This window comes from Chryseobacterium sp. 14P4.3.2, assembly GCF_057799275.1.
In genome coordinates, this window is the sequence record NZ_JBYOKO010000009.1 from 57,672 (window position 1) to 173,014 (window position 115,343).

Below are 115,343 nucleotides of genomic sequence, written 5' to 3' on the forward strand. Positions count from 1 at the left end.
GGGTAAACCGGTAAAAATCAGAAAGCTTTACAATGAAATCTACCGTTTCGTAGTCGTTGGTCTCTGCCATTAATTTTAAAGTATTAAGGCTGTTGAATAGAAAATGAGGATTGATCTGCTGTTTTAAGAGCTCGTACTGAGCCCCAAGATTATCACTTTTTACTTTCTCAAGTTCAAGCTGAACCTGCTGACTGGCATAATTGTTCTGCAGCAAGGTTAAAAACATATAACATACTAGATTGATTAAAATCCCTCTCACTTCGATCATCAGCATTACCGGGCCAAAGTTGATATGCGAAAGGATCAGCTGCTGAATCCATGCCAGCCCAAACATAATGACCATCCCAAATGCTAAAATGACGAGTAACCTTGAGTAAGAAATATGCTGTCTGCGCTGTCTGGCCGAACGATTCAGCATATAAATGTTAATATACCACATAATAACGGAGAATGCAGCTGTTATCGATGAGTTGACGAGAGCTTCCTTCCAGTTGAACTCATGATAGGCAAGCTGCGGCACAGAGGATAGAATTCCGAGAAAAAGGGAACTTATCCAGATGGTTGCTTGTGAAATTTTTATTTTTTGCTGTTGCATAGAACTGCGGATTTCAAAAGTTAAATTTATACTTTTTATTGAATATATGATAAAAGGAGTTGATGAATAAAGAATATGTGGTACTTTCTAAATCAGTAAGAATCCGGCACTATTCTATATTTGCAAAAAGCAACCTTTGAGGCTGCTTTTGATTAGGGTCTGCTTACAGGACGATAACTCATGAAATACTGTATTCTTTCCGTTTGATCAGAGTGATTATTTTTTGTCTGGGTATTTTGACTGTCGTAGGTAATATTTCCTCTGTCATCAGTTTTCACTGTTTCAATACTTATCAGTTCACCGGTGATTTTACCGCCAAAGTATTGAGGGTTATCATGATAGCGCCAGGTAACCAATTTCATAAGGGAGCCTCCTTCCGGTTTGAGAGCTTCTTTTGATAAAGATTCGAGGGCTTTTCCGTTTCCATACAGGGCAGACATCGTTTCCTTCTTCGGATTCAGTGATGTAGAGATGAATTTCAGATTGCCGGGATCAAAAACCAGCCTTATCAGTCCCTTATCATTATCCTGATTTTCTTTGCTGCAGGAATTAAGTGAAATAAAACTTGCGAATAAGATCAATAGTGTATGTTTCATTGTTGCTGTAAGTTTTTAATAAGTCTCTGTGTGTTAATTTTCATGGGCACATCGAAAAGATATCCTGTTTTCTCTGCAAGCTGTCTGTGGCAGGCAATACATGATTCTTTAGCAAATGATGCTGTTTTCCCCGTTGGATGAAGTTCATTTCCTGAAAATTTGGCAAATCCCCATCCTTCTGTATCTCCATATTTGTCGGAATCTTTTACCATAAACTGTGCATTCACAAATTCTCCGGCTCTGATTTCTCCATCAGGCAATTCCTGTTGTTTCCATACTGATTTTACTACAATGCTGCCGTCCGGCCATGGGTGAAAGTTTTCAGTTTCAACGGCTTTTACAGCAATGTCATTTCCATAAATAACTCTTATCGAATGATCAAAGAGTGTACTCATGCTGATGACTTTCCAGTTTTTAAAATCATCAGTATACTGAACTCCATTAGGCGAAACGGGAAATTTTGAAAGGTTGAGGTTAGGAGTGGCGTAAGATTCGCGCGTTTCAACCTTCTTTTTGGCAGACTGGCCTGCTGCAGATAATGAAAGAGTGTATTTTTTAATTGTTTCAACATCTTTGTCGGTAATCTTAGCAGAAGGATGCAGAAGGGTATACTCATGAAGAGGCATTTTTCCGTTTTGCATCATATTGAGAATAGCATACATTTTTCCCTGATGCTCACCAGGGGAATACTTTTCCCATTCTGAGAAATTAAGAACTTCCCTTGCTCTTTTTATATCCTTATTCACGGCCCATGAAATGGGAGCTATTTTATCATACCAGCTTAAGTTTTGCTGATTGGAATGGCAGCTGAAACATGAGTTTTCAAGAATGGCAAGGACTTCTTTAGGGGCTTCAACCTTCCCTGTAACAGGTTTTCCTTCCAAAGGCCTGCTGAACAGTTGCAGTCCTCCGAAAATCCCCAATATTGCCAAAAAGACAATCGCAATAGGGTTTCTCTTTTTCTTTACAGTATCCATAACATATTTGTTTTATTTTTCTGGTCCAAAAGTAGGCTGATAAACTTTGAACAGAAATGTAAAACAGGCCGAAGCAGACAAAAGAAAAGGCGAAACAGGAAAATTTTATGCCGGAAAATTAAATGAAAAATCCCGGTGATTCTGCGGTCGGGATTTGAGGGAAATATTCAAGAGGAGCGGGCTTTATCTCACTCACAATTTAAATAAAATAAAAAAGCCCCTTTAAAAAAAGGAGCTTTTCATTTATATTAAATCAAAGATTAGATTGCATCAATGATTTCATTTAAAACAGTACTAGGTCTCATAGCTGAATACGTTTTATAAGTATCAGTTTTGTAATACCCTTCAATATTTTGAGGCTTACCTTGAGCACCAATTAATTCTGCATTGATTACTTCTTCGTTTTCCTGCATAGCCTGTGCAATCGGAGCAAATTGTTTTGCCAGTTCAGCATCAGCAGTCTGGTTAGCTAAAGCTTCAGCCCAGTACATTGCCAGATAGAAGTGAGAACCTCTGTTATCAATTTGTCCTACTTTTCTTGCAGGAGACTTATCAGTAGCTAAGAATTTAGCATTAGCTTCGTCTAACGCATCAGCTAAAACCTGAGATTTTGTATTTCCCTGAGTTTGAGCTAAATGCTCTAAAGAAGCCTGAAGTGCAAGGAATTCACCTAGAGAATCCCATCTTAAATAACCTTCCTCTAAGAACTGCTCAACGTGTTTAGGAGCAGAACCTCCTGCACCTGTTTCAAATAGGCCGCCTCCGTTCATTAATGGAACGATAGAAAGCATTTTCGCAGAAGTTCCAAGCTCAAGGATTGGGAAAAGGTCAGTTAAGTAATCTCTTAATACATTTCCTGAAACAGAGATTGTATCTTTACCTTCTCTTGCTCTCTTAAGAGTTTCAGTCATGGCATCTTTTACATCAAGGATTCTGATGTCAAGACCTGTTGTATCATGATCAGCAAGATATTTTTCTACTTTTTTGATGATTTCTCTGTCGTGAGCTCTTCCTTTGTCTAACCAGAAAATAGCAGGAGTATCAGATAATCTTGATCTGTTTACAGCAAGTTTTACCCAGTCCTGGATCGGAGCATCTTTCGTCTGGCACATTCTGAAGATATCATCTTTTTCTACTTTTTGAGATAGAAGAACATTTCCAGCCTCGTCCTGAACCTCTACAGTTCCGTCAGCAGATAATTGGAAAGTTTTGTCATGAGAACCGTATTCTTCAGCTTTCTGAGCCATTAATCCAACGTTAGGAACAGATCCCATAGTTGTGGGGTCTAGTTTTCCATGCGCTTTCATATCATCAATTACAGACTGATAGAAACCTGCATAAGAACGGTCAGGAATGATACATACCGTATCTTCTTCATTTCCTTCCTTGTTCCACATTTTACCTCCGCCTCTTACAAGAGCAGCCATAGATGCGTCAACGATGATGTCTGAAGGTACGTGGAAGTTGGTGATTCCTTTATCAGAATTTACCATAGCCACTCTTGGTCCTGCAGCAAGTGCTTTTTCAATATCAGCTCTGATGTCAGCTTCCTGAGCATTTCCTTTTATTTTTTCAAAAAGATCAGCAAGACCGTTATTTGGATTGATATCTAAAGATTTGAAAGTCTCAGCATATTTAGTGAAAACCTCTTTGAAGAAAGTCTCTACAATAGCCCCGAAAATAATAGGGTCAGAGATTTTCATCATCGTAGCTTTAAGGTGTGCAGAAAGAAGTACATTTCTGTTCTTAGCTTCCTCTATTGCTTCCTGAACGAAAGATCTCAATGCATTTAGGTTCATTACGGAAGAATCGATTACCTCTCCGGCCTGAAGACCTGCGAAATCTTTTAGTACAGATTCAGATCCATCATTTCCTTTGAATACGATTTTGTATTTTGTAGCGTTTTCTAATGTCGTAGAATTTTCTGTTCCATAGAAATCACCATTGTTCATGTGAGCTACATCAGTTTTGCTGTCAGAAGCCCAGTTGCCCATTCTGTGAGGGTTAGCTTTTGCGTAGTTTTTAACAGCTTTTGGAGCACGTCTGTCAGAATTTCCTTCTCTTAATACAGGGTTTACAGCACTTCCTAAAACTTTGGCATATTTAGCTTTGATTGCTTTTTCTTCGTCATTTTTAGGCTCTGCAGGATAATTTGGAACTGCGAAGCCTTTACCTTGTAATTCAGCAATAGCTGCATCCAACTGAGGAACAGAAGCAGAAATATTAGGTAACTTAATGATATTAGCTTCAGGTTTTGTTGCCAATTCTCCAAGTTCAGCTAAAGCATCAACAATTTTCTGGTTATCGTTTAAAAACTCTGGGAAATTAGCTAAAATTCTTCCTGCTAAAGAAATATCCGGAACAGCAATTTCAATATTTGCCGATTTCGTAAAAGCTTTTACAATAGGTAAAAATGAGTGAGTAGCAAGCATTGGAGCTTCATCAGTAAGTGTGTAATAGATTTTTGATTTTTCTGACATTATACTGTAATTTTTTATTTGAAATTTTAAGTCCCACAAATTTACTAAATATGATTGTTTTATTTGAGGTTTTTACATAAAAAAAGAGACCTAATTCTCTTTAAATTAATATCAGGGTAATGGATTACATTCCATTTTTGCTAAAGTGAATGTTAAATCCTGCTTTTAAGTTTTTTTGAAACCAGTATTGAGGCTTCAGGGCGTTAAAATACACGAAAGACTTTTTATTTTCACTTTAAGATTAATTTAACCTTAATCAGGCAGGAAAAAAAATCTTTTTTGATTAAATTTGGAAAACTAAAAAAAATAAATAGTATGTCAACGACAATCACTTTAAAAGGAAACGAAGTACACACAATAGGAACATTACCATCAGTAGGAAGCACAGTAAAAGATTTTGCTTTAGTAGACTCAGGATTAAATGTGAAAAACCTTGAAAGCTTTGAAGGAAAGAGAAAAGTATTCAATATTTTCCCAAGTATTGATACTCCTACCTGCGCTGCTTCCAGCAGAAAATTCAATGAAGAGGCTTCAAAACTGGATAATGCAGTGGTAATCAATGTTTCAAAAGATCTACCATTTGCATTGGGTAGATTCTGTGCAGCAGAAGGACTGAACAATGTAGAAACACTTTCAGACTTCAGAAGCAGCTTTGGTGATGATTACGAAGTGACTATTACGGATTCTCCTTTGAAAGGACTTTTAAGCCGCGCTGTGATTGTTACAGATGAAAATAACAAAGTACTTTACACAGAACAGGTTTCAGAAATAGCTGACGAACCTAATTACGATGCTGCACTTGCTGCACTGAACCAATAGAATAAATAATTTTTGTAAAAGAGCCTTGTAGAAGTAATTTTTGCAAGGCTTTTTTTATTTAAAACACAATATATAAACAGAAAACAAATGATGTCCGATCATTACAAGATGGCTGATGAATATTTTGAGAAGCTTTAAGAAGCAGAATTGTTAATTAACTTAAGTTAACACCGGTTTACATTTTTAGATTGTAGCTTTACGTTATCAAAACCTAACACACTTTATTATGGAACAAAAAGACCTAACCATTATTTTGGTACATGGAGCCTGGGGAGATGGCTCTCACTGGCAATATGTTATCCCTTCTCTTGTAAAAGCGGGATACAAAGTAAGAAGCGTTCAGAATCCTTTAACTTCACTTCAGGACGATATTGATAAAACTAAAGATCTTATTGATGCCCAGGAAGGGAAAGTACTTTTAGTAGGACATTCTTATGGTGGAGCTGTTATTTCAGGCGCTGGAAATCATGATAAAGTAGCAGGGCTGGTTTATATCGCAGCTTTTGCTCCGGATGCAGGAGATAGTTTGGGCTCTCTCTTAGGTAGAAGAGAATCTCCGGGTGGTGCTAGTATCTACCCTGATGATAAAGGATTTTTATGGATCAAATATGATGAATTCCATTCTGCTTTCTCTCAGGACCTTGATGAAGAAAAATCACTTGTAATGGCATTATCCCAAAAACCTATTCATGGACAGTGTTTTGGCGATACAGCGGGCGAACCTGCATGGAAAACGAAGCCAAGCTGGTATCAGATCTCTTTAAAGGACCGTATGATCCCTGCAGAAACAGAAAAGGAGATGGCAGAACGCCTTCAGCCTAAGAAGATTATATCTTTAGATGCGGGACATGCTTCATTAGCTTCACACCCTGAAGAAGTTGCACAGCTGATTTTAGAAGCGGCCTCTTCGCTGTAAACATTAAATAATACTCAATAACTTATCTGTGCCTTGTAAATTTTTGTAATTTCACAAGGCTTTTTTATGATATAATTAAAATCAATATGGTAAAAAGAATTGTTGCGAATATAAAGACAAATGATCTGTCAAAGGCTGATCGCTTTTATCAGGATATCTTGGAACTTGATATCCTGATGGATCATAGCTGGATCAAAACGCTGGGAAATGATGAGGATGCAAAAGTTCAGATCAGCTTTGCCGAACAGGGAGGGAATAATACTGAAGTTCCTTATCTTTCTATTGAAGTGGATAACGTAGATGAAATATACAATAAAATGAAAGATGCCGGTTTTGAAATTATTTATGATTTGACTAACGAAGAATGGGGAGTCCGCAGGTTTTTCGTTAAAGATCCTTTTGGACATACAATCAATATATTGGCGCATTTGTAATGTGGATGAATTATTTTTTTACTATTAAATAACATACGATGAGAGCGGAAAAAATTATACCTATTCTTAGAATTTTCGATAAGCAGAAAACAAAAGAATTTTATGTTGACTGGCTGGGGTTTGAGATAGTCTGGGAACATTATTTTGACGAAAATACCCCTGTTTATATGGAGGTGAAAAGAGAAAACATGATTTTCCATTTAAGTGAACATCACGGTGACGGAACTCCGGGAACTCATGTTGCCATCTGGGGAGAAGGTGTACCGCAATATCATAAAGAACTGATTGACAAAAAATACAAATACAACCGTCCCGGACTTGAAAAAACGTTTTATGGAGCTGTGTCTTTCACCGTTATTGATCCGTTCGGAAATAAAATTTCTTTCGAGGAAGAATATGATGAAGCAAAACATAAAGATCTGGAATTTGCCTTAATTCATTGATTTTACAATTTATAATAATTAAGGACGGTTTTTATGGCCGTTTTTAATGCTGTCTAATTGTGTGTTTTAAAAAATAAAAAATACAAAAAAATAGAATTGAACAGTTTTCATTTGAATTAAAAGTTGATTGAAATCAGTATTATTTCCGAATATTACAATTAACTTTGTTATCATCAATATGAAACGTTCAGGAACAGCAGATTTACCGTTACACTATGGCAAAGTACCCCCTTGGCTTTATGAACGTATGTCTGTACTGGGTCTCTCCATTATTGAAGTCATTCTGATGGATTACGATAAAGATGAGGTGCTGCGCCGTTTGGCTGATCCATTTTGGTTTCAGAGCTTTGGAGCGGTAATGGGTATGGACTGGCATTCTTCAGGAATTACCACTTCTGTGATGGGGGCTTTGAAGCGTTCTATTAATCCTAATTCAGCTTCCCTGGGGCTTTATATTTGTGGCGGAAAAGGCAAACTCTCCAGAGAAACACCCTCAGAACTCATTAGAATTGCAGATCAGACCGGCTTAAACGGGACAGAATTGGTAAGAGCTAGTAAACTTTCTGCTAAAGTAGATAATACAGCCATTCAGGATGGCTATCAGTTATACCTTCATAACTTTATTCTTTCAGATAATGGTAACTGGAGTGTTATTCAGCAGGGTATGCATGAGTCAGACGGAACAGCAAGGCGTTACCACTGGCATTCTGAAAATATAACGTCCTTTGTAGAAGAACCTCATACTGGAATTAATGGAATTTCAAGAGGTAAAATACTTAATCTTACCGATGCCGAAGCTTCAGGAAACAGAAAAGGAATTTTAGATATTTCCCATACCGATTCTGTAGAGGTGATGAGAGATTTTTCTAGATTGATTCTGCCTGCCCATCATGATGTACAGGCGTCTGATGTTGATTTGAAACGGTTGGGAGCGCTTTTATATGTTACCAGAGAGCAACAGCCGCAGAATTTTGAAGATCTGCTGATGCTGGAAGGAGTAGGGCCAAGAACAATGCAGTCTTTAGCTTTAGTGAGTGAAATTATTCACGGGGCACCTTCAAGGTTTGCAGACCCTGCCAGATTTTCCTTCGCCCATGGAGGTAAAGATGGTCATCCTTTTCCTGTGCCTACCCATACCTATGATGAGAGCATCAGTATTCTTAGAAAAGGAATTGAAAAATCAAAACTTGGAAATTCTGACAAACTGAATTCACTGAACAAGCTTCATCAAATCGTAGCAAAGGCTGAGCAAGACTTTACTCCTGATTTTGATATACAGGATATCATTGAAGAAGAAAGGCAAAATTCTTGGCGTTTTGGAGGTAAAACTGTGTTTGGAGATGCCCGGAAACCTAATCCTCCCAAATCTATTCAGCTATCCCTATTTTAAAGAGGTCAAATACTTTGTCTTCTGATTATAAAAATTGATAGTTTTACCCAAAATGTATTCTTACTTCGGAGGAGTGGCAGAATTGTAGATTTGATGGGGGAAATTTATCATATTCAGACCTGTTTTTGGATTGTTGTTTAAGTTTTAGATATTATGAAATATCTTTTATTCCAATATTATATGTGGTGTTTTTCAGGTGTTGAAATTAGTATGTTTAATATTTGTTGTCTTTAATTCAATTAAAAATTTTATTTTTAAAGACTTAAAAAAATGACACCAATGACCAATAGAGCCTTAGAAATATGCTATGATTTCCCTTTTTTTCTACATGAAGAGCTTGATGAGATATTCAAAGCCCATGAGAAAACATCATTCCAAAAAGGCGAATTTATTCTGGAAGAAGGAAAAACAGCCAATGAATACTATATTCTGGACAGCGGCCTGGCCCGCTCATTTGTTAATGACTTTAACGGCAATGAGGTAACCACTCATTTTTTCGTGGAAAATGAAGTGATTATTGAAGTTTTATCCATGTTTCAGAGAATTCCCTCTCAGGAAAATATAGTCTGCATTACAGACTGTGAATGCTGGAAGCTGGATTATGATACCTTTCAGGAATTATTCCATAAAATCCCCAACCTCAGAGAATGGGGAAGGTCCTGGATGTCTAAGGAACTTTTCGACTATAAACAGCGTTCTGTAGAGATGTTTACCCTTTCTGCCACCAAAAGATATCTTAATCTGCTTGAGCAGAAATCTAAAGTAATCCAGTTTGCTCCCTTAAAGCAGATTGCTTCTTATCTGGGAGTTACAGATACTTCTTTGAGCAGGATTCGTAAAGAACTGGTTTCCCATCCCAAGAAAAATTAAATCTTGCCTTATGACAAGTTGATTTTCATCCTGCCTTGGTAATTTTGAATAAAAGTTTAACACTAAAAATTACAAAATGAAAGTCAATCAAATTTACGTCAACCTTCCGGTAAAAGATGTGCAGAGAACAAAAGAATTCTGGACCAAACTTGGTTTTGAAATCAATGAACAGTTTTCAGATGAAAAAGCAATCTGTGTGGTACTGAATGACATCATCTATGTCATGTTTTTGCAGGAAGAGTATTTCAAGACCTTTACCAATAAACCTGTAGCAAAAGAAAATACAAGTCAGGTTATTGTAGCAGCAGGACTCAACAGCCGTGAGGAGGTTGATCAAGTAGTGAATACAGCGGTTGAAAATGGAGCTTACCAGCATGAAGAACCACAGGATTACGGATGGATGTATCAAAACTCCTTCTGGGACCTTGATGGACATGGCTGGAATATGACATTTGCCGATCTGTCTCAAATGCCTTCAGAATAATCCAGAAACGTTTGATTGAAAACTTAACACTAAAAATTACAAAATGAACATCAACGAAATTTATATCAACTTACCTGTAAAAGATGTACAAAAAACCAGAACATTCTGGACAAAGCTTGGCTTTTCTGTCAATGAAAAATTTTCAAATGATAAAGCGGTAAGTGTAATTATGAAAGAAAATCATATTTACGGGATGTTTCTGAAAGAAGATTTTTTCCAGACTTTTACCAATAGACCTTTTGCTAAAGGTGATACTACGCAGGTGCTTCTTGCCATCAGTGTTAGTAGCCGTGATGAAGTAGATCATATGGTAAAAACAGCTATTGAAAACGGAGGTTCAAAATACGGAGAGCCAGTGGATTACGGATGGATGTATCAAAGTAGTTTTGCAGACGTCGATGGACATCAGTGGGAAGTGATGTACGGTGATGACTCCCAAATGCCTTCAGAATAAATATTACCGTCAAATCTATCACATTTTATCCTATGAAAACAAAATCAAACGATATAGAATTCTTGAAAAATCAGGTGGCAGGTACTTACAAAGTCGTTTCCATGAATATAGATGGAGTAAGCGATGAAGAATCAATGATTTTTCCTAATGGAGAAGCCAATTGTATGAATTGGATTTTCGGACACCTTATTTATATCCGAAATGCTTTCCTTAATATTTTGGGCGAAGAGGCAGTTTGGGATAGTGCTCAATTTTCATGCTATAACAGAGGCGAAATACCTTTGAACCGAAAAGAAGAATTTGTAAGTTTTGAAGAATTAAAATCATATTTCAGACAAAGCCAGGATAAACTGGAAGCAAAACTTGAAATTCTTGAAAGTTTGAATACTGAATGGATCAAAGATATCTCCAACCTGAGTCTGCACGAGATTTACCATAGCGGGCAATTAGGCTATCTACGGAGGCTCCTTGGGAAACCCGGGGCTATAAAATAAAATTGAAAAAAGGACATATTGCCTTTTCTACAAAAAAATAATCCATAAAAGAACAACAAAATGAACACTCCAATATCAAAAAAAATGGAAGTCATTATTCCGGCTTACAGAATGCACAGTCAGAACTTTATAAATGTTTTGGATGGCATTTCGGAAGAAGATGCATTGAAAAGAATTGAAAATAAAACCAATCATATTGTATGGATGGCAGGAAACTTTGTCAATGTGCGATATGGGCTTGGCTGGGTGTTGGGTCTGCAGGAGCAGGACCCGTATAATGATCTGTTCTTTCAGGGAAAATCATTAGATGAAAGTATAAAATACCCAACTTTAGCTGACCTTAAGAAAAACTTTCATGACATTTCGGCTAAAGTATACCAGAAACAACTGGAAGTATCGGATGAAGAACTGGAAGAAATCTTTGAAATAGGGATGAATATTCCCTTTGTCAAAGAAACAAAGCTCAATTTTGCAGGAATGTGCATTGGGCGTGAGGATTATCTATGCGGGCAGATTGGCCTCATGCGCAGAATATTAAATTATCCCGGAATGAAATATGAAGTGGATGAAAATCTTAAATATTAACTCATGATTCCGGTAGAAAAAGGATACAAAAAAATCAACGGAATCCAGCTGTATTATGAGATTTATGGATCCGGAAGCCCGCTGGTTCTTATTCATGGTGGGGGTTCTTCTATAACATATGATTTTCAGGAAGTCATCGCAAGGCTTGAAAATAAATTTCAGCTAATCGGTATAGACCTTCAAAATCATGGAAGGAGTGAACACCGCGATATTCCTGAAACATTTGAACAGGATGCCGATGATGTTGCTGCACTTTTGGCAGAAATAAATATTCATAAAGCCTCATTTTGGGGGTTTAGTAATGGAGGGAATACAGCAATGCAGATAGTTCACCGTTATCCTAAACTGGTAGAAAAGTTGGTTGTAGCCTCCGCTTTTTATAAAAAAAACGGTATGATAGAAGGCTTTTTTGAAAGAATGCAGGATGCAGCTTTTGATTCGATGCCGGAACCGTTAAAAATTAACTTTTTAAATCTCAATCCGGACTTTTCAAAGCTGGAAAATCTTTTTGATAAAGATTGCCGGAGAATGCAGACTTTTCAGGATTGGGATGATGAAATACTGGCTTCTATACAATCACCTGCACTATTCATCAGCGGTGATAAAGATGTGATGAAACCCGAGCATACAGCTGCGATGTGGCGTTTGGTGAAAGGTTCTCAGCTGATGATACTTCCTGGAACACATGGCGCTTATATGATGGCTGACTTTGATGGTAGTATCAATGAAGACTTAATTGATTTTACAGTTAACGAAGTGGAAAAATTTTTAACTCATTAAATTTCCGAAGAAGGTAAGTAATATCAGATGAAAGTATGTTGACCATAAATTTTAAAATCAATGTATTCCTGCTTCTCTTATCCCTTTGGTACTGCTTTTAATGATTAATTCAATCCGGATCTTATAAAAAATATAACATTTAAAATTAAAAATCATGGCTAAATTAAATCCGTATTTAAATTTCAATGGAACAGCAGAAGAGGCATTCCATTTTTACAAATCTATTTTTGGAGGTGACTTTGTAGGAGGTATTCACAAAATGGGAAATGCTCCGGGCACAGAGAACCTTTCGGATGAAGAAAAAAACAGAGTGATGCATATCGCATTGCCTGTCGGAAACGATCTTTTAATGGCTTCAGATATTGTTCCGGGATTTGGACAGACTCTGACAGTTGGGAATAATAACTATGTTTCTGTTTTTCCCGATTCAAGAGACGAAGCAGACAGAATTTTCAAAGGGCTGTCTGAGGGCGGAAATATAGAAATGCCAATTGAAGATCAGTTTTGGGGAGATTATTTCGGAAGTTTTCAGGATAAATATGGTGTTCATTGGATGGTGAACTATAATGCAGAATACACAAAATAATCCTATCTTTAGCTAAATTATTAGAAGAGGTGTCCGTTTCGGACAGCTCTTTTGTCTAATCATCAAAATACAGAACTATGGATCCAATTACAATAGACATCACAATTCTGGCACCGGTAGAAAAGGTGTGGAATTATTTCAATGAGCCCAAGCATATTACAAAATGGAATTTTGCCCACGAAAGCTGGCATTGTCCTAGTTCTGAAAATGACCTTAAAGTGGGAGGGAAATTTAAAAACAGAATGGAGGCTAAAGATAAAAGCTTTGCATTGGATTTTGAAGGGATATACGATGTAGTTGTTCCCTATGAAATAATAAAATACCATTTGGAAGATGGACGAAAAGTGGAGGTAATCTTTGAGACAATAGATGAGAATACAACAAAGATTATAGAAATTTTCGATCCGGAAAAGCAGAATTCTGTGGAAATGCAGAGAGAAGGCTGGTATGCCATCCTCAATAATTTCCATAAGTATGTTGAGAATCACTAAAAATATTTTTTGTAGTCATGATCAATCTAGTAATCATGTCAAAGAGCTTACATTCCATTGCTGCGGTGAACTATGACCCTCAGGATGGTTTCCTTCAGGGAGTGATTGCCATTTCGGCCAGAAAAGCCCTGGAAAAGGAAAAAATAGACTCTTTGGAAAAGCTGTCGGATTATTCTGAAAAGGAAATTATGCAGCTTCATGGTTTCGGAAAAAATACATTGGTGAAGCTAAAAGATTATATGAGAGAACACCAGTGTTTTTTTAAAGAAACATAAAGGCATAGAAAAACAGGAAAATTGGTAATGTCATTGCAGTCAAAGTTGAGAAATACCTCTCTGAAGGCAAAGGCAAGGTCTTTTCTTTGCTATATGTTCTACGAAATAGCTAAGATCAATCAACGAAAAAAGTACCCGCTTCAAAGCATATAATTCAGAAGAAAATAAAACGGAATATGCCATCCCATTCTTAAAAATAAAAAAGAAAATTTCTCAATAATTTTATAGATGATTGCGTATTATTGATCCCGCAAAGTAGGTGTTAGAAAACAAACGGACTACATTTTCAATATTAAAATTAAAAGTTATGAACAACGATATTTTTCCATGTCTCTGGTATGATGGAGACGCGAAAGAGTCTGCAGAATTTTATTGTAAAATTTTTGGAGGCGAGATTACAGCAGATACTCCTGTTGTGATGAATTTTGATCTTTTCGGTCAACGAATAATGTTACTGAATGGAGGCCCGCAGTTTAGAAAAAATGCATCCGTTTCTTTGATGGTCATCTGTGAAACCGAAGATGAGGTTCAAAAATACTGGAACCAGCTGTCAGATGGAGGAATGCCTCTGATGGAGCTGGGTTCCTATTCATGGAGTAAAAAATATGGATGGATTCAGGATAAATATGGAGTTTCTTGGCAGTTATTTTTAGGCGATAAAGCCGGTGAACAGAAAATTGTTCCTACAATGATGTTTATTCATGATAATAATGGTAAAGCCAAAGAAGCTATGAAGCTTTATACTAAGACCTTCCTGAACTCAAGCATTGGAAATATATTAAAATATGGTGAAGGAAGTGAAGGTCATGATACTCAGGAACCTGCCGAAAATGTTCAGCATGCTCATTTTGTAATCGATCATTACAGTTTATTCTGTATGGATAATTCTTATGACCATTCATTCGATTTCAATGAAGGAATTTCAATGGTGGTAATGACGGATGATCAGCAGCAGACAGACAACTACTGGAATGCCCTTACCTCAGATGGCGGAAGAGAAAGCATGTGCGGCTGGCTGAAAGATAAATATGGTTTTAGCTGGCAGATTGTTCCTAAAAGATTGATTCAGCTAATGAATGATTCCAATCAGGAAAAAGCATATAAAGTAGTGCAGGCGATGATGAAAATGCAGAAAATCATTATTCAGGATCTTGAAGATGCTTATAATTCTTAAATTACTTCCTTTTATTAGGGTTTAGAGAAAAAAGATCCGCTTTTGAAGAAACTGCCTCTATTACAGGAAAATTCATTCACTCAGTGACGGTGATTTTGTGGACGGATAGAAATTAAGAATTCATTCTTGGTCTGATAGTTGGTGTGATATCTTAAATCACTTGTTTACAATAAAAATTTAAATAATATGGAAGAATTATCATACGAAATTGAGATCAATGCAGAACCAGAAAAAGTATGGAGTGTTCTTTGGGGAGATATTACCTATAGACAATGGACAACCGCTTTTTCGGAAGGATCTTTTTATGAAGGAAGTCTTGAAGAAAATAATATCATTAAGTTTCTTGACACCAAACAGAACGGAATGTACAGCAGGGTCGAAAAAGTGATTGCAAATGAAGAGATTAAATTTCTCCATCTGGGTGAAATTTATGAAGGGATTGAAGTTCCTCAGAATTGGGGTGATGCTACCGAAACCTTTTTTCTTGAAGAAAACGAAGAAGGAACCCTGTTGAAAGTGAAAATTATGTCTTCAGAAGAATTTAAAGATTTTTTTGAAGAAAAGTATCCAAAAGCATTGATGATCATTAAGCACCTTTGTGAAAATCAGCTTTAAACTAAAGTGATATAAAACGCACCAACCCGTAATCTCAAAAATCTAAAAATATGGAAACCCTGTCATATGAAACAGTTATTGATGCTCCCCTGCAAAAAGTATGGGACATTCTCTGGAGCCCGGAAACATATAGCCAATGGACTCAGTATTTTGGAACAGGTTCAATCATGAAATCCGACTGGAAAGTAGGAGGAACTACCTATTTCCTCAATCATAAAGGAGAGGGGTTAGTTTCCACTATTGACAGTCTGGATGAGCCGAATCAAATTGTTTTTAAACATTTAGGATTGATAAAGGATGGTACAGAAGATACCCAGAGTAAAGAGGTGATGGAATGGAGCGGGTATTCTGAAAAATATTTTTTGATTGATTTTGACGGAAAGACAAAACTTCATACAGAAATCCAGACAGAAAAAGAATGGGAAGATCATATGAATACAGGTTTTACGAAAGGGCTGATGGTGGTGAAGAGCCTGGCAGAAGGAGTCAATTTGACTTCAGTATAAATAAGTAAGGATACATTATAGAAGAATATATTTTCTAATTCCTGCAACTTTACAACTATGAAACTATTAGTAATTATTTTCGCCACATTTATACTGGCTTTGCTAGGGACTTTTCTAATTCATGGGAAACCGGATTTCTTATTTTCCGGAAATCTTGGAATGGCTGTATTCATCATCTTTACAGGTCTGTCACATTTCAGATTTCAGAAAGGGATGGCAATGATGATTCCGGATTTTATTCCTGCTAAAATATTTTGGGTGTACTTTACGGGTATTATAGAAATTGCTGCGGGAGTAGGATTGATGATTCCGTCACTTCGTGAACTGACCGCAATTTTACTGATCATTTTTTATGTATTGGTTTTTATAGCCAACATTCATTCTTCTCAAAAAAGGATTAATATTTTCAAAGCTGATTATACCGGCCCGGGGATGAAATACCTTTATAACCAAAGAATTCCTATGCAGATTATTTTAATTGCGTGGACCTGGTATTTCGGTATTTATCTGAACTAAAATAAAAAGACAGTTTATTGGCTGTCTTTTTTACATATTCGAAATGTTTTTTAGATTAATACTGTAACATTTTATACGGTTGGAGCGTCTTATTGTATAAAAGTATTTACTTTTTATTGATTTAAAAATTAAATATTTTTGCTTTCTTAACCTTTAAAAACATTAATCATGAATCTAAATCACAAAATTCTAGGCACAATTTGCATAGTATTGCCAGCTATTATGATTAACGCACAAAGTTCAACCACCAAATTACCCGGAGATCCAACTTTACCTTCTACTAAAGCGAGTATTGAGAAACTTATTTCTTATGATAAAGGAAACTTCAAATATAAAGTTGAAGATTACTTTGCTAGACCTAAGGCTTCCGGATTTAAATTATCTCCGGATGGAAAATATCTTTCCTACAAAGAAAAAGATAAGGACAGCAAAAATCATGTCTACGTCAAAGATCTGGGAACAGGAAAAATCACCAAAGCAATTGTTGAAAAAGACGATCTGATCAAGAGCTACGGATGGCTCAATAAAAAGCGTCTTTTTTATACCCAGGATAAAGGAGGTAATGAGAATATCCACCTTTATGCAGCTGGTGCTGACGGAAGCAACCTTAAGGACTTAACCCCGTTTGAAGGCATTACCTTAGGGACCATAAGACCTATAAAAGATACAGATTTTGTTGTGGTTACCATGAACAAAAACAATAAGCAGATTTTTGAACCTTATAAAATCAATTTTGTAACAGGTGAGATTACCCAGCTTTACGAAAATAAAGATGTCAACAGTCCTATTGATGATTATATTTTTGATAAAGACGGAAACCTGAGAGGGTATATTGTCCTTGAAAATGGGTTAACCTCAAAAACCTATTATAAAGATCTGCAGACCGGGAAATTTAATCTTCTTAAATCGACAGACTGGTCAGATACATTTAGTATTATCAGATTCAATGATAATTCTAAAAATAAAGACGAAGCATATGTGATAACAAATTTAGACAGTGACAAAACGAGAATTGTTTTGTATGATCTGAAGAAAAATTCAGTGATCAGAGAAGTTTATTCCAACCCGGTATATGATGTCAGTTCTGTAAGTGTTGCGGGTAAAAACAGAAACTATGAACTGGATTATATCAGTTATGAGGGGGTAAAAGGAGAAACTGTTCCGGTAAGTAAATTCTATAAAGAAATTGATGATAAATTAAAATCGCAATTTAAAGATAAAGAGTTTTCTGTAGTTTCGTCTGACGATAATAATGATAAACTTCTGGTAATAGTTACCAGTGATAAATTATATGGTGCTTATTATGAATATGATACCAACTCGAAAGAACTGAAGCTTCTTTACAATCTTATGCCGCAGCTTAAAGAAGAAGATATGGCTGAAATGAGACCGATTGAATTCAAAAGCAGAGATGGCTTGATAGTCCGTGGATATATTACACTGCCAAAAGCTGCTTTAGAAGGTAAAAAAGTTCCTTTAGTTGTTAATCCTCATGGCGGCCCGCAGGGGGTAAGGGACAGCTGGGGGTTCAATCCTGAAACACAGTTGTTTGCCAGCAGAGGGTATGCCACGCTTCAGATCAACTTCAGGATTTCAGGAGGATATGGAAAGGAATTTCAGAAAGCCGGATATAAGCAGATCGGAAGAAAAGCGATGGATGATGTGGAAGATGGAGTGAAATATGCCATTAGTCAGGGATGGATTGATAAAGATAGAATAGCAATTTACGGAGGAAGTCATGGTGGATATGCAACCTTAATGGGATTGATCAAAACACCGGATTTATATGCATGCGGAGTAGATTATGTAGGAGTGTCGAATATCTTTACATTCTTTGATTCTTTCCCGGAATACTGGAAGCCTTATAAAGAAATGGTAAAACAGATCTGGTATGACCTTGATAATCCCGAAGAAGCAAAAATTGCTAAAGAAGTTTCCCCGGTTTTTCAGATTGCCAAAATTAAAAAACCATTATTTGTAGTGCAGGGAGCCAATGACCCGAGAGTAAATATCAATGAATCTGATCAGATTGTAAAAGCAATGCGTGCTAAAGGATTTGAAGTACCTTATATGGTAAAATATGATGAAGGGCACGGATTCGGGAAAGAGCCGAACAGAATTGAACTGTATAAATCGATGTTAGGATTTTTTGCAGAAAATTTTAATAAATAAAACATAAATTTTATCGTAATAGAATCGGAAGGCATTATGTCTTCCGATTCTTTTTATCACAGCTGAGGCACTGGATATCGGTAATAAATTTTATCCCCGATAGCAGCGGTTACCCGGCAGTAATGGTTGGAGGGCCATAGGGCGATGAGTATGAGCGTATAGCGGGAAATAGGTCCCTGAAAACAGTAAATAAAGCAGAATAAGCAATTTATTATATGAAACAGAAGCTCACTGAATAAAAGAAAAATTGAATTTTGAGAAAAATATTTTAAATTTATTAAAGTAAACCCCAATGGATAATCGTCATATCAATATGGAGGTTGTCGAAAAAATAACAATGCCACAGAAAGAGAAAGAAAGCATCATCTCACAGACCGTTTCCAGCTACGGAGGGAAGCTGATGTCCTATATTCGTCCTAAAGTGAAAAATGCAGAAGATGCAGAAGATATTCTGCAGGAAGTGTGGTATCAGTTCAGCAGCATTACCAATCTCTCTGAGATTGTAAATGTAGGGGGGTGGCTTTACAGAGTGACAGCTAATAAAATCACAGACCGCTACCGAAAAAAGAAAACAGAAAATCTGGAAGATTTTGTCTACGAAGATGATGATGGAGAGTTTTCCATCAAAGATATCTTGCTTATGGATGAAAGCGCAGGTCCTGAAGTAAAGATGTTTCAGGATGAGATCTGGAAAAAGCTGTTTGAAGCTCTTGATGAACTCCCCGAAAAACAAAGGCTGGTGTATATGGAAAATGAACTGAACGACAGGACGCTCCAGGAAATAGCCGATGAACAGGGAGAAAACATCAAAACTATCATTAGCCGGAAAAATTATGCTGTGAAGCATTTAAGAAACAGATTGAGAGAATTATACGAAGATTTAAAAAGTTAGTAAAAAGAAATTATGAATTATAAACACAAAAAGGGCTGGATTTTTTTATTGTTATGTCCACCGTTAATTTTTGTAGCCGTTACATGGATTGTAATGTTGCTTTGGAATTGTCTGCTTCCTGAGATTTTAGGAGCGAAGACCATTACATTCTGGCAGGCAATGGGAATTCTGATCTTGAGTAAAATTCTTTTTGGAGGTTTTCATTTTGGCAAAGGAATGAAAGATTTTAAGGAAAGAAAAATGAGACAGAAAATGGAAAGCTGGTCGCCTGAAGAAAGAGAAAAATTTAAGGAAGTATGGAGAAATAAATGTTCAGGAGGATTCTTCAACAGAAATAACGAATAATTTGAAAACTTTAAAGAAGTAGTAAAGTAAAATTAAGATTCATTCGTCTATATAAAAAATAAGAAGTAGTAAAATTTAAAATTTTGAAAAAATGAAAAATTCAACATTAAAAGGAGCTCTTGGAGCATTAGCCGTTGTAGGGGTAGCATTGATTGCTAAAAAAGCTATCGAGAGAAAAAGATTTATCAGAGGAATTTTTGATGAATACGGAATCAAAGAAAAATCGCCTTTCGGGCTTGCAGATAAGATCAGAGAAATGAATGATGAGGATTATCAGGAACTGAAAGGGAAATTCAAAAAAGAATTCCATTCAAAATGCTGCAGAAAAGAGAATAACTGCGAAGCATAAGAAGTAAAAAACTAAATTGAAATTGTTAAACTCCGGCTCGGGAAGCTTTGCTTCCCGAGCCGGAGTCTTTTTATAAAGTAAATTAGACCATACTCTTCATATAAAATGTATTTAAGTACTAACTTTGTTTTTTTATTATAGATTGTGAAGTATTATGGAATTTAAAAAAATCTCTATTTCAGCAATTCTGCTTTTTTCTTGTGTAACAGTTTTTGGGCAGAAACCTAAAGAAGAGGAGAAACAATATATTTTCTTTTTACATAATAAATTCCTTGAAGATCATTCACTGGAAGAAGCACATCCCAAATATGGAGTGGCAGAATATGAACCTATACTTTTGGAACTGAAAAAAGGGAATACTATAGTTATTTCAGAAAAGAGAAAGGCGGGTACGGATCCCTCAGCCTATGCACTGAAGGTGAAAAAGCAGATAGATAGTCTTATGAAAAAAGGAATTTCTGCGGATCATATCAGTATTATAGGGACTTCTCAGGGAGGGTATATCGCACAGTACGTTTCTTACTACGAAAAAAATCAGCAGTTAAAATTTGTATTTATTGGTTCCAGTTTTGAAAATGATTCTTTAGAAAAAGATAAGAATTTCAGACTGTATGGGAAGATACTTTCTATTACTGAAAAATCAGATGATGGGCATGTACAGCTCTCACAGGAGCAGCGTTTTATCAGGTCCGGAATTAAATATTTTAAAGAAATAGAACTGAATACAGGATTAAATCATGGTTTTCTTTTTAAAACACTTAATGACTGGATTGTTCCGGCTAAAGATTGGATCTACCGGAAATAAGCTCTCCTATTTTTTCTTATATAAAGTTGATATTTCCCACTACACTGCATTTTCGTTAGAATGATAAAAACTTTGCGTCTTTGCGAGTTTCCAACTTGTGTATTTTTTGCTGGAGCATCCTAAAGACGCAAGATATTATATCACAGGACGTTTTTCAAAGGAAAGAATTTTTTTCTACGATACATTAATGATCATCTTTAAAAGTATTTTTTAGTTAGAATCATAATAGCTGAAAATCATTGATTTTCTTGCGCCTTAAATCATACAAAAAGAAAAAAAACTTAGTGTCTTTGTGTTTCCCAACCTTTAGACTAAAGAAGATAATCTTTGATATACAATGGTTTTTTAATCTATTTCCGCCAAAAAAAATTACCCTAAACACCAAACACAAAGAAAAATAAATTCTTATTTTTGTATTGATTAATGAAAGATTACTACTATTTTCTCGGTATATCCCAGGATGCTTCAGAAGAAGACATCAAAAAAGCTTATCGAAAGCTGTCTTTAAAATACCATCCGGATAAAAATGACAACGATGACTTTTTTGCAGACCGTTTCCGTGAGATTCTGGAAGCTTATGAAACATTGAGTGATCCGGGCAGAAGGCATGCCTATGATCAGAATTTAGAAAGTCAGCAGAAAAGTTTCAGGTATACTATTCCGCCTGCCATAAAAACTTTTGCGGCGAATAAGATTCATGCAAAAAAAGGAGAGGAGATTATCATCAGCTGGCAGACCAATAATGCTGATGTGGTAAAAGTGCTGCCTTTCGGGCTGGAAAAGCCTTACGGAGAAAGGATTTTTAAAATTACAGAATTTAAAGATGGTAAATTCCAGCTTTTGCTTCATGCTACCAACTCGCTTCTGAATAAAACGGCTGTTCAGGGCATTACAATAACAGAAGTTTTTGAAAATAACACAGAGAAATTCAAAAACTCAGCAGAAGAAATGTTTAAACCTCAGCCTGTAACAAGAATAAACAGGACTGGTCAGCCTAAAATTATAATGCTGATTTGGGGGATCATTATATTGGCAATTGCTATATATATGCTGATCAGAAATTTCAGTTAACTTATGCCATTTTCTTTCTTCCCGGGCATTTTTTACATCTTTTCCCTTTCTTGAATTTTTTGCAGCATGATTTCTTTTCACACAACATCTCTTCGTTACCGAATGTGTAAGGGGCCAAAGGCGGTACTTTAAATGGGACAATCATATTCATGATGCAAATATATTAATTTAGAATAAATATAATTAATAAAATTTCATAAAATTCTTTAAACCTGATCAATAGCAAAAACAGCCTCTTTCAAAAGCTGCCAATTGTATCGGAATTCGCAAGAAAACCAGTCTTCAATCCTCATAATCTGAGATAAAGTTTTATCTGTTAAGGTTTGTTATATTTTATCGCTTTCACCTCTTTATTTTGATCATTATGATAAGCATATTCATAATTTCCTTCCATTTTTCACTTGTAAGGCATTGTTTTATTTTTGATAAATTGACTGTGTTGTTGAATATTATTAGCGGAATTAGGGTGATATCTGTTTAAAATAAAATAAAACTATGCAAAGCTTGCTAAAAAATTATCCTAATAAAACAGGGGAGTCATTTTGTGAATTATCATCCCTCTTATGCTCTTGTACAATCGTGTAAAAAATTGTAATTTTACCCATCTTTTTACAAACAAAATCTAATAAATAAAAATGAATACAGAACAGTTTGTGAGCCGTCACATTTCCCTTAATGAAGCCGATAAACAGGCGATGTTGGAAAAACTTGGCGTTTCTAGTATTGAAGAGTTAATTTCTCAGACCATTCCTTCTTCTATCCGCTTAGAAAAAGATCTTGAGATCTCGGCACCGCTTTCGGAGTACGAAATGTTGAATCACTCAAAAGATCTGGCATCAAAAAATACAGATTATACAAGTTATATCGGTTTTGGATACCATAATACACTTTTGCCTTCAGCAATTCAAAGAAATATTTTTGAAAATCCAAGCTGGTATACTGCATATACGCCTTACCAGGCGGAGATTGCACAGGGCAGGCTTGAGGCGCTTCTTAATTTCCAGACTGTAGTATGTGACCTTACAGGTTTTGCATTGGCTAATGCATCTCTGTTGGACGAGTCTACTGCGGCTGCTGAAGCTATGCATATGTTCTTTAACAACAGAACAAAGGATCAGAAAAAAGCAGATGCTAATAAATTCTTTATTTCTGACCTTGTATTACCTCAAACCGTTTCTGTATTAAAAACCAAAGCTGAAGGATTGGGAATCGAAGTGGTAGTGGGAGATCACAAAACTCATTCATTAGATGCTTCTTACTATGGAGTTTTACTTCAGTATCCGGGGAAAAACGGAATCGTTCTGGATTACACGGAAGATATCGTAGAATACAAAAAACTTGATCTTCAGGTAGCGGTAGCTTGTGATCCAATGGCATTGGTGAAGCTGAAGTCTCCTGCTTCTATGGGGGCTGACTGTGCTGTGGGAACTTCTCAGAGATTTGGTATTCCATTAGGATATGGTGGTCCTCACGCAGCATTCTTTGCTTGCAGAGAAGATTACAAGAGAGATATCCCTGGAAGAATCATCGGGGTTTCTCAGGATATGTACGGAAAACGTGCACTGAGAATGGCTTTACAGACTAGAGAGCAGCACATCAAAAGAGAAAGAGCTACTTCGAACATCTGTACTGCGCAGGTTCTCTTGGCAGTAATGGCTGGTATGTATGCTGTTTACCACGGTCCAAAAGGATTAAATTATATTGCTGATCAGATTCACTTTAAAGCCAATGCTTTGAATGGCGGTCTTAAAGCTTTAGGATACCAGACGGTGGAAGAGCCGATCTTCGATACTGTAAAAATCACGATGAGTGAAGATGAGAAAGGAAGACTGATGAGAATGATGCAGGATCACAGAATCAATCTTAACTACTTTACAGATGGTGTTGTAAGTATTGCGATCAATGAAAGCACAACATTGGAGAAATTAAATTATCTGATGGCTTCTTTCGCTCAGTTCAAAGATAAGCAAACTTTCAAATTAGAAATAAAAGAAGGATACAGCATTCCTGAAGAGAATCTTAGAAAAGATGAAATTCTTACGGAATCAGTATTCAACAAATACCATACGGAAACGGAATTGATGCGTTACATCAAACGTCTTGAGAGAAAAGATTTATCATTGACGCATTCCATGATCTCTTTAGGATCTTGTACGATGAAGCTGAACGCAGCAACTCAGATGCTTCCGCTTTCATGGGCAGACTGGGGTAGTGTACACCCGTTTGTACCGGTAGATCAGGCTGGAGGTTACCAGAAGATGATTGCAGAGCTTGAGAAAGATCTTGCTGAAATCACTGGTTTCGCAGGTACTTCATTGCAGCCGAACTCAGGAGCTCAGGGAGAATATGCAGGGCTAATGGTAATCAGACAATATCACATTTCAAGAGGTGACCACCACAGAAATGTAGTATTGATTCCTCAGTCTGCACACGGAACAAACCCGGCTTCTGCAGCAATGGCAGGAATGAAAATCGTAGTTGTAAAAAACCTTGAAAACGGTGAAATCGACTTCGAAGATCTTAAAGCTAAAACAGAACAGCATTCAGCAAACTTATCAGCTGTAATGATCACTTACCCTTCTACTTACGGATTCTTTGATGCTAACATTAAAGAGATCACAAATCTTATCCACGAGCACGGAGGGCAGGTATATATGGATGGTGCGAACATGAACGCTCAGGTAGGATTCACAAGTCCCGGAAACATCGGAGCAGACGTTTGTCACCTTAACCTTCACAAAACTTTCGCAATTCCTCATGGAGGTGGAGGTCCTGGAGTAGGCCCAATTTGTGTTGCCAAGCACCTGGTGCCATTCCTTCCTTCCAATGCGAATATCAGAATCGGATCTAAGGATGCGATTGATGGTATCTCTGCAGCACCTTACGGTTCAGGTCTTATCCTTAACATTTCTTATTCATATATTAAAATGTTAGGAACTGACGGTCTGAAAAAAGCTACAGGACACGCGATCATGAATGCCAACTACCTTAAGGAAATCTTAGCAGAACACTTCCCGATTTTATATTCAAATGAAAACGGAAGAGTGGCTCACGAATGTATCGTAGACTTCCGTCAGTTCAAATCTTTAGGAATTGAAGTGGCTGATGTAGCGAAGAGATTGATGGATTATGGATTCCATGCTCCTACGGTTTCTTTCCCGGTTGCAGGTACATTGATGATTGAGCCTACAGAATCTGAAAGCAAATCTGAAATCGACCGCTTTGCAGAAGCATTAATTTCCATTAAATCTGAAATTGATGAGATTGCTAACGGAGAAGCTGATCAGGCTAATAACGTATTGAAAAATGCTCCTCATACAGAGCAGTTGGTAATCTCTGATTCTTGGGATAAACCGTACAGCAGAGAAAAGGCCGCTTATCCATTAGAGTGGGTAAGAGACCACAAATTCTTCGCTTCTGTATCAAGAGTAGATGATGCTTACGGAGACAGAAACCTAGTATGTACTTGTGAGCCAATTGAAGCTTATATGTAATCTGAGTTTTTTAGATATAACAAATCCCTTTCAGTAATGAAAGGGATTTTTGTTTTTATTCTTTTCGGGACTTGTTATTGCTGGCAAAGCACAACAATCTATTATTTCCTTTTAATAAGTTCTTCAAGTCTGGACATCATATCATCCTTTTCTTTCAGCATTCTTTCATAAAGAGCAATTTTTTCTTCATGTATTTTGAGAATGGTTTCTACGGGATTGAATACTGGATTAGTATTATGTGCATTAAATATTGAACCATTATCTAAAGAAAAAGTATTCGCAATAACGTTGACAGCTTGTTCTTCATCAAAATTCTGGAATGCTTCCACAGGAATTTTTAATACCTCAGAGATTTTTTGAAGCAAAGGATCTTCGATAGTTTCTTTCTGTTCCAATAATGAGACTTTCTTTTGATTCCAGTCATCACCTAAATCCAGCGCTAAAGCTTCCTGCTTAATGCCCAGCATTTCTCTGAATCTTTTAACGTTTCTGCCCTGATGTATCTTTTGTTTCATTAGTTGTTTTTTTGAAAGCTTTAATTGTAAATATAGAGTAGTAAAGATAGAAAATTATGGTGAAAGAGAAGTCTGCATTAGAGAAAGAATTCAAACTAGATTAAGCCAAAGCCAGTTCCACTGCCTTTTCAGCATGCAGTTTTGCGGTGGGAAACATATCTACCGCTACATCCTCCGGTTTAATCAGCAATTCAATTTCTGTGCAGCCCAAAATAATAGCTTCTGCACCATTTTCGACTAAATCATCAATAATATTCAGATAGTATTGTCTGGAACTTTCTTTAATAATTCCCTGTACAAGTTCTTCGTATATGATACGGTGCACTTCGTTTCTCTGTTCAGCTTCGGGAACAATAGTTTCAATACCATATTTTGTTTGATACCGATTTTTCAGAAAATCCTCTTCCATTGAAAATTTGGTAGCCAGCATTCCCAATTTTGTGTATGATTTCTTTTGAATAGCTTCTGCTGTACTGTCTACAATATGCACTAAAGGAATGTTTGTATGGTGCTCGATTGCTTCTGCCATTTTATGCATGGTATTGGTACAGATCAGGATCATATCAGCACCGCCCCGTTCCAATCTTTGGGCAGCTGTGATCATTTTTTTCTCAAGGGTTTCCCAGTCACCTTTATGCTGTAGCATCGCAATTTCACCAAAATCTACGGAATACATCAAACAGTCGGAAGAATGATTTCCTCCTAAAATTTCCTGTGTTTTTCTATTCAGAATCTGATAATACAACACTGAACTTTCCCACGACATTCCTCCGATTAAACCAATTACTTTCATACTTTCATTTTAATGTTTTCTAAAAAAGAAAGATAGCAAATAATCAGTTTACTATGTGTGGAAAAGTCTGATTTCAATAGAAACAGTAAGATTAAGAAAAGTATGAAGTCTTAAGCCTTCTCATTAGAATATTTTTCATGCCTGTGATGAAATAGCAAAAATTATACACTTGATAACTAGAAGATTTTATTACATAAAGACCTGCCTATGTGTAGATTTTAAGCGAAGCATTATAAAAAAATAAACGTTGAGGCTGATCTCTGATATTATATCTCCTTTTTCATGTCTGGTTTTACTAGTTTTTATTTTTTGTGCTGCAGCGTCAGGATACTTTGCCAGTGGAGAAACCATGGCTGAAATGTTTTTGTGAAAAGATCTTCATATTTAACCAGAATTTTTTAATATAAATAAAATCACCTCCCAAAAACTGAAAGGTGATTCTTTTATTTGTTATAAAGTCTTTATTATCTTCTTTTATAGCTGTACGCAATCAAAATTGCGACTCCCATAATAAGCACAGTTATCATTGAAATGGTTTCAATTGAAATTCCACTTTTCATCTGTGTGTTTTCTTTTTCACATGAAAAAAAGAATAATACGGTCATTAGCAGACAGCCCGATAGTAATTTTTTTGTCATAAATGCATTTGTTTGGTTGTTAAATATTTATGATCAAAAAGTGTACCGGATTTGAAGGCTGAAAGTGGAGTTATTTTAATATGGCTTATAGTCTGGTTTTATTTAACTTTCCGGAGATTTTGTTGAGTACTGCCTGATACTGAAAGTACTCAATAGCCGTAATAAAAATGAAAAACAAGACAGGAATTACCAGTTCAATGATCCAGTGATGAACAAAGTTATATAAGATTAAAAAAAGTATTCCGGCGTAGGCTATATTGAACAGGATTGAATAAAAGGCTTCTATTTTATAAGTTAAAACCCCTGTATCCTCTTCATAGATGAAGTATTCTTTACCTGGAGATATCACCAGCGGAGATCTTTGGGAAAAGTCCAGTTTGAACAACTTATCTTTTCCTGTAATGACATTGTTTTCAATGGTTATAGTATTCACATCCCTTTCTGTAAATGAGTCCTGTACGATATCAGTCACATTTTTGAATGTTTTGCCGTTTTTTATTTCTGTTTTGAATGTATAGTGAAATGAAAGCATTAATTTTTTACTCTTTATTCTTTTCTGTATTTTCCTCGTTCCAATAATAGCTGTCCGGATAGATTCTGGGCCCGAAAACAGCTGTTCCTACACGTACAATTGTCGCACCTTCTTCAATCGCTGTTTCCAGATCACTGCTCATTCCCATAGAAAGTTCTTTCATTTCTACGTTGGGAATATTTTCGTGAATAATTTCCTGCTGAAGGTTTTTTAAAATTTGAAAACATGATCGTACTTTTTCTGTTTCTGCACTGAAAAGGCCGATGGTCATTAATCCTTTTATTCTTAAGGTGGATAATTCAGACACTTTTCTGGTGAGTTCTATAGCTTCAGTGGGATGAACCCCGAATTTACTTTCTTCACCGGATGTATTGACCTGAATCAGAACTTCAATTGTTTTGTTTCCGGCCAGAAGTTTCTGATGCAGCTTCTCCGCCAGATCCAGACGGTCCAGAGAGTGAATGCAAGTTACATCATATTTCAGAATATCCTTGATTTTATTGGTCTGAAGATGGCCGATAAAATGATTTTCATGAGGAATATCCTTTAAATCTTCATATTTCTCCTTCAGCTCCTGAACTTTATTTTCAGCAATCAGCATATGTCCGTTTTCCAAAGCAATTCTGATACGATCCGCAGAAACTGTTTTTGTTGCTAAAAGTAATCTGATCTCATCCGGATTTCTTCCGGTCTTCTTACAAACTGCTGTTATCCGGTTTCTGATGATTTCAATATTGTGAAGGATATCTTCTTTCATGACTGTATGGTTTCTCTGGCTTCAAGTTTCCTGATTAAAGCTGCTTTAACAGCTGTAAGAGCATGATCTTTGGCTTCTGCGAAAGAAATGGAGTATCTGCGTTCAATAGTTCTCATCTCTTCGGGGAACTGATTCAGCAGCTGATCATAGTAAGTATCCAGAAATTCTGCAGAAGGCATTTCGTAATTGATCTTTAGCTGAAAACGTCTCAGAAGTGCAGTATCAATAATTTCAGGATGATTGGTGGCACAAAGTAAAAGGGCATTCTCAGGATAATAGTCAATAAGTTGAAGTAAAGTGTTTACCAGTCTTCTCATTTCGCCTACATCTTTATCATCACTGCCTCTGGCCTTTCCGATCTGATCCAGCTCGTCCAGGAAAAGCACAGCTCTTTCTCTGCCCGCTTTGTCAAATATCATTTTAATATTCTGCGAAGTCTCTCCAATACGTGATGAAACAATATTACTCAGATTCAAAATGATAATGTTTTTCCCTAAAGCGTTAGCTAAAGCTTTAGCAGTCATTGTTTTCCCACAACCTGAACTTCCCTGAAGGAGAATCTTATTGTTCACCGGAAGACCGTACTCCTGCAGTTCTTTAAGGTACGTATATTCCTTGATAAGCTGCGTAAGATGATCTCTATTACTTTTATCAAGAAATACTTCACTGAGGTTTACTTGTTCTTTGTCTTGAATAATAAGGTTGTACAGGCTCATAATGACTGATCAATAATTCTAATTTTACAAAGATAAAGTTTTATTGAATGAAGTATAACATCCTGAGTGAGAATAAAGGGGTGGTCCAGGGAGGATTTTGGGAGTTGAGAATTGAAAATTGAAAATTGAAAGTTGAAAATGGAGAATTGAGAATGACGACGGAATATGGGGAATGGGGATAGGTTGGGGTGATTAAAGAAGTTATTTTTTTACAATTTATATTATAGGGAATATAATGTAGGGAAGTGGAGGATACTTTATTTTTTCTGTTTAGATTTTTGCAGAGCTATGACTTTTTAGACTGATTCGGAAGGTTTTTGAGCTGGTTAAAAAAGTAAAGCCGGACTATTGTCCGGCTTTACTCATTGGATATTAAAATTTGTTATGAAACTAAGATCTTTCTGCTTATGTTTTTGGGCCCTTTTACTCCATTGAGTAAAAGAGCAACTGATTTCTCAGCCTAAAAACATAAAACAATATAATTAGTATAGATATTCTATAGGCTTATTTTATTTTAGAATTAGTTTCTTTCTCTTCTTGCTGTCATGAAATATGATGTGAACACTACTAAACATGTTGCGATACCGATATAAGTTACCATTTTGTATTATTTTTAATTATTTGACTTTTTTTTATCAATTTTTCAATTGCAATATTACTACTTTCAAATCACGTGCCAAAGCAAAACATTATGATGTATATCAGTGCTTTACGGTGATTATTGTTCATTTATTGGTGATTTTTTGTTTACAATAAATTAATATATTATTGAGAATTTATTAATACTTTTATTGTTCTGTCTGTAAAATTATGTGAAAACGATAACCGTTTAAAGACTTCTGTATTGGACTTGATAAAACAAAAAATAAATAATGCGTTACATAATACCTCTGTAAAATGTTTTTTTGAGACGGAAAATTTTAGCGTAAATCTGATTTCTTTGTTAATAAAATTTATTTTAGGCTGTATTTTTTTAACAAAAGTTTTTGTCAGTTGTCAGATTTCATGACAAGGGGAAATATTTATATTGTCACAAAGATGAAAAAGCTGACACCAGCTATGAACGTATGTCAGATAAATGATGTGATAACTGGAAGTGTATTTAAGTTTCTTTATATTAGTTGATTACGGCTATTTTTATTTTGGATTTATCATAAGCCTTCACAAAAAAGCCATTTTTTTTCTATGAATTATTTATCTCTAAACCGGGATTAAAAGTCAATGGGATAGGCAATACAGACGTTTTTTATGATCACTTTTTTGTTCATTTCCAGGGATTTGTTTTTAGGAATGGAAGTTCACTTTTGTTACTTTTGTAGAAAGAATAAATTATGGGACGCAGTTATATTTTTCTTGCTTTAGCTATTGTGTTTGAAATCATAGCCACTACTTTTCTAAAGAAATCTGAAGAATTCTCAAAACTATGGCCGTCTGTGGTAACGGTTATAGGATATGCCTGTGCATTTTATTTTTTGAGTCTTACACTACGTCATATTCCGGTAGGAATTACTTATGCTATCTGGTCCGGAGTAGGAATTATTTTTATTACGATCATTGGAGTCCTGGCCTTTAAGCAGGTGCCTGATGTTCCTGCAATTATTGGCATTGCACTGATCGTGATCGGGGTCATCATTATTAATGTGTTTTCAAAGATGGGAACGCACTGATTTTTAAAAAAGAGTAGTTGGGAAATGTAGGGGAATTGGATTGTAGCCTACCACTTAACAATACGTATCAGCTTCATTAAACAAGATAGATTCAGAAACTTCGGTTTCGTTTTTTCCAAAGCTTTTTAATGGTTTCGAAAAGCCTGAAATCATTTTGCTCCAGGTTTTCCAAAAGGATTATAAGATATTCCGACATTGACATAAAATGAGGGTTGATAACTGGCTTTAAAAATATAGTCTTTAAAAGATTCTTCTTTGTCAAAAACTCTTGCCTGAGGAACCGCTCTGATTCCTGTTTTTAAGGTTCCGATAAAATTACCGCCCAGATTATGCTCATAAATAGCTCCGGAATTAATCTCAAGCTGGCGGAATTCGTAGGTTCTGCTGTTCCTGTATATATAAAAGGTAGTATTATCCATCTCTGTTCCCAGAGAAATTCTCCCGTTGGCAAAAATGTCCTTTCTGATCAGTACCTTTTTAGGAAGAAGCACATCAAGTACCCAGCCATTATTGAATTTATTTTCATAGGTAAAGATCGGAAGAACGGGTATCTGACTACTGGGATCTATAAAACCGGCAATACCTACCATCATCTTTGTCTTTGGTGCAGCTTTCAGGATGAGTGAGGCGGTTACTGTTCCTCTGATTCTTTCAAAATGCTGTTCACTTCCATCTGTAGAAATGCTGGCAGTGTAGATGGCAATCTTTTGAAACAGTTTTGAAAAATAGCTCAGATTTACTGCTTCAGAATGATAATGATAGTGATCCTGAGTACTGGCATCAGTGATCATGGGTTCTTCGGTATTGAATGCTGTGTACCGATAGTTCAGAGAGGTACTCAGCAGCAGGTTTTTATTTTTTATAAAATAGATATTGGCATTTGCTTTTACCTGCTGAAAACTTTTTACCTTATTGTCAGGAAGGTCAGCTCCCTGAAGTTTTGATGAAAACTGATAGGGACCTGTTTGGGTAAAATCGACGTTCAGATCACGGTTCTGCGGAAATTTATCTGCAAAATAAGCTCTTACCTTCAGGGGAATACTGTCTTTCTTCTGTGCAGACACAATGCTTTTCAAAGGCAGCATAGCAAAGGGAAGAAGGGCTCTTCTTAATACTTTCATATTATTATTTTAAGGATAAGATGGAAGACTGAAAAAAATTGAACAGGAATATTCTGTCGTAAAATATTTCAATGCTGTTCTCTGCCATAAAATCGGTATAGCGGATCGTATTGGGCACAGAATCTTCTTCCACAAAGACAAACCAGATCTCTTTAAGTCTGTTCCGCCTTTTAAACTCCTCAAAGACATTCCAGTCAAATGGGGAAGAATACTTGAGGTCATAAAACAGGATCCCTTTCTTAATCCCATTTTCTTCTATGATATTAACAGGATGGTTAATGTAATTTAAAATCCGAATTTCCTGCTGATAACATTCCACAAAATGATGGAGATCAATAAGCTGTATTACTTTCTCTTCCTGCTGGGATTCTGTCATATAAAAACATTCTATGGTTATTTCTTCTGTAAGTTCCTGAAAAACGGCTAATTCCATGTGCATAAAAAATTGAACAGGACAAAGAAATGCAGAAAAAGACTGTGCAAATTTGTTTTTATACCAAACGGCTTGTAATTTATACGAAATCCGGATGTATTAGAATTCGTATAAAAAAAATCAGGGTTTGTATAATAGTATAGATATTCTTTGCGTTATTCTCTATTTTTGCTTTGTATTAAAACTCTGGGAGCATACTATGAAATACGGAACACCAAAATTTAAGGATACAATGGTTATAGACTTTCTGGTAGAAAACCGGTTCAGGTTCTGGCGCCATGGTATATTTCTTATTTTCTTTTTCGTGCTTATCTATACTGCAAGGTTCTGGCATTGGTATTCCGGCGTGTATCAGTATTATGTTTTATGCTTTGTCTACATGGTGCTGATCGGGATGGTATATATCAACATTTATGTTCTGGTTCCCAGATTTTTCTTTAGAACAAAATACATCACTTATCTTGTATTGCTTGTGCTGATGGGAGTTGTGGGACTTAATATGATAGGGTATGGTTTTAAATTCTTTTTTGAAGACTTCAGAGTGGAAAACTTGAAAAAAGTAGGGGACAGGGGCAGTATTTATGAAGGAGTACTCATGTGTATTCCTATTATTATGACCACTACTACAGTAAAACTGCTGCAAAAGTGGATCAGTGATACCAGGAGAATCACAGAACTCAGTAATCTGACCCTGCAGATGGAACTGAATGAGCTCAGGAATCAGATCAATCCGCATTTTCTGTTTAATATGCTGAATAATGTAAAAGCGCTTATCAGAACAGACCCCGAAAAAGCATCGGTAGTCATTGTAAAGCTTTCAGAATTTCTGAGATACCAGCTGTATGAGAATGGGGAAGAGAAAACCCTGCTGCTTTCAGAAATCGATTTTCTTTCCAATTTTCTCAATCTTGAAAAGATACGGCGCGATAATTTTTCATTCGATATCAATGTAGATATAGACAGCAGAACTATAAAAAGTACTTTTATCTCTCCCAATTTATTTACCACCTTTGTAGAAAATGCAGTCAAACATAGTGTAGACATCAGCAGTACAGATTCTTATGTGAAGATCAATATTGATATGGAAAATAAAATGCTGTGCTTTACCTGTACGAATTCCAGAAACTCAAATTTTACTGCATCTAATACCAGCTATGGAGGATTAGGACTTGCCAATATTAAAAGAAGGCTTGAACTCCTTTATGGAAAAGCTTTTGAACTGGATATTATTTCCGGGGAAAAAGAATATACCGTTAACTTAAAAATTCCAGTATGAATTGTATAATCGTAGATGATGAGCCGTTGGCAAGAGCAGAAATGCGATCGTTGATCATTGAAACCTCTAACACCGAGGTTCTTGGAGAATTTTCCAATGCACCTTCAGCACTGGACTTTCTTAAAACGAATGATGTAGACCTTATCTTTCTTGATATTGAAATGCCAATGGTCACAGGGCTGGAGTTTGCTGAAATGCTGCCAAAAAAATCACTGATTATTTTCACCACAGCCTATTCCCAATATGCTTTAAAAAGCTATGAGCTGGAAGCGGTAGATTATCTCCTGAAACCCATTGATCCCCGAAGACTGGAAAAGGCTGTAGAAAAAGCTGCTCTCTACACAGAACTTCTATCTAAAGATACGGTGAAAAATACTGTTGAATCCAATGCAGCAGATTTTTTATTCATTAAAGCCGACAGAAGGTTTTATAAAATCAACTTTTCAGGTATTAAATTTATTGAAGGATTAAAGGATTATGTAGTAATTCATACCAGACATCAGAAGCTTATCACTGCAATGAATCTCAAAACGATCCACCAGAAAATTGTATGGGAAACCTTTCTGCGCGTAAGCAAATCTTATGTAGTCAATATTGACTTTATAGATTCATTTGACAATCATAATATATATATTGATGAATCTGAGATTCCTATCGGAGAAGTTTACAGGTCCGATTTTTTCACAAAATATGCCGGTGGATTTTTGAATTCTGACGGATAAGACTAATGTTTCTGACCTGTGAAACGGATCACTGAACCGGTTCCGTTATGAAATAACCCTTCGTTAAGTTCAATTTCCTTTTCTTCAAGTTCTAAGATCTTGTAATCGGGAAAATCAGTTTTGATTTCGTCAATTGAAAATAAGGATCCTATATCTTTTGGTCCGCCTACTTTTTCATTTTTCGTCACATATTCAAGGTGATTCTTGCTGAATGCTTCAAAGATAATGAAGCCTCCCTTACGCAGATACTGATTCAGCATTATATGAATAGAAGATTTAATATCCGCAGGGAAGTGGGCATAAATAAGAGCAATAGCATCAAAATGCTCCTTTTGGAAATTCAGGTTCTGAAGTTCTCCAACCTGATAATCGATAATGACATTTTGATTTTCGGCAAGCAGTAAAGCTTTAGCCTTTCCTTCGCTGCTGATATCGAAAGCTGAAACATTCCATCCTTTGGTGGCTGCAAAAACGGCATTTCTTCCTTCACCTTCCGCGGGAAAAAGGATAGAGGAGGGTTTTAGTTTTTCTAACTGTTCTTTTAAATAATTATTGGGCTCTGTACCATAGGCAAATTCCTCACTGCTGTATCTGTCGTTCCACCTGTTGATCCATGTATTCTCTGTCATTGTATAATAATTTGAGTTTTATTTCCGGTTATTATTGTTCATCGTTTACCGATAGATAAAAATTGATTGAATACCTCAAATATAGCACGTTTTCAGGCTTTTTCATGAATGGAAAAAACACTGGTCAAAATAGATTTTGTGAATAGACTTTTGATGAGAAGAGTTGTTGGAATGCATTAATAAAGCTTCTGATCTGTTTCGCAGTAAAAGCTTCTTCGTTTTCCTAAGCCAGTTTGTTTTTTTACCAGTTTTTGCCCGCATATCGGACAAGCTTTTTTTGAATGAACCAACCAGTGTTTCTTTAAAACAAATTCCCGTTTCCAATTCAGGAAATCAAAACTGTAATTTCTGGCTTCGGCAATCAGCTCCTTCAGTTTTTTTGCCGGCAGATTTCCGATAAGACTTTCAGGCTGAACACCAATTCTGAACAGAACTTCATTCTTAATAATATTTCCTACACCCGAAAAAATATCCTGGTTCATCAAGGCATCACATACCATCATTTCTGGTTTGGACTTCAGTTTTTTCCTTGCTTTTTCCGGATTCCATAGGTCACTCATCACATCAGCTTCCCAATCGATGCCAGATAAATAATCAAGATCTACAGATTTGACGGAACAGGTATAGAAATATATGCTTTCAGTTTTAAAATTAAGTGACAGGCGAAGGCTTTGATCAGGTTTCTTCTGTTCATTAATACTATATGACCCGAACATCAGCAGGTGAATGCGTACAGCCTGTTTATCAAAAACAAGATAGGTCTGTTTTCCGAAAGTACGGATCTCATGAAGCTTCTGACCGATAAGAAGTTCTTTATCGAATTTTGCATTACCCGACGCTCCTGTCACTTTCTTTCCGACAAAAGGCTGCAGGTTTTCTTTCATTAATATAATGGAGGGACCTTCAGGCATAGTTTAGCTTTTGAATAAAAGTTCAAATACTATTCCGTAAAACTAAAATTTGGAGTAATTTTGAAAAATGATGAATTTAAACCAGATTTTCACCAATCAACGTACAGGAAACAATCCACATACCAAAGCTTCAAGAACTGATTTTCAAAGAGATTTTGACAGGATTATTTTCTCTTCCGCATTTAGAAGACTGCAGAATAAGACTCAGGTTTTTCCTCTTCCAGGAAGTGTATTTGTGCACAACAGGCTGACGCATTCTCTGGAAGTGTCCTCTGTAGGAAGAAGTTTAGGAAGTATTATTGGTGAATATATTGCTGAAGATTTTAAAAATGAACTTACGGAAGATTCAAAGAACTTTTATCTATATAATTTAGGAAATGTAATTGCAGCAGCCTGTTTATGTCATGATGTAGGAAACCCTGCCTTCGGACATTCCGGGGAAGATGCTATTGCAAGTTATTTTGAAAGAAATGAGAATGACCTGAAATCCAAATTCAATGAAAAAGAATGGGCTGATCTGGTTAACTTTGAAGGGAATGCTAATGCCATCAGAGTATTGGCCCAGCAGCAGCAGGGAAAAGATGCCGGAGGTATTCAACTCACTTTTTCTACACTGGCAAGTATAGCGAAATACCCTTGTGAAGCCGTTGCCAAGAAGAAAGGGATCATTCACAGAAAGAAATTCGGGTTTTTCCAGAATGAAAAAGATATTTTCCTTGAAATTGCGAAGGGAACACATCTGATCTCAGAGAGCGAGGAACCTCATATTTTCAAAAGGCATCCTTTTGTATGGCTGGTAGAAGCTGCGGATGATATCTGCTACAATATTATTGATATGGAAGATGCTCACCGATTGGGGATTGTATCTACTTCAGATTGTGAAAACCTTTTCTTTGAACTGGTAAAATCTGAAAGCAGCGATATTGATAAAGTAAAAAATAAACTGGCTTCCATCTCCAATGAAAATGAAAAGATATCCTATCTGAGAGCAAAAGCTATAAATGCATTAATCAACAAATCACTTGAAGCTTATAAGCAGAATTTTCAAACAATTCTGGAAGGAAATCTGGATAAAGGACTGCTTGATATTTATAAATCGGAAAATAATGCACTGCAGGATATAGAATCTTTTTCTATTGAAAAAATTTACAACCACAAAGCAGTGGTGGAAATTGAAAATGCGGGCTATAACGTAATGTACGAATTACTGGATCATTTTATCCCTTCCATTTTGAAACCGGAGGATGAAAGAAAATCTTATGATAAAAAAGCCTTAAAACTACTTCCGAGGCAGTTCTTCTATGAGAGCGGAACAGACTATCAGAAGGTTTTGGGAATTATTGATTTCGTTTCAGGAATGACAGATAATTATGCTACAGATCTTTACCGGAAAATTAAAGGAATAGACATCGGAATGACGGTGTAAATTCTAATTATTTTAATAATTCAGAAGCCTCTTCTATTAATGATTTCATTAAAGTGGAGGCCTTTTTGTGTTTCAGAATAGGAGCAATCTGCCCAGACCAGAAGAAAACCAAATCGCTCTTTTGCTGTTCCATTGCAGCTTTTCTCAAAGATCTCATAAAATGAGTCTGCAAAGGAAATGGCAATGTTTTATCCGTAGCGGTCAATACATCTCTTGTGATTTTTGTGGTAATTCCGCGCCCTAATCTTCCGGTGTATGCTCTGGTGAGGGTTGTAGATTTTGAAGCTTCGGAAAACAAAAATTCCTTGTGCAGAGGCAGCGCTCCGGATTCTTCGGTAGCTAAAAATGCAGTGCCAACCTGTACAGCATCTGCCCCCAGTTTGAAAGCTCCGGCAATGCCACGCCCGCTGGCTATTCCTCCGGCTGCAGCCACAGGAATTTTAACCTTATCCCTGATCAGTTGAATCAGAGTAAAAGTTCCGGTGGTTGAAAGTTCAGCTTTCTCCAGAAATGAAGGTCTGTGGCCGCCACTTTCAAAACCTGAAGCTACAATAATATCTACACCCGTCTTTTCCAGGGCGGTGGCTTCATCCACAGTGGTTGCATTTCCAATGATAACTGTCCCCTGGCTTTTCAGTTTTTCAATAATATCAGGATCCAAAAGTCCGAACATAAAGCTGAAGACCTTAGGCCTAATATCAAAAATAACCTGAAGCTGATTCTGAAATCTTGATTCAAAGGAGGGCGGAAGAGGCGGAACTTCAATACCTAAACTATCATAATAGGGCTTGAAAACCTCTACCGCTTTTTGGTACAGATTCTCCGTGTGTTCCTGATCAATAATATCATGATCGCTCACCCAAAGGTTCAGATTATAAGGTTGATCTGTAATCGTTTTGATTTGCCGGTCAACATCAAAAATATCCTGAGGAGATAAAGTATAGGCACCATAACCTCCCAGACCGCCAAGCCGACTAACCGTTGTTGTGAGTTCTACAGTTGAAAGTCCGCCTCCAAAAGGCCCCTGAAAGATAGGATATTCTATGCCAAGTAAATCTGTTATCTTATTTTTATTCCACATAATATTGGATTATTTTGGTAAAATTAATAGATTAACATTCTACATCGGTCAGCGTCTTGTTGACAATAAGCCATTGGCCGTCAATCTTATGAAAAGTTATAAAATTATAGTAATTGAAATCGTACATTTTTACATTTAATTTTACCACAGCAATTGTGTTGATCACATCCACTGATAAGATGGTTGGTTTAAAATTTTTTCCGGATTTTTCCGGACTTACGCGGTTTCCCACTCCTTCAATATACTGTGCTGAGGTCTTATAATACGGAACCCCTTTTATATCTCCGAAAAGCAAAGCATCTTTATGGAAAATATGTTTTAAAAGCTCAGTATTTCCTTCATAAATTCCTTTGAAATAATAGGCATTAATGATGTTTCTTATTTCCGTTTCTTCTGTTTTGTATGTGTTCATGACATTTATTTTTTGAGCATAGCTGTTTATTGGTATCATAAACAGCCATGCAAGTAAAATTAGAATTTTCATTTTTATAAACGATGTCCTGCGCCCATTCCTCCGTCTACATTGATGATCGCACCTGAAATAAGTTTATTCTTGGCAATTGCATGAATCATCTGGGCAACCTCTTCGGGTTCTCCGATACGGTTAATCAAATGAAGTCCCGCGTTGTTGTCAAGGTCATGACCATGCATCGGTGTTCTTATGAGCCCTGGTGCAACGGTGTTTATTCTGATATTATCATTTCCAAATTCTGCAGCCAGTTGCAATGTCAAAGCATGGATCGCTCCCTTGCTGGAAATTGGGGCTGTGGACGGAGATTGTGCAATTGCATGATAAACCAGCGGTGTTCCGATGTTGATGACCACACCTTCTTTCTGTTTGATCATTTGAGGAAGTACAGCCTGTGTTGTGAAGAATGTTCCTTTTAAGTTGGTTGATAAAAATCTGTCCAGGTATTCTTCCGTTACATCTAAAAACGGTTTGTTTTCGTAGATTCCTGCATTATTGACCAAAACATCTATTGAACCGAATTTTTCAAGAGCAGTTTTAGCCAATGCTTCTCCTGTTGATTTTTTCGAAACATCTCCGGCAACCATCGCGAGATTTTCTCCAGCCTTCAGTTCATTATAAACGGCTTGTAATTTCGACTCTGTTTGTGAATTGATGACTACATTATCCCCTCTGTCTAAAAAATAGCGGGCGGTCGCCAAACCAATTCCTGATGATGCTCCGGTGATAAGTACGGTTTGTTTTTTCATATCTGATTTACTTTTTTTCGGTTGAAAATCCCTGCTCTTTTAACACTGAAACCTGCTCTCCTGCATATCCCCAGTTATCATTGTCGATTTCGTTAATCATTATGTGGGTCAGATGCGGATCTTTATTTAAAACGGTAGTGATTACTTCACTTACTTTTTGAATTAATTCCTGTTTTTTTTCGCGGCTTATATCTTCGCGTAAAACATCTATGGTTATAAATGGCATAATATTAAATTTTTAATGATATTAATGAATTGGCTGCCTCTGCAACTAAATGAATATTCAGATCGAAATTGTTATAGATTAGAGTATCACCAAGGTTGGTAAAGAAATTGGCAGATCTGAATCTGATATTGAATTTTGCCCGGTCAATTACAATTTTTGCTTCTAAAACAGCAGTGTTATCCTTTTTCACCATCTGTAACGTTGTTTCAAGAGAATGGGTAATGCCTTTAATGGTAAGATCACCTTTTACATGGTAAAGATTACTGTCACCTGGCTCAGCGTAAGTAATTTCAAAAACGGCTTCAGGATATTGGTCTGAGTTGAAGAAGTCATCAGAAGCCAGATGATTTGCAAATTGAGTATTGGTTTCAGGATCTTCTATATCAAGGATGGTAATTGATTTTGTGTTGATTACAAATTTCCCTGACAGGATGTTGCCGTTTCCGAATGTGAAATGTCCTTCTTTCAATCCTATGGTTCCGTTATGAGCTCCTGTTACTTTTCTTCCGGTCCATTCAGCTAAACTTTTTTGGCTGTCTATTATAAAACTTTTTGTGTCCATTTTTAATTGGGTTTAAATGATGGGACAAAGTTCAGCCGAATCCGAGAGAAAGTTATGTGATGTAGATCACTAAATATAAGTTTTAAAAGGAGAAAAAAATTAGTGTTTAGACTGATTAAGCCTGCTCAAAGTCTCTCTTGATACTCCTAAATAAGCTGCAATCAGATGTTTGGGAACCAAATTGTACAATTGAGGATATAACGCCAGAAGCTCTTCATACCTGAACTTCGCATCATTATTCATGAAAGAGAGGAGTCGTTTTTGCGCAGCTACATAGCCTTTATTCGTACGCCATCTGAAAAAATGCTCAACTTCATGAATTTCACTGCAGATCTTTTCACGGTCTTCATTGGATATAGATAAAATACCGGCATTGGTGATACAGTCTACATTGATTGTAGCTCTGTTTTTACTGTAAAGAGCATCAAAATCCGTGACCCACCACGTTGGCATTGCAAACTGGAGAATAAACATTTTTACATCATCCTTGAGATAAAATGCTTTAAGACAGCCTTCAAATACGAAATACTCATGATCTACAAAATCACCTTCAGAAATCAGGCTTTGTCCTTTTTTTAAATTAATTAAATTAAAATGTCCGAAAACATAATCAAACTGTTCATCTGAAAGAGAAGTGAATTTTGAAATATGACCTTTTAATATTTCTTTAGCATCAACCATACAGGATAATTTATAGTCAAAATTAAGTTTTTTCTTAAAACAATCTTATCTTAAATTAATCTGTAAGTAACGAGTTTGATTTTCAATCCATTAATGTTGTGGTAAGCGTACATTTATTTTTATTATATTTAATGAAACACAATGTGAAGTTTTATTTTAACAAAAAAGAAATGATGACGACACATTAAAAAATTATAAAACTATGAGTCTTTTTTTTATACCCATTATCTTTTTCGGATTGATTATTTTATTCGCTTCGTTTTTTGTGGTAAAACAGGAAACTGCAGCTATTGTAGAACGTTTTGGGAAACTCCAGGCCGTAAAACATTCCGGGCTTCACCTTAAACTTCCTATTATAGATCAGATTGCTAAAAGGCTGAATTTGAGAATTCAGCAACTGGATGTTATGATTGATACTAAAACATTGGATAATGTTTTCATCAAAATGAAAATCTCTGTTCAGTATCAGGTAATCAGAAATCAGGTAGGAGACGCTTATTATCGTTTGGAAAATCCTGAAAATCAAATTACTTCTTTTGTATTTGATGTAGTGAGAGCGGAAGTGCCAAAATTAAAACTGGATGATGTTTTCGTTAGAAAAGATGACGTTGCGATTGCTGTGAAAAGTGAACTTCAGGAAGCAATGAACAGTTACGGATATGATATTATCAAGGCATTGGTTACTGATATTGATCCGGATGAGCAGGTAAAACATGCCATGAACAGGATAAATGCTGCAGAAAGAGAGAAGACTGCTGCGGAATATGAATCTGAAGCACAGAGAATCAGAATTGTAGCGGTGGCAAAAGCCGAAGCAGAGTCTAAAAAATTACAGGGGCAGGGAATAGCTGACCAGAGAAGAGAAATTGCAAAAGGCCTTGAAGAGTCTGTAAGAATGCTGAATAATGTAGATATCAACTCATACGAAGCATCAGCTCTTATTGTGGTGACCCAGCATTATGATACTTTACATTCTGTAGGAGCAAGCAACCGAAGCAGTTTGGTTCTTCTTCCCAATTCGCCTACTGCAGCAAGCGGCATGCTGAATGATCTTGTGGTTGCCATGACTACAGCAAATACTGTAGGAGAGGCTAATAAAGGTAAATATCCTGACCCGCCTCAAAAAGAGTCAGGGTATTCGAAAGAAAGCTAGAACCGGGAAGCTAAAAGCTATTGAAATCAAAAAAAGCTCCCAGCCTGAATAAAGAAAAACTCCCGGGAAAAATCTTCCCGGGAGTTTTTGTTGTTATTTTTTCGTTTTAGAAACTTGTTGTATCAATGTGTATTTGATTGAAGATCCATCAGCCGGAGGATTAGCAATTTTTTCTGTTTTTACTTTCAAAACATATTCATATCCAGGTTCATAGGTGAATCCTTCTATATTGTTGTAGAAACTGCTCCAGCTTTCAGAAGCTTTCTCCTTAACCTGCATACACTTCATACGTCCGGCTCCTGCTGAGCAGTCTACCGTGTTGGCTCCAATAATAAGTGTTTTTTCATTAGCAGAAGCAGTTTCTTTTTTCGTTTTAGAAACCTGCTTTACCAACGTGTATTTTATAGAAGAACCGTCAGCTGGCGGATTAGCAATTTTTTCTGTTTTTACCTTTAAAACATATTCATATCCTGGCTCGTAAGTGAACCCCTCGATATTATTGTAGAAATTAGTCCAGTCTCCTGAAGCACTATCTTTTACCTGCAGACATTTCATAGGAGCTACTCCGGTACAGTCTGCAGTTTGAGGCCCTACGATGAATGTTTTTTCATCAGCGGATACTTTGGCACTATTTGTACATTGTGTCATTGCAAATAATGCTAACGCAGGAACTGTTCCTTTTAGAATTGTTGCTATAATTTTCATAAACTTGATTTTAGACCATACTTGGCAATTACCATGCCGGAATTTTTCATGAATTGTAGCAGTTCTTCTATTGTTTTTTACTTTTTTAATTATTTAATTTGAAGTTCTTAAGGATGACAACCAAAACACACAATTTTATACTACATATGGACAATCAAATTCAAGTTGACAATTACAGGATTCAGAAACCTGAAACATGGGCAGGAAATATTGGAGATCAGGAAATAAAAGATCGAATTACAGACTCCGAATTTGCCAGAAAACAAATTGATGAAGGCAGGGATTACTGCTATTTCTTAGACAGAAAATATTACACAAGCAATACTGAAAACAGTGAGTATACCTGTATGGCTTATACACTGAATGAACCCGGGAATCTTGAAAGAGCCTCTGTCATGGATGTTGTTGTGGAAGAAAATGAGGTCTATCAGATCCACAGAATCAGTGTTCTGAGAGACGGAGTCCTGATTGATAAAATCCCTGATACGAAAATAAAAGTACTGGACAGCGAAAATCAGAGCAGCGGAGGGATTTTAAGCAGTAACAAAAAGATTAATATTACCATCAGAGATCTTAGGCTGTATGATGTACTGGTATTGGAAGATTCCAGAATCAAGGTTTTTACGGAACGTGATTTTTTGAGAGAAGAATTTTCAAAATATGTATGGGTAAGTCCTGATAATTATTGGGCTTACGGGAGTTTTAAATTTACATTCATCAATGATCGTGAACAGACCATTGCCTATAAGAAAACATTTTTCAGAGATGAAGAGGGCCATGTTTTGGAACCCGAAATCAGTCATTTAAAAAAAGGAGAACGTTTTGTAATTGATAAGCAGAATTATATTAACCCTGTAGATTCAAGCCGTGAAATTTTCCCTTATATAGACTTTGCTACCGAAAGCAACTGGAAGGATCTTTCCAACTATATTGTTCCTATTTATAATGATATTTTCAACAAGTCATCATTAAAGGATTTTGCACCCAACCTTCTGGAAAAGCTTGATGCTATTACCGATCTTGATGAGAAACTACAGTTTGCAATAGAATATGTTCAGAATCATATCTATTATACCTTCAATGCAGATGAGATGAACGGGCACAAACCGCAGGAACCTGCTATAACTTATGAAAATAAGCAGGGAGACTGCAAAGCAAAGTCTGTTTTGCTAAAGGTTATTCTGGATTATATCGGAGTAGATGCTTCAGTGGTTCTGGTTAATTTTAGTACAGATTATTATATTAAATACTATCTGCCATCACTGTTGAATTTCAATCATGTTGTTGTAAAAATCAATTACAAAGGGCAGGAGTATTTTGTTGATGCCACCATCCGTGATGAGTTCGGACTGATTGAAAACCGTGGATTTATATATTTTATGCACTATCTGGAAGTAAAGGAGGATCAGGAACTTCAGATAAGAAAGCCTCATAAATATGCCTATTACTGCATTGATGAAAAAGTAGATTTTAATGTACAGGGCAGCGTCGGAAAGCTGAATCTGATTACCACATACAAAGGGAACCGGGCTAATGCAATGAGAAAGTATTTTAAAGTTACTAATAAAAGGGAAATTATAGACAGCTGGAATAATTTCTTTTATTACAGCCTTAATTATTCTAATGACCGGAACGGTACTGATATCCGAAATATATTCAGGGAGGCCGCCATTGATGTTATAAGTGATGATAAAAAGAAAAATGAACTTAAGATTCAATATACTTCTGTAGTTGATAACCCTTATTATACAGATTTGCAAAAGAACCGTTTTCTGATGTATTTCGACCGGAATGTTGTGAAAGCAAGTGCTCGGGATTTTATGCATAAAGATTTACCATTCTGGCATAATTTCGATAGTGAGAAATATGAGATAAATCTTTCTACAGATCAGAAAATAGACACTGAAGAAAAATATACGGTACAGGAAAGTACAATAGCCAATCCTTATTTTGATTATAAAAGCCGTAAAAAGGTTGCCAAAAATGGAGCAAGTGTGTATATAGAATTTAATCCTTTGGTGAACGTAGAAATCCAGCAGACCGAGTTTGAGAAATTCAGGATGGATCATCATATGGTAGCTGACAGCAACTTCGGATTAGGGATTGATATCATAGAGCCGGGACTGATGAATATGCTTAAATTCAGTTTTAAGAAAAAATTTAAATAAAGAAACCTGAGTTTTAATTTCAGAGTTTAAAACTTCAGCTTCAGCGGGCGGCGGAGCCGCCCGCTGAAGCTTTTTATTCTAATCATTATATTTTCGCTCAAAATCACATAAATATGCACAGGATACCTTTTCTTGCGTTCTTTCTATTTCTTTCTTGTGTTATGAATGGACAGAAATTAATTCCAAACAACGTCACAGGATTTTGGAAACTAAAGGAAGCTGGATTTTATGACAACAAAAAGAAAGTAATCAAAGAATTTGATCACTGCCGTTTGATGAGAAATTATGCAATCCGGGAAGATGGTTTTGCTGTTTATAACTATATAGAAGGTACAGTGGATGATTGCAGCCCTTCCGAACCAAGACTTTCTTTTTGGAGAATTGTAGAAAACAGAATCCAGTTTTATGTAGATGACCAAAACATTCTCGAAGAAGTAGAGGTCACCTTAAATAAAGATAATACCATGACTTTTTCAAGCTACAACCCTCAACCGAGTAAAATTGATGGAGATGCTCTTGCCGAAAAAATAGTAAACACAATCCACTACGAAATTCTTGAAAAAAAATACTGATTGTAAGCACGATACTTTTTGATACAAAAATGATGTACATGTAAAGGATTTCATTTACTCATTCTGTGGCTTCTTGTCCGGCATTATAAATTTTTGTCTGAAAGTCAGAAGCTCAAAAAACAGTCTGAAATCTGAAATCAGCGACCATAAAGGATATTTAAAAGTAGCTGGTTTGTTTTTTTCAATAACGGCATGGCTGAACCATGCAAATCCATATCCGAAAATTGGCACATACCATAAGAATCTTTCTTTTCCTGAGCTGATAACGTATCCTATAACAAAAAATACGAGCAGAGTGCCTATGAAATGAAAAATCCGTGTTCCTGTTTTGCTGTGTTCAGTCAGATAAAACTGATAAAACTCACTGTATGTTTTTATTCTTTCAGACATGGTGGGCTAGTTTATTGATGGCATCGATATTATAGCAATAATGCTGCCGATTTTAAAGAATAAGGCATAAACAGTGCCAGTACAGGTCATTCTGATCTTTTCAACTCAAAGATTAACTTTCATGAATTACCATCGGCAGGTGGAAAAGGAATTGATTTTATGCCCTTATTTTCAGTTTTTGGGATGAAAAATAAAAAGGCAAAACCGCAAATAAGTCTCTTTACAGATGACCTTTTTGCGGTTTTGCCTCTTTGGAATTTTGTTTATTATTTTTGACTGTTTCTTAATTCTTTTCCAAGTTTACTATTCTTATAGCCGTAGAAGAAGTAAATCACCATTCCTATCAGGAACCACATTCCGAACCAGAACCAGTTTTCATGGCTCATCCCGGTAAGAAGGTATAAACAAGAGCTTAACCCGATTAGTGGAATAAGAGAAAGGTTTTTAACAAAAGTCACGACACATAAGATTAAGTTGATCACAATGAAGAAGCAGATAGAAGCTCTGAATTCTCCTTCCTTAGGATCAGACCAGTCTGTCAAAGTACGGAAAAACTCCGGCTGCCAGTAATAAAATCCAATTAATCCTCCAATAAAAATAACAGGGAAGATCATCTTTCCATTCACATAAGGAAGGTGGAATCTGCCTTTTATTTTTTCTTTAGCCGGAAGAAGAAGTACCCCTGCACAAACCAGTACAAAAGCGAAGATCGTTCCGATACTTGTAAAGTCAAGAATGAATGTTTTATCAGTAAACAGGATAGGGATTCCGACTACAATTCCGGTAACCACTGTTGCATAAGACGGAGTCTTATATTTAGGGTGTACCTTCTGAAACCTTGCAGGCATCAGCCCGTCACGGCTCATTGCATACCAGATTCTTGGCTGCCCCATCTGGAATACCAATAATACGGTTGTAATGGCAACTATCGCTACGAAAGAAACGACCAGTTCCATCCAGGCAACATTGGCATTGGTTTTTTCAAATATAAAGGAAAGCGGGTCTCCAACACCGTCAAACTTTTTATAGTCCACCATACCTGTTAATACCAGTGTCAGTGCAATATAGATAACCGTACATAAAACAAGAGAGATAATCATCCCCTTTGGTAATGTTTTCTGTGGGTCTTTTGTTTCCTCAGAAAGTACACTTAAGGCATCAAAGCCTATATACGCGAAAAATACTCCTGATACCGCACTCATTACTCCTGCAAAACCATTAGGCATGAAGGATGGTGATCCTGTTGCAGGGCTTATTGGCGTCCAGTTTTCAGTGTTTACATATGCGCATCCCACAAGAATTACCAGTACAATTACAGCTAGTTTTAAAATTACCAGGGAGTTGTTGAAGTTTTTACTTTCTTTTACCCCTACATAACAAAGCCATGTAATAAGACCGTTGATCACCAGGGCCGGTATATCTACAATAAACTTAAGGCTTCCGATGAGTGGGGCAGTGTTCCATGCATTCAACAGTTCTTTATTTTCTGAGCCATACTGAAAGGCTTTTCTGGCTTCTGTATAGCTGCAGGTCAGGTAATCAGGAATATGCATCCCCAGACGACCTAAAAAGCTGGTGAAATAATCTGACCAGGAGAAGGCTACATAAATATTTCCGAAAGAATATTCCATGATCAGGGCCCAGCCGATGATCCAGGCAATCAGTTCCCCGAAACTTGCATAGGCATAAGTATACGCAGAGCCTGCAGTAGGAATTCTGCTGGCAAACTCAGCATAACATAAAGCGGTGAACCCACAGGCAAAGCCGCAAATCAAATATAGAAGGATAACACCGGGGCCGCCTCTGAAAACGGCTTCTCCCAAACTGCTGAAACTCCCAGCTCCTATAATTGCCGCAATACCAAAAAACACGATGTCCCACACGCCTAAGACTCTTAAAAGTCCCGTTGAAGTATCTGTATCTGAATAGATTTTTCTTCTAAAAAGTTGATTCATTCAATAACTATATTTGATTTGAAAAAAAGCAAATGTAATGATTTTTTATTTTGATGTTAACAGTCGTTAACTACATTTGGATGAAATTCCTTAAACAAAGGCTTTTAGTCTTGATAGACAGGTATTTCAACATAGCTGTCATTATACCATTTTATCTCCAGAGGTTCCCCGGAATCCTTAATGGTTTCGTCACTTACATCTTTACCTGTTCCATAGTTGATCTGCCAGTTTTTATTTCTATTAACGCCTGCCAATAATACCAGTTTACTGCCCTTTTCTACCTTTTTGCTGATGAATGTCGAGTTTTTGATTGGGATTTGTTCCTTTTTCCCAGGCTGAAGAAGTTGACGTACAGAATTATCTTTTGCATAGCTTGCTCTTGCCATATGAGTAGATAATAAAAACGTTTTTCCATCCGGCTGGATCTGATATAACAAGGTGTTGGTGTCAAAATCTTTTTTATTAACAAAAACATTGAAGAGTCCCGATAAATTTCCACTGATAATAAGGTCTTTGTCAAGAACTTCGCTTTCGAAATAAACGGAATTCGTAACATACACACTATCCTGTTTGCTTACTTTATGATAAAGATATTTCGGGTTTCTGTCTTTAAAGTCGATGGTTTGTTTAGTGAATTCTTCTGCTTTCGGTTTTTCAAAAACAGAAGCGCCGTTTTTACGATCCCTAAGGTAAAACTTAAGAGTAGAAGAATGCATTCTTTCAAGACTTGGAACATGCTTCCATGTATTGGTGCTCATCACCTGGAAGTTTACTTTGTCTTTCAGAAGCTCCGGTTTTTTCCCATTTTTCAGAATGTAATCGAACCACGAAAAAGCAAGCTCATCAATACTTATTCTGGCAACAGGATCTATCAGTAGATTCCCATAGCCATAAACATAATTGTATCCGAAACTTTGAGCTCCTGCATGATCATAAGGACCGATCACTAAATAATGATCAGGGTTTTTATTGTATTTGTGGTGCTCTTTATAATAATATAATGCTCCAATCTGGTCAACATCATAATAACCTGTGGTTGTTAAAATAGGAATGTTGATTTTAGCAAAATCATTTTTATAAGGAATCATTCTTTGCCAGTATTTGTCATAACCGGGGTGATCCAGCCATCTTTGGAAGATTTTATTTGGCTTGCCGCTTATAGAATCCAGGGCTCTGAATGATTTTCCGCTTTTGTACCATGCTGTATTGATAGAGTCCCATTTTGTATAATTGTTAAAGTCTTTATCATCAGCCAGCTTATTATTGGTGACATAGCGGATCCACTGCATCATATAGCTCATGAATACATTGTTTTGAGCAGGATAGTCTATTCCTATTCCCACAGCTACCTGCGGTACAATAGTTTTCAGCGCAGGATGCAGCTTTTTTACAGCGGCCCACTGGCTGAAACCTAAATAACTTCCGCCGATCATTCCCACTTTTCCATTACTCCAGGGTTGTTTGCTTACCCAGTCTATTACTTCATACAGGTCCTCGGAGTCATGCTCAAATGGATTATTTATTCCGTCGCTGTCTCTTTTTCCACGGGTATTAACAATAGCTCCTACATAATTATAGATCGCTGCCCTTTTACCTAAGCCTTCATCCACCAGTTCTCCGGCATAAATATTATTGGTAAGAATAACGGGAAGGGGAGAGGTGTTTTCTTTTTTTCGGACAATGGTAACGGTAAGTGTGTTTCCGTTTTTTAAACTGAGTTTCTTTGTTTCAATGATGAATTTTTCCTGTTCTTTTACCTTCAGCAACTTTAATGTCTGAGGGATAATGCCGGAATAGGTTTTATAGTTTACATAATTTTTGCACAAAGCAAGAGCCGAGGCGTAATTTATACTATCTTTATCAGTCTGCTTGGCAAGGGATTTTTTCAGCGTATTTTTATAGTCATTTACATCACCATTAATAATGGAGCCTATTTTGGCAGTCAGTGGAACCGGGAGACTTTCATATTTTGTATTGAATGCAGACTGCAGAGCATTAGAGAAAACCATTTTTTGATCCTTTTCCAGCAATTTGGCCATACTGTAAATTTCATAAGCAAGGAATTTGTTCCCCGCCATATTATGGTCAGCATATTCTTTACGGTATTCAGACAAAGTGGTAATAGAGTTTTTGTAATCTTTTGCAGCGATCTGTAAGCGGAAAAGATTATCCAGAAAGGTAACCGTATATTTTGGCTTATTCTTAGGTGACTGATGTTGCGCAATTACCTGTAAAGCGAGTTCAGGCATCTGTTTTTCTAAAATGGCTGAGTCAGTTGCTGCTGTTTTCGGGAAGTAAAACTTCTGTGCCTGCATCAGATTTACAAAAATTAATGCTAAAAGTATCTTAAATTTCATTCGGTAGTACGTTTATGGTATGTTTTTAGCTTCTGTTGAAAAAGTATCAGATCAAAATATGTTTTTGATAATTGATGACTGAAATTGTTTATTTTTTAGCAGGCTAAAGTAAGAAATTTTATCATAAAATAGTGAATTGATTTCTGACTTGTTAAATCTATATTTTAGACATTAAATCTGTTAAAACTTGTTTAAACAATAAGTTTTTAATATTTTCGTTAACTTATTTAGACTAATTTTCTTATATCAAGAAGAATGAAATCAAAAAAAATACTTTTAGCGGCTGCTGTGATGTATTTCGGAATCTCCGAAGCTCAGCAGTCCCAATATTTTACACAGAAAGAAAATTACAGATTCAATCTAGCTGAAAATCTTTACCAGACCAAGATATACAACGCCTCCCAATACGAATACGCAAGACAATATTTCTACAATCAGAATTTGTCGCGTTCGAAAAAGGAGGCGGCGCAGTTTTTTGATAATGTGATTGGTGTTATCCTTCAGAAGAATCATGCTGAAGAAGGGTTAACGGCCTTCATGAAAGAATATCCGAATTCTGCTTATTTTGCTCAGGCCAACTTGCCTTTGGCAGATTATTATCTTGCTAAAAAAGATTTTGACAAAGCATTGGAAACTTTGAAAAAAGTAAATCAGTATCAGCTTTCAAAAGAAGAGAATACCCAGTATATCCTGAAGCTTGGTTATGCCAAGTTCATGACCGGAGATTCTAAAGGAGCTACTGATGCTTTGGAAGAAGCTTATAAATCGGCTGACCATTCTCAGAAAGGGGATATTGCCTATATGCTGGGTCACCTTTATTACAGCAACAGACAGAATGATAAAGCTTTTCAGTATTTTGATTCTATAAAAAATCAGGATAAATTCTCAAAACTTGTTCGTCCTTATTATGTACAGATGTATTATAATGATAAGAACTATGACAAGGCTATTTCTGAAGGAAATGCTTTACTGAGCGAGAATATTTCAGATTCTTACAAAGCAGAGGTTCATAAGATCATCGGAGAAAGTTATTTCATGAAAAATGATTATACTTCTGCCTATCCCCATTTGAAAGATTATCTTAGTGTCCAGCAGAACCCGTCTGAAAATGATTTGTATGAAATGGGATTCGTTGCTGCTCAGTTGAAAAAATATGATGAGGCGGTTTCTTATTACAACCAGCTTCTGAACAGTAACTCTGCATTATCACAGAATGCCTATTACCAATTGGGAAATGCTTATCTGGCAGTAGATAAAAAACAGGAGGCACTTTCAGCATTCCGTTCCTCTTATCAGATGGATTATGATGCTAAAGTGAAAAAACTGGCACATGAGCAGTATGCAAAGTTAAGCTATGATATCGGTAACCCGTTTGAGAGCCCTTCTGCGGTTATTCAAAGTTACATCAATGAAAATCAGAATGCAGCCAATGGTTCAGAAATGAGATCACTATTGGTAAAATCATATCTGTATTCCGGTAACTATAAAGAAACACTGAATGCTATTGACAGGCTGCAGAGTTCTACTCCTGATATCAATAAGGTAGATCAGGAAGTTTCTTACTTATTGGGTACAGAAGAATTTAACAAAGGAAATTATGATGAAGCTGAGAAATATTTCTTAAGAAGTCTTGGTTTCAATATCAATAAAGAATTTAACAGCAGAGCTTTATATTGGCTGGCACAGGTTTATTATCAGAAAGGGAACTATCCGTCTGCGATTGTACGTTATGAAAAACTTCTTAACGAGAATTTTCCTGAAAAGCAGCAGCTACCTTACGACTTAGGGTATGCTTACTTTAAATCTAAAAAATTCGATCAGGCAGCAACTTACTTCAAACAGTATCTGGCAAACCCGAAACCGGAATTTAAAAATGATGCGGAACTTCGTCTGGCAGATATTCATTATGCGAATAATGACCTGAATGAGGCAATAGCCATCTATGATAAAAATGCAGATGCAACAGACTATACGCTTTATCAGAAAGCAATGGCTTTAGGCTTCAAAGGAGATACACAGGCGAAGATCACTAATCTTAAAGGACTTCTTTCCAAATATCCGGACTCTGAATATTATGATGATGCACAATATGAAATAGGGACAGCCTATGCAGCTCAGGATGATTTTGCAAATTCAAATGATTATTTCGGAAAAGTGATCAAAACATCTTCAGATAAAGATCTGATTGCAAATGCATCTATCTACAGAGCGCAGAATTATATTGACCAGAACCAGAATGATAAAGCACTTTCTGAACTGAAATCTCTGGGAGATCAGTATAAAAATACTGCATATGCTCAAAAAATCGTACAGGCTGCTAAACCGCTCTTCACGAAAAACGGAGATGTTGCAGGATATGAAAATTTTGCCAGAAATATCGGGGTGAATGTTGACGCTTCAGAAATCGATGAGATCAACCTGTCTACCGGTAAGCAGTATTTTGCAAAGAAAGACTATAAAAATGCAATTTCTTACTATGAGAAATATCTGACGCAGAATCCTACCGGAGAAGGTCTTTATCAGGCTAAATATGAACTGGGAGAAAGTTATTATCAAACCAATAATTCAACTAAAGCATTGCTTGTTTTACAAGAAGTAGCAGGCGTTCAGAATGACTATCAGGATGATGCCCAAACCCGTTTGGCGCAGATTTTTGTTGCACAGGGAAATACTGCTGAAGCCAAGAAATATCTTGAAGGGATCAGAAACTCTTCAGATATTGGTATTAAAAACTACGCCAATGTTGAGCTGATGAAGCTGTATGCAGATGAAAAGAACTTCTCGGAAGCTGAAAAGCTGGCCAATGCGGTAATTGCCAATTCTAAAAACTCAGCAGCAGTTATTGAAACAGCAAAAGTGATCAAGGCAAGAAGTCTTATGAATTCAGGGAAAGATAAAGATGCGCAGGCTGCCTATACTTCTCTTGAAAAGTCTTCCAATACTTCGGTAGCTGCAGAAGCATTCTATGCAAAAGCTTACTATCAGAACAAAGGAAAGGCATTCAAGTCTTCCAATGAGACAATCTTTAAGCTGGCAAATAATTATTCATCAGAAGAATATTGGGGAGCAAAAGCCCTGGTGCTGATGGCTAAAAACTACATTGGTCTGAAAGATAATTATCAGGCAAGTTATACCTGTGATCAGATCATTGCCAACTATAAGGACTTCCCGGAAATTGTTGCAGAAGCTAAAGAAGTTAAAAAGCAGATCAAGAAATAAAAGATGAGAGCGTTTAAAATTTCTGCATATTCTTTCTTAGTCTCGGCTTCCCTTTGGAGCTGCATACCATCATACAATGCTTACCCTAAGGAATATCGCCATGCAAAGGCAGATTTTCCAAAGCAAAAGGCTTTTGTGATGAATAAAGAGCTTAAGCAAGAGTTTGATATTTTAAAACATTCTGGAATTTATGAAATTGTAGAAGACAGTACTCATGCAGCTAAAATAACCCTGCATCCGATGATGACGCGTACTCCTTCATGCGGAAATGCAATGATTGGAAGCATAATCACTGTCGGATTGCTGCCTTCAGGATTTCCATACGATATTGGTTATAGTTATGATGTAGCTGAGAACAATACAACGAAGAATTATAAATACAACTTACAAGTTTATCAAAGCCTTTGGCTGTTTAATATATTCAGACTGGGCAGAACTTTCCCAAAACAGTCGGGGAAAGCTTTATTAGGAAGTTATATGGCTTCTAATAATAAGTAAAATCCGTTATATTTTTTCAAATAAAGAAAATATGAACAAGAAAATTCAATTATTATCTATAATATTTTTAGGGGTTTCGCAGTTTGCGTTTTCCCAGATCAAGGAGGAGAAATTGGTTCTTAACAAAAAGAGAGAACCGGAGGTGAAGAAGATCGAGAAAAAGAAGACTTCTGTAGAAACCATTAAAAATTATCCGCCGGAGGAGAAATCCCAGAATCCCGTGAAATATAACATCACAGATGTCCCTGCTGTTTCAGACTTCAAAACTTCAACGATTCAGGGGGAAGATGTAGCTCCGAAATTTGATGCTACAGCCCAGAATAATTACGTTCAGTTTGGAATGGGTAATTACGGGAAGATTCTGTTTGACGGGAATGTGTCCAAGACTCTACAGAATAAACTTGAAGTAGGAGGGGATGTTCATGTACTTTCTACCAGCGGTCTTAAAAAAGACTATGACTGGAATTCCAAACAAACTTCAGCTGCTTTTGCAGCTTTCCTTAATTCTTACGGAGAGAAAGGAAAATTCAACATTAATGCAGAGTATGGATTGAATAACTATAATTATTACGGGATCTATGCCCTGGAACCTTCTGCTGATGTGGATCTGAAACAGAAAGTGAACCAGTTTAAAGTAAACGGATATTATGATTTCTATTCTAATGAGATCCTAAATGATGTAAGAGTGAAATCATCATTCCTGAAAGATCATTTTGATGCTCAGGAAAATCAGGTTTCTATTTTGGCTAATTTCTCCAAACATGCTGTTGAGCTTGGGAAGTCCGGGATTAACCTGAATGCTGATCTTGGTGTAGGATTGGAGGCTGTAAAAACAGATTTTGCGATCAGAGATAAAAACTCTGCTAATTTCTTCAATACAAGTCTTACTCCGAAGGTTACCTTCAGAAAAGGAGAATCTTATTTGATGTTAGGATCTTCATTTTCTTTCCTGAATGCTAAGAATTCAAACGACCTTATGGCCGAACGTCTGAAAAATAATAAAACATACTGGTTTCCACAGGCTGAATTTCAGTTTGCTGCTGCTAAAGAATTTAAATTCTATGGTGGGGTAGATGGAGGTCTTAAGCTGAATACATATGGAGACCTTCTGCAGGTGAACCCATTCGTACTTTCTGACCAGTATTTAAAGCCAACAGAGACTCAATATCATTTTTATGTAGGATTGAGAGGAGATATTGATGAGATGGTAAAATATGACTTCTCTGCAGGTTTTGGAAAAATGAGAGATATTATGTTCTTTAAAGCGAACGGGCTTTTTGATGATGTGTATACACTGAACCGTTCTGCCTACAATTTTGCCAATACATTCTCTGCAGTATATGATGACGGAAATGTAAGTGATATCAAAGGAAGTGTTCAGTATTTCCCATTGGAAAACTTAACTATCGACGGAGAATTGAGGTTTACAAAGTACAGTTTGAAGAATTTTGACAATATTTATAACGTTCCGTTGTTCAATGCAACCATTGGGGCAAAATATACAATGCTGGACAAAAAGTTACTGTTAGGCTTCAAAGGGATCTTTGCAAGTGACAGAACTACAAACTCTTATGCAATAGATGGCGTAGCCAATCCGGGGATGATTTTCCAGTCTACAGAGAACACCAATGATAAAGTTGGGGGGTATGCTGATTTAAATCTTTCCGCAGAGTATAAAATTCACAAAAATTTCAGTATTTTCGCACTCGGAAATAATCTTCTGAGCTCAAATTACCAGACGTACAAAGGATATAAAGTCTTAGGTGCACAGATTCTGGGAGGAGTGAAGATTACTTTCTAGGCTCAGGGGCTTAGGATTTAGGAATAGTTTTCACTACAACCTATTATCCAACCCCTAATTCCTGAAACAGGCTGCATAGTTTAATGGATAGAACTTTGGATTTCGGCTCCAACAGTGAGGGTTCGAATCCTTCTGCGGTCACAAAAGCCCCTTTTTTAAGGGGCTTTTTTTATTGATGTATACACAGTTTTATACCAATAGCTACAGCGATTGTATTATGTGGTTTTTATTTTCAAAGACTTTCTCAAACGCATTTATATTTATAAAATCATAATTGATGAGTGTGTATTACAAATTCTGCAATCCTTAAGGATTATATTTCATAAGTTTCATTGTTGTTGGCAGCTTGAATATTTTTAAAGGAGTTTTTAATCATATTCTTGTTTTTGGAATATTTGACTTATACTATTAAACCACACGAAAGGATTCGTGCGGCAGCAGGGCTTCGCAACGAACGTGAAGAAACAAAACTAGATATAACCTTTATTATATACTAATGTCCGCCACTGTTGGAATTTAAATTTGTGGATATCTTTCCACAATACCATAAATGTATTTCCACAATAATAGAAGATTCCGACAATAGATATTAAAATACCTTTGCTGGTGTGTTAATAATATCAATTAGTATAATAAATAAGAATAAATGATTAAAATTTATGCAAAATTATGTTTGGCAGTGTTAGCTTTAAGTCCAGCTATTATCTTTGCTCAGGCAGGAAATGTTGGTGTTAATACAGCAAATCCAGGTTCTACAATGGATATTAACGGATCACTGGCCGCAAATTATAAAGCAGTGACAACTTCTTATAATTTAACATCGTCAGATTTCCATATTTCATATGGTGGTACCGCTGATACAGTATTCAGCTTACCTGTTTCCATTAGTGGAGATGGGAACTTCAAAGGGAGAATTTACAGAATTAAAAACAACTCAAACTTTAAAATCACTGTAAATGCTGCTGCTCCGGAAACAATTAACGGCAACATCAGTATTTCGGTACCAGCCAATCAAAGTGTTGAGCTTGTCAGTACTGGACTTTCCGGAGCAAATTCTACCTGGGAAATTCTTTCAATGGGAACAATTGTTAATAACAATGTGACGGCAAGTAACGGCCTCACTGTGTCCGGTACAGATGTAAAACTGGGTGGAACCCTTTCACAAGCTTCTGATATCGCAACAGCAGGCAATAATCTAAGTATCAGTGGTACAGGAAAAGTGCTTGTAGGAACCAATGCCGTACCGGCGGGAGCAGCAAGTGCAAAAATTGTGATTGATAACGGAACTACCAATGGTGCTCTTCAGATTAAGGACGGAACCCAGCAATTGGGATATGTACTGACAAGTGACGCAAATGGTTTGGCAACATGGTCATCCACCGTTACTACAGCATTTGCCAATAACTGGACACCATACGCCGGAACATTGGTAAATCCTTATACTGGAGGGATAGGAGCTGCCGGATTGAATACAGGAGTTCAGGTGACTATCCCCGCAAAGGGCTGGTACTTTTTCCGATGTGGAATTGCCATCAATTCTGACTGTAATGATTACTTTTTCTATATCAATGGAATTGGTGACGTGTGGAGAAGCTATTGTGGATCAAACACTGCAGCATTCATATTTCCGAGAGATCAAAATAGAGTGTTATATTTCGCTGTACCGGGCACCTATAATGTCTTAGCTGGTAAAACAAATGGAATTGTACCGGTATCCTTCAACGCAGGAAATCCTTCTTTTTATCTGGATTTTGTAAAGTTTCAAAATTAATTTTTTATCGCTATAATAAGTTCAGTGATTCTAAAAACACATAATAGAGTAGTAGTGCAAGGAGTAAAACCTTGCACTGTTTTATTAGTATAAATATTATCTGCAGCACGCCAGTATGCAGCTTCAGCTGTTCTTAGTTTTGAATTCTGTAGAATATCCCGCGCGATTGTATTGTGTGGTTTTTATTTTCAAAGACTTTCTCAAAAGCTTTTATCTGTATAAAATCATAATTGATGAGTGGGTATTACAAACTACACAATCTTTAAGGATTTTATTTCATAAGTTTTATTGTTGTTGGCTGGTTGAATATTTTTAAAGGAGTTGTAATCATATTCTTGTTTTTAGAATATTTGATTTATAATATTATACCACAAGAAAGGATTCGGGCGGCAGCGGGGTGTAATTATTTTCACTGAATCTTTTAAAAGTTTTTAATTCCAAGTATGCTGATAATTGAATTGCTGCATTTTCTACGTAAAGAAATTTTTAATTACGGATTTTTCAACTTTCTCAATAAAAAAACGTTTTTTTCAAATATCCATTTTGAATCAAAGTGTTCTTTTAATTTATTTTTTCACACAAACTTTTCGGTTATTGATGCCTATCTCATCCATTTTACTTTTTCGTAAGAGATACAAATAATGCGCTAAGAGAAAATGATGGAATATTTATTGCACAATTGAAGGTGTGTTTGTCGAATTATTTATTTAACTAAAAACCATCATTATGCGAGCAATTTGGAACGGCGCTATAGGGTTCGGACTAGTCAATATTCCCATCAAATTATATTCAGCAACGGATTCAAGCACGCTTGATCTGGATATGTTGGACAGCAGGGATTTAAGTAACATTAGATTCAAACGTGTTAATGAAAAGACAGGAAAAGAAGTAGTTTGGGAAAATATTGTAAAAGGGTATAAAATCGAGGATAAATACATCGTCCTGAATGATGAAGATTTTGAAGCCGCAAGTCCTGAGAAATCTAAAGTTCTAAGTATTTCTCAATTTGTAAAAGAAGCAGAAATTGATCCTGCACTTTTTGAAACACCTTATTTTCTGGAACCTCAGAAGAATGGAGAAGGCGCTTATAAATTATTACTAAAGGCTTTAACCAAAACTAAAATGGCCGGCATTGGTTCATTTGTATTGAGAGAACGGGAGATTCTCTGTCTCATTCGTCCTTATGAAGATAAAATATTAATGGTCAATAGAATGCGTTATCCTGAAGAGATGAGGGACTTTGGAGATTTGAAAATTCCTTCTGGCAGTGCTCCAAAACCTGCTGAATTGAAAATGGCGGAACAGCTGATCAAATCTTTGGCAACAACTTTTGAACCTGCAAAATATAAAGATACTTATCATGCAGACCTTTTGAAAATTATCAAACAAAAAGCAAAAGGTAAAAAGATAAAAATAGCTGCAGTTAAAGAACCTGAAGGTAAAGCAATTGACCTTATGGCAATGCTTAAGGCAAGTCTGGAAAAAGGAAAGAAGAAAGCAGGATAATATTTAAAAATTTAAAGATGGCTTTAGAAGATTATAATAAAAAACGAAATTTCAAAGAAACTTCTGAACCGGAAGGTAAAGAAAAAGCGAGCGCAAAGAAGTTGAAGTTTGTCATTCAAAGACATGCTGCTTCGAGGCTTCATTATGACTTTCGTCTTGAGATGGAAGGCGTATTAAAAAGCTGGGCAGTTCCAAAAGGTCCGTCGCTGAATCCTTCTGATAAACGATTGGCAATGATGGTAGAAGATCATCCATATTCCTACAGAACATTTGAAGGCTCTATTCCAAAAGGAAATTATGGCGCAGGTGAAGTCGAGATCTGGGATGAGGGAACTTATGAGCCTATCGAAAAAGTGAACGGTAAGACGGACGATCTGATAATGAGAGCGGAACTTCATAAACAATCCCTGAAATTCATTCTTCACGGTAAAAAACTAAAGGGAGAATTCGCATTGGTGAAAATAAAAAATTCTAAAGACGAAAATGCTTGGCTGCTTATCAAACATAAAGATAAATTTGCTGTTGATGAAAACTATGATGCCGAAGACCATACTTTAAAAACATCCAAAGTAACTGCTTATCTCGAAGAGAAAGAGAATAAAAAAAAAATAACTCATCCGAAAGTCTAAAGCATTATAAAAACTACGCACCCGCACTTTCCAGTGAAAAAAAGTGGTCAGAATTTATCAAACCTATGCTTTGCAAAGTCTCTGATAAAGCATTTAATAGCAAAGATTGGGCATTTGAAATTAAATGGGACGGCTATCGTGCCATTGCAGATCTAACCAAAGACGAACTCCGGTTATATTCTCGAAATGGTATTGATTTTTCTCAGAAATTCAAAAAAATAACGAATTCACTTAATTTGCAGGAACATCCAATGATTCTTGATGGTGAGATTGTCGCTTATGACGATAAAGGAAGGCCTAATTTCCAATGGCTCCAAAGAATTGGTGATAATCCTAATCTTGTATTGACCTTTCAGGTTTTTGATCTGTTGTGGCTGAACGGTCATTCGACAGAAAATTTATCGTACCTGCAAAGAAAGGAATTGTTAAAAGATGCTCTGATGGAAAATGAGATTATCAAATACAGTGATCACATTTTAGAAAATGGCAGAGATTTTTTTCAAGCGGCGAAAGATATGGGATTGGAGGGAATTGTAGCAAAAAAAACGGATAGCCTTTACAAAGAGAATCTCCGAAGTTCCGAATGGCTGAAAATCAAAATCCATAAAAGCGATGAAGCCGTCATCTGCGGTTTTACAGAACCAAAAGGCTCAAGGAAAAAATTGGGGGCATTGATACTGGGGAAATATCTGAATGGAGAAATGGTTTTCTGTGGTCATACCGGAGGTGGTTTTAATGACAAATCACTTTCTGATATCTACGATGAAATGCAGCCTTTAATTGAGAAAAATTCAGTGTTCAAAATAACTCCCAAAACGAATACTAAAGCCACTTGGATAAAACCCAAACTGGTTGCTGAAATCAAATTTTCAGAACTCACGAAAGACAATATTTACAGGCATCCGATTTTTTTGAGACTTCGGGATGACATCAATCCTAAGGATGTAAAATTTAATTCTGAAAATCCATCAAAAAATGAGAACATGAAAAAGACTGAACCTAAAAAGAGAACCGGAAAAGAAGATGTGATAAAAAAAATTGGAAAGCAGGAACTGAAATTGACCAATCAAAACAAAATCTATTTTCCGGAAGACGACATTACGAAAAGTGATGTGATTGACTTCTACCAAAGTATTTCAAAATATATTCTGCCTCATCTTAAAGATAGACCACAATCTATGAACCGTTATCCTAACGGTATAAAAGGCTTAAGTTTCTTTCAAAAAGATGCTGCGGAAGAGACACCGGAATGGATAGAAACACAAAAAGTTTTTTCTGAAAGCTCTGATAAGTATATCAATTATATCATTTGCAACGATAAAGAAACTTTGGCTTATCTCAATAATCTCGGCTGCATTGAACTTAATATCTGGACAAGTAAAATCAAAAAAGCAGACAATCCGGATTATCTCGTTCTTGATCTTGATCCGTCAGAAAAAAATTCTTTTGAGGATGTCATTGAAACTGCTTATGCGGTGAAAGAAGTTCTGGATCTTGCGGGAGTTGACGGTTATCCTAAAACGTCAGGCAGTTCAGGGATTCATGTTTATATCCCGATGAATGCAAAATACTCATATGATCAAGTTAAAGATTTTGGACATCTGCTGATGCAGATCGTTCAGAAAAAATTACCGGATTTAACCACCTTGGAAAGGAGCCTGCAGAAAAGAGATAAGAATAAAATCTATCTTGATTATCTTCAAAATAGGAGAGGACAGACTCTGGCAAGTGTTTACAGTCTCCGTCCGAAAGATGGGGCGCCAGTCAGTATGCCGTTACAATGGGAAGAAGTTAAAAATGGACTGAAACCCACAGATTTTAACATCCATAATGCTTTAGAAAGATTGAAAGATAAAGGCGATATTTTTAAACCTGTTTTGGGTAAAGGAATCGATATGTTGAAAGCTATTACAACATTAGAAGGTTTATTTAAGTAAATCGCTACCTATTGTCTCTTGAAATTATTTCAAATTTTACGAAACTAAATTATGAACCTGTTTAAACTTTTTTAAAGAAAGAGTTTAGCAATTTTATTTAAATCTTCAACAGAAGTGTTCGGAAAATTAACCGCTGCGGCCCCACAAAGGAAAAAGCATTCCTAAAAATACTTTTTCCTTTTTTTCTTTTATAATTTGTTGTTAATCAGCATTGTCTGAGCGAGGGCTGTTTAAGTTAATAATTTTACCTTATGATCTTTCAGCTAAGGCTTTTCTAATCAGAACTATTTAAAAATCATTTTGGATATAGTCCAATGAAAATTTTGTAGCATATATATAAGTTCCTCTATCTTCATTGAACGTTTTAATCTTTATTTTTGTAACCAGTAAATAAGGCATTATATTTATATGCTATAATTTTAAAATCTTGAAAAATAAAAACCATGTTATTAAACAATATGAACTTTCGGCTCAGGCAAAGGCGGGCGTTATTATTGTAAATATGGAAGATAAAGACGCTGGTGAACACGACATCTCTAAACCTCACCGGGACAATCATTGCCAATTAATGTTAGCCATTAATGGTCAATTCAAATTAAATATTGATTTTGAAAATGTTGAATTTACCAAACCTGCAATACTTTTTGTATTTCCGGAAGAGGTTCATCATATTATAGAAGTAAAAGATCCAAAGGGATGGATGATGAGTTTTGATCCGTCATTAATTAATGCAGAAGTTCTACAGCTTTTAGAAAATAAAATTGATAATCTGCTTTTGCTTGAACAAGGATCGGATTTCTATCAGAAGCTTATCATATTAATGGATTTAATTGAAAAAGTACAATCACAAGAAACCAATCACTATATTCAAAAAAGTATTCATGCCTTGCTAAATAGTTTTTTAAGTCTTATTGCAGGTCAACTTGTTTCCGGTTTTCCTATTAATAAAGAGAAAGAAAATCGCAGTATCATCATTAAGGAAACTTTCATAAAGCTTACAAAAGAACATTTCAAAACCTGGAAGCATCCTGCGCAGTATGCTTTGGCACTTTCTATTTCAACTGCCCATTTAAATGATACTGTAAAATTGCTAACAGGAAGCCCTGTATCGGCTCATATTCAGGAAGCTTCTATTCAGGAAGCAAAAAGGTTACTATACTTTACAGATAATACGGTTAAAGAAATTGCTTACGAGGTGGGTTACGACGAACCTGTTTATTTTGGAAAGCTCTTTAAGAAAATAACTCATCTTACCCCTATTGAATTTCGGAAAAAATTCCGTGATTAGATCTGTCTTTTCCTTTATTAAAACTATCATTAAAGGTAATTCTGCAGGTAATTTTGTATAGTAATTAATACAACAATTGACATGCAAAACGAAATTAATATCCCAATCATACTCAATGCAGTAAGAAAAGTAGGTGATGTCTTTTTAAAAGACTATAAGCAAAATTCCATACCACAGAATATGGACGAACTTTTAAAACAATTAGAGGACATAGATATAGTTTGTCTTACTTCTTTAAAAGAAGATCTGTCTCTGGAGTTTCCCACTATACCCTGGCATGTTGGAGATGAATTTGATACCGACTCACAAAGAAATCCTGCCGCACAAAAAGAATACTGGCTTTGTGATGCCATGGATGGTGCTATACAGTATCTTCAGCATATGGCAGGATGGACAATTAATCTAGCTCTTATCCGTGATGGAAAACCTTTATTTTCTGTCATTTATGACCCATTAGCCAATGAAATGTTTTGGGCAAAAGACGGAGAGGGTGCTTTTATGAATGATAAACCACTCAAGCTTAGCCATAAAACTGATTTGGCGGTAATGCTAGCTGTTTTTGAATATGGCCATCAGGACAAATCAATGAATGATTTGAATAAAAAAATAGGTTCTACAGTTACTAAACTGCTTGATCATTTCGGAATTGTCAGAAACTACGGCCCACACGGTTTACAATTAGCTTACGTAGGTGCAGGAAGAATTGATTTGTTCATTCAGGAAGATATTGATACTTATAATTGGATTGCGGGATTGCTTATTGCCAAAGAATCTGGTGCAGAAATACTGACTTCAGCAGGAGAACCATGGAAATGGGGAAATGAAAGCTTGCTTGTTGCCCCAAAGAATATTACCGAGAAATATCTGCAAATTAAATCATCAAATTAAAATGAATATAGCAATCATAGGAGCAGGAGCCGGAATTGGGTTTGAATCTGTAATGCAGGCGCTCAAAAAAGGACATACCGTTATAGCATTATCAACAAATACAGACCAGCTTCCGGATCATCCTCAACTGATTAAAATAAACGGAAATGCAACATCAGTCATTGACTTAAAAAAAGCTATTAAATGTTCTGATGCTGTCCTGATAACCGTTGGAACCAAAAATAAAAAAGCAACAACTCTTTTTTCCGATATAGCCAATACACTTATCAAAGTGAGCAATGAATTAAATTTCTCTTCACCAGTTTTGATCATCACTGGATTTGGAGCAGGGGAAAGCAAAGGCTATTTAAGTTTTTTTATGCGGACGGTCATTTCATTATTCCTGAAAGAGCAATATGTGAATAAAACAGTAATGGAAGAATTAATCACAAAAAGTAATTTGAAATGGGAGATCATAAGACCAGGAATGCTTACAGAAGGAGAACAAACCTCGTTCTATAAAGTATTACCTGATCTTAAAAAAGGAATGAAGGTCGGAAAAATTTCAAGAGCCAATGTTGCCCACTTCCTTATTACTGAAGCCGAAAATCCTAAAATGCTTTATCAATATGTAGCATTAACAAATTAATTACATATTTTTTATCCTTATGATAAAGGAAAAATTAATGTTAGCTTATTTTAATTATGACAGGAAGGTTCTTTACCTTGTATTTTCCCAGATTGTTTATTTGCATATCCAGTGAGCAGGTTTATATGCTTAAAAAGGCAGATTATGATTCTGCGCAACAAATTAAAATATTGATAAAGCCTTGTCGTAAAATTAATTATAATATTATACCACACGAAAGGATTCGCGCGGTAGCGGGGAGAATAAACCAAGTGCAGATTTGAAAAAGTAAGCCTTATTTCTTTGAGGAAAATAAAAAGTTTGTGAAGTAATTATTATCTTTGCTGCAGAGCAGTGGCGGAAGATAGACGCTAAAGAGATTAGAATAAGCTACCCGGGTTAGGGTGGGTAAGTATAAAGTCTTAAGGGTGCACACTTAGCAGTAACCTTATGGTGTGTGAAGCAGTAACGTGCAGGATCCCTGATAAAACTTATTCGTACAGGTATCAAATCCTGTCTGTTCTATTTCAAATTTGACATCAGCAAAACATACTGAATACGACCGCCTCACCCATGAAATGGAGCTACATTTTATAGCTTTTACACCCTTGTTTATGGAATACTTTGAGAGTGTTATTTTTGGTGAAGAAATCCAGGATTTCCGGCATTACTGTTTTCACTTCCACAATCATAACTAGCTTTCTCATCTATACCGGAAACTATCTCATAGGATAGAGAGATTGTACAAGCAAGTAGACTCAAAACAATACCTAGATATTTCTAATGGTTTTGCTAACCCCTTATTTACATAAAAAGAACCGATAGTCGGGAAAATGGAACTTTAGAGAGAATACTTTATTTTTAGTAAAAAAATAATAAAATGTAAGTTATATGTTGTAATTAGTTTTATTTGTCTATATTTAGTGGATAAACTAAATAACCATGAAAAAACTATTGCTGATAGCAGGTAGTGTATTACTGCTATCGTGTACAACCAGTGAAGAACTAGAAACTTCACTAAATCCAGAATCAAATTCAAAAGAAATTACTTCACAGAATGCTAAACCAACTGGAGCCTATCTTTTTGGAGTTGATAATGTTACATTGAAATGTAATGGGTCATCAAGTCAGTATAATCCAATTAGTGTAAATCCAAATTATCCTTATGTAAGCTCTTATGAAGTGCTTTATGGTGATCTTACTCCAATGTATGGGAGAAATCAAATCAGACTGTCAGAGTTTGTTGCCAAAAATATTTGGGGATATGGAGGTATCTTTACTAGTACCACTGAAGTTTATATTGGAAACAATGCAATGAATGATTTTAATAACTCAAATGTAATGTATAGCTATAAACAAGATTTTACAGTAAGTCAGGACGCAGATAATGCGGCTATATATGGAAGTCTGTTTGGAACTAATGGTGCTTCTATGACAAATGATGCAGCCAATACAGTTTATCATCGTTTTAAATTTGAAATAGACAATTTAATAGCTCAAAACAAAGAAATTGTAGCTGTTCATCTCTACACTGATGGTCTGCTGTGTATACCAAGTGTGAGGTTTATTAAAATGACTGTGAAAGTAAAATCATTATAAGATTCTTATAAAAGTAAAGCCCCTTAATTGGGGCTTTTTTATGTTAAATATATCTCCGGCTTTGGTACCAAAGCCCATATTCTTTTGATCCGTAGAAAAAGTTTTAAAAATTAGCGCAGAAGAAGCCAGATTGAAACTCCAATGGCAGTGTAAGCAGTAACTGTAAGAATGTCAGCTATGGGCTGTGAAAAGCGCTTTTCTGCAATTCTATCGGGATTGATCTGGTTCTTATGGAATTTCAGAATCTTTTTAGGATTACGAACCGGATGGGCCACCAGACTGTCGCTTTCCCACTTGTCAACTATTATTTTATAGCTCTTGCCATCTACATCTATTCTGAAATTTTTATTAGGGGCAAGTTTCTCCTGAATATTAACTGGCGCAGGCGGTGCTTGCTGTACATTCAGGCTTGTAGCAGCTGTTGCATTTTTCATTTGTACATTAGAATTGTTTGCAAGAGCAGTACTTTTTTTAGGGTCCTGTTTACTGTCAGCCGCTGGGTCCGGTTGCTTTTTTACCTGATAAGTATAGCAGCTGGTAAGAGAAAATAATATAATGATGAGATAAAGATTCTTTTGCATTAGCCAAATTTAAGAATTAAACGGAATATTTGGTGTTTTCTTTTGAGAGATCCGTAATTTTTTGTTTTGATAATATTGTTTGGGTTTCTACTGAGCACGGTCTCTTTACTTTGAACCGATAAAAGAAAAACAAACTTTTATAGGAAGTAAGAAAAATTCAAAATCTTATCAAGATTTTTTAGATTTATCTTTTGGAACAGCAATAAGTATATTGTTATTTTTTCTATACTGATCAAAATCAAAATCCATATTAGTTATATTTAATTCAAGGCCAGCTGCCAGCGCTATTTTCACAACAGTTGACAATAAAGGAACATTTTCTTTGTTTATTAATCTGTATACCTGTTTCCTATCAACATTTGCAGCAGCAGCAAGATCGGCTAAGTCGATTTCATTATCACTTATATATTTTTTTATATAATCTGCTACAGCAGCACAATAACTATCCTGAATATCTTTCATTAAATAAATGTGACATATTTGTCAAAATTATCATTGACAAGTATGTCACAAGTCAGATATTTTTCCTACATTTGTTATAATAAGCTACAATAAATGTAGCTTTGCGATACTTCAAAGAATATTAGAAGCTATTGCTTAGAATCTTGTGTTAGAAAACTGGTAATTTTTATGGAAACAAGAGGATAAGTAAACAGCTCACGACCTAGGCGTGGGCTCTCTTATCTGTTTCCAGGGTATACCAGTACCTCTAATGCGGATATTGTAGAGTCCCATGCCGTTTTTATTTTCATGCTGTTCTGCTTTTCTACAATCCTCTTTTTCTAAGCCCGCTTTACCGTATAAAGTATCATGATGCGTTACAATGGGGTGTACAATCCGTTGCGGCCTTCGGGCTTTCTGAAAAACACAAATTTTATCATAAGTTTTATTTTTTGTCTTGTATGGGTGGGAAGTCCGGCATTACAGGGCTTCCTCCCATTTTACAACCGGTAAAACGTGTAACAGAAAACAAATAGTATTAAACAAAAGTTCAGCTGCTGATATCATGAAATCTTCATGGTACAGGAAGAGCTGTGTTCAATCCCTTGGAATTAATGAATGATGAAAAGAAATAATTACTTAATTACAAAAAACAACCGCATGAAAAATAGAAGAACAGATTTTGAAGTCCATTTTTTGGAAGACGATAAGAAGCATTCCGGAGTAGAGCTTATGGAGAATTTTTTTAAGTTCAATGAGCTGGCTGCCTCTAAAGAGAAGCTGAACAACATTACAAACTGTGCAGTAAAAGGAAATACGTGGCTAAAAGGAGATCCCTCTGCTATTTTTCACTTTCGCCAGTCGATGCAGTCGTTTATCCGTGCTGGCTATCTTATTACGCTGAAGAAAAAGAAAAGGCACGCCAGTACTCCCTTAGAAAATGTTTCTCCGTGGCTTCCCGGCCTGCTTTCTGAGAAAGAATACCGAAATCCTTTGCGGGTCTTCAAAAAAGCATTTGAAGAATACAGCATCAAAGAGTTTGACTATTTTATATCCGGCATGGTCTACTTTTCACTGGGAGCCTACGGCAATATACCGGAAAGTAATATCGTCAGTCCGTACATTCATCTGACGAAAATGCTGGATGCTGCGCATCTCATTCTTGAAAGGAGAGGAAAGAGATAGATAGATATTCTGCTGCCGAATGAAGGCTTGAAAAGGGTACATGGCCTTCCAGAGGCCTGTAGGCTCGGTGGAAGAGCCTCGAGGTACTTGGTGAACGGCCTTTAGGTACTTCCGAAGGGGCTTTACCCTCTTGCATAAGGGGCTGGAGGTACTTGATGAACGGTCTTTAGGTACTTCGGAAGGGGCTTTACCCCCTTACCCAAGGGGGGTATAGGTACTTGTATAACCAGGTAGAGGCACTTCAGGAATGGGTAAGGGAAATAGGGCGTACTATACCAAAAGCTAGAGTAATTTTACTATGTTTTTATTTAACCACAAACCGAAGATTCCACGAAGTTAAAAGGCACAAAAGATTTTTAACACTTTAGTTATTTTAAGTTTAAAGTTTTGTGGATATGAAGTACACATAAGTTTTTGAAAATCTTTGATTTTCATCTAAAGTGGATTTTCTTATGCAGAAAGATATAAAACTTTTAAAGTGTACTCAAGTGTTTTAGAATTATACGATATTGAGATTCCTACGGAACGACAATGTTTGCGGATCGGCTAAACGTCCTGTTTGTCATTCCGAAGGAATCCAGCCTCATCTAGTGGGTTTTCATTTACCTAAAAAATTAACTGATAATAATTAAATACTAACCACGTATTGACTTTGAAATTTTACTACCTTTAAGTGGTTGAAGAATGAAGATACAGCAGGCAGACTAATACTGTCGGTAAAATTGCAATGTCAAAACAAAAGAAAGATTCAAAGATTCTCAATTTTTTCAAAAAACTAGGGCCCGGTTTGATTACGGGAGCCAGTGATGACGATCCGTCGGGTATTGCAACATACTCTCAGGCGGGAGCGCAATTTGGTCTTTCCACACTTTGGACAGCTTTGCTTACATTTCCTCTTATGGCAGCCATACAGGGGATGTGCGCAAGGATTGGGCTGGTGACTTCACAGGGACTTACGGTAACGCTTAAGCAGTATTATTCCAAACCGATCCTTTATGGGATGCTTATTTTTAGTTTTCCTGCAATAACTTTAAACATTGGTGCTGATATCCAGGGGATGGGAGCTGTTGCGCATATGATCTGTCCTGTGGTGCCTGTATCTGTTTTTTGTGTTATTATAACGGCCTTGCTGCTTTTTATTATCATAAAGTATTCTTATCAGAAAATTGCTATGATCTTAAAATGGCTGTGTCTCAGCCTGCTGCTTTACATCATTGTGCCATTTATGGTGGGGCAGGACTGGCTGATGGTAGTAAAGAAAACTTTTATACCTACTATCAAGTTTGATAAGGAATTTCTTTCTATTATAGTGGCTATTCTGGGAACCACCATTTCGCCCTATCTTTTTTTCTGGCAGACTACCATGGAAGCCGAAGATCAGGCCCACAAAGGTGTTGTGCTGGTAGACAAGAGGGTTCTGAGTGAAATGAAAACTGACGTCAATCTTGGTATGCTGCTTTCTAATCTGGTTATGTTTTTTATGATCCTGACCACGGGTACCGTACTTTTTAATGGCGGAATCCATCAGATCAATACAGTAGATGAAGCTGCTAAGGCACTGGAACCACTTGCCGGAAAACTCACTTATTTCATTTTTGCAACAGGCGTGCTGGGAACAGGGCTGCTGGCTATTCCCGTACTGGCTGGATCACAGTCTTATATGCTTGCAGAGACATTTGGATGGAAAGCGGGTCTTGATAAGAAATTTGCCCAGGCAAAGCCATTTTATGCTTCTATCATCGTTTCCCTGCTTGTTGGTTTGTCTCTTGATTTTTTTGATGTCAGCCCCATCAAGGCCCTTTTGTATACAGCAATTGTCTATGGACTCACAGCGCCTGTTATGATTGCTGTTATTATGCATATCGGCAACAATAAAAAAATAATGAAGGATCATACCAATTCAAAGTTATCAAATATCTTAGGCGCAATTACCCTGATCCTGATGACTGCCGCTGCCATAGGATTAGTTTATTTCCTTTTTTAAGATCTTACCAAATAGCTTACAAATGTGAATTCCGATTTGGATTTTTCACTTCTCTGTCGGGCTTCTGGCAAGGCTTGAAGGTTCTGTATTCTAATGATGACAATCCATGTCTTAAAATAAACCTCATTATTATTGAATGTTTTCGTATTTTTATTTATATATTTATAATGTAAACATTCTAATATATGGCCACGAAAGAGGTTTTAAAGGAACTTATCGAATATTTATTTGAATTCGAAAATCAATATGAGGGTGATAATGACTATAGTATCACTGATTTTTTAGGGTTTTTAAATGCAAACAAGCCTCATCAGCTTCATGGGACCAGGCAACTGGCGGGAGGTGAAGAAGATTGGGTTCGGGAGAATCAGGATCAGAATACGGAAATTGCGAGAATGCTGGTTTTCAATTATCGCTATGCATCCATGTATTTTAAGAAGGCCTTAAAGGAAAGTAATATCAATACATTAGATGAATTTTCTTTTTTAATCGTCCTGATGACCTACCCATTTCTTACCAAAACCGAACTTATCAGTAAGCTGATTATGGAAAAAACCTCAGGCGTTGAAGTGATTAAGCGTCTGCTGAAGCAAGATCTGATTCGGGAATTTGATAATCCAAACGATAAAAGAAGTATCATGGTCGCCATTACAGATAAAGGCAGAGAAGAATTGTCCGGGTTATTACCTAAGATGGGCATGGTAGGGAATGTAGTAGTGGGGAATTTAAGACCAGCTGAGGCAAGTTCACTGTCATTCCTTTTAAATAAACTGGATTATCACCACAATGATCTATTTATGAACTACAGAAATATGAGTCTGGAAGAGCTTTCCAAAAAATCGGAAGCTGTAAAAAAAAGTATATAAATGCCTTTTAAAAATGTTTTACCAGTTTAAAATTTTAGAATAAAAATGAATAGTAAAAAGAAAGTGCTTATATCCGGTGCAAGCATTGCGGGCCCAACTTTGGGATTTTGGCTGGCTAAATACGGTTTTGAAGTAACGATAGTGGAGCGGGCAAAATCGTTGAGATTAGGCGGGCAAAATCTTGATGTAAGAGGAGCCGGGCGTGCTGTTGTAAGAATGATGGGGATAGAGCAGGAAATACTTGCTGCCAATACAGGTGAGATTGGTTTACAGTTTGTTAACCGGAATAACGGGGTTGAAGCAGAATTTCCGATAGAAGGCAGTAACAGTTTTACGAGTGAAGCCGAAATACTACGGGGAGATCTGGTAAATATCTTATATAAACATACTAAAGATGATGTACAATATATCTTTGGCAAATACATTACAGCCATAGATCAAGGGATTGATAATTTAGAGGTTACATTTAGTGATAACGAAAGCAGAGTGTTCGATTTGTTGATCGCCGCTGATGGAGTGAGGTCTACAACCAGGCAATTGATTTTTGGAGATGAACCGGAATTGAAATTTACAGGGCTATATAATGCCTGGTATACAATACCGAGGATAGAAAGGGATACTCAATGGGCGCGCTGGTATACAGCACCGGGATCCCGGGTTATGGTGCTTCGTCCTGACAATCATGGGACCATAAGGGCTTCTTTCAGCTTTTTATCGGATGATAAAAGCTATCTGGTCCAATCTGACAGCGGGCAAAAGAAAGTGTTAAAAGCTAAACTTTCGGGTGCCGGATGGGAAGAGAAGCGCTTAATGGAAGCAATTGATAATAACAGCGATGTGTATTTTGATGGTATCAGCCAGGTTCATGCATCACGATGGTTTGACGGCAGAGCAGGTATGATTGGAGATGCAGCTTATTGTCCGACTCCTTTAACCGGTATGGGAACTACGCTGGCTATAGTAGGCGCTTATTTGCTGGCTGGTGAACTGTCCCGCCATGATCATCATGAAGATGCATTCTCAGCGTATGAAAAACGGATGCGTCCATTCGTAGAAAAAGTTCAGAAATTACCTCCGGGAGTTCCATGGCTTGCTCATCCTAAATCAAAACTGGGGGTTAGTGTGGTGAATACTGCGGCTTCCATTGTAGCAAGCCGTCCTTTCAAGATGATTGGCAGACTGTTTAGCCGTAAAGAAAAAGAGGTTACTAAAGATGAAATCGAACTTCCTGTATTTTAAAGCTAAAAGGCTTTAATAAATTTTAGATGCGACAATTGGCAGTATATGTATATCAACCACTATGTTTAGACGGTTTTTTTTTACTGTAAATCCATAAAAAGAAGTGGATTGCCCCCAAAAAGGTAGACCCTTTTTAGGGGCATTTTTTATGTATAGAAAAGTAAAATTTAGCGTTGGCTTCAAATTAGAATGTATTGAACTCTACAAAAATTCTCATCGTTCTATGAGATCTATAGCAACAGAGAAAGGATTCAAATTTCTGCTAACTCTTTCCAAAATATTATTTTAAGATTTCTGTATCATAAAGAAGATTGTCATCTTCATCAAAACTTATTATCAGTACTTTATATTGTTTTGCAGTGTCATTATTGAAAAATTTAATTCTTGGGGGAACATAATCACTGTCAAATAAATTAGGGTTCCAATACAGTGTTTCGCGGGTGTCATTTTCAATTTTTGCCGGAGAAGTATCATCTATCATTTCAATAGGGAATTCTGAAGGTTTATCATAGCCTTTTAGTATCGCTGAGTTATTACTTTGGGTTTCTTTTCCGCTGGTCTTAGATTTCATATCACCTCTCATGGTATAGATGGCTACTGCATTGCCTATTAATCCTGATTCTTTAATAATTTTTACCATCGCAATATTGTTTACAGGAATACTTGTAATCATAGAAGGGTCAGTAGGTACTTCATCCAGGTATAATTTAGCCTGACTGCCCCGAATGTAAGGAACATTCACTCCTGAATTGTTTCTCTGAAAGGTTAATCCGGCAGCTCTTCCCTGCAGCCAGTCTAATATATTGCTTGATCCGGAGGCATGCTGGTCCTCATTTACAAAATCAAATATAGTAGTATTCATAGAATTAAACATTCCGGTAGACAGTTGTTTGTTTAACTCTTCTTTGGGATCTTGTTTTTTTCCGACCAATTTTACTTCTTCAATCTGAACATCAGCATTTTCCATTTTTTTTATGTTTTTCTGAGTGTTGAGCGCTCTGGAAATGGCTGTAGAAGGCTTTTTATTTTCAGCAGTTTTCACCAATTTGTATTTTGTAGCAGGGAAATTACCTTTAAACTGGGTGGGATTTACCAGAGGTTCTGCTGATACAAATAGATTGTTCGTATTTGATTCTTTACCTTTTTCTGCATTTACAAATAATGAAACACTCAAAGGGTCATCAAAGTTAAGATTGTCTAAGTAAACATATCCATTTTGATCGGTTTTAAAGAGATTAATGATCGGTTCTTGCTTGCCTAATCTCAATGCCAGAGTTACATTAGTATCCCTAAGCATCGCATTATCTTTAATTGGTTTTACTTTATAAGAAAGAAAATTCAGAGAATTGGTTTTAATGGGAGGGAAAGCGCCACTCAGTACAGAATTCCAGTCAAATCTTTTCCAGTTTTCAGAAATAAGCAGAGCGTCTAAAGCTTCACTATTGGCATTTTTAGAAAAATATTGTGCGGGTGTATCTATTCTTGTAGTGAGATCTCCTGTTAACCAGAGACTGCTCAGTATATTTTCTTCTTCAGAATTGTTTGTACCATAGTCCTCACTTACGACAACTGTATAATTTTTAAAATATGACTCTGGAGAAAGATCAATGCTGTTGAATGATCTTGGAGTTGGTTTTAAACTCTGAGCTACAATTTCTGCTTTCTCAATCTTTAAATTATTAGGTCTTATAAAGCAAAGTCTTTGTGCAACAAGATTGTCCTGCTCATCAAAAATGGCTAACTGCAAAATACCATTGGCCCCGTTGCTTACTTTTGGGGGAATAAGGCTTGAAGCCTCATTAGTCAACTGATTAATGTTTGCCCGATACGCAAGATGATTATTGATGGTTCCTACAATTTTATAATTTTGGAGCTGTTGTTTTAAGTTGATTCCTTTTAAGCTGTATTTAATCCCTTCTTTAGAGCTGTAAACTTCCAGATTGATGCCGCTGTCTGCTGCTTCCGGTAAATCTATTGTTTGTTTTCGTCCTGCATTATCCTGAATAATAGCCTGGTATTTTTTTCCTGAAGCAGGAGTTATTTTAAAAGAGGCAACATTTTTATCAAATGAGGTAAACGTTGTGATAGACACATTTGGATTCTTTGTATCTACTATTTTTCCGCTAAAGTTGTCCGGTAAAGAAGTATTACTTGATAGTCTTACAGCAAATTTTGTCGGCACACCATTAATAAAAGTTCCACCTTCAGGAAAAGCTTTGGCAGACCAGTCCGAACTTTTAGATATTTCTAATGTTTCGGCAGAACCTGGATTGTAAATAGGAATAGTTTTAACAATCTGAAAATCTTCATTAAAATTAGTCATGTAGGGAGTATAGGCCCTTACAAAATAAACTTGCTCGGGAAGATCTTCTTTCAGTTTGAAATCCCCGCTGCCTTCACCATTGGCCAGAACTATCGTTTTCCAGTCTATTAACTTTTTATCGGAATTGTACAATTCAACAAATAGAGTAGTAGACAGGGCAGAACGATTATAACCATCAAATACAAAGCTTTTGAACCAGATCTGGTCACCTGCTGCATATTGAGATTTGTCGGTCAATAAGTACACTTTTTCCTGTTCGTAATTATTCTCAAGATTGGTAATTGCTTTTTCCAGTTTAGTTTGGGACAATACGGGTTGTATACTTGAAACAAGCAATAAAAAGAATATATTTTTCATAAAGATCCGTCGCATTTTTAATGCAGCGCTAAATTACTCATTTAAAGATTTCAAAAATCCATATCTACCTTCTATTATGAATAAATTAAGGATATTTTAACTATTTATGGATGCTTCTGCCCTGTTTGTAGCAGGTTTTGCATTATAAATACGGGTAATTTAATGATAAATGCAATTAGTATTCTTGTAAATAAAAAGAAAAGAGTTTAAAAAAATCTCCAAAGTTATGAGACTTTGGAGACTAAGATATAAAGCCTGATAACAGGCGGTCATAAGCCCGAAGGTATCGAACTGTTTTATGGGGAATCAGAGGCTATCCCTGATGTATTAATTGTAAATGATTATTTTTTAGGCTTTAAAGAAAGATTGTCTACATACACTGCCTGATGTACGCTATTCAGTAACACTTTCAGCCCCAGATAGGTGTCTTTTTTCAAAGAAAGGTTAAATACTTTTTTATCCCCTGTTATCTTTGAAGGCTTGGCTATTGAAACATATGATTTGGGGTCTGCTGCATTGTTTATTGAGAAAAGTTCCAGTGTTGTATCTCCTCCGTTGTCAGAAATATCAAAGGTAAGGGTATAGCTTCCTGCTTTAATTTTTGGGGTCACCAGATACATATTCTCTCCAGGATTGTTCATGGAGTAAAATATAATTCTTTTATCATTGGCATAAAGCATTGCTTTTCCTGACTGTACACTCCAGCATTTGTTAATATCTTTCCAGGTATCAAAATTTTCAACAATTGTGGATACAGCTGTACACTGTGCATTTGCTGTTAGAAATCCTCCAAAAGCGAGTATTCCTGCAAAAATGAATTTTCTCATATATTAGTTATGTATTATCAGGTAAAAATAATCAAAAAAGGTCGTTTTAGAAAGGGGTTAAGGTCAGTATTTTATTTTTCATTACAAAATAGAGATGTCCTACATTCTAATGCTTTGATGATGGCTTACGAAAGATGGATGATCTTTATGATAGAATAGTGGATGCTTTTTGGATGTTATGAATAATCCGGCTCCGGAAGTTTATTTAAATGTTCTAAAAAACGATTCTAAAACGGTATCTCTATGATCGTATATTGTTTTTCCGCAAAGCCGGGAGACAATCTGGGGCCTTATTTCAGGAAAACGACAAAGTTTATAGTAAAAAAAAGCCGTAAATCAGAGATGGTACCAGAAGCATAAATTCTGCAGGTCAAGATGTGTTGTTGGCTTTATTTTTCAGATCACATCATAATCATTTAATCCTGCCACAAAGTAATGTTCAATTGTCTTCTGTGCTCTTTTACACATTAATATAAGATCATTAACCGAGGTGCCTTCAAAGGTAAAGTCATCATGAGTTTTAACGATGTATTCTGTTACTATTTCAATGTCTATTAAATCGAACGCAGCCAAATCAGTTTTCAGCCTTCGTTCTTCTTTAAAAAATGAAATGTTTCGGGAAAAGGAATTTTTAAACTGAAAAAGATGTATTGTTTTCACGGCACAATTATTTAAAAGGTTTGTGGAATTAAGGTAATAATCATGTATTAAGGTTATCTTTCATTTTTCCATTGATCCATTTTTTAAGCATGAAGTGTTCTGATGGAAGATGGTACATACCTCCTGAAAGTATATTTAGAATATTGCCCCAAAGACTCTTTTTTTTACTGAATTCATGACTGTAGTCTGTTATTGTTTTCAAATATTCCTGCTCATATTCTCTTGCTTCCTTTAAGGTGTACTCTTTCGGAATATTTTTAATAATATCCATGGTAATACTATTGAAAGTTTTAGGAGTATACTTTTCAATAAAGTCTGATTCCAGTCTGCATATATTGGTAAGCGGAACGAGTAAAGAGAAAATTTCATCATAGAAACTGCATATATTTGTTTCCCATGATAATTTTTCCTCTTGTGGTAAGATCTGAGAAGCCCGCTGGATTAGTTTTTCATTGTTTTCTTTTAGGTCTTCCATATACGTTTTGTTTTGCTGCCAGAATACATATGAATTGATTTTATTTTTTTTAACAATATTTTCCAGTATATATTCAAATTGGACTTTGATATATTGTATGCTGTCATTCCCATCCTGCAAAACGGTTTGCCAAAGATTATGCTTGCTTAAACTGCAATGACTGCTGAATACTAATCTTGAGTTATTATTAAGACTATTTAATTCTCTGAGCATTCGAAGAATTTCTGTTGCGTCTCTTTCTAAAGTGATATTGGTATTTCTGATGTAGAAAAGAGAGACAAACTGAGAGTAATACGCTTTTCTTGAAATGTTTTTTTTGTTTCGGAGTCCAAATCTGTTCTTTGGATGCTTATTCAGCTTTTTCATTAGAATTTTTATTATCTTTCTTTTTTATTGATCTCTTTTTCAAGGACTGTCAGCTATTTTATTCATAACCGCTTTTTATGATGGTCAGAATCATTTTAAAGCGTTTATTTCCTTTTACTGAATTGGGTTTGTGCGCTGGAATAATAATGGATTCCCCTTCTTCCAGAAAATAGGATCCGCCATCTATAATAATTTCTGCTTTCCCATCAATAATCTGCGCTACAGCATCAAAAGGAGATGTTTTTTCTGGTAACCCCTCTCCATCATCAAACGAAAGAGCGCTGATAGCACCGGTTAATTTTTCAATTATCGTCCTGCTGACAACAGAATTTGAAATATATTCTACAATTTGCGTGGTAGTATATACTTTTGATTTGTCAAGTTCTTTATGATTCATCACCGTTTGTTTAAAAGTGAAAAGCGGGGGTATGATATATAAAAGGGATAGAATCGCCTGATTTCTATCCCTTTTTTTCAGCTGAAACCCTTTAAAAGTAATTTCTTCGTGATTTTAACTGTATCTGTAAACACTTTACGAAAGATTAATCTCTTTTATGATATTGAGAACCTCTTCACGGTTTTTTCTCAGCCTGTTTCCGATTCTTTCGAGCATTTCCTTTTCTTTACCTACCTCTAACTTTAAATCGTAGTCTGTCAATGTTGAAAATTTTTCTTTCAGCTGCTTAGACTGCACATTCCAGTCTCCCGGAATTTTAGAAGATTTGTTGTCTTTGTTGTGGTTTGTGTCCATGATGTGGATTTTGGTATAACTTAATTGTTACTATACAAAGGTGGACCTTTTACAACAGGATGTATTATAGATTGTTATTTTAATATTGCACATATCACACCTTTTCCGTTTTTCCGATATTACTTGTTATCACCGGTAGAAACTAATTGATACGGAGAGAAAAATATTTTCTATATACTTCTAATAAGTTATTGATATTTTGTATCTTAGCGGTTTACTACGCTAAATGAAGGTTTCATAGTGACAGTTTGGTGTATTTACTTCCTTCCTTACCCTATTTGATATTTCCGGTTTGATATTTCTGAACTGCTTCAAAATATTAATAGAAGCTCTTTTCTAAAAGGGAATATAAACCAGTTAATTTTCTCTGAAAGACAATTCAACTGTACAAAATTTATTACGGTTTTTATGAATACAAAAAAATATTTAGGGATGTGGACCCTTTTAGTTCCCATTCTGGCATGGCTCTTCTATTTTGGAAATGCTGTTTTTTCTTCAGGTTTTTATTCTGTGATTCTTGCTTTATTCCTGATGGGAAGTGTCCTTGCGGCAGTTTATCATTCCGAAGTTATTGCCCATCGTTTGGGTGAACCTTTTGGCACTTTACTTCTTGCGTTTGCCATTACAGTAATAGAGGTAGGATTGATTATTTCCATAATGATGGGCGCCAAAGGTTTGGAAACCATTACGCTTGCCCGAGATACGGTTTTTGCAGCAGTGATGATTATCCTTAACGGGATCATTGGTAGCTGTATTGTGATAGGTTCTTTAAGATACAGGGAACAAAGTTTTACCTTGCAGGGGGTAAGCACAGCGTTGATCACTCTTACCTCCGTCATTATTTTTGTGCTTATCCTGCCTAATTATACTGTAAGCCACCGCGGAGGCGAATATACCTCATTTCAACTGCTCTTTATAGCTTTGATCTCATTGGGGCTTTATTTAGGCTTTACCATGATTCAGACGCTCAGGCACCGGAGCTTTTTCATTTCTCCGCAAAATAAACTGGCCGGAAACTTGTCTGAACAAACTGATCATGGGAAATCTTCCGGTAAGAATCTATACATCAGTTGTGTATTGCTGATTCTTTGCCTTGGAGTAGTTGTTTTATTGGCAAAACTCCTTTCAAAAGATGTTGAACATATCGTGGTATCAGCAGGAGCTCCAAGATCTTTGGTGGGTATAATTATTGCCGGTATTGTTCTTCTTCCGGAGGGAGTGGCTGCATTCAGAGCCGCTAAAAGTGATCAGATCCAGACCTCATTGAATCTTGCATTTGGTTCTGCTCTCGCAAGTATTGGACTGAGTATTCCTGCCATTGCAATTATATCTGTAATAACCGACATAAGAATGTCATTAGGCATAGATATCAAGTCAACAATACTTCTTGGGTTGTCCCTTTTTATTATTACCGTTTCACTGGCGACCGGCCGAACGAATATTATGCAGGGATTTGTACTGATCGCTATATTTTTAATTTACCTGTTTATTACGATTGTTCCATAATTATTATTTCTGCAAAATTCAAGTTAAATGATCCGCATTTAGCAATGATTTAACAGGTACTTTGGAGAAACACAGTCTTGCCATAAGATAGCTGACTGTGGATTCCGCACCCTGATTAAGATTTACATTTTTTTCCTCCAGGCCGTCATAGCAGCCTCCCGTTGCAGGATTATAGATAATTTGATTTAAATGGTTCTTTCCCAAAAACCAAATAAAAGCATTTTTCATCAGTTGTAAATATTTTTCATCCTTAAAAACCCTGTAGAATGCAGATAGTGCAAGGATGGTATAAGCAACGTCAATAGGCTGTTCCCCTCCAATGGTTTCAGGTATTTTAACGGTGTCTTTTTGCAGCCATCCTTTGTTGGAGATCACTCTGATGTCTCCTTTGATAAATATTTTAGAAAGCAGAAACTGAAAAGATTCACTGGCAATTTGTTGATAAACTTCTTCTTTAGTGGAGATCCATGCACATAACAAAGCTTCAGGTAATAAACTGTTGCCATAGGTCAGATAGCTTTCAAACCAATGCCAGTCATTGTGTTTTTCATGCTGGTACATTTTTACGAGCCGGTTAGCCAGTTTTTTTAATAGTGGAATGTTTTTTTCGGAATTTTGATAATATAATCCCTTTATAATAAAAGCCATGGCTCTGGTAGAATAAATGTTTTCCAGAGAGAAAATACTTTTTTTTAAGATTAGTTCTGCTTCTTCAGAATACTGGTTAGGTAAAATTTCTTTTATTGAAAGTAAATAACCCAGTGCCCAGATGGCTCTTCCATTGGAATCTTCCAGATTGGTCTCGTAGTTTTGCTGTGTAAATTTTCTGTGCTGGTCTACATAATTGAGAAAATTACCATGGGGCTGTTGACAAAACTTAATTACATTCAGATAAGTTGAAATTAAGGCAAGGTCTGATTCATCTCTGTATAATTCATAATGCCTGCATACTGCAATCAGCGCACGGGCATTATCATCTAAAGTATAACCCGAGTCTATATCCGGTTTATTGATTTTAGAAAACTGGATCATTCCAAAATCTGTTGTCATATTTTTGAGGTGGCTGAGATTGATGGCAGGGAATGTATAGTTTAGTTTTATTGTATCTTTACCATGTTGCTGAAATAGCAGGGCATGTAAAATAGAAGAGTTTTCCCAAGCTGTCGGAGCCATTTTTTCCAGACTTTTTAAACGTAGCTTTTCCTGTATATTTTCATTTTTCAGCAAGAGGTTCACAGCAGCAGCAAGCTGATCCGGAGCCTCAAAATCAATAATAATACCCGTATCTTCTTTTAACACTTCCAAAGCATGTGGAATAGGAGTTGAAACAATGGGACATCCACAGCTGATGGCATAAGAAAAGGTGCCGCTTACAGCCTGATTTCTATCCTTTGAAGTAAAAAGATAGATATTCGTGAGCTGAAGATAATCTAATAACTCATCCAAAGGCAGGTACTGATTAATGAAGAAGGTATGCTTTTCTAAATTAAGTCTTTGAATGGTTTCCTTCAAAAAAATCCGATACTTTTCACCCTCACTTTTGATGATGGTAGGATGGGTTTTTCCAATAATCAGAAACATCACATCCGGATTCTGAGAAATGATTTCGGGCAGTGCTTCCAGAGTTGTTTCAATATTTTTTCCGGAACCCAATAAACCGAATGTGGAAAGAATTTTTTTGTCTTTAAATCCGTACTTCGTTCTGAGGGAAGTTTTATCAATAAATGGCAGTAAATGGGTACCATGTGGTATCACTGTAATTTTATCAGTGGGAATATCATAGTCATTTGAAAGGATATCTGCTGAAATACCTGTCATTACAATAATAGATTTGGATAAATTGCTGATTTTTTGCACTTTTTCTTTTAATTCCTGATCCGGTTTAGGCAGAACAGTATGAAAAGTAATGATGATCTCTTTTTCTAAATGCTGAAGGAAAAGGGATAATCCATTTTTTGTTTCATTAAAAAAACCGAACTCATGCTGGAGCATTACAAGTTGAATATTGTCATTTTTATTGATCCGGTCAGCAAGCTCCAAATAAGAAACGGCATCTGAAGTATTTAACCTATATTCCACCTTTTCTGTATACTGATAACTTTCATCCCCGGTTTCCATTGGACAAATAATTATTTTAAATGATTCTTTAAACTTTAATTGTAGAGATCTTATAAGGTCTTCACAGTAAGTTGCAATACCGCACACCTTAGGAGGAAAAGTACTGATGAATACAATTTCAGGTTTATAATAAATTGTGTTTTTTTTATTTTGAGACCGTCTTTTTATCTTTTCCTCCACGTCTGGATGTATATTCTTATTCATGTTAATTTCTATTTTAAAGTGTGAGATTTCTTATTGAATGATCAGTTATGATGTGTAGTGCAGCAATTCCTTTAATAGCTCTTTGATGCTTAAAGATGCTACAGCAATTCTTTTGTCTGCAGCACCGTAATAAATATAGAGAGTATCATCCTCTACAATGGCTCCGGTTGGAAAACAGACATTGTTGACTTCTCCTTTCACCTCCCATTTTTCTTCAGGTTTGAAAAGGGGATAAGGAAGTCTTGATATTTCTCTTTCAGGATGGTCAAGTTCAAGTAAAGCTGCACATGCGCTGTACACATAACCTTTAACGGTATCATGAACGCCATGATAGATCAGCAGCCATCCGTGTTCAGTTTCCATAGGGGGGCATCCGCCACCGATGTAGCTTAATTCATGGTCATATTTTGGCGATAAAACAATATGATCTCTGAACTGTAGAAAATAGACTTTCCAAAAATCAGGGGTTAGATCTTCAATGCTGTCTATATCCACAATCTGAATATCGGGTCTTATACGATGAAGAAAATATAACTTTCCGTTTATTCTTCTTGGAAAGAAAATTACATTTTTATCCCAAAGAAATATATCCTTATTTTTTTCGTGACCTGGTGGAAACTCATTAAATCGTTTGTATTTCTCAGCTATTGCTCCCTCCGTTTCTGATAAAAGTTTAAACTTTGTATAGGAAATTGTCGGAACAATTATGCCTTTTTTTTTCCATGATGTAAGGTCTTTGGAAGTAGCCAATGTTCCCAATGCATTTATGCCGTCATAGCTGGTATAAGTAAGGTAAAACAGATCGTCAATTTTTACAATTCTAGGATCCTCCGTTCCGTGTTTATCATAGTCAAACTCAGGGATGATTATTGGGTGCTCAGACCTCATTTCTACAGTCTTGTAATCTGAGAGCATACAATATCCGATGCTGGAGAAATTATTCCCCGCCACGGCTCTGTAAAACAAATGGATCTTTCCATTATTATAGATAACAGCAGGGTTTAAAACACCTTCACTTTCAAAGTCTAATGCTGTTTTCCGGAGTATAATTCCTTCTTTTTTTATGGTTACCATTCAATTAGAGGCTTCCCGGCCTTCATTTTCTTTATCTATTCTTTTATTTATTTTATCCTCCCGTTTTTCTTTTACAGATTTTGAGGGTGGTGTTTTGTCTGACTTCTTTTTTCCATCTTTTTTCTTTGACATTGTAAAATATTTTTGTTCACTGTAAATCTAGATCCTTAAAAAGGGAAAGCTTTGTAATAGTCTTTTAATTTGTTATATAAATCATAGATATTTATAAATTAATGAAGTAACTTTGAATAAATGACTGTTAATGAAATAATTGGCAGTATATAAAATGTAAGGACGATGAAGTTGTATATAAAATATATGGTAAGCTTGCGCTGCAAAATGGTGGTCTCTCAGGAATTGGAAAGATTGGGCATTAAAAATGCAGTTGTAGATCTGGGTACGGTTGAATTATTGGATGATATCTGTCCTGAACAAAGGCGTATATTAAAAGAGAACCTCCTTAAAACCGGCCTTGAAATATTGGATGATAAAAAAAGTATTCTGATAGAGAAAATAAAAAATGTAGTCATAGAGATGATCCATTATTCTGATGCCCTTCCAAAGGAAAATTTTTCAGATTATGTAAGTGAGAAACTTGGTTATGATTATACTTATCTGGCCAATACGTTTTCTGAGGTTAAAGGGATGACTCTGCAGCATTTTATCATTATTAATAAAGTGGAGAAAGTAAAAGAACTATTACTATATGACGAGCTTAATCTTACAGAGATCTCTTATAAGCTAAACTATAGCAGTGTGGCTCATTTATCCAATCAATTTAAAAAAATAACAGGGCTTTCACCATCATTTTACAAACAGCTGAAACAAAAACGCTTTGGAAACTTAGAAGACTTGTAAAAAGGTGTGATATGTGTAAGATTAATATAAATAGATATAGCATATTGTATCCGGAAACAGCCACCTTTGTATTGAAGTAACCGTGTAAGATGAAGACCTGAAAATAAAATACAAAGGATACAGAATTACCAGACATAAACCATGGAAAGGTGATTAAATCCCTTAAAACCACTCAATTTTCATAAGGAGCTTATTAAAATCAGAAAAATAGGATACCCTATTGATAAGAAGATTTTAATTAACTAAGGGATAGAAACCAATGGTTTTCTGTCCTTTTTATCCATATTGTATTTGCGTGGATTGATTAGAGCAGATTTTTGGCAGAAAAAAGTATCGCTCCTGAAAGATGAATCTTTCTTTTAAGGATCATTTTTCGAACAATACAAAAGTATCTTGTAAAACAAAAGGCCTCACTGAGCACAGAATATCCGAAGTCATGAAAACAATACACCTTTTTCAGTTTAAAAATTCCTTTTCCCGCAATATTCCTTTTTTTAAAGAAGAATGCAGGTTAGACAATTTGAATGATTTAATGACCTATGACCTTATGAATACTGAAAAAGTAACCGAGTTTATTATTGATATTCATGATGATTTTATTTTTGAAGATACATCCAGACAAGATCTTTTAAAGATGTGCAAAAATGCTAAGGAAACGATTGAACATTATTTTGTAACGGATCTGAATGACTATGATGTTATTTGAAAACAAATTTTAAGAATGAAAAAAAGATTTTATAAAGTTGAATTCAGATAAAAAGTAAATGCCATGAAATTCCAGCAAAATTTACTTGAGTATATAAGTACTTCCCTTATTACAGTAAACGAAACGGTCTCTATAGCAGAAGGGGTAACTTCAGGATTAGTGCAGCTAGCTTTTTCTCAAATGCCTAATGCTGGTTTATTTTACAAAGGAGGGCTCACAACTTATACTCTACGTGAAAGAGTAAAATTCCTGAATGTTGATCGGATTGAAGCCTATGAAAATGATTGTGTCACACAGAATATATCAAATATAATGGCTGTAAATGTTGCTAAATCATTTGATACCGACTGGGGGATTGCATCTACAGGATATGCTATACCTGTTAGAAATTCAGGATTTAAAATTTTTTCTTTCTTTTCATTTAGCTACAAAGGAGAAGTTATACTTTCCAAACGTATTGATCTTCATCAGAAAACCCAGGCTTTGGATGCACAGCTGTATTATACGGAATTTATTTTAGGATGTTTTAAAAGTACCTTAAATCAGATATTAATCTAATAATAAATTTTGGCTGGTAATATATAGGATTAAACAATCTTAGTTGTGAACAATAATAAAAAAGTCTAGTAATTCTACTTTTCGTCTAAGTGTTTTTTAATTAAAACCTCTGTATTGGCTTATAAATTGATATTGTAAAGTCTATTGAAATTTTGATGACTAATGACTAGACCGATTGTAATTCTAATTTTCCTTTTAAGTAGTTTTTCCTCTATACATGCTCAGGAGAAAAAAGATTCACTTTATTATAAAATAGAAGAATTTTCGGATCAACGGAAAGTTACTAAGTTCATTCACCGTCTTATATTCCGTAGAGAGGCAGATTCGGCTACAGTTAAATCCAGAACTGAAAAATTACTGCAACAGACTTACAACAAAAAATACATCAGAAATATCAGGGTAGAGGCCATTGACCCCTTTGGATATGGTTCTAAAGATAGTAAAGAGAGATTGAAATGGTATGATTGGTTTACTGATCATCTTCATTCTACTACAAGAGTTTCTACGGTAAATAATTATTTACTTTTTAAGGAAGGGGAGGAATATAATGCTCAGAAACTTTACGAATCTGAACGTTTGCTCAGAACAATGCCATTTGTCAACAGAGTTAACATCAGTGTTGTTGACAGCCCTTCCGGTAAAGATTCTATTGATGTAGTAGTAAAAGTTCTTGACTCCTGGAGTCTAAAACCGAGGCTCAGTTATTCCGGAAGTAAAATTGGTCTTGGAGTTACCGAGGAAAATGTATTGGGGTTAGGCCATACATTGGATTTCCTTTATAGAAATGATTCTAAAGAAAAGCAGGATTATCTTTTAGGAAGCTATACCACATATAATCTTTTTGGATCGTATATCACGGCTCAGATTCTTGGGGAAAGAGATTTTTTTAAAAATGAAAGAATTAATTTCAATATGAGAAGAGACTTTTTCTCACCCTTGACGAAATGGGCAGGTGGTTTTACTTTCGAATATTTTAAACGCAGTGTTTTACTTCCTATTGGTCCCGATAATACTTATCCTGAAGTTCAAATTAAAGTATACAGTCAGGATTTATGGGGTGGATATCAAATTCCGGTTTCTTCGGCTCCAAGCGAAAAAGTCTCCAGTAATATTGCCATTCTGGGAAGGTTTCAAAATTATCAGTACAAAGACAGCCCCGGAATTGACAAATATGATTACTTTAAATCTTACAACAGTTTTCTGATGTCTGTCGGATTTATTAACAGAAAGTTTTCGGTGCAGAAAAATATATTTCAATATGACCTTCCTGAGGATATTGCTTATGGTAAGTCGTTGAATTTTACAGCGGGAGGTTTATCAAGAAGTAAAGACGTAAAACCCTACGTAGGAGTTTCTGCATCCTATGGTGATTTCACAAACATAGGCTATTTCAATGTGAAAGCTCAATTTGGAAGGTTTTTTAATGAAGATGACCAGAATCGTGAGTCTTTTCGCCTGGATGGTACTTATTTTACGAATCTTATGGACTGGAAGTTTGCCAAAGTAAGGCATTTCTTTTCCCCGACTTTAGCATTAGGAAATCCACAGCATAATTATTCCTACAAAGACAGAATTAATCTTTCTTCTCCAGATGAATTTCCTGTTTATAATTCAGATTATATTGGAACAAAAAAAATGGTTTTAAGATATCAGCTTCAGATGTTTATCAATAAAACATGGAAAAATTTCCACTTCAGCCCATATCTGACAGCAGCCGTAGGATGGCTGGGGATGCCAGCCGATAAATTACTGAAAACAACAGCAAATACGAAAATAGGAATTGGAGTTTTAATTAATAATCCATATCTGGTTTTCAACAGGATTCAGATTTCTTTCACCTATTATCCGCGTGTTCCTTTTGACAATAATTCTGTTTTTGATTTTAACAGTAACAGAAATAATCTTTTACCAATGGATAATTTTGGGACAGATGTTCCTCATTTTGTAAACTTTGGAAATTAATAGCGATCTCTTAAATCTACCGGCCAAAACGATGATTTTGTTGGTGCATTTAAGAGATCAATATTTGTTTTTAAATAAATATATTAGTTTTCAAGCACAAACGTGCTTCTCAGGACATCCATGTATTGCTCATCAGTTCCCCCGTTTCTGATGTCGATCAGCGGTTGCAGATCAGAACCTACCACATAACGCAACACATTGCTTTCGTCATTCGCAGCTTTGAAAATGGTTGCTGCCACATCCGCCGCCGTAGAGCCACCCCCACTGTAGATCCCTTTAAATACCTCATCCATCTTTTTCAGATAATCCGAATAATCGGTTAATGCTTCGTCAGCTGCAAAATTCGATTTGGTGGTTTGTTCAAAGTTAGTAGCAATATTCCCAGGTTCAATGATTTTAACTTGAATATTCTGAGAGGCTAATTCAAACGACAGCGATTCGCAGAAGCCTTCTAAGGCAAATTTAGATGCCGCATAAATAGAGACCAGGGGAACCGTTACGCGGCCGACACCGGAAGTAATAGTAATGATGCTGCCGTTTTTCTGCGCCCGGAAATGGGGTAGTAAAGCCCGGGTAATTTCCATGGTTCCAAAAAGATTGACTGAAAACTGACGGTGAATTTGCTCCGAAGTGGTGGCTTCAAAAAGACCGTGCTGTCCGTAACCGGCGTTATTTAATAATACATCAATCTTACCGAAATGGGCAATAGCTTTTTCTATAACTTCATTAAAAGTTTCCGGCTTTTCCACATCCAGTTTCAAAACAAGCATGCGTTCGCTGTTTTTTAAAATATCCTGCTTTTCAGGACTACGCATAGTAGCAATTACATTCCATCCCTGCGCTTCAAAATACTGCGCTGTTGCCTGTCCTATTCCAGAGGATGTTCCTGTGATAAAAATGGTTTTATTCATTGTGTTAAATTTTTAATTGTAGGGTTAATTATGAAAAGATATTCCTCATAAATCTCATATATTCTTCTTCAGAACTAGATGTTCGCATATCAATAATGGGCTGGATATCCTTCCCGGAAACATAACGTAATGTCTGTGTCCCATCTGTGGCTGCTTCAAAAATTGTTGCTGCAATATCATCCGGTACCGAACTGGAAGCTGAAGTATTTTTACGAACAATGTCCATTCTGGAGTTCAGATGTTGAATATAATCGTTATATGCTGAATGACTGACTGTGCTTTCTTCTAAAGTATGGTGGAAATTAGATGCAGTACTGCCTGGTTCAATAATTTTCACCGTAATATTTTGCGATGCCAGTTCGTATGCCAGTGATTCTGAAAAACCTTCCAAAGCAAATTTGCTGGCATTGTACAGCGACATCAGAGGTACTGAAAAACGACCACTGCCTGAAGTGACATTAATAATCATTCCCTCACCCTGAGTTCTGAAGATGGGGAGGATTGATTTTGTAACGTTTATGGTTCCAAAAACATTGACTTCAAATTGATTTCTTATCTGTTTATCAGATAACGATTCAAAGATTCCATATTGTGCATATCCTGCGTTGTTGAGCAATACATCGATCTTACCAAATTTCTCAGTTCCGATAGTGAAAGCATTTTCAATACTCTCCATTTCAGTAACATCCAATGGAAGAATTAAAATGTTTTTTACTGGTGCTAAATCTTCAGCATCTCTGATATTTCGCATAGTAGCAATTACATTCCATCCCTTTTCAGCAAAAAATAAAGCAGTTGCTTTGCCAATACCACTTGAAGCTCCGGTTATTAAAATACTTTTAGGCATCGCTTTTTAGTATTTATGAATTAAACAATTGTCGCATATGTCGTGCAAACGTTAAGTCATCCATCGACGTACGGTCGTTGATCCAGCTTTTTGCATCCTCACCAACGATGTAACGGAACTGATCTGAATTGTCTGTTGCAGCCTTGAAGATCTCATCCGCTACTTCTTCAGCACTTGACATCATATCGCCCATTTGTCCTAATTTGTTTAATGCTGCCTCGCTGAATACATCGTAACTTGTCAATTCTGGATTTGTGGCAAAAAGCTGGGCTGAAGTTTCGTGAAATGGTGTTGCTACACCACCTGGTTCAACCAGTTTCAGGCTGATGTTTTGAGAAGCCAGTTCATAAGATAATGCTTCTGAAAAACCTTCCAGTGCAAACTTTGAAGAAACATACATTGAAATCAGTGGAATACCAATCCTGCCCCCTGCAGAACTTACATTAATGATCTTCCCCTCTTTTTGAGCTCTGAAATGCGGCAATACAGCACGGATTACATTCATTGTTCCGAAAACATTGACACTGAATTGTTTTTCAATTTGTTCAGGTTTTAAGGCTTCGAATATTCCGTATTGTCCGAAAGCTGCATTGTTGACCAGTAAATCAATTTTTCCAAAACGGTCTGTCGCCTCCTGAATACTATTTTCGATAGAAGATACATCTTCCAGATCCAAGCGGTTTACCAGCACATTTTCCAATTGATTAAGTTCTTTTTCAGCCTCAGGAGTACGCATTGTTGCTACTACATTCCATCCATTTTTAGAAAATAGAAGGGCTGCGGCTCTCCCTATTCCTGTGGAAGAGCCCGTAATTAAAACGGTCTTGTTCATATGTTATATTTTAAATTATAGGTGCGAAGGACTTACGCCGAAGTGGTTCTTGAAGGCATACGAAAAATGCGATAGAGTTTCGAAACCAACTTCAAGGTAGACATCCTTTGCTTTCATTTTTTTTTGTTCTAGTAAATAATGGGCTTCCTCCAGACGTTTTTGCTGTAACCATTTGTTGGGAGAGGTATGGTAGAGTTTTTCAAAATCACGTTTAAAGGTGGCCAGACTTCTCCCTGTTAGAAAAGCAAGCCTTGACAAGGGCACATTGAAACGGAAATTGGTGTTCATAAAAGCCTCGAGATTGATTTTTCCCGGCATACCAAAATGAAATAGGACATTTTTAAACTCATTATTATTACGAAGCAGTAAATGAATCATTTCCGTTTTTTTGACAGTGGAAAGTTCGGGACTTATTTTATTTCCAAACCAGCTTTCAAGCCCTTCGAAGAAAGACTGGATCAATTCATCCTGCTCCAGCTTAAACAGACTTTCTTTCGGGGTTTTGTCAGAAGCTATTTCATACTGTTCTGCAAAATTTTTTAAAAGATTTTCATCCAGAATAATAGATGTCGCTTCAAAATTCTCTTCCCGATGCGGGTATTTAACAAAGCGGATCAAAGCATTTTTCCGGTACAATACCACATCACCTTTTTGGTACAAATGTTTGGTATTACCATCGTAGGCTTCCATTTCGCCTGAAACAATGAATGAAATGCCATGTTCAGTGATGAACTGCTCGCCGGCTTTACTGCTTTTTGTATAACAATGGCGCTGAATACCATGTAAATCTTCCTGCTTTTTCATTGTTGTTTGTTTTAGTTTTCCCACCAATAAGTCATTTGTAACTGATTATTGAAGTCTGCCAATGCGATTCTTTTTTAAGGTTTAAATCAGCATCGGGCATATTTGATTGTTTTCATCCCCTTTGCTCAACACAAAAGTAACACATAAATAAAATAATTGGTTTCCTTAGAAGCTCAATTTAAGTTTCCTGAGGGGCTCAAAAAAGATAAAAAATTATCTTAAAGTTTAAGAAATCCTTTTTTGTTTACCGGTTAGGTCCTCAATACTTATATTCATCAAATCAGCTGTTTGGTAATAAAGGTTAGTGTTATTCGGAAACAATAATGACAGCCGAGTATATATTCAGAGTATACCATTAGAGTTTTTGTTATAAAAAAGAGTGTTAATTAAATAGTCATAATCTTTTAAAATTACTGTTTTTTGAAATATTGTGAGTATTTTTGAACCTAAAGTAAGTATAATTAATTATTGATTTTGACTTCTATGATTTTAATTGTTGATGACAACCAAAGTAACCTTTACTCATTACAAAAATTACTTCAGTCTAAGGATTTTCAAGTAGACACAGCAGGTTCTGGTGAGGAGGCCCTTGGTAAAGCGCTGAAGAATGACTATGCCTTAATTATTTTGGATGTTCAAATGCCTGATATGGATGGTTTTGAAGTTGCCGAAACCCTTGCGGATTACAGTAAAACAAAAGAAGTTCCCATTATATTCTTATCCGCTGTCAATACAGACAAAAAATTTATCACACGCGGTTATGCTTCTGGAGCTAAAGATTATGTAACAAAGCCTGTCGATTCTGAGATCCTTTTGCTTAAAGTTAAAACGTTTTACAACCTTCAGGAAAAGAATGTGGCAATGAAAAAGACACAGCAGAATCTTGAATTGGAGGTAAAAGGAAGACGTGAGCTGCAGGTGACGATGAAATCCCAGATTGATCATTTTCATCTGATGCTGGAATCTCTTCCTCAGATTGCATTTACCGTTAATGAAAAAGGAATTGTAGATTTTGTAAACGGTAAATGGTATCATTATTCCGATTCTGAGCAGATTTTTCCTGAAACCCATTCTGATGATCCCGATATCGGAGAAGAATTTGAAAGAGCAAGAAAAAGAGGAAAGGCTTTAGAACTGGAGATCAGAATTAAAAGTATCGGTTCGGAAGATTACCGTTATCATTTGCTTCGCGTAACCCCGGTATTTGATGATGGACATATCAAAAATTGGGTCGGTACTTTCACAGATATCGATGGCCAGAAGAAGGCCGAAAAAGAGAAAGATGAATTTTTAAGTATCGCAAGCCATGAACTGAAAACTCCTTTAACCAGTATTAAAGCCTATGTTCAGTTATTAGACCGGAAATTAAAATTAGATAAGGAGAGCGCTGAGGCTGGTTTTGTGACAAAAGTTCAGGACCAGATCGAAAAACTCAATACTTTGATTACTGATCTGCTGGATGTTTCCAAAATAGAAAACGGTAAATTAAAAATTAATAAAAAACCCGTTAATCTTGAAAAAGTGATCAGCAATGCAATAGATACAATTCTCCAGACTCATGAAAATACAGTCCGAATTGAGCGACATGGCAATAAACCTGATATATTGATTCCAATGGATGAAATCCGTATAGAGCAGGTGCTGATTAATTTTCTGACAAATGCCATCAAATATTCTCCCCACAACAATCAGGTTATCGTTACCACTTTTGTGGATGAGGAAGCTCAGGAAGTGAGAATAAATGTGACCGATTTTGGAATAGGGATTCCAGATTTTAAACAGGATGCGGTGTTCAAGAAATTTTATCGTGTAGAAGAGTCTTCACTGCAGTTTCAGGGAATGGGTATCGGGTTATTTATTTGCTCTGAAATTATCAAGCAGCACCATGGCAGCGTAGGTGTTTCCAGCATCCTGAATGAAGGATCTACCTTTTATTTCACTTTACCCCTAAACTAATTTTTATGCCGAAAAAAATTATACGAAATCTTCAGTTTGGAGTAGGTCTTTCGCTTTTGATTTTAATAGCCAGTTCAGTGGCTTCCTACTGGAGTATTCAAAATCAGATGAGTCACAGAGAGAGCCTGTCAAAAAGCCGGCGTTCAGTGACTGCTGTTAAAGATGTTTTAGTAGCACTGTTAGATGCAGAAACGGGGAACAGAGGTTATCAGCTGACCGGAAGGGAAGAGTTTCTTGAGCCTTACAAAAGGGGTTTGAGAGAATATCCAAAGGCATTGATACAGGCAGAATCACTAGACTTACAGGATAAAAATCAGCTGGCAAGACTTACCAGTCTGAAACATAGCGTTGATCAGGTGATAACTAATCTGAAGGAGCTTGTTGATAACAGACGAAGAGGAAGTGTAATGACTCATCAGCAAATTATAATCGGTAAAGCCTATATGGACCAGTGCCGGAAAATTGTAGCTGATTTCGTTAGATACGAGGAAAGTCAGCTTGACATTAAAAATAAAGACCTTAACCGTTCGTCCGATACTACGGTTTTATTTATTCTCTTTTCTGCCATAGCAGCAGTAGTAGTGACAATCTTTTTTTACATTAAAATGAGAGCAGACCTTATCAGAAGAGATAAGCTGGAGAGAATGCTGAAGCAAAAAGATCAGGAAACGTCAAGAAGAGTAAGTGCTATCCAGAAAATTGCCAATAGGGTAGCTAATGGTGATTATAGTGAAAAGGCAGTAGACAATTCAGAGGATGATCTGGGAGATCTGGTGGGTTCTCTCAATAACATGACCGAATCTCTTAAAATTTCTTTTGATAAAATAAATAAAAGCGATTGGCGCCAGAAAGGGCTTGCTTTGCTGAATGAATCCCTGGTAGGGAACAAGTCTGTGGAGGAAGTGTCTAAAAAAGCACTGCACCAGCTGATTGACTACGGAAAATGTATCAATGGCTCCCTTTATCTTTATGACGAAGGAGTTTTGAAACTGAATAAAGCTTTCGGTTTGGAAGGCAATATGAAAAAGACCTTTGAACCGGGAGAGGGAATGGTAGGACAGGCTTTTTTAAATGCCAAAACACAGGTCTACAACAATCTTCATGAAGAAGATTTTGTGGTTACTTTCGCAAGCAGTACCATTAAAATATACGGAATCCTTTTGATTCCGGTTTTTGCAGACGGACACCCGATTGGAGTTCTGGAATTAGGATCTACCTCTAACTTTGATGAAGACAGGGTGAGCTACTTCTCAGAATGCAGCATTAACATAGGAATTGCATTGAGTGCAGCTAAAGGAAGAGAAAAAGAACAGCAGTTACTGGAAGAAACACAGGCTCAATCTGAAGAACTGCAGGTTCAGCACTCCGAACTTGAAAATCTGAATACTGAATTGGAAGCCCAGACTCAGAAGCTTCAGGCTTCGGAAGAAGAACTGAAAGTACAGCAGGAAGAATTGATGCAGGCCAATGCAGAACTTGAAGAACGTTCAAGATTATTGGAAGAAAAAAATCATCTGATTGCTGAACGGAACAATGAAATTCAAAAAAAGGTTGAAGAACTTGCCTTAAGCACAAAATATAAGTCTGAGTTCCTTGCAAATATGTCTCATGAACTTCGTACTCCGCTGAACTCTATCCTTCTTCTGTCCAGATTGATGGCTGAGAATCCGGATGAAAATCTCAACGATGATCAGGTTGAATCTGCAAAAGTAATTCAGAGTTCAGGAACAAGTCTGCTAACACTGATTGATGAAATTCTGGATTTGGCAAAAATAGAATCCGGTAAAATGACTCTTGAATATCAGGATGTTGTGATAGAAGAAGTTGTAAAAGATTTAAAGAGCCTTTTTAATCCTGTATTTCAGGAAAAAGCCCTTCAGTTTAATATTGACATTGATTCTGATATACAGGAGGTTATTGAAAGTGACCGCCTGAGAATTGATCAGGTATTGAGAAACTTACTGTCTAATGCTTTAAAGTTTACCAAAGAAGGAAGCATTGGCTTATCCATTAAAAAACACTCGGAGAAACCGGATTTCATTATATTCTCTGTAAAAGATACAGGAGTGGGAATTGCTAAAGATAAACAGAGGATTATATTTGAGGCATTTCAGCAGGCAGACGGTTCTACCAAAAGAAAATTCGGAGGAACAGGTTTGGGCTTGTCTATAAGCCGTGAAATTGCAAAACTTCTCGGTGGAGAACTTGTTTTGAAAAGTGAAGTTAATGAAGGCAGCGAATTTAGTTTTATAATTCCTGTTCATGCTGTTGCTGAAGCTCCTCAGAGTGAAACAGATCAGGATCTGGTAGAAATCATCCGTGAGGACGTTGAGGAAATTAAAAGCATTCTGGATGATGCAGAAGCTGACACATTCCGCCCGAATACTTTGGAGATTCCGGAAGAAGTAGCAGATGACAGAGATCATATCAATGAAGGAGATAAAGTTATCCTGATTATAGAAGATGATACCAATTTCGCAAAAGCCCTTCTTAAATACGCCCATATGCAGAAGTATAAGGGAATTGTTGTGGTGAGAGGAGACCATGGTCTTTCCGCTGCTCAGAAATACCATCCGCATGCTATATTGCTTGATGTGCAGCTTCCTGTGAAGGATGGCTGGGAGGTAATGGATGAACTTAAATCTAATCCTGCAACAAGGAATATTCCGGTTCATATGATGTCTGTACTGCATCTTAAAAAGGAAAGCCTCATGAAAGGTGCTGTGGATTTTATCAATAAACCCGTAGCTCTGGATAAAATGACTGATGTTTTCAGTAAAATTGAAGAAGCTTTAAAAAAAGGGCCTCAGAAAGTTCTTATCGTTGAGGAGAATGCCAAACATGCGAGTGCGTTGTCCTATTTCCTGAGCAATTTTAATATCTCCCTTTCCGTAGAGCATAATGTAGAAGACAGTGTAAAAGCACTTACTTCAGACCATGTTGACTGTGTTATTCTGGATATTGGAAATCTGAAAGGAGACGAATACCATGTTATAGAATCCATAAAAAGCAATGAAGGGCTGGAAAATCTTCCTATCATTATCTTTACAGAGCAGAATTTATCAAAAGAAGAAGAACTGAAAATAAAGCAGTATGCAGATTCTATAGTGGTAAAAACGGCCCATTCTTATCAGAGAATTTTAGATGAGGTAGGTTTATTCTTACATTTGGTGGAGGAAAAAAACAATTTCCTTGAAAATAATACCAGTAGGGTGCTAGGCTCTCTGACAGAGGTATTAAGTGGAAAAAAAGTTCTGATCACGGATGATGATGTGCGTAACATCTTTTCTTTAACCAAAGCGTTGGAAAAATACAAAGTGGAGGTGATTGTAGCGATGGATGGGAAACACTCTCTTCAGCAGCTTAAGCAAAACCCGGATATAGATGTCATTTTGATGGATATGATGATGCCTGAGATGGATGGTTATGAAACCATTAAAGAAATCAGGAAAATGCAGGAATTCAAAAGGCTGCCAATTATAGCCATTACGGCAAAATCAATGATTGGAGAACGTGAAAAATGCATCACAGCAGGAGCTTCTGATTATATCTCAAAACCTGTGGATATTGATCAGCTGCTATCACTGCTTCGCGTTTGGTTATATGAAAGTTAAACAGATAAAATTCTGATGAATAAGAAAATCTTAATTGTGGATGATGATCCACGTAATATATTTGCACTGAAACTGACTTTAAAGTCTCGCGGATATCTGATAGAGAGCTGTACAATGGCTCAGGAAGCTATAGAAATGCTGAAGTCCGGTCATCAGTTTTCAGTGATCCTGATGGATATGATGATGCCGGGAATGGATGGTTATGAAGCTATCAGAATTATAAAAAATACTCCGGAAATCGCAGATGTTCCCGTAATTGCAGTGACCGCACAGGCCATGCCGGAAGACCGTCAGAAATGTATTGAAGCCGGAGCTATAGACTATGTTTCGAAACCGATTGACGTAGATCTGTTGATAAAAGCTATTGAAAAACTCTCATAAATGCTGGAACCGAGTATCATTAAAGATGAAGAAATAGAGTACCTGATCAACGATGTTTATGAGATGTACGGTTATGATTTTTCAGGATACAGCCGTGCTTCTTTTAAGCGGAGAGTAAACCGTATCTGCTTGCTAGACAGATTTACCAGCTTTGCAGAACTTAGATATACCATCATCAATGACCAGGAATATTTGAAGCGTTTTGTAGAAGAAGTTACGGTGAATGTCACGGAGATGTTCAGAGATCCGGTTTTTTTTAAAACTTTAAGAGAAAAAATACTGCCTCAGCTAGGTACCTATCCGTTAATCAGAATCTGGATTGCAGGCTGTTCAACAGGAGAGGAAATCTACTCTGTTGCTATCCTGCTGAAAGAAGCAGGTCTTTATCATAAATCACTGATTTATGGGACAGATTTGAATCCCTCCGTTCTGGAAACCGCCAGAGCAGGAGTCTTTCCTTTACAGCAGATGAAACTCTATTCTGAAAATTATATTCAGTCTGGAGGGAAAAAGGATTTTTCTGATTACTATACTGCCAATTATGACAGTGTGAGATTTGATAAAAGCTTGCAGGAAAAGCTTATCCTGTCAACCCATAATCTTGTATCAGACAGTTCTTTTAACAGTTTTCAGCTGATCATCTGCCGTAACGTTTTAATCTACTTTGACCGCGAACTTCAGGAAAGAGTTTTCAGCCTCTTCGATAATAGTCTGGAAAATTTAGGTTTTCTGGCTTTAGGAGCTAAAGAAACCCTTAAGTTTTCTACCATTGATAAAAACTATCATCAGGTTGAAGATCAGAAAATCTGGAAAAAGCTGGATCACCATTAAACCGTTCCCCATGAAAACACAAAAGGATACAGAACTAATTATTATAGGAGGCTCAGCAGGAAGCTTGCAGGTGATCATTGAGATGGTTAAAAATTTAGATGACACCCTAAATATTCCCGTTTTGCTGGTTGTTCATAGGAAGGCACATGCCACTAATATTCTTCAGACTTTATTGCAGCAGTTTACATCACTGCCTGTGATTGAAGTTGAAGATAAAACCGAACTTCAGGATGGCAGTATCTATATTGTTCCGGCAGACTACCATCTGCTGTTTGAGAATAAGAAAAATATGTCGCTGGACAGTTCAGAAAAGATGAATTATTCCCGTCCTTCTATTGATGTAACCTTTAAATCTGCTGCCGAAATTTATGGCGAAAAGCTGATCGGTATATTATTGTCCGGAGCCAATGCAGATGGAGTGGAGGGCCTGGCTTACATCAAGAAAAATAATGGCCTGGTTTGGATTCAGGATCCCGTAACGGCGGAGGTGGATTATATGCCCAGACATGCAGTTGAAGAAATTAATTATGATTTAATCATTAAACCTAGTAATTTAGCAAATCTTATAAATCAATTATAACATATCTCAATATAATAATCCAACTAATATGAGTAAAAAGAAAATTTTAATTTTTGATGATGATAAAGCTATTTTAGAAGTAGTCACGATAATCTTTGAAGAGAACGGATATGAAGTTAAAATTTCGGAAACATCACACGATATTCTGGAAAGAGTAGCAGATTATCAGCCGGATGTTATTTTAATGGACAACTGGATCCCCAAAATTGGTGGAGTGGAAGCTACAAAACTTCTTAAAAGCAACGAGGAATTTAAACACATTCCGGTCATCTATGTAACCGCAAATAATGATATTGTTGCACTGGCTGCTGAAGCTCAGGCAGACGATTATGTTTCAAAACCTTTTAATCTGGAGGATCTGGAAGATATGGTTGCCAAGCATATGAAAGAGAATGTATAGTAATACTGAAGATATCTGACTGATCATTAAAGCATATAAAAGGCTGTCTCAAAAACTTATTGGGGCAGCTTTTTATTTTATAAAATTCCTACTTTATTGGTGTTCTCTGAAAGACTCCAATGCTTTTGTCATCTGAGCTCTTCTTAAAATACCTGAATTTATCTTATGAATTAAAGCCTGTAACAAAAAATATAACGGTGAATTAATTCTGATAAAATCCGAAAACGTCTTGACCAGAATTTGTTTTTTTGAGACTATATTTTCTGTAATAATATACTCATTGCTGAAATTCATACTGATATCCAATTCATCTTTTACAATCAGGCTGAAGTACTCATCAATAATTTCCTTATCCCTTGCCAGTTGTAAAATGTCGGGTTCTGTATCATCCATGATAATGATTTTAATTCCTTTTATAATTTTTACAAATTTTGTACCGAAATTAAAATAAAATTAAGCTTATTAATAAACTTAATTTTATTTTAATTGGTATATTTGTAATCTAAATTAAAGTTTGTTTTTAAGATGATGCCCATCATTTTTTGAAAAAGGAATCGTAAAAAGTACAGATGAACGAGATAAATATTTTTTGGTTTAGAAGAGATTTAAGATTAGAAGATAATATTGGACTTTACCAAGCACTGCAATCAGGTTTGAAAGTGATGCCTATATTTATTTTTGATACCGGAATTCTGCGCCAGCTTCATAACAAATATGACAGAAGGGTAGACTATATTCACCAGGCACTTCAGCAGCTTCACGATGAATTGCAGAAATACGGCAGCGGACTTCATATTTTTTACGGAGAGGTGGAAGAGATTTTTGAAAAAGTGGTCGCTAAATTCAATATTAATACTGTTTTTTGTAACAGAGATTATGAGCCTCAGGCTATAAAAAGAGATCAGACCGTTGCACGATTACTTTCGAAACATACCATTCAGTTTAAAGAGTTTAAAGATCAGGTGATCTTTGAGAAAGATGAAATTGTAAAAAGTGACCATTCCCCTTATACGGTGTTTACGCCCTATTCCAGGAAATGGAAGGAAAACATGACCGCTGTTAAAAGTGTTAGGATTGATACGAGCCATTTTGTGGAGTTTCATGAAGGTTCAGAAATTATAACGCTTGCGGAAATTGGATTTGAAAAAACCGATCTTGAATTTAAAAAGCCGGAACTGGATTCGAAAATTATCGCCGATTACCAGAAATACAGAGATTTTCCGGCGCTGAATCACACTACCCATCTGGGTATTGCGCTTCGTTTTGGAACGATTTCCGTAAGAAAATGTGTCAAATATGCTGCTGAGCATAATGAAATATGGCTAAATGAGCTGATATGGCGGGAATTTTTTATGCAGATCCTCTTTCATTTTCCATCAGTTGTTACCCATTGTTTTAAAAAGAAATATGAAAATATTAACTGGCGAAATGATGAAGATGAATTTAAGGCATGGTGTGAAGGCAGAACAGGATATCCGATTGTAGATGCAGGGATGAGAGAACTCAATGAAACAGGGTTTATGCACAACAGGGTAAGAATGATCACTGCAAGCTTCCTTACCAAACACCTTCTTATCGACTGGCGGTGGGGAGAAGCCTATTTTGCGGAAAAGCTGCTGGATTATGATCTTTCAGCCAACAACGGAAACTGGCAGTGGGCTGCAGGATGCGGGTGTGATGCGGCCCCTTATTTCAGGATATTCAATCCCTATGAGCAGACCAAAAAGTTTGATAAAGACTTAAAATACATTAAAAAATGGCTTCCGGAAAACTACCGCGAAGAGCCGGTTGTGGATCATAAAAATGCCAGAGAACGTGCATTAAAAGTATATAAAGAAGGACTGGCAGATTAACCGTCAGTAAAAAATAAAACATTGACTAATAAAATAAGGAACATTGGCTAAAAAAGGAATATTATTAATCAATCTTGGTTCTCCAAGATCAACTGCTGTGAATGATGTAAAGGAATATCTGGATGAGTTCCTTATGGATGAAAAGGTAATTGACTATCGCTGGATTTTCCGGGCTCTTTTAGTTCAGGGAATCATTTTAAAAACCAGACCGCAAAAATCTGCTGAGGCTTATAAGACCGTCTGGACAGATGAAGGCTCTCCCCTGATTGTTATTACCAAAAAAATCAGGCAAAAACTTCAAAAGCTCGTCGATGTACCTGTGGAAATCGGAATGAGATATGCAGAACCCAGCATCGAAACAGGAATCAGAAATCTTGTTGAAAAAGGGGTTTCAGAGATCGTTCTTTTCCCTCTGTATCCTCAGTATGCAATGAGTACAACCGAAACCGTTATTGAAAAAGCCGAAGAGGTAAGAAAGAAGAAATTTCCGGAAGTAAACATCAATTATATACAGCCTTTCTATCATCGTGATATTTATACCGATTGCCTGGCAGAAAGTATCAGAGAAAAGCTTCCTGAAAAATTTGATGCTTTGATGTTTTCTTATCACGGAGTTCCGGAGCGGCATATTTATAAAACAGACCCTACTAAAACCTGTAATATGAACGATTGCTGTTCCAGAGAAACCAACCCGAGCCATCCGTTTTGTTACCGTCATCAGTGCTTTAGTACTACCGAACGTGTGATCAAAAAACTTGGACTTCCAAAAGATAAAGTAATTGTTTCTTTTCAGTCCAGACTGGGAAAAGATAAATGGATGGAACCTTATACGGATCATACTTTGGAAACTATTCCTGCTAAAGGAGTTAAAAAACTGGCTGTAGTATGTCCTGCTTTTGTTTCCGATTGCCTTGAGACCCTGGAAGAAATATCTGTAGAAGGAAAACATCAGTTTTTAGAATCAGGAGGTGAGAACTTTAATTATATACCATGCCTGAATGATGAGGACCGCTGGATTGAGGTGATCCGTACTTTATGTGAAGAAAAATTAAATCAGTTCTATCTGATATAAGTATTTTTAACGAACGTAAAGACCCATTGAAAGTGATTTATACATCAAAGGTAAAAATGTGAAAAAGGTATATTTGTAAAATATTTAATTGACATGAATTATACGCTTGTTAAAGACTTTATGACGCTGCTGGAAGAGTTTGAGGCAGAAGCCTGTACCCATCCTGATACTTATGCTTTAGATATTCAGGGCTTTAAAACATGGATATCTGACCGGGAAAATGCAGAAGGACAAGATAACCAGGATGAGCCATACTGGGAAGGTAAGGAGAATGGCAGAACAGCAGAAAGTGCGATCAATACATTACTTGTTCACCTCAACCGGTATGCAAAGACCTATTCAAAATCTGCGATCTCCAATTCTGAGTTTTCTACTCAGGAAGATTTTATCTATCTGATCAACCTTAAAGCTTTCGGCCAGATGACCAAGATGGAGCTTATCAAGAAAAACATTCATGATAAACCTGTCGGAATGCTGATCATTGCCCGGCTGCTGCGCCTGGGCTGGATAGAACAGAGTGAATCTGATGTGGATAAACGGAGTAAACTGATCTGTATTTCAGAAGCAGGATTGCTGGCATTGGAAAGGCAGATGGAAAAAATTCGCCAGGCAACTAATATTGTGGCTGGAAACCTTTCCTATAGCGAAAAAATGAATCTTATCCATATCCTTAATAAGCTGGATAGGTTTCATTATCCTATTTTCTCAAGAAATATAAACTCAGATGACCTTATAGCAACAGTATATGAAGAGTATTCACCGGGGAAATAAGTAACCCGGTTTCCAATTTATTATTCCTTAATTCGCACCTGGATTAAGGAATGTTTTTTTATAAAAGAAGTCGGAAATTAAATGTGTCCAACGATTAATTTATTTCTCCTAAAACGAAAAAATGTCTAGTTTAAATGTATATTATTGCGTAAATTGCATAGTATAAACGCCGCGATGTCAATATTTTACATATTGTCAGTTTCATTGAGCTTTATTTAATATGATTGACCTGTTATTTTTTCATTATATCTGTTTGATATAATTTGATTGGAGATAGAATGTTATTTAGTAAAAAAAGAAAACCGACAACTGTATTTCTTGATTTATTAAAGATATAATTATTGATCAGAATAATTAAGAGCTAGACCAGCACACGCTTGTAACTTTTATAGTTTTTCAAACTTTTTTGGATCGGTATAGCCTCACAGAGGCACGGTCTATTTTACTCATCAAACCTTAAATCTCTTTTTATGAAAAAAATCAAATTTCCCTTTCATGAGGACTTATTTCTGATGGAAGGAATTACAGCATCCAATAGTAAAAATCTGTTTACTGTAAACTTATACACTGCACTGAAGAAATTGATAATGGTTTCTTTAATTGCTCTGTTTGCAAATGTTTCTGTGTTTGCACAGAATACCGGATATATGGATGATCAGTCTTCTATTACGGTAAGAGCAGAAACTGCACCACCGCCGCTTCCTGATTACGTTCAGCCTCCATGTCCCGGAGACGGTTACCTGTGGACCCCCGGATATTGGAACTGGGCTACGAATGGGTATTATTGGGTTCCGGGAGTTTGGGTATTACCTCCTGCCATTAATCTATTATGGACTCCCGGATATTGGGGGTTCTATGACAGTTTCTACGGATGGCATCCCGGATATTGGGGACCACGTGTAGGATATTATGGAGGAATCAATTATGGGTTTGGGTACTTTGGAAATGGATTTTATGGCGGAAGATGGGATGGCGGACGTTTTATGTACAATACTTCAGTGTGGAGGGTCAACAAAAATATACATAATACCTACATCGAGAAGGTTAATATCAACAATAAAAACCGTATGAGCTTTAATGGAGGTAAAGGAGTATCCTACCGTCCTAATAAAGATGAAATGGATGGTATGCGCAACAACCGTATTGAAGCGAGTAAAGAACAGATGGATCACGAAATGAAAATGAGGGACAATATGGGGCAGTTTCATAATAATTCCGGCCCTATGATTCATAGTATGGATCATCCGGGAGGTCAGGGATTTGATAGAGGAGGGCGGGAAATGAGGATGGGAGGAATGAACAGAGGAGAAGGAAGAGGAAGAAGATAACCAATTCCCTAAGCGTAATAAAAAATAGAAAGCCGCCCTGCTGTTAAAGTTGGGGCGGCTTTTCAGGTTTTAATAAACAATTCTGAGATAGGTGAAGATGATTATCTTACCACTGTAGCTTCCAGTTCTACCGTGAGCGTTGCAAAAAGTTCTTTTACCTCAAGTAAAGTTGTCGCTTGCTGAATGCCGTGTTTTTGGATAAATGGCACATATACGTCCATGCAGCTTGTAAAAAACTCCTGTGTTGAGGTAGTATAAACATTCAGTCTTACTATATTCTTACAGTCGTAGCCTGCTTCGCTTATAAGTTGTTCAAGATTTTGAATAGTTTGGATCAGCTGCGAGCGCATATCTGCATTACTTGGTATACCATTAGCGTCTATCGCTACCTGCCCGGAACAGTAAAGAGTCCCTGTTACATTTTTTACCTCAACGGCTTGTGCTGAATTTGTGTTTTTACCCCATTCCCAAGGATTGAAAATCTGTTTTTCCATTTTTTTGACTATTAATGTATTATTGATAATGCAAAGCTAGAATAGGCCGGTGACAGCCTTATGTCAGGGGTATGAAAAATCAGTAATTTTTATCAAAATACTCTTGCAGGGTCATTTTATGAGGCTCGAATTTCTCCTCAAGAATTTCCATGTTCTTAATCCTGTCAAGCCGGAAATACCTGAATTCCATACGAAGCCGGCACCAGGCAATAAGCAGCCAGTTTTCTGTAGTACTGATAAGGGCAAACGGTTCAAGCATTCTGATTGTCATTTTGTTTTGTCCGTTAGTATATTTTATTTTGATCAGCTGAAAGTTAGTCAGTGCATTCTGCAGCTGTGAAATAGTACTGCTGCTTCTTTCTCTGTTTATATTCTGCTCAAAACGCGTGCGGTCTGCAAGCAAATTGGCTTTGTCTTTTTCCGACTGTCTTAGTACTGCTTTTATTTTATCAACAGCTTCAGTGTAATCCTTAATGAAAGAAGTATCCTTATTCTTCAGTACCAGCTGTTCAGCAAGAATTAATGCATTGGCTTGGTTTTCAGTAAACATAACTGGTGGAATCCTATATCCTTCCATCAGAGTATATCCTTTTCCTTCTTCTGTAAGAATGGGAACTCCTGCCTGTTCCAACGCTCTGATATCCCTGTAAATTGTTCTAACGCTCACATCAAATTTTTCAGCAAGGCCCGGGGCTGTCAGAAGTCGTTTCGTCTGCAATTGTATTAAAATTGCTGTCAGTCTTGAAAGCCGTTTAGTGTCGTTTTCATTCATTATTAATTCTGTTGGTGGAAAAGGGAAGGTGAGTGGTCGTCTATATATCCTCCAAAACCGGAGATTTCTTTTCTAAAGATGAACACCTATGTTTTGAATTCCAAATTTACAAAATCTATTGTTTGTTTGGTAATGCCCTTCCTATATCAGCAAGGTAAATGATCATCAGTTTTTATTAATGTCTTAAAAGTTTTTGTCAAAATGGATTACAAATAAGCTTTGTCCTGAACAGAACAAAGCTTATTTACAATGATATTTTCCGGAAAATTATCCGTGGGCTTCTACTGAAACCTCATTCCATTCTTCCCATACTTTTAAACGCTGTTCATAATTTTGTTTTACAAATGGAAGCGCAACTTTCCCAAGTAATAAACGTAAAGGTGGATTTTCTGTTTCGGCTAGTTTTATGATTGCAGGTGCTGTAGCTTCTACTTCTCCGAAAGAGTTTTCAGATTTTGCAAATGCCTTTTTAAGTTCATCATAAGCAGGGTTGCTTTGGGTATTGATTCCTGTATGCCAGATATTGGAAGCATAACCATTAGGCTCTACCAAAGTAACATGAATGCCGAATTCTTTCACTTCTGTTGCCAGTGTTTCACTTAGCCCCTCAATGGCAAATTTTGATGCATTATAAAGCCCCATTGTCGGCAAAGTTGCCAATCCTAAAATAGAAGAAACCTGAATAATATGCCCACTTTTCTGATTTCTCATAATAGGAAGAACCGCTTGTGTAAGCCACAGTGTTCCAAAGAAATTGGTTTCAAACTGAGCTCTGGCTTCCTGTTCGTTTGTTTCTTCAACAGCACCGGTTAAAGCATAGCCGGCATTATTGATCAGGATGTCAATTGATTTGAAATGGTCATGTACTTTCTGAACAACAGATAAGGACTCTTCTCTCTTATCAACATCCAATGTTAGGGGCAATACAGAATCTCCGTATTTTTCTTTTAAATCATTAAGTGTTTCTACATTTCTGGCTGTAGCTGCCACGTTGTATCCTTTTGCTAAAAATGCTTCTGCCCAGGCTTTTCCAAATCCTTTTGATGCTCCTGTAATTAAAACTGTTTTTGACATTGTTTTTTGGTTTTTAAATTATTGTGATTATTATAATCTTTATAAAGATTGTTTTTGTTATAAAAATGACTGATCGGTCATTTTTTAGATAAAAAAAATTACACGCTGTTTTCTTCTATTAAATTTTTAAGCGTATTGATGATTACCTGCATTTTACTATTATTGCCGGACATTCTAGACATTAAGTGTCCGCCTTCAAGCATGGCAAACAGAACCGCTGCAAAATCTCCCGAATTCCAGTCTGCTCTAAATTCATTGTTTTTAATTCCCTGTTCAATAATGCCTGAAAGCAATTCCTGCCCTTGCTTAATAGCATGATTTACTTTTTCCTTAACAACCGGATTGGTATCGTCAGCTTCCGTTCCAAAATTCAATAAGGGACAACCTCCAATCAAAGGCGGATGGTTAGGGTCACTAAAAAAATCGATGTATGCCAATAACTGCTCTTTAGAAGTTTTAGCCTTGCTTAATGCCTTTTGTAATTGATTACTGAGCATTTTCATATTGTGATCAACTGCGGCACAGGCAAGAACTTCTTTATTTTCAAAGTGAACGTACATACTGCCTTTAGACAACTTGGTAGCCTCCATGATATCACTCATAGAAGTAGCAGCGATCCCTTTTGTATTAAAAATAGGGGCGGCTTTTTCTACAATAAACTGTCTGGTTTCTTCTCCTTTTGCCATAATGTTTCTCAATTACAATGCAAATATATGACCGATTGGTCATAAAAACAAAATATTTGAATGTTTTTTATTTTTTACCCTTAAACAGGCGGTTTGTTTAAGGTAGAATGATATGATAAGTAAGTTCTTTGATAGGATTTCATTGAAAAGAAGACTGATACAGTAAGCTTGTTAATCTTTATAGATCTGTAATTTCGGAATCAGTTTTGTCTAATTCAATGTGAAATCTGTCTACTTGGTGTAGATTTTACGTAAGACATAAGGTAAAGTTGCGTAATTTCAATAAAAATTTACGGATATGGATCGTTTTTTTAAAAAGATAAAAACAAAAAATATTCTGGCCTTCGTTCTAGTTGCTTTTATAGGCATTCAGTTTTACAGACCTGAAATTACGCATAAGCCTGTTACCGGAGATATACATGTCCCCGCTGATGTAAGGGCAATATTGCAGCGTTCGTGTTTTGATTGTCATTCCAACCAGACAGATCTGAAATGGTTTGATCAGATCGCTCCTGCTTACTGGCTGGTAGCAGACCATATTAAAAAAGGAAAAGAAGGACTGAACTTTTCTGAGTGGGATAAGTTAGCCCCTCCGGCGCAAAATGCAAAATTATGGGAAGCTTTCAACCAGATCAATCTGGGAGTTATGCCTTTGAAAAGTTATGAATTATTACATCCCCAGACTAAATTATCTGAAAAAGACATTACTGTACTGAAAAGATATGTGAGCTCGCTTGCTCCTAAACAAAAGCCGGATACCGCAAAAATTGCCGCTTATCACAAGCAGTCTCTGCAATTGAATGCTATGACCAATGAAAAGGCATCCAACGCTTCACTGCCTGTTGCATTGAATGGAATCAGCTATATTCCTGATTATAAAAACTGGAAGCCCATCAGCTCTACTGAGAGGTTCGACAATGGAACAATGAGGATCATATTCGGGAATGACATTGCTGTAAAAGCCGCAAAAGAACATAAAACAAATCCGTGGCCGGATGGAACCATACTGGCTAAGGTGGCATGGGATCAGATCATAGACAGCGAAGGGAATGTAACCACAGGAGCCTTTAAACAGATAGAATATATGATTAAGGACAGCAAGAGGTTTGCTTCCACAAAAGGATGGGGATGGGCGAGATTTGTATCTCCCAAACTTGAACCATACGGAAAAACTGCAGAATTTTCAAATGAATGTATCAACTGCCACCGTCCTATGAAAGACAATGATTTTGTATTTACATCTCCTATTAACCATTAAGCTATGAAGAATCTTCTAATTGTTTATATGATCGCCTCTGCGTTTATGATGAGCTGCAGTTCTAAAAAAGAATATGAACAGGTTAATCAAAATGCTTCCCTTCCTGAACATTTTGATTTTAATGCCATGAATCTGCATGTGGTGACTTCTTCCATTAATCATAAAAAACAGACAATGATGACTCTGTATGGTAATACTTCAGCAATGGATGATCTGAAGGGTAATGCCACAAAGAATGAAAATAAAGAAAAAATACTTGCACTGGTTACCTGGTCACAAAAAGATGATCCTGATTGGTTTGGAGCAAAAATTCCTGATCATCTGCTATCGGTAGAGGTGATCAGAAGCACAGGAACATTTTCAGGTAATTCGGGAATCCAATATCAGAGATACGAAGGGAAAGAACTTAAAAAAGTAACAGGAGAGAGTGCAGAAAGAATCAAAATAATTCTTCAAATGAAACCTTCTGTAATGCCCTGAGATCTATTTTCAAAAGTTTAAAGGATAAATGAAGTAATAACCCGTTAAGCTTATAAAGACGGCAAAGTATTTGTTGCTGGTTATTAGTATAAAACCTTCTTCATAAATACAATAAAGTTCTGTGTTTATGAAAAATTGAACCAAGGGACAAATGAATTGTATAAATCAAAAAAGTTATAAAACATATAAAATCTAATTAAAATCTTTTTTCAATGAAAAAAATACTTTTTATCGGGATGATGCTTATTACCATTGTAAGTCTTTCATCATTTATTAAATCAGGAGATTCTACAGGTTCAAAACCTCCGAAGTCGATCTACGATTTTAAAGTGGAATCTATTGACGGGAAGCAAATCGACTTTTCAAAGTACAAAGGCAAATATATTCTTATTGTGAATACTGCTTCCAAATGTGGGTATACCCCTCAGTACAAAGGGCTGGAGCAGCTGTATAAAGAGTACGGTGATAAGCTTGTTATTGTTGGTTTTCCATCTGATAATTTTGCAGATCAGGAATTTCATGACAATGTGGAAATCAAATCTTTTTGCGAGAAAAATTATGGGGTGACATTTCCGCTTACTACTATGGTTAATGTAAAAGGAGCAAAAATCACTCCGGTATTTGACTATCTTACCCACAAATCTAAAAATGGAGTTTTAGATGCTGTTGTAAGCTGGAATTTTAATAAATTTCTGATCAGTCCGGATGGGAAATTACTGGAACATTTTGATTCCAAGGTGGTTCCTGAAAGTGATCAGATTACTCATTACTTCAAATAGTATTTACAGATATTGATCAGTTATCCTATATAATCCTTACCTTTAGAAGTAGGGATTTTTTATTTTTATTACATGATTATATCCAGTTTGGCCTGCAGTTGATCATTGAAATAAAAAGGGATAAGACAAATATATATCATAAGTACATTGATGATTTCGTTTAAATAAAATATTTAGATTATTGTATTCAATCATATTAGGTATTTAGATTATTGTTTAGTATTTTAGTGAATCAATTCAATATCTTTGAGACAGACTGTCTGTCAGTATCCTTAAATAATTGCTCAAAGATTTCTGAATAGTGTATGTTTAAATAAGGAACTATGCCTCAGGTTGACTGTCATGACGAGCAAATACATCTTTGCGGAAAAATCCAGTATTTTGGTTATCTTTTTGTTTTTGAAAATAATGTCTGCATTGCAGCCAGTAAGAACTCTATTGAAATTACAGAACGTTCCATTGAACAAATAATTGGACTTACAATAGACCAGCTCTTGAATTTGATGACCCCTGATAAGAGATGGAACTTCAGTGAAATTGACGTGAATATATCGATTCCGAATAACAGGTTTACAGAACATATCCGAATTGGTGTTCAGGAATATTATATAAGTATATATCAGTACAGTAAGAAACAATTTCTTGAAATAGAAATATGCAGTGATTATATTGCAAAATCGAACAACCTGAATAATTATGCCCGGGCACTTGAACACTGCAATGACCGTTGGCATATGCTTACCGAGCTGATCAAAGAAATAACAGGTTTTGATCGTGCTATGGTATACCGGTTTCTTGAGGATAATAGCGGGCAGGTGATTGCAGAGTCAAAAAATGAAGAATTACCTTCCTTTTTGTCATATAGGTATCCTGAGTTTGATGTCCCCATACAGGCACGTGAACTTTACACAAGGTTCCCTTCCCGAAATGTAGCGGACATTGATGGGAAACTGTTTGAGATCCTTGGTATTTCAGCTGATCAACTGGATCTGAGTCATTGCGGGCTCAGGGCTTTTTCGCCTATGCATCTGCAGTATCTCAGGAACGCTCATGCGCGTGCCAGCGCCAGTTTTTCGATAATGATTGAGGGAAAGCTCTGGGGACTGGTAACCTGCCAGCATACTCAGCCTAAACATGTTGACCTTGGACAGAGAAATCTATGTACTTTTTTAACACAGTATGCCGTTAACTATCATCTTCTGGAACATCAGAAAGAATTGATTGATGCTTACAAAGTAATGGGAGCTGTAGAAAGAGACCTGAAGGCGGAGCTTTTAGTGCAGCATGATTTTCATGGCGTTCTGGAACAGTTTGCTCCCAAAATAATGGAGATTGTTGCTGCGGATGGAATAGTATTAATCTATGACGGAGGACTGAGCTGCATAGGAGAAACTCCGCGGCAGAAAGAAATAGAACTAATAGACGATTTTCTTTTAGATAAGGATGATGAAATCCTGTTTTCTACAAACAAGTTTATATACTCTCAACCGGATGGCAGGGATGGTCTTTATTTTCCTGGTGTAATCCGCATTAATATTCTCCCGGGAAATAAATGGTTTCTCTATCTTTTCCGAAAAGAAAGTATTGTTGAGGAAATATGGGCCGGAAAGCCTGAAAAGCTCATTGTAACAAATGAAAACAGCGGGATTTCTTATCCGGGCCCGCGCACCTCTTTTGCGAAATGGAAAGAGATGACCAAGGGTAGCGCCATCAATTGGAAAATAATCGAATTGGCATTTCTTGAAAAAATAGTGAATATTACCCAGCAGGCGATTGGGCAAAGAGGTGGTGAAATTTTCAATTTGAACAGGGAACTTATCCGTTCAAATAATGCGTTGGATACCTTTGGATATACATTGACTCATGATCTTAAAAATCCACTGGCAATGATTAAGTTGTCTGCTCAGATGATACTAAGCCGTGAGGAAGACAAAAGCAGCATGTTTTATAAGCTGGCGACCAATATTCTGGATTCGTCCCATCTCATGGCGGAAATGATGGATAAGGTTTACGACCTCTCCCAGTCAAATTATATTCATTTTGAGCTAGAGCTGATCAATCCGCAGAGTGAAATACTTGATATTCTTAAAAATTCCAAGAAACTATATAACAGCAAAAACCTTATTTTCAGCTTGGACGACACTATAGCAATTCCCGGGGAAAGAACACTGCTTTATCAGATGTTTTTAAATCTTATTGGAAATGCAGTCAAATACAGCTCCAAAAAAGAAGAACCAATGGTAGAGGTAAAGAGCTACAGGAAAGGTTTATCTGTGATCTATGAAGTCCGCGACAATGGTATTGGTATTGACCTGAATAATGGGACCAATATTTTTGATATTTTCAATAGAATGCCCAATACTGCAGAATTTGAAGGTGCAGGCATTGGCCTTTCCATTGTAAAAAGGATAGCTGACCGTTTAGGAGCTAAAGTTTCTGTAGAAAGTGAAATCAATGTCGGTACAAGTTTCCAGGTTGAATTTATCAATGTTCCTCTTTAACAGATAACAAATGCAAAAAAGCCGGAAGAGTCTAATTTCTTCCGGCTTTCAGTTTTTATGTTATACTAAGGAATAAGCACTGCCCGTCCTTTTATTTTACCATTTCTCATTCGGTCATAGACTTCATTGGCCTGGTCCAGTTTATATTTTTCAATTTCGATATGGATCTTTTTCTGTCTTGCCAATCCTACAACTTCCATAAGTTCTACTCTGGAGCCCCAGTAAGGGTTTGTCATGCTTACTCCAAACGGAAGGCCGGACATCGTGTACTGGTAATGGCCGCCGCCAAGCCCAACTATTGTAAGATCTCCATCTAAACTTACTACTTTGGTTCCCAGTTCAATTGTTGAGGTAGCTCCTACAAAATCAATAACAACTTTGGCTTTTTTAATGCCTGTGATTTTCTGAATCTGTTCTGCAGCATCTTCATCCTTAGAATTGATGGTGAATGCGGCTCCCAGCTCTTTTGCAAAAGCAAGCTTTTCATCAGTAACATCACACGCTATGATGGTGCTGGCGCTTATTTCTCTAAGAATTTGCAATGCTACATGTCCCAGTCCTCCAACGCCTATAACAACTACATACTCATCGGGTGTCAATTTAGCAATTGATCTTTTAATAGCGGAATAAGGAGTTAATGCAGCATCAGTAAGTGGGGCTGCTACCACAGGATCCAGGTCATAAATAGGAACCAGTAAGCGTGAAGACGGTACAAGCATATAGTCTGCCATACCTCCGTCCAGTCCCAATCCGCCTCCATACGCCATTTCAGATTGATGATCACAATAGTTTTCTTTAGACTGCTGACAAGGCTTGCAATGTCCGCATCCCCATGGTCCATATACCAAAACAGCGTCCCCTTTTTTATAGTCTTTTACGTCAGGTCCTGTTTCTTCTATCCAGCCTGCATTTTCATGCCCCAAAGTGAATACTGAACCTCCTACTGTTCCTTCATCAATAATGTGAAGGTCGGAATGACATACTCCGGCACCTCCAATTTTTAACAAAACTTCATCTCCTTTTGGGGTTGGCTTTTCCATATCATTGACAACACGGACATCTTTGTGTCCGAAAAAACGTACTGCTTTCATAACTTTGAGAATTTTTAATTGGTTTATTAAAAATACGAAATATTTACCCAATGGTTTTTTTGATGTTTAAGTATAGAAACCTGTGATTGGTTGTGTAAAATAACTTGATTTTGATTGTTTTATAAACTTTTTTTTCTGGTTCATTGAGATGCTTTGATAATATGATTTTTAATTAAAAATAAATAGAATATTAAAAATTTAGCAATAAAATTATTCTGTCAAAAAGCTCCACTTTAACACATCGGTTTTTATATCCTGTTAAGATTGTAAAAAAAGATGTCAGATGTGTATATACCATAAAAAAATAGTACAGACCATGAAATAATCTGTACTATACAAAAAATATAAATCTAATAATTACTTTTTAATGAATGTTTTTTGAATTCTTTTGCTTCCTTCTGTTACCACTATAAAATAAGAACCATTGGTAAGATTGGAAATATTGATCATTTCCTCATAATTTCCTGTGTATGAAGCTGCCGCTTTTGTTACAAGAACTTTTCCGGAAAAATCAATAATATGAATGTTGATTTTATTTTCAACTGATTTGAATTTTATATTAATTTCGCTGTTAGCCGGATTAGGATAGATTTTAAAATTTGATCCAGCATTGCTGCTCTGCTCGTTTACAGATAAGCTATTCAGATCACATGCCGGAATTCTGCTTGTTCCGTCTATGCCCCAGGAAGACATTACAGGAATACAAAACCAGTTCAAAACAGTAGGGAAGTGGTCTGTCTGACGCGGGGTGTCTAAATAATTCTGAATAGTAAAAACTTCTGTGGTTTGAAGGTTTCTTGTTGGTGAACCCGTTATCGATGCGTTGTTACTAAGAGGCCCGGAATCAGTGAGTGTACTGCCGGAAGTTTCATTCATTTTATAATTGGCCAGAAGCTGATTATAATAAGGATGTGAGCTGGTAACGTCCTGATTGGCATACTGAACAATAACCTCCTTAGGGAGTGCCGTTTTCCAGATCCTGACGTCTTTATAAGAAGCTGCAAGATTTACTCCGTAAGTATTCGTGCCGTCCTGATTGAAGGTAAGCGGAAGATTGGAATTGATATCTCCGATAGTGTTCATTTTCCCGAATGTTACAGGAACTCCGTCTTCATACAGTGTGGCCAGGCCGTCACGATCAAAGCTTACAGCAATATGCTTCCACTGATTGGTATTCACTTTTCCTCCCACCAAATCCAGCCTGTTGGTTCCGTCCCCTATATTCATTTTCAAGGTCTGTCCTGAATACCCTGAAATTACAAAGCCTTTATTGGTACCGCTATTCCAGTTTTTATTACCGATCATAACGGGATCACTACTGTAGCCTGCATTAGGTTTAACCCAGAATTCAATGGTGAAATCCTGATTGGCTCCGAAATTAAAACTACTCTGAGAGGCTGGTTTAGCGTAAGTTCCCGCAGGAAAATTCAATTGATTGAAGGTCTTTGAATTCTGAATTTGTGTTTTACTGATTTGCTGTGACGAAAAAGAAGGGTTTGAGTAAATTGAAAAAATATTCCTTTCAGAAAGGTTCCCACCACCGTGAGCGTTGTCTACAGCTCCATGATCAGTGGTCACTACAACCAGCCAGTCTTCGTTATTGAAGTTACTTCTGCTCTTCATCGCGGTAAGAATTTCCCCGATATATGAGTCGGTAGTCTGCATTGCGCTAACATACTGAGGGACTGCTGAAGAGAATCCGTAAGAATGTCCCGCATGGTCCACATCGTCAAAATCTACAAAAAGGACATCCGGATTATCACTTTGTAAAGCCTGCACTGCGGCATTTTTTACTGCGAGGTCTGTACCCGAATTGGTTTTTACATCCGCATTCTGAATAATCGTATTATTAATAGGAGTCCAGTTAATCAGTGAAATAGTTCTCAGGTTTGGGTTAAAAGTCTCAATTCTTGTCATAAAATCAGGATAATTGGTAAAGTTTGGATTAGTAAAACTATTATCCTGTACATTGTGTTTGTTGTGCCATACTCCGGTCAGCATGGTACTCCAGCCATTCCCACTCCAGGTAGGTGCAGCAGTGATGGCATCCAGAGAATAAATAGCAGTAGGTAATAAACCTTTGATATTAGGGGTGTTTGAAGACATCATAACGTCTGCTCTGCATCCGTCGATCCCAATGAATAATACTTTTTTGGTTTGTGCGCTTATAAGGGCAGCAGAGAGTCCTAAAACAGAAAGAAGTTTTGTTTTCATATTAATTTTATATTAAAAGATTGATTCCTGAAGGTTGGAATAAACTACTTACAGAAAACTCTGTAAGCAGTTTGAAAAAGAATTAAAGAAGAATTTTTTCAGCTTCTGAAATATTGTTTAAGATATAATCCGGTTGCGCAGCTTCTAGCTGTTCTCTTGTCTGTGCGCCGCTCAGTACTGCAATGGTTATTCCGCATCCTGCATTTTTACCCTCTTCA

112 protein-coding genes and 1 tRNA gene (2 of these 113 cut by a window edge) are annotated in these 115,343 nt (G+C 36.4%); 67 read left to right on the forward strand and 46 right to left on the reverse strand.

What is annotated here, in order from left to right; genetic code table 11:
• From AC27VX_RS14325 to AC27VX_RS14340, 4 genes are all read right to left on the reverse strand, one after another.
• Positions 1-595, reverse strand: the 5' portion of a protein-coding gene (locus tag AC27VX_RS14325; protein ID WP_236854912.1) for a sensor histidine kinase. Its footprint begins 422 nt before the window's first position; only the first 595 of its 1,017 coding nucleotides appear in the window; it begins with the start codon at positions 593-595; its stop codon lies off the left edge, out of view.
• A 152-nt stretch (positions 596-747) separates the two neighbouring features.
• A complete protein-coding gene (locus AC27VX_RS14330; protein ID WP_488696270.1) occupies positions 748-1,191 on the reverse strand; it encodes a hypothetical protein in 444 nt (147 codons plus the stop codon).
• Complete coding sequence (locus AC27VX_RS14335; protein ID WP_488696272.1) at positions 1,188-2,168, reverse strand: heme-binding domain-containing protein; 981 nt, start codon at positions 2,166-2,168, stop codon at positions 1,188-1,190. Before AC27VX_RS14335 ends, AC27VX_RS14330 begins: the two co-directional genes overlap by 4 nt.
• 260 nt (positions 2,169-2,428) lie before the next feature.
• Entirely contained in the window at positions 2,429-4,648 is a 2,220-nt protein-coding gene (locus AC27VX_RS14340) for an NADP-dependent isocitrate dehydrogenase (RefSeq protein ID WP_236854909.1), read from the reverse strand.
• A 315-nt stretch (positions 4,649-4,963) separates the two neighbouring features.
• Between AC27VX_RS14340 and tpx the strand changes: the two genes are divergently transcribed.
• The 25 genes from tpx (at position 4,964) to gcvP (ending at position 25,608) form a co-directional block, all read left to right on the forward strand.
• Positions 4,964-5,467, forward strand: coding sequence for a thiol peroxidase (gene tpx, locus AC27VX_RS14345; protein ID WP_236854908.1), 504 nt, complete (start codon positions 4,964-4,966; stop codon positions 5,465-5,467).
• Between the two features lie 226 nt (positions 5,468-5,693).
• The gene (locus AC27VX_RS14350) at positions 5,694-6,383 is read left to right on the forward strand and encodes an alpha/beta hydrolase (RefSeq protein ID WP_236854907.1); all 690 of its coding nucleotides are present in this window, start codon (positions 5,694-5,696) and stop codon (positions 6,381-6,383) included.
• An 86-nt stretch (positions 6,384-6,469) separates the two neighbouring features.
• The gene (locus AC27VX_RS14355; protein WP_236854906.1) at positions 6,470-6,817 is read left to right on the forward strand and encodes a VOC family protein; all 348 of its coding nucleotides are present in this window, start codon (positions 6,470-6,472) and stop codon (positions 6,815-6,817) included.
• Positions 6,818-6,855: 38 nt separating this feature from the next.
• On the forward strand, positions 6,856-7,260 hold the full coding sequence (locus AC27VX_RS14360) for a glyoxalase superfamily protein (protein WP_236854905.1): 405 nt from the start codon (positions 6,856-6,858) through the stop codon (positions 7,258-7,260).
• Between the two features lie 178 nt (positions 7,261-7,438).
• On the forward strand, positions 7,439-8,650 hold the full coding sequence (locus tag AC27VX_RS14365; RefSeq protein WP_488696405.1) for a DUF763 domain-containing protein: 1,212 nt from the start codon (positions 7,439-7,441) through the stop codon (positions 8,648-8,650).
• Between the two features lie 279 nt (positions 8,651-8,929).
• Positions 8,930-9,520 carry a Crp/Fnr family transcriptional regulator gene (locus AC27VX_RS14370; RefSeq protein WP_236854903.1) on the forward strand — a complete coding sequence of 197 codons (591 nt, stop codon included), beginning with the start codon at positions 8,930-8,932 and terminating at the stop codon, positions 9,518-9,520.
• Between the two features lie 76 nt (positions 9,521-9,596).
• The gene (locus tag AC27VX_RS14375) at positions 9,597-10,004 is read left to right on the forward strand and encodes a VOC family protein (RefSeq protein ID WP_236854902.1); all 408 of its coding nucleotides are present in this window, start codon (positions 9,597-9,599) and stop codon (positions 10,002-10,004) included.
• A gap of 43 nt (positions 10,005-10,047) precedes the next feature.
• A complete protein-coding gene (locus AC27VX_RS14380) occupies positions 10,048-10,458 on the forward strand; it encodes a VOC family protein (protein WP_236854901.1) in 411 nt (136 codons plus the stop codon).
• A 32-nt stretch (positions 10,459-10,490) separates the two neighbouring features.
• Positions 10,491-10,952 (forward strand): DinB family protein, encoded by a 462-nt coding sequence (locus tag AC27VX_RS14385; RefSeq protein ID WP_236854900.1) that lies wholly within the window; start codon positions 10,491-10,493, stop codon positions 10,950-10,952.
• A gap of 60 nt (positions 10,953-11,012) precedes the next feature.
• The gene (locus AC27VX_RS14390; RefSeq protein ID WP_236854899.1) at positions 11,013-11,537 is read left to right on the forward strand and encodes a DinB family protein; all 525 of its coding nucleotides are present in this window, start codon (positions 11,013-11,015) and stop codon (positions 11,535-11,537) included.
• A 3-nt stretch (positions 11,538-11,540) separates the two neighbouring features.
• Entirely contained in the window at positions 11,541-12,317 is a 777-nt protein-coding gene (locus AC27VX_RS14395) for an alpha/beta fold hydrolase (protein WP_488696277.1), read from the forward strand.
• Positions 12,318-12,471: 154 nt separating this feature from the next.
• On the forward strand, positions 12,472-12,903 hold the full coding sequence (locus tag AC27VX_RS14400; protein WP_300686186.1) for a VOC family protein: 432 nt from the start codon (positions 12,472-12,474) through the stop codon (positions 12,901-12,903).
• Between the two features lie 77 nt (positions 12,904-12,980).
• Positions 12,981-13,394: an SRPBCC family protein gene (locus AC27VX_RS14405; protein ID WP_488696279.1), complete on the forward strand. Its 414-nt coding sequence runs from the start codon at positions 12,981-12,983 to the stop codon at positions 13,392-13,394.
• A 35-nt stretch (positions 13,395-13,429) separates the two neighbouring features.
• Positions 13,430-13,669, forward strand: coding sequence for a helix-hairpin-helix domain-containing protein (locus AC27VX_RS14410; protein ID WP_488696280.1), 240 nt, complete (start codon positions 13,430-13,432; stop codon positions 13,667-13,669).
• Between the two features lie 307 nt (positions 13,670-13,976).
• The gene (locus tag AC27VX_RS14415) at positions 13,977-14,843 is read left to right on the forward strand and encodes a VOC family protein (RefSeq protein WP_488696282.1); all 867 of its coding nucleotides are present in this window, start codon (positions 13,977-13,979) and stop codon (positions 14,841-14,843) included.
• A gap of 186 nt (positions 14,844-15,029) precedes the next feature.
• Positions 15,030-15,458, forward strand: coding sequence for an SRPBCC family protein (locus AC27VX_RS14420; protein WP_488696284.1), 429 nt, complete (start codon positions 15,030-15,032; stop codon positions 15,456-15,458).
• A gap of 50 nt (positions 15,459-15,508) precedes the next feature.
• A complete protein-coding gene (locus tag AC27VX_RS14425) occupies positions 15,509-15,964 on the forward strand; it encodes an SRPBCC family protein (protein WP_488696286.1) in 456 nt (151 codons plus the stop codon).
• Between the two features lie 57 nt (positions 15,965-16,021).
• Entirely contained in the window at positions 16,022-16,480 is a 459-nt protein-coding gene (locus AC27VX_RS14430) for a DoxX family protein (protein WP_488696288.1), read from the forward strand.
• Between the two features lie 168 nt (positions 16,481-16,648).
• Positions 16,649-18,652 carry a S9 family peptidase gene (locus AC27VX_RS14435; protein ID WP_488696290.1) on the forward strand — a complete coding sequence of 668 codons (2,004 nt, stop codon included), beginning with the start codon at positions 16,649-16,651 and terminating at the stop codon, positions 18,650-18,652.
• 292 nt (positions 18,653-18,944) lie between these two features.
• The gene (locus tag AC27VX_RS14440) at positions 18,945-19,544 is read left to right on the forward strand and encodes an RNA polymerase sigma factor (RefSeq protein WP_300686180.1); all 600 of its coding nucleotides are present in this window, start codon (positions 18,945-18,947) and stop codon (positions 19,542-19,544) included.
• A 12-nt stretch (positions 19,545-19,556) separates the two neighbouring features.
• A complete protein-coding gene (locus AC27VX_RS14445) occupies positions 19,557-19,889 on the forward strand; it encodes a hypothetical protein (protein WP_236854888.1) in 333 nt (110 codons plus the stop codon).
• A 91-nt stretch (positions 19,890-19,980) separates the two neighbouring features.
• Entirely contained in the window at positions 19,981-20,238 is a 258-nt protein-coding gene (locus AC27VX_RS14450) for a hypothetical protein (protein WP_236854887.1), read from the forward strand.
• Between the two features lie 154 nt (positions 20,239-20,392).
• On the forward strand, positions 20,393-21,043 hold the full coding sequence (locus AC27VX_RS14455) for an alpha/beta hydrolase family protein (protein ID WP_488696292.1): 651 nt from the start codon (positions 20,393-20,395) through the stop codon (positions 21,041-21,043).
• A 423-nt stretch (positions 21,044-21,466) separates the two neighbouring features.
• Positions 21,467-22,114, forward strand: a complete 648-nt coding sequence (locus AC27VX_RS14460) for a J domain-containing protein (RefSeq protein WP_236854885.1) — start codon at positions 21,467-21,469, stop codon at positions 22,112-22,114.
• A gap of 635 nt (positions 22,115-22,749) precedes the next feature.
• Entirely contained in the window at positions 22,750-25,608 is a 2,859-nt protein-coding gene (gene gcvP / locus AC27VX_RS14465) for an aminomethyl-transferring glycine dehydrogenase (RefSeq protein ID WP_236854884.1), read from the forward strand.
• Positions 25,609-25,709: 101 nt separating this feature from the next.
• Here gcvP and AC27VX_RS14470 read toward each other — a convergent pair whose 3' ends face one another.
• The 5 genes from AC27VX_RS14470 to AC27VX_RS14490 all read right to left on the reverse strand — a co-directional run bounded on the left by AC27VX_RS14470 (position 25,710) and on the right by AC27VX_RS14490 (position 29,559).
• Positions 25,710-26,123, reverse strand: a complete 414-nt coding sequence (locus tag AC27VX_RS14470; RefSeq protein ID WP_488696295.1) for a helix-turn-helix domain-containing protein — start codon at positions 26,121-26,123, stop codon at positions 25,710-25,712.
• 100 nt (positions 26,124-26,223) lie between these two features.
• Positions 26,224-26,916: an aspartate/glutamate racemase family protein gene (locus AC27VX_RS14475; RefSeq protein WP_488696297.1), complete on the reverse strand. Its 693-nt coding sequence runs from the start codon at positions 26,914-26,916 to the stop codon at positions 26,224-26,226.
• A 723-nt stretch (positions 26,917-27,639) separates the two neighbouring features.
• Positions 27,640-28,086, reverse strand: a complete 447-nt coding sequence (locus AC27VX_RS14480) for a hypothetical protein (protein ID WP_488696299.1) — start codon at positions 28,084-28,086, stop codon at positions 27,640-27,642.
• A gap of 7 nt (positions 28,087-28,093) precedes the next feature.
• On the reverse strand, positions 28,094-28,843 hold the full coding sequence (locus AC27VX_RS14485; protein ID WP_236854876.1) for a YggS family pyridoxal phosphate-dependent enzyme: 750 nt from the start codon (positions 28,841-28,843) through the stop codon (positions 28,094-28,096).
• Positions 28,840-29,559 (reverse strand): AAA family ATPase, encoded by a 720-nt coding sequence (locus tag AC27VX_RS14490; RefSeq protein ID WP_300689496.1) that lies wholly within the window; start codon positions 29,557-29,559, stop codon positions 28,840-28,842. Before AC27VX_RS14490 ends, AC27VX_RS14485 begins: the two co-directional genes overlap by 4 nt.
• A 1,331-nt stretch (positions 29,560-30,890) precedes the next feature.
• Here AC27VX_RS14490 and AC27VX_RS14495 point away from each other — a divergent pair.
• A complete protein-coding gene (locus tag AC27VX_RS14495; protein ID WP_300687485.1) occupies positions 30,891-31,226 on the forward strand; it encodes a DMT family transporter in 336 nt (111 codons plus the stop codon).
• Positions 31,227-31,375: 149 nt separating this feature from the next.
• Here the strand turns inward: AC27VX_RS14495 and AC27VX_RS14500 are convergent, their stop codons facing one another.
• Together AC27VX_RS14500 and AC27VX_RS14505 are read right to left on the reverse strand one after the other, a co-directional pair.
• Positions 31,376-32,347, reverse strand: coding sequence for a hypothetical protein (locus AC27VX_RS14500; RefSeq protein WP_488696301.1), 972 nt, complete (start codon positions 32,345-32,347; stop codon positions 31,376-31,378).
• A 4-nt stretch (positions 32,348-32,351) separates the two neighbouring features.
• Positions 32,352-32,780, reverse strand: a complete 429-nt coding sequence (locus AC27VX_RS14505; protein WP_236854872.1) for a hypothetical protein — start codon at positions 32,778-32,780, stop codon at positions 32,352-32,354.
• A 199-nt stretch (positions 32,781-32,979) separates the two neighbouring features.
• Here AC27VX_RS14505 and AC27VX_RS14510 point away from each other — a divergent pair, with 199 nt between their 5' ends.
• Both AC27VX_RS14510 and AC27VX_RS14515 read left to right on the forward strand, forming a co-directional pair.
• On the forward strand, positions 32,980-34,056 hold the full coding sequence (locus AC27VX_RS14510) for a sensor histidine kinase (RefSeq protein ID WP_488696303.1): 1,077 nt from the start codon (positions 32,980-32,982) through the stop codon (positions 34,054-34,056).
• Positions 34,053-34,778: a LytR/AlgR family response regulator transcription factor gene (locus AC27VX_RS14515; protein WP_488696304.1), complete on the forward strand. Its 726-nt coding sequence runs from the start codon at positions 34,053-34,055 to the stop codon at positions 34,776-34,778. The genes AC27VX_RS14510 and AC27VX_RS14515 overlap by 4 nt, the downstream gene beginning before the upstream one ends.
• A gap of 2 nt (positions 34,779-34,780) precedes the next feature.
• Here the strand turns inward: AC27VX_RS14515 and AC27VX_RS14520 are convergent, their stop codons facing one another.
• Together AC27VX_RS14520 and AC27VX_RS14525 are read right to left on the reverse strand one after the other, a co-directional pair.
• Positions 34,781-35,407 carry a class I SAM-dependent methyltransferase gene (locus tag AC27VX_RS14520; RefSeq protein ID WP_488696306.1) on the reverse strand — a complete coding sequence of 209 codons (627 nt, stop codon included), beginning with the start codon at positions 35,405-35,407 and terminating at the stop codon, positions 34,781-34,783.
• A gap of 176 nt (positions 35,408-35,583) precedes the next feature.
• Positions 35,584-36,318, reverse strand: a complete 735-nt coding sequence (locus AC27VX_RS14525; RefSeq protein ID WP_488696308.1) for a DNA-formamidopyrimidine glycosylase family protein — start codon at positions 36,316-36,318, stop codon at positions 35,584-35,586.
• Positions 36,319-36,388: 70 nt separating this feature from the next.
• Here AC27VX_RS14525 and AC27VX_RS14530 point away from each other — a divergent pair, with 70 nt between their 5' ends.
• The gene (locus AC27VX_RS14530) at positions 36,389-37,744 is read left to right on the forward strand and encodes a deoxyguanosinetriphosphate triphosphohydrolase (protein ID WP_236859507.1); all 1,356 of its coding nucleotides are present in this window, start codon (positions 36,389-36,391) and stop codon (positions 37,742-37,744) included.
• 7 nt (positions 37,745-37,751) lie between these two features.
• Here AC27VX_RS14530 and AC27VX_RS14535 read toward each other — a convergent pair whose 3' ends face one another.
• The 6 genes from AC27VX_RS14535 to AC27VX_RS14560 form a co-directional block, all read right to left on the reverse strand.
• Complete coding sequence (locus tag AC27VX_RS14535) at positions 37,752-38,825, reverse strand: NAD(P)H-dependent flavin oxidoreductase (RefSeq protein WP_488696310.1); 1,074 nt, start codon at positions 38,823-38,825, stop codon at positions 37,752-37,754.
• 31 nt (positions 38,826-38,856) lie between these two features.
• Positions 38,857-39,237 (reverse strand): nuclear transport factor 2 family protein, encoded by a 381-nt coding sequence (locus tag AC27VX_RS14540; RefSeq protein ID WP_236854866.1) that lies wholly within the window; start codon positions 39,235-39,237, stop codon positions 38,857-38,859.
• Positions 39,238-39,311: 74 nt separating this feature from the next.
• Positions 39,312-40,043 carry an SDR family NAD(P)-dependent oxidoreductase gene (locus AC27VX_RS14545; protein ID WP_488696312.1) on the reverse strand — a complete coding sequence of 244 codons (732 nt, stop codon included), beginning with the start codon at positions 40,041-40,043 and terminating at the stop codon, positions 39,312-39,314.
• Between the two features lie 7 nt (positions 40,044-40,050).
• A complete protein-coding gene (locus AC27VX_RS14550; RefSeq protein ID WP_300687498.1) occupies positions 40,051-40,269 on the reverse strand; it encodes a tautomerase family protein in 219 nt (72 codons plus the stop codon).
• Positions 40,270-40,273: 4 nt separating this feature from the next.
• The gene (locus AC27VX_RS14555; RefSeq protein ID WP_488696314.1) at positions 40,274-40,831 is read right to left on the reverse strand and encodes a YceI family protein; all 558 of its coding nucleotides are present in this window, start codon (positions 40,829-40,831) and stop codon (positions 40,274-40,276) included.
• A 99-nt stretch (positions 40,832-40,930) separates the two neighbouring features.
• On the reverse strand, positions 40,931-41,512 hold the full coding sequence (locus tag AC27VX_RS14560) for a Crp/Fnr family transcriptional regulator (RefSeq protein ID WP_488696316.1): 582 nt from the start codon (positions 41,510-41,512) through the stop codon (positions 40,931-40,933).
• 202 nt (positions 41,513-41,714) lie between these two features.
• On the opposite strand from AC27VX_RS14560, the gene AC27VX_RS14565 reads away from it, so the two are divergent.
• Positions 41,715-42,665, forward strand: coding sequence for an SPFH domain-containing protein (locus tag AC27VX_RS14565; protein ID WP_488696318.1), 951 nt, complete (start codon positions 41,715-41,717; stop codon positions 42,663-42,665).
• A gap of 93 nt (positions 42,666-42,758) precedes the next feature.
• On the opposite strand, the gene AC27VX_RS14570 is transcribed toward AC27VX_RS14565, so the two are convergent.
• Positions 42,759-43,370 (reverse strand): DUF4377 domain-containing protein, encoded by a 612-nt coding sequence (locus AC27VX_RS14570; protein ID WP_236854860.1) that lies wholly within the window; start codon positions 43,368-43,370, stop codon positions 42,759-42,761.
• 146 nt (positions 43,371-43,516) lie between these two features.
• Here AC27VX_RS14570 and AC27VX_RS14575 point away from each other — a divergent pair, with 146 nt between their 5' ends.
• Together AC27VX_RS14575 and AC27VX_RS14580 are read left to right on the forward strand one after the other, a co-directional pair.
• The gene (locus tag AC27VX_RS14575) at positions 43,517-45,538 is read left to right on the forward strand and encodes a DUF3857 domain-containing protein (protein ID WP_300687503.1); all 2,022 of its coding nucleotides are present in this window, start codon (positions 43,517-43,519) and stop codon (positions 45,536-45,538) included.
• 113 nt (positions 45,539-45,651) lie between these two features.
• Entirely contained in the window at positions 45,652-46,110 is a 459-nt protein-coding gene (locus AC27VX_RS14580) for a lipocalin-like domain-containing protein (RefSeq protein WP_488696320.1), read from the forward strand.
• 54 nt (positions 46,111-46,164) lie between these two features.
• Here AC27VX_RS14580 and AC27VX_RS14585 read toward each other — a convergent pair whose 3' ends face one another.
• The 3 genes from AC27VX_RS14585 to AC27VX_RS14595 form a co-directional block, all read right to left on the reverse strand.
• The gene (locus AC27VX_RS14585) at positions 46,165-46,500 is read right to left on the reverse strand and encodes an Mpo1-like protein (protein ID WP_236854857.1); all 336 of its coding nucleotides are present in this window, start codon (positions 46,498-46,500) and stop codon (positions 46,165-46,167) included.
• Positions 46,501-46,766: 266 nt separating this feature from the next.
• On the reverse strand, positions 46,767-48,455 hold the full coding sequence (locus AC27VX_RS14590; protein ID WP_488696322.1) for an APC family permease: 1,689 nt from the start codon (positions 48,453-48,455) through the stop codon (positions 46,767-46,769).
• Positions 48,456-48,559: 104 nt separating this feature from the next.
• On the reverse strand, positions 48,560-50,812 hold the full coding sequence (locus AC27VX_RS14595; protein ID WP_488696324.1) for a CocE/NonD family hydrolase: 2,253 nt from the start codon (positions 50,810-50,812) through the stop codon (positions 48,560-48,562).
• Between the two features lie 255 nt (positions 50,813-51,067).
• Here AC27VX_RS14595 and AC27VX_RS14600 point away from each other — a divergent pair, with 255 nt between their 5' ends.
• From AC27VX_RS14600 to AC27VX_RS14655, 12 genes are all read left to right on the forward strand, one after another.
• A complete protein-coding gene (locus tag AC27VX_RS14600) occupies positions 51,068-54,031 on the forward strand; it encodes a tetratricopeptide repeat protein (protein ID WP_236854854.1) in 2,964 nt (987 codons plus the stop codon).
• 3 nt (positions 54,032-54,034) lie between these two features.
• Positions 54,035-54,529 (forward strand): hypothetical protein, encoded by a 495-nt coding sequence (locus AC27VX_RS14605; protein ID WP_236854853.1) that lies wholly within the window; start codon positions 54,035-54,037, stop codon positions 54,527-54,529.
• A 31-nt stretch (positions 54,530-54,560) separates the two neighbouring features.
• Complete coding sequence (locus AC27VX_RS14610) at positions 54,561-56,330, forward strand: TonB-dependent receptor (protein ID WP_236854852.1); 1,770 nt, start codon at positions 54,561-54,563, stop codon at positions 56,328-56,330.
• A gap of 69 nt (positions 56,331-56,399) precedes the next feature.
• Positions 56,400-56,471, forward strand: a tRNA-Arg gene (locus tag AC27VX_RS14615).
• Between the two features lie 505 nt (positions 56,472-56,976).
• On the forward strand, positions 56,977-58,101 hold the full coding sequence (locus AC27VX_RS14620) for a hypothetical protein (protein ID WP_488696327.1): 1,125 nt from the start codon (positions 56,977-56,979) through the stop codon (positions 58,099-58,101).
• Positions 58,102-58,827: 726 nt separating this feature from the next.
• Complete coding sequence (gene ku / locus AC27VX_RS14625; RefSeq protein WP_488696329.1) at positions 58,828-59,607, forward strand: non-homologous end joining protein Ku; 780 nt, start codon at positions 58,828-58,830, stop codon at positions 59,605-59,607.
• A 17-nt stretch (positions 59,608-59,624) separates the two neighbouring features.
• Positions 59,625-60,236, forward strand: coding sequence for a DNA polymerase ligase N-terminal domain-containing protein (locus tag AC27VX_RS14630; protein WP_488696331.1), 612 nt, complete (start codon positions 59,625-59,627; stop codon positions 60,234-60,236).
• Positions 60,237-60,301: 65 nt separating this feature from the next.
• Entirely contained in the window at positions 60,302-62,173 is a 1,872-nt protein-coding gene (ligD, locus tag AC27VX_RS14635; RefSeq protein ID WP_488696333.1) for a DNA ligase D, read from the forward strand.
• A gap of 427 nt (positions 62,174-62,600) precedes the next feature.
• Positions 62,601-63,461 (forward strand): AraC family transcriptional regulator, encoded by an 861-nt coding sequence (locus tag AC27VX_RS14640; RefSeq protein WP_488696335.1) that lies wholly within the window; start codon positions 62,601-62,603, stop codon positions 63,459-63,461.
• A gap of 81 nt (positions 63,462-63,542) precedes the next feature.
• The gene (locus AC27VX_RS14645) at positions 63,543-64,349 is read left to right on the forward strand and encodes an inositol monophosphatase family protein (protein WP_488696337.1); all 807 of its coding nucleotides are present in this window, start codon (positions 63,543-63,545) and stop codon (positions 64,347-64,349) included.
• A gap of 1 nt (position 64,350) precedes the next feature.
• Positions 64,351-64,977 carry an NAD(P)-dependent oxidoreductase gene (locus AC27VX_RS14650; RefSeq protein ID WP_488696339.1) on the forward strand — a complete coding sequence of 209 codons (627 nt, stop codon included), beginning with the start codon at positions 64,351-64,353 and terminating at the stop codon, positions 64,975-64,977.
• A gap of 921 nt (positions 64,978-65,898) precedes the next feature.
• Complete coding sequence (locus AC27VX_RS14655; protein ID WP_236854818.1) at positions 65,899-66,555, forward strand: hypothetical protein; 657 nt, start codon at positions 65,899-65,901, stop codon at positions 66,553-66,555.
• A 110-nt stretch (positions 66,556-66,665) separates the two neighbouring features.
• Here AC27VX_RS14655 and AC27VX_RS14660 read toward each other — a convergent pair whose 3' ends face one another.
• Together AC27VX_RS14660 and AC27VX_RS14665 are read right to left on the reverse strand one after the other, a co-directional pair.
• Entirely contained in the window at positions 66,666-67,136 is a 471-nt protein-coding gene (locus AC27VX_RS14660) for a hypothetical protein (RefSeq protein ID WP_300687516.1), read from the reverse strand.
• A gap of 168 nt (positions 67,137-67,304) precedes the next feature.
• Complete coding sequence (locus AC27VX_RS14665; protein ID WP_236854815.1) at positions 67,305-67,598, reverse strand: helix-turn-helix domain-containing protein; 294 nt, start codon at positions 67,596-67,598, stop codon at positions 67,305-67,307.
• A 639-nt stretch (positions 67,599-68,237) separates the two neighbouring features.
• Between AC27VX_RS14665 and AC27VX_RS14670 the strand changes: the two genes are divergently transcribed.
• From AC27VX_RS14670 to AC27VX_RS14685, 4 genes are all read left to right on the forward strand, one after another.
• Entirely contained in the window at positions 68,238-68,762 is a 525-nt protein-coding gene (locus AC27VX_RS14670; protein WP_488696342.1) for a hypothetical protein, read from the forward strand.
• 727 nt (positions 68,763-69,489) lie between these two features.
• A complete protein-coding gene (locus tag AC27VX_RS14675) occupies positions 69,490-70,746 on the forward strand; it encodes an NRAMP family divalent metal transporter (protein WP_488696344.1) in 1,257 nt (418 codons plus the stop codon).
• Between the two features lie 185 nt (positions 70,747-70,931).
• Complete coding sequence (locus AC27VX_RS14680) at positions 70,932-71,612, forward strand: MarR family winged helix-turn-helix transcriptional regulator (protein WP_236854809.1); 681 nt, start codon at positions 70,932-70,934, stop codon at positions 71,610-71,612.
• A 45-nt stretch (positions 71,613-71,657) separates the two neighbouring features.
• Positions 71,658-72,851 (forward strand): FAD-dependent monooxygenase, encoded by a 1,194-nt coding sequence (locus AC27VX_RS14685; protein WP_488696346.1) that lies wholly within the window; start codon positions 71,658-71,660, stop codon positions 72,849-72,851.
• A 280-nt stretch (positions 72,852-73,131) separates the two neighbouring features.
• Here the strand turns inward: AC27VX_RS14685 and AC27VX_RS14690 are convergent, their stop codons facing one another.
• The 6 genes from AC27VX_RS14690 to AC27VX_RS14715 all read right to left on the reverse strand — a co-directional run bounded on the left by AC27VX_RS14690 (position 73,132) and on the right by AC27VX_RS14715 (position 78,610).
• Complete coding sequence (locus tag AC27VX_RS14690) at positions 73,132-75,531, reverse strand: hypothetical protein (protein ID WP_488696348.1); 2,400 nt, start codon at positions 75,529-75,531, stop codon at positions 73,132-73,134.
• A gap of 341 nt (positions 75,532-75,872) precedes the next feature.
• Positions 75,873-76,358 (reverse strand): hypothetical protein, encoded by a 486-nt coding sequence (locus tag AC27VX_RS14695; RefSeq protein WP_236854798.1) that lies wholly within the window; start codon positions 76,356-76,358, stop codon positions 75,873-75,875.
• A 396-nt stretch (positions 76,359-76,754) separates the two neighbouring features.
• On the reverse strand, positions 76,755-77,018 hold the full coding sequence (locus AC27VX_RS14700; RefSeq protein ID WP_236854796.1) for a heme oxygenase: 264 nt from the start codon (positions 77,016-77,018) through the stop codon (positions 76,755-76,757).
• A gap of 40 nt (positions 77,019-77,058) precedes the next feature.
• Positions 77,059-77,859, reverse strand: a complete 801-nt coding sequence (locus AC27VX_RS14705) for a hypothetical protein (protein ID WP_488696350.1) — start codon at positions 77,857-77,859, stop codon at positions 77,059-77,061.
• A gap of 58 nt (positions 77,860-77,917) precedes the next feature.
• Positions 77,918-78,256: a cupin domain-containing protein gene (locus AC27VX_RS14710; RefSeq protein WP_488696352.1), complete on the reverse strand. Its 339-nt coding sequence runs from the start codon at positions 78,254-78,256 to the stop codon at positions 77,918-77,920.
• A gap of 135 nt (positions 78,257-78,391) precedes the next feature.
• Positions 78,392-78,610 (reverse strand): hypothetical protein, encoded by a 219-nt coding sequence (locus AC27VX_RS14715; RefSeq protein WP_236854791.1) that lies wholly within the window; start codon positions 78,608-78,610, stop codon positions 78,392-78,394.
• A 408-nt stretch (positions 78,611-79,018) separates the two neighbouring features.
• Between AC27VX_RS14715 and AC27VX_RS14720 the strand changes: the two genes are divergently transcribed.
• Positions 79,019-80,116, forward strand: a complete 1,098-nt coding sequence (locus tag AC27VX_RS14720) for a calcium:cation antiporter (RefSeq protein WP_488696354.1) — start codon at positions 79,019-79,021, stop codon at positions 80,114-80,116.
• A gap of 18 nt (positions 80,117-80,134) precedes the next feature.
• On the opposite strand, the gene AC27VX_RS14725 is transcribed toward AC27VX_RS14720, so the two are convergent.
• The 3 genes from AC27VX_RS14725 to AC27VX_RS14735 are packed head-to-tail and all read right to left on the reverse strand — an operon-like array spanning position 80,135 to position 83,644.
• A complete protein-coding gene (locus AC27VX_RS14725) occupies positions 80,135-82,438 on the reverse strand; it encodes a glycosyltransferase (RefSeq protein WP_488696356.1) in 2,304 nt (767 codons plus the stop codon).
• A 45-nt stretch (positions 82,439-82,483) separates the two neighbouring features.
• On the reverse strand, positions 82,484-83,512 hold the full coding sequence (locus AC27VX_RS14730) for a glycoside hydrolase family 130 protein (protein ID WP_488696358.1): 1,029 nt from the start codon (positions 83,510-83,512) through the stop codon (positions 82,484-82,486).
• Positions 83,513-83,644, reverse strand: a complete 132-nt coding sequence (locus AC27VX_RS14735) for a hypothetical protein (protein ID WP_262912471.1) — start codon at positions 83,642-83,644, stop codon at positions 83,513-83,515.
• Between the two features lie 165 nt (positions 83,645-83,809).
• On the opposite strand from AC27VX_RS14735, the gene AC27VX_RS14740 reads away from it, so the two are divergent.
• The 4 genes from AC27VX_RS14740 to AC27VX_RS14755 all read left to right on the forward strand — a co-directional run bounded on the left by AC27VX_RS14740 (position 83,810) and on the right by AC27VX_RS14755 (position 87,596).
• Positions 83,810-84,370 (forward strand): helix-turn-helix domain-containing protein, encoded by a 561-nt coding sequence (locus AC27VX_RS14740; RefSeq protein WP_236854782.1) that lies wholly within the window; start codon positions 83,810-83,812, stop codon positions 84,368-84,370.
• Between the two features lie 436 nt (positions 84,371-84,806).
• On the forward strand, positions 84,807-85,076 hold the full coding sequence (locus AC27VX_RS14745; RefSeq protein WP_236854780.1) for a heme oxygenase: 270 nt from the start codon (positions 84,807-84,809) through the stop codon (positions 85,074-85,076).
• A 63-nt stretch (positions 85,077-85,139) separates the two neighbouring features.
• Positions 85,140-85,634, forward strand: a complete 495-nt coding sequence (locus tag AC27VX_RS14750) for a CinA family protein (RefSeq protein WP_236854778.1) — start codon at positions 85,140-85,142, stop codon at positions 85,632-85,634.
• 162 nt (positions 85,635-85,796) lie between these two features.
• Positions 85,797-87,596, forward strand: coding sequence for a hypothetical protein (locus tag AC27VX_RS14755; protein ID WP_236854776.1), 1,800 nt, complete (start codon positions 85,797-85,799; stop codon positions 87,594-87,596).
• Positions 87,597-87,679: 83 nt separating this feature from the next.
• Here AC27VX_RS14755 and AC27VX_RS14760 read toward each other — a convergent pair whose 3' ends face one another.
• The 4 genes from AC27VX_RS14760 to AC27VX_RS14775 are packed head-to-tail and all read right to left on the reverse strand — an operon-like array spanning position 87,680 to position 90,990.
• Positions 87,680-88,507: an SDR family oxidoreductase gene (locus AC27VX_RS14760; RefSeq protein ID WP_488696361.1), complete on the reverse strand. Its 828-nt coding sequence runs from the start codon at positions 88,505-88,507 to the stop codon at positions 87,680-87,682.
• Positions 88,508-88,535: 28 nt separating this feature from the next.
• Complete coding sequence (locus AC27VX_RS14765) at positions 88,536-89,354, reverse strand: SDR family oxidoreductase (RefSeq protein WP_488696363.1); 819 nt, start codon at positions 89,352-89,354, stop codon at positions 88,536-88,538.
• A 13-nt stretch (positions 89,355-89,367) separates the two neighbouring features.
• Positions 89,368-90,186 carry an SDR family oxidoreductase gene (locus AC27VX_RS14770; protein ID WP_236854770.1) on the reverse strand — a complete coding sequence of 273 codons (819 nt, stop codon included), beginning with the start codon at positions 90,184-90,186 and terminating at the stop codon, positions 89,368-89,370.
• 15 nt (positions 90,187-90,201) lie between these two features.
• The gene (locus AC27VX_RS14775) at positions 90,202-90,990 is read right to left on the reverse strand and encodes a helix-turn-helix domain-containing protein (RefSeq protein WP_488696365.1); all 789 of its coding nucleotides are present in this window, start codon (positions 90,988-90,990) and stop codon (positions 90,202-90,204) included.
• Between the two features lie 483 nt (positions 90,991-91,473).
• On the opposite strand from AC27VX_RS14775, the gene AC27VX_RS14780 reads away from it, so the two are divergent.
• The 6 genes from AC27VX_RS14780 to AC27VX_RS14805 are packed head-to-tail and all read left to right on the forward strand — an operon-like array spanning position 91,474 to position 98,752.
• Positions 91,474-92,946 (forward strand): ATP-binding response regulator, encoded by a 1,473-nt coding sequence (locus tag AC27VX_RS14780; protein ID WP_236854768.1) that lies wholly within the window; start codon positions 91,474-91,476, stop codon positions 92,944-92,946.
• 5 nt (positions 92,947-92,951) lie between these two features.
• Positions 92,952-96,560: a response regulator gene (locus AC27VX_RS14785; protein ID WP_488696367.1), complete on the forward strand. Its 3,609-nt coding sequence runs from the start codon at positions 92,952-92,954 to the stop codon at positions 96,558-96,560.
• 15 nt (positions 96,561-96,575) lie between these two features.
• The gene (locus tag AC27VX_RS14790; RefSeq protein WP_236854766.1) at positions 96,576-96,941 is read left to right on the forward strand and encodes a response regulator; all 366 of its coding nucleotides are present in this window, start codon (positions 96,576-96,578) and stop codon (positions 96,939-96,941) included.
• Complete coding sequence (locus tag AC27VX_RS14795) at positions 96,942-97,772, forward strand: CheR family methyltransferase (protein WP_300691250.1); 831 nt, start codon at positions 96,942-96,944, stop codon at positions 97,770-97,772.
• 10 nt (positions 97,773-97,782) lie between these two features.
• Positions 97,783-98,352 carry a chemotaxis protein CheB gene (locus AC27VX_RS14800; RefSeq protein ID WP_236854764.1) on the forward strand — a complete coding sequence of 190 codons (570 nt, stop codon included), beginning with the start codon at positions 97,783-97,785 and terminating at the stop codon, positions 98,350-98,352.
• A 28-nt stretch (positions 98,353-98,380) separates the two neighbouring features.
• Complete coding sequence (locus tag AC27VX_RS14805; protein ID WP_236854763.1) at positions 98,381-98,752, forward strand: response regulator; 372 nt, start codon at positions 98,381-98,383, stop codon at positions 98,750-98,752.
• A gap of 93 nt (positions 98,753-98,845) precedes the next feature.
• On the opposite strand, the gene AC27VX_RS14810 is transcribed toward AC27VX_RS14805, so the two are convergent.
• Complete coding sequence (locus AC27VX_RS14810) at positions 98,846-99,145, reverse strand: hypothetical protein (protein ID WP_300691254.1); 300 nt, start codon at positions 99,143-99,145, stop codon at positions 98,846-98,848.
• 176 nt (positions 99,146-99,321) lie between these two features.
• Between AC27VX_RS14810 and AC27VX_RS14815 the strand changes: the two genes are divergently transcribed.
• The 4 genes from AC27VX_RS14815 (at position 99,322) to AC27VX_RS14830 (ending at position 103,776) form a co-directional block, all read left to right on the forward strand.
• On the forward strand, positions 99,322-100,605 hold the full coding sequence (locus AC27VX_RS14815; RefSeq protein ID WP_488696370.1) for a cryptochrome/photolyase family protein: 1,284 nt from the start codon (positions 99,322-99,324) through the stop codon (positions 100,603-100,605).
• 43 nt (positions 100,606-100,648) lie between these two features.
• Positions 100,649-101,677, forward strand: coding sequence for a ferrochelatase (gene hemH / locus AC27VX_RS14820; protein WP_488696372.1), 1,029 nt, complete (start codon positions 100,649-100,651; stop codon positions 101,675-101,677).
• A 93-nt stretch (positions 101,678-101,770) separates the two neighbouring features.
• A complete protein-coding gene (locus AC27VX_RS14825) occupies positions 101,771-102,448 on the forward strand; it encodes a MarR family winged helix-turn-helix transcriptional regulator (protein ID WP_300691264.1) in 678 nt (225 codons plus the stop codon).
• A 470-nt stretch (positions 102,449-102,918) separates the two neighbouring features.
• A complete protein-coding gene (locus AC27VX_RS14830) occupies positions 102,919-103,776 on the forward strand; it encodes a YXWGXW repeat-containing protein (protein ID WP_488696375.1) in 858 nt (285 codons plus the stop codon).
• Positions 103,777-103,877: 101 nt separating this feature from the next.
• Here the strand turns inward: AC27VX_RS14830 and AC27VX_RS14835 are convergent, their stop codons facing one another.
• The 4 genes from AC27VX_RS14835 to AC27VX_RS14850 form a co-directional block, all read right to left on the reverse strand.
• On the reverse strand, positions 103,878-104,270 hold the full coding sequence (locus AC27VX_RS14835; protein WP_488696377.1) for a RidA family protein: 393 nt from the start codon (positions 104,268-104,270) through the stop codon (positions 103,878-103,880).
• A gap of 79 nt (positions 104,271-104,349) precedes the next feature.
• Entirely contained in the window at positions 104,350-105,042 is a 693-nt protein-coding gene (locus AC27VX_RS14840; RefSeq protein ID WP_236854756.1) for a helix-turn-helix transcriptional regulator, read from the reverse strand.
• Positions 105,043-105,309: 267 nt separating this feature from the next.
• Entirely contained in the window at positions 105,310-106,116 is an 807-nt protein-coding gene (locus AC27VX_RS14845) for an SDR family NAD(P)-dependent oxidoreductase (protein ID WP_488696379.1), read from the reverse strand.
• A gap of 98 nt (positions 106,117-106,214) precedes the next feature.
• A complete protein-coding gene (locus AC27VX_RS14850; protein WP_236854754.1) occupies positions 106,215-106,802 on the reverse strand; it encodes a TetR/AcrR family transcriptional regulator in 588 nt (195 codons plus the stop codon).
• A 298-nt stretch (positions 106,803-107,100) separates the two neighbouring features.
• Here AC27VX_RS14850 and AC27VX_RS14855 point away from each other — a divergent pair, with 298 nt between their 5' ends.
• From AC27VX_RS14855 to AC27VX_RS14870, 4 genes are all read left to right on the forward strand, one after another.
• The gene (locus AC27VX_RS14855) at positions 107,101-108,060 is read left to right on the forward strand and encodes a heme-binding domain-containing protein (RefSeq protein WP_488696382.1); all 960 of its coding nucleotides are present in this window, start codon (positions 107,101-107,103) and stop codon (positions 108,058-108,060) included.
• Between the two features lie 3 nt (positions 108,061-108,063).
• A complete protein-coding gene (locus tag AC27VX_RS14860) occupies positions 108,064-108,540 on the forward strand; it encodes a hypothetical protein (protein ID WP_488696384.1) in 477 nt (158 codons plus the stop codon).
• A gap of 212 nt (positions 108,541-108,752) precedes the next feature.
• On the forward strand, positions 108,753-109,319 hold the full coding sequence (locus AC27VX_RS14865) for a glutathione peroxidase (RefSeq protein ID WP_236854751.1): 567 nt from the start codon (positions 108,753-108,755) through the stop codon (positions 109,317-109,319).
• Between the two features lie 323 nt (positions 109,320-109,642).
• The gene (locus AC27VX_RS14870) at positions 109,643-111,820 is read left to right on the forward strand and encodes an ATP-binding protein (RefSeq protein ID WP_488696386.1); all 2,178 of its coding nucleotides are present in this window, start codon (positions 109,643-109,645) and stop codon (positions 111,818-111,820) included.
• A gap of 65 nt (positions 111,821-111,885) precedes the next feature.
• Here AC27VX_RS14870 and AC27VX_RS14875 read toward each other — a convergent pair whose 3' ends face one another.
• The 3 genes from AC27VX_RS14875 to AC27VX_RS14885 form a co-directional block, all read right to left on the reverse strand.
• Positions 111,886-112,911, reverse strand: coding sequence for an NAD(P)-dependent alcohol dehydrogenase (locus AC27VX_RS14875; protein ID WP_236854749.1), 1,026 nt, complete (start codon positions 112,909-112,911; stop codon positions 111,886-111,888).
• A gap of 357 nt (positions 112,912-113,268) precedes the next feature.
• Complete coding sequence (locus tag AC27VX_RS14880) at positions 113,269-115,125, reverse strand: alkaline phosphatase family protein (RefSeq protein ID WP_488696388.1); 1,857 nt, start codon at positions 115,123-115,125, stop codon at positions 113,269-113,271.
• Between the two features lie 82 nt (positions 115,126-115,207).
• A protein-coding gene (locus tag AC27VX_RS14885) for an HAD-IA family hydrolase (protein ID WP_236854747.1) crosses the window boundary here: on the reverse strand, positions 115,208-115,343 show its end. It continues 533 nt past the right edge of the window; the window shows 136 of its 669 coding nt (coding positions 534-669); its start codon lies off the right edge, out of view — the gene reads right to left on this strand; its stop codon occupies positions 115,208-115,210.

Bases quoted from the DNA above. Each gene is read 5' to 3' on its own strand.
- AC27VX_RS14330 (WP_488696270.1), bottom strand. From the start codon at position 1,191: ATGAAACATACACTATTGATCTTATTCGCAAGTTTTATTTCACTTAAT.
- AC27VX_RS14335 (WP_488696272.1), bottom strand. From the start codon at position 2,168: ATGGATACTGTAAAGAAAAAGAGAAACCCTATTGCGATTGTCTTTTTG.
- AC27VX_RS14340 (WP_236854909.1), bottom strand. From the start codon at position 4,648: ATGTCAGAAAAATCAAAAATCTATTACACACTTACTGATGAAGCTCCA.
- tpx (WP_236854908.1), top strand. From the start codon at position 4,964: ATGTCAACGACAATCACTTTAAAAGGAAACGAAGTACACACAATAGGA.
- AC27VX_RS14350 (WP_236854907.1), top strand. From the start codon at position 5,694: ATGGAACAAAAAGACCTAACCATTATTTTGGTACATGGAGCCTGGGGA.
- AC27VX_RS14355 (WP_236854906.1), top strand. From the start codon at position 6,470: ATGGTAAAAAGAATTGTTGCGAATATAAAGACAAATGATCTGTCAAAG.
- AC27VX_RS14360 (WP_236854905.1), top strand. From the start codon at position 6,856: ATGAGAGCGGAAAAAATTATACCTATTCTTAGAATTTTCGATAAGCAG.
- AC27VX_RS14365 (WP_488696405.1), top strand. From the start codon at position 7,439: ATGAAACGTTCAGGAACAGCAGATTTACCGTTACACTATGGCAAAGTA.
- AC27VX_RS14370 (WP_236854903.1), top strand. From the start codon at position 8,930: ATGACCAATAGAGCCTTAGAAATATGCTATGATTTCCCTTTTTTTCTA.
- AC27VX_RS14375 (WP_236854902.1), top strand. From the start codon at position 9,597: ATGAAAGTCAATCAAATTTACGTCAACCTTCCGGTAAAAGATGTGCAG.
- AC27VX_RS14380 (WP_236854901.1), top strand. From the start codon at position 10,048: ATGAACATCAACGAAATTTATATCAACTTACCTGTAAAAGATGTACAA.
- AC27VX_RS14385 (WP_236854900.1), top strand. From the start codon at position 10,491: ATGAAAACAAAATCAAACGATATAGAATTCTTGAAAAATCAGGTGGCA.
- AC27VX_RS14390 (WP_236854899.1), top strand. From the start codon at position 11,013: ATGAACACTCCAATATCAAAAAAAATGGAAGTCATTATTCCGGCTTAC.
- AC27VX_RS14395 (WP_488696277.1), top strand. From the start codon at position 11,541: ATGATTCCGGTAGAAAAAGGATACAAAAAAATCAACGGAATCCAGCTG.
- AC27VX_RS14400 (WP_300686186.1), top strand. From the start codon at position 12,472: ATGGCTAAATTAAATCCGTATTTAAATTTCAATGGAACAGCAGAAGAG.
- AC27VX_RS14405 (WP_488696279.1), top strand. From the start codon at position 12,981: ATGGATCCAATTACAATAGACATCACAATTCTGGCACCGGTAGAAAAG.
- AC27VX_RS14410 (WP_488696280.1), top strand. From the start codon at position 13,430: ATGTCAAAGAGCTTACATTCCATTGCTGCGGTGAACTATGACCCTCAG.
- AC27VX_RS14415 (WP_488696282.1), top strand. From the start codon at position 13,977: ATGAACAACGATATTTTTCCATGTCTCTGGTATGATGGAGACGCGAAA.
- AC27VX_RS14420 (WP_488696284.1), top strand. From the start codon at position 15,030: ATGGAAGAATTATCATACGAAATTGAGATCAATGCAGAACCAGAAAAA.
- AC27VX_RS14425 (WP_488696286.1), top strand. From the start codon at position 15,509: ATGGAAACCCTGTCATATGAAACAGTTATTGATGCTCCCCTGCAAAAA.
- AC27VX_RS14430 (WP_488696288.1), top strand. From the start codon at position 16,022: ATGAAACTATTAGTAATTATTTTCGCCACATTTATACTGGCTTTGCTA.
- AC27VX_RS14435 (WP_488696290.1), top strand. From the start codon at position 16,649: ATGAATCTAAATCACAAAATTCTAGGCACAATTTGCATAGTATTGCCA.
- AC27VX_RS14440 (WP_300686180.1), top strand. From the start codon at position 18,945: ATGGATAATCGTCATATCAATATGGAGGTTGTCGAAAAAATAACAATG.
- AC27VX_RS14445 (WP_236854888.1), top strand. From the start codon at position 19,557: ATGAATTATAAACACAAAAAGGGCTGGATTTTTTTATTGTTATGTCCA.
- AC27VX_RS14450 (WP_236854887.1), top strand. From the start codon at position 19,981: ATGAAAAATTCAACATTAAAAGGAGCTCTTGGAGCATTAGCCGTTGTA.
- AC27VX_RS14455 (WP_488696292.1), top strand. From the start codon at position 20,393: ATGGAATTTAAAAAAATCTCTATTTCAGCAATTCTGCTTTTTTCTTGT.
- AC27VX_RS14460 (WP_236854885.1), top strand. From the start codon at position 21,467: ATGAAAGATTACTACTATTTTCTCGGTATATCCCAGGATGCTTCAGAA.
- gcvP (WP_236854884.1), top strand. From the start codon at position 22,750: ATGAATACAGAACAGTTTGTGAGCCGTCACATTTCCCTTAATGAAGCC.
- AC27VX_RS14470 (WP_488696295.1), bottom strand. From the start codon at position 26,123: ATGAAACAAAAGATACATCAGGGCAGAAACGTTAAAAGATTCAGAGAA.
- AC27VX_RS14475 (WP_488696297.1), bottom strand. From the start codon at position 26,916: ATGAAAGTAATTGGTTTAATCGGAGGAATGTCGTGGGAAAGTTCAGTG.
- AC27VX_RS14480 (WP_488696299.1), bottom strand. From the start codon at position 28,086: ATGCTTTCATTTCACTATACATTCAAAACAGAAATAAAAAACGGCAAA.
- AC27VX_RS14485 (WP_236854876.1), bottom strand. From the start codon at position 28,843: ATGAAAGAAGATATCCTTCACAATATTGAAATCATCAGAAACCGGATA.
- AC27VX_RS14490 (WP_300689496.1), bottom strand. From the start codon at position 29,559: ATGAGCCTGTACAACCTTATTATTCAAGACAAAGAACAAGTAAACCTC.
- AC27VX_RS14495 (WP_300687485.1), top strand. From the start codon at position 30,891: ATGGGACGCAGTTATATTTTTCTTGCTTTAGCTATTGTGTTTGAAATC.
- AC27VX_RS14500 (WP_488696301.1), bottom strand. From the start codon at position 32,347: ATGAAAGTATTAAGAAGAGCCCTTCTTCCCTTTGCTATGCTGCCTTTG.
- AC27VX_RS14505 (WP_236854872.1), bottom strand. From the start codon at position 32,780: ATGGAATTAGCCGTTTTTCAGGAACTTACAGAAGAAATAACCATAGAA.
- AC27VX_RS14510 (WP_488696303.1), top strand. From the start codon at position 32,980: ATGAAATACGGAACACCAAAATTTAAGGATACAATGGTTATAGACTTT.
- AC27VX_RS14515 (WP_488696304.1), top strand. From the start codon at position 34,053: ATGAATTGTATAATCGTAGATGATGAGCCGTTGGCAAGAGCAGAAATG.
- AC27VX_RS14520 (WP_488696306.1), bottom strand. From the start codon at position 35,407: ATGACAGAGAATACATGGATCAACAGGTGGAACGACAGATACAGCAGT.
- AC27VX_RS14525 (WP_488696308.1), bottom strand. From the start codon at position 36,318: ATGCCTGAAGGTCCCTCCATTATATTAATGAAAGAAAACCTGCAGCCT.
- AC27VX_RS14530 (WP_236859507.1), top strand. From the start codon at position 36,389: ATGAATTTAAACCAGATTTTCACCAATCAACGTACAGGAAACAATCCA.
- AC27VX_RS14535 (WP_488696310.1), bottom strand. From the start codon at position 38,825: ATGTGGAATAAAAATAAGATAACAGATTTACTTGGCATAGAATATCCT.
- AC27VX_RS14540 (WP_236854866.1), bottom strand. From the start codon at position 39,237: ATGAACACATACAAAACAGAAGAAACGGAAATAAGAAACATCATTAAT.
- AC27VX_RS14545 (WP_488696312.1), bottom strand. From the start codon at position 40,043: ATGAAAAAACAAACCGTACTTATCACCGGAGCATCATCAGGAATTGGT.
- AC27VX_RS14550 (WP_300687498.1), bottom strand. From the start codon at position 40,269: ATGCCATTTATAACCATAGATGTTTTACGCGAAGATATAAGCCGCGAA.
- AC27VX_RS14555 (WP_488696314.1), bottom strand. From the start codon at position 40,831: ATGGACACAAAAAGTTTTATAATAGACAGCCAAAAAAGTTTAGCTGAA.
- AC27VX_RS14560 (WP_488696316.1), bottom strand. From the start codon at position 41,512: ATGGTTGATGCTAAAGAAATATTAAAAGGTCATATTTCAAAATTCACT.
- AC27VX_RS14565 (WP_488696318.1), top strand. From the start codon at position 41,715: ATGAGTCTTTTTTTTATACCCATTATCTTTTTCGGATTGATTATTTTA.
- AC27VX_RS14570 (WP_236854860.1), bottom strand. From the start codon at position 43,370: ATGAAAATTATAGCAACAATTCTAAAAGGAACAGTTCCTGCGTTAGCA.
- AC27VX_RS14575 (WP_300687503.1), top strand. From the start codon at position 43,517: ATGGACAATCAAATTCAAGTTGACAATTACAGGATTCAGAAACCTGAA.
- AC27VX_RS14580 (WP_488696320.1), top strand. From the start codon at position 45,652: ATGCACAGGATACCTTTTCTTGCGTTCTTTCTATTTCTTTCTTGTGTT.
- AC27VX_RS14585 (WP_236854857.1), bottom strand. From the start codon at position 46,500: ATGTCTGAAAGAATAAAAACATACAGTGAGTTTTATCAGTTTTATCTG.
- AC27VX_RS14590 (WP_488696322.1), bottom strand. From the start codon at position 48,455: ATGAATCAACTTTTTAGAAGAAAAATCTATTCAGATACAGATACTTCA.
- AC27VX_RS14595 (WP_488696324.1), bottom strand. From the start codon at position 50,812: ATGAAATTTAAGATACTTTTAGCATTAATTTTTGTAAATCTGATGCAG.
- AC27VX_RS14600 (WP_236854854.1), top strand. From the start codon at position 51,068: ATGAAATCAAAAAAAATACTTTTAGCGGCTGCTGTGATGTATTTCGGA.
- AC27VX_RS14605 (WP_236854853.1), top strand. From the start codon at position 54,035: ATGAGAGCGTTTAAAATTTCTGCATATTCTTTCTTAGTCTCGGCTTCC.
- AC27VX_RS14610 (WP_236854852.1), top strand. From the start codon at position 54,561: ATGAACAAGAAAATTCAATTATTATCTATAATATTTTTAGGGGTTTCG.
- AC27VX_RS14620 (WP_488696327.1), top strand. From the start codon at position 56,977: ATGATTAAAATTTATGCAAAATTATGTTTGGCAGTGTTAGCTTTAAGT.
- ku (WP_488696329.1), top strand. From the start codon at position 58,828: ATGCGAGCAATTTGGAACGGCGCTATAGGGTTCGGACTAGTCAATATT.
- AC27VX_RS14630 (WP_488696331.1), top strand. From the start codon at position 59,625: ATGGCTTTAGAAGATTATAATAAAAAACGAAATTTCAAAGAAACTTCT.
- ligD (WP_488696333.1), top strand. From the start codon at position 60,302: ATGCTTTGCAAAGTCTCTGATAAAGCATTTAATAGCAAAGATTGGGCA.
- AC27VX_RS14645 (WP_488696337.1), top strand. From the start codon at position 63,543: ATGCAAAACGAAATTAATATCCCAATCATACTCAATGCAGTAAGAAAA.
- AC27VX_RS14650 (WP_488696339.1), top strand. From the start codon at position 64,351: ATGAATATAGCAATCATAGGAGCAGGAGCCGGAATTGGGTTTGAATCT.
- AC27VX_RS14655 (WP_236854818.1), top strand. From the start codon at position 65,899: ATGAAAAAACTATTGCTGATAGCAGGTAGTGTATTACTGCTATCGTGT.
- AC27VX_RS14660 (WP_300687516.1), bottom strand. From the start codon at position 67,136: ATGCAAAAGAATCTTTATCTCATCATTATATTATTTTCTCTTACCAGC.
- AC27VX_RS14665 (WP_236854815.1), bottom strand. From the start codon at position 67,598: ATGAAAGATATTCAGGATAGTTATTGTGCTGCTGTAGCAGATTATATA.
- AC27VX_RS14670 (WP_488696342.1), top strand. From the start codon at position 68,238: ATGAAAAATAGAAGAACAGATTTTGAAGTCCATTTTTTGGAAGACGAT.
- AC27VX_RS14675 (WP_488696344.1), top strand. From the start codon at position 69,490: ATGTCAAAACAAAAGAAAGATTCAAAGATTCTCAATTTTTTCAAAAAA.
- AC27VX_RS14680 (WP_236854809.1), top strand. From the start codon at position 70,932: ATGGCCACGAAAGAGGTTTTAAAGGAACTTATCGAATATTTATTTGAA.
- AC27VX_RS14685 (WP_488696346.1), top strand. From the start codon at position 71,658: ATGAATAGTAAAAAGAAAGTGCTTATATCCGGTGCAAGCATTGCGGGC.
- AC27VX_RS14690 (WP_488696348.1), bottom strand. From the start codon at position 75,531: ATGAAAAATATATTCTTTTTATTGCTTGTTTCAAGTATACAACCCGTA.
- AC27VX_RS14695 (WP_236854798.1), bottom strand. From the start codon at position 76,358: ATGAGAAAATTCATTTTTGCAGGAATACTCGCTTTTGGAGGATTTCTA.
- AC27VX_RS14705 (WP_488696350.1), bottom strand. From the start codon at position 77,859: ATGAAAAAGCTGAATAAGCATCCAAAGAACAGATTTGGACTCCGAAAC.
- AC27VX_RS14710 (WP_488696352.1), bottom strand. From the start codon at position 78,256: ATGAATCATAAAGAACTTGACAAATCAAAAGTATATACTACCACGCAA.
- AC27VX_RS14715 (WP_236854791.1), bottom strand. From the start codon at position 78,610: ATGGACACAAACCACAACAAAGACAACAAATCTTCTAAAATTCCGGGA.
- AC27VX_RS14720 (WP_488696354.1), top strand. From the start codon at position 79,019: ATGAATACAAAAAAATATTTAGGGATGTGGACCCTTTTAGTTCCCATT.
- AC27VX_RS14725 (WP_488696356.1), bottom strand. From the start codon at position 82,438: ATGAATAAGAATATACATCCAGACGTGGAGGAAAAGATAAAAAGACGG.
- AC27VX_RS14730 (WP_488696358.1), bottom strand. From the start codon at position 83,512: ATGGTAACCATAAAAAAAGAAGGAATTATACTCCGGAAAACAGCATTA.
- AC27VX_RS14735 (WP_262912471.1), bottom strand. From the start codon at position 83,644: ATGTCAAAGAAAAAAGATGGAAAAAAGAAGTCAGACAAAACACCACCC.
- AC27VX_RS14740 (WP_236854782.1), top strand. From the start codon at position 83,810: ATGAAGTTGTATATAAAATATATGGTAAGCTTGCGCTGCAAAATGGTG.
- AC27VX_RS14745 (WP_236854780.1), top strand. From the start codon at position 84,807: ATGAAAACAATACACCTTTTTCAGTTTAAAAATTCCTTTTCCCGCAAT.
- AC27VX_RS14750 (WP_236854778.1), top strand. From the start codon at position 85,140: ATGAAATTCCAGCAAAATTTACTTGAGTATATAAGTACTTCCCTTATT.
- AC27VX_RS14755 (WP_236854776.1), top strand. From the start codon at position 85,797: ATGACTAGACCGATTGTAATTCTAATTTTCCTTTTAAGTAGTTTTTCC.
- AC27VX_RS14760 (WP_488696361.1), bottom strand. From the start codon at position 88,507: ATGAATAAAACCATTTTTATCACAGGAACATCCTCTGGAATAGGACAG.
- AC27VX_RS14765 (WP_488696363.1), bottom strand. From the start codon at position 89,354: ATGCCTAAAAGTATTTTAATAACCGGAGCTTCAAGTGGTATTGGCAAA.
- AC27VX_RS14770 (WP_236854770.1), bottom strand. From the start codon at position 90,186: ATGAACAAGACCGTTTTAATTACGGGCTCTTCCACAGGAATAGGGAGA.
- AC27VX_RS14775 (WP_488696365.1), bottom strand. From the start codon at position 90,990: ATGAAAAAGCAGGAAGATTTACATGGTATTCAGCGCCATTGTTATACA.
- AC27VX_RS14780 (WP_236854768.1), top strand. From the start codon at position 91,474: ATGATTTTAATTGTTGATGACAACCAAAGTAACCTTTACTCATTACAA.
- AC27VX_RS14785 (WP_488696367.1), top strand. From the start codon at position 92,952: ATGCCGAAAAAAATTATACGAAATCTTCAGTTTGGAGTAGGTCTTTCG.
- AC27VX_RS14790 (WP_236854766.1), top strand. From the start codon at position 96,576: ATGAATAAGAAAATCTTAATTGTGGATGATGATCCACGTAATATATTT.
- AC27VX_RS14795 (WP_300691250.1), top strand. From the start codon at position 96,942: ATGCTGGAACCGAGTATCATTAAAGATGAAGAAATAGAGTACCTGATC.
- AC27VX_RS14800 (WP_236854764.1), top strand. From the start codon at position 97,783: ATGAAAACACAAAAGGATACAGAACTAATTATTATAGGAGGCTCAGCA.
- AC27VX_RS14805 (WP_236854763.1), top strand. From the start codon at position 98,381: ATGAGTAAAAAGAAAATTTTAATTTTTGATGATGATAAAGCTATTTTA.
- AC27VX_RS14810 (WP_300691254.1), bottom strand. From the start codon at position 99,145: ATGGATGATACAGAACCCGACATTTTACAACTGGCAAGGGATAAGGAA.
- AC27VX_RS14815 (WP_488696370.1), top strand. From the start codon at position 99,322: ATGAACGAGATAAATATTTTTTGGTTTAGAAGAGATTTAAGATTAGAA.
- AC27VX_RS14825 (WP_300691264.1), top strand. From the start codon at position 101,771: ATGAATTATACGCTTGTTAAAGACTTTATGACGCTGCTGGAAGAGTTT.
- AC27VX_RS14830 (WP_488696375.1), top strand. From the start codon at position 102,919: ATGAAAAAAATCAAATTTCCCTTTCATGAGGACTTATTTCTGATGGAA.
- AC27VX_RS14835 (WP_488696377.1), bottom strand. From the start codon at position 104,270: ATGGAAAAACAGATTTTCAATCCTTGGGAATGGGGTAAAAACACAAAT.
- AC27VX_RS14840 (WP_236854756.1), bottom strand. From the start codon at position 105,042: ATGAATGAAAACGACACTAAACGGCTTTCAAGACTGACAGCAATTTTA.
- AC27VX_RS14845 (WP_488696379.1), bottom strand. From the start codon at position 106,116: ATGTCAAAAACAGTTTTAATTACAGGAGCATCAAAAGGATTTGGAAAA.
- AC27VX_RS14850 (WP_236854754.1), bottom strand. From the start codon at position 106,802: ATGGCAAAAGGAGAAGAAACCAGACAGTTTATTGTAGAAAAAGCCGCC.
- AC27VX_RS14855 (WP_488696382.1), top strand. From the start codon at position 107,101: ATGGATCGTTTTTTTAAAAAGATAAAAACAAAAAATATTCTGGCCTTC.
- AC27VX_RS14860 (WP_488696384.1), top strand. From the start codon at position 108,064: ATGAAGAATCTTCTAATTGTTTATATGATCGCCTCTGCGTTTATGATG.
- AC27VX_RS14865 (WP_236854751.1), top strand. From the start codon at position 108,753: ATGAAAAAAATACTTTTTATCGGGATGATGCTTATTACCATTGTAAGT.
- AC27VX_RS14870 (WP_488696386.1), top strand. From the start codon at position 109,643: ATGCCTCAGGTTGACTGTCATGACGAGCAAATACATCTTTGCGGAAAA.
- AC27VX_RS14875 (WP_236854749.1), bottom strand. From the start codon at position 112,911: ATGAAAGCAGTACGTTTTTTCGGACACAAAGATGTCCGTGTTGTCAAT.
- AC27VX_RS14880 (WP_488696388.1), bottom strand. From the start codon at position 115,125: ATGAAAACAAAACTTCTTTCTGTTTTAGGACTCTCTGCTGCCCTTATA.